Annotated in this window: 113 protein-coding genes and 1 pseudogene (1 of these 114 only partly in view); 59 read left to right on the forward strand and 55 right to left on the reverse strand. The window is 69.2% G+C overall.

What is annotated here, in order from left to right:
* Positions 1 to 801, reverse strand: partial view of a ribonuclease Z gene (locus U1T56_RS08000; protein WP_418158927.1) — the 5' portion only. 213 nt of this gene lie to the left of the window's left edge; only the first 801 of its 1,014 coding nucleotides appear in the window; it begins with the start codon at positions 799 to 801; its stop codon lies off the left edge, out of view.
* Between the two features lie 287 nt (positions 802 to 1,088).
* Between U1T56_RS08000 and pqqA the strand changes: the two genes are divergently transcribed.
* From pqqA to pqqE, 5 genes are read left to right on the forward strand one after another with little or no spacing between them, the layout of a single operon-like run.
* Entirely contained in the window at positions 1,089 to 1,175 is an 87-nt protein-coding gene (gene pqqA, locus U1T56_RS08005) for a pyrroloquinoline quinone precursor peptide PqqA (protein ID WP_418159038.1), read from the forward strand.
* A 39-nt stretch (positions 1,176 to 1,214) separates the two neighbouring features.
* On the forward strand, positions 1,215 to 2,141 hold the full coding sequence (pqqB, locus tag U1T56_RS08010; protein WP_418158928.1) for a pyrroloquinoline quinone biosynthesis protein PqqB: 927 nt from the start codon (positions 1,215 to 1,217) through the stop codon (positions 2,139 to 2,141).
* Positions 2,138 to 2,905, forward strand: coding sequence for a pyrroloquinoline-quinone synthase PqqC (pqqC, locus tag U1T56_RS08015; protein WP_418158929.1), 768 nt, complete (start codon positions 2,138 to 2,140; stop codon positions 2,903 to 2,905). The genes pqqB and pqqC overlap by 4 nt, the downstream gene beginning before the upstream one ends.
* Complete coding sequence (pqqD, locus tag U1T56_RS08020) at positions 2,902 to 3,210, forward strand: pyrroloquinoline quinone biosynthesis peptide chaperone PqqD (RefSeq protein ID WP_418158930.1); 309 nt, start codon at positions 2,902 to 2,904, stop codon at positions 3,208 to 3,210. The genes pqqC and pqqD overlap by 4 nt, the downstream gene beginning before the upstream one ends.
* Positions 3,203 to 4,360 (forward strand): pyrroloquinoline quinone biosynthesis protein PqqE, encoded by a 1,158-nt coding sequence (pqqE, locus tag U1T56_RS08025; protein WP_418158931.1) that lies wholly within the window; start codon positions 3,203 to 3,205, stop codon positions 4,358 to 4,360. Before pqqD ends, pqqE begins: the two co-directional genes overlap by 8 nt.
* Before the next feature lie 143 nt (positions 4,361 to 4,503).
* Here pqqE and U1T56_RS08030 read toward each other — a convergent pair whose 3' ends face one another.
* From U1T56_RS08030 to U1T56_RS08065, 8 genes are all read right to left on the reverse strand, one after another.
* Positions 4,504 to 5,226 carry a 3-keto-5-aminohexanoate cleavage protein gene (locus U1T56_RS08030; protein ID WP_418158932.1) on the reverse strand — a complete coding sequence of 241 codons (723 nt, stop codon included), beginning with the start codon at positions 5,224 to 5,226 and terminating at the stop codon, positions 4,504 to 4,506.
* Positions 5,227 to 5,874: 648 nt separating this feature from the next.
* Positions 5,875 to 6,102: a hypothetical protein gene (locus tag U1T56_RS08035; protein ID WP_418158933.1), complete on the reverse strand. Its 228-nt coding sequence runs from the start codon at positions 6,100 to 6,102 to the stop codon at positions 5,875 to 5,877.
* A complete protein-coding gene (gene parA / locus U1T56_RS08040) occupies positions 6,099 to 6,740 on the reverse strand; it encodes a ParA family partition ATPase (RefSeq protein ID WP_418158934.1) in 642 nt (213 codons plus the stop codon). Before parA ends, U1T56_RS08035 begins: the two co-directional genes overlap by 4 nt.
* 566 nt (positions 6,741 to 7,306) lie before the next feature.
* Positions 7,307 to 7,657: a hypothetical protein gene (locus U1T56_RS08045; RefSeq protein ID WP_418158935.1), complete on the reverse strand. Its 351-nt coding sequence runs from the start codon at positions 7,655 to 7,657 to the stop codon at positions 7,307 to 7,309.
* Positions 7,658 to 7,683: 26 nt separating this feature from the next.
* Positions 7,684 to 8,352, reverse strand: a complete 669-nt coding sequence (locus tag U1T56_RS08050; RefSeq protein ID WP_418158936.1) for a hypothetical protein — start codon at positions 8,350 to 8,352, stop codon at positions 7,684 to 7,686.
* Positions 8,349 to 8,972 carry a hypothetical protein gene (locus U1T56_RS08055; RefSeq protein ID WP_418158937.1) on the reverse strand — a complete coding sequence of 208 codons (624 nt, stop codon included), beginning with the start codon at positions 8,970 to 8,972 and terminating at the stop codon, positions 8,349 to 8,351. The genes U1T56_RS08050 and U1T56_RS08055 overlap by 4 nt, the downstream gene beginning before the upstream one ends.
* Before the next feature lie 10 nt (positions 8,973 to 8,982).
* Positions 8,983 to 9,954, reverse strand: coding sequence for a YVTN family beta-propeller repeat protein (locus U1T56_RS08060; RefSeq protein ID WP_418158938.1), 972 nt, complete (start codon positions 9,952 to 9,954; stop codon positions 8,983 to 8,985).
* Positions 9,955 to 9,968: 14 nt separating this feature from the next.
* Complete coding sequence (locus tag U1T56_RS08065; protein ID WP_418158939.1) at positions 9,969 to 11,174, reverse strand: ABC transporter substrate-binding protein; 1,206 nt, start codon at positions 11,172 to 11,174, stop codon at positions 9,969 to 9,971.
* A 220-nt stretch (positions 11,175 to 11,394) separates the two neighbouring features.
* On the opposite strand from U1T56_RS08065, the gene U1T56_RS08070 reads away from it, so the two are divergent.
* The gene (locus U1T56_RS08070) at positions 11,395 to 11,586 is read left to right on the forward strand and encodes a hypothetical protein (protein ID WP_418158940.1); all 192 of its coding nucleotides are present in this window, start codon (positions 11,395 to 11,397) and stop codon (positions 11,584 to 11,586) included.
* On the opposite strand, the gene U1T56_RS08075 is transcribed toward U1T56_RS08070, so the two are convergent.
* The 6 genes from U1T56_RS08075 to U1T56_RS08100 form a co-directional block, all read right to left on the reverse strand.
* Entirely contained in the window at positions 11,561 to 11,749 is a 189-nt protein-coding gene (locus U1T56_RS08075; RefSeq protein WP_418158941.1) for a hypothetical protein, read from the reverse strand. The two genes, U1T56_RS08070 and U1T56_RS08075, sit on opposite strands and share 26 nt — an antisense overlap.
* Before the next feature lie 133 nt (positions 11,750 to 11,882).
* Entirely contained in the window at positions 11,883 to 12,521 is a 639-nt protein-coding gene (locus tag U1T56_RS08080) for a DNA-3-methyladenine glycosylase I (protein ID WP_418158942.1), read from the reverse strand.
* Between the two features lie 44 nt (positions 12,522 to 12,565).
* Positions 12,566 to 13,363, reverse strand: a complete 798-nt coding sequence (locus tag U1T56_RS08085; RefSeq protein WP_418158943.1) for a quinoprotein dehydrogenase-associated SoxYZ-like carrier — start codon at positions 13,361 to 13,363, stop codon at positions 12,566 to 12,568.
* Positions 13,364 to 13,500: 137 nt separating this feature from the next.
* Positions 13,501 to 13,758 (reverse strand): GlsB/YeaQ/YmgE family stress response membrane protein, encoded by a 258-nt coding sequence (locus U1T56_RS08090; RefSeq protein ID WP_418158944.1) that lies wholly within the window; start codon positions 13,756 to 13,758, stop codon positions 13,501 to 13,503.
* A 108-nt stretch (positions 13,759 to 13,866) separates the two neighbouring features.
* The gene (locus tag U1T56_RS08095) at positions 13,867 to 14,766 is read right to left on the reverse strand and encodes a quinoprotein relay system zinc metallohydrolase 2 (protein WP_418158945.1); all 900 of its coding nucleotides are present in this window, start codon (positions 14,764 to 14,766) and stop codon (positions 13,867 to 13,869) included.
* A gap of 41 nt (positions 14,767 to 14,807) precedes the next feature.
* On the reverse strand, positions 14,808 to 15,617 hold the full coding sequence (locus tag U1T56_RS08100) for a hypothetical protein (protein ID WP_418158946.1): 810 nt from the start codon (positions 15,615 to 15,617) through the stop codon (positions 14,808 to 14,810).
* 282 nt (positions 15,618 to 15,899) lie between these two features.
* Here U1T56_RS08100 and U1T56_RS08105 point away from each other — a divergent pair, with 282 nt between their 5' ends.
* The 8 genes from U1T56_RS08105 to U1T56_RS08140 all read left to right on the forward strand — a co-directional run bounded on the left by U1T56_RS08105 (position 15,900) and on the right by U1T56_RS08140 (position 23,415).
* Positions 15,900 to 16,277: a dihydroneopterin aldolase gene (locus U1T56_RS08105; protein WP_418158947.1), complete on the forward strand. Its 378-nt coding sequence runs from the start codon at positions 15,900 to 15,902 to the stop codon at positions 16,275 to 16,277.
* Positions 16,278 to 16,679: 402 nt separating this feature from the next.
* Positions 16,680 to 18,407, forward strand: a complete 1,728-nt coding sequence (xoxF5, locus tag U1T56_RS08110; RefSeq protein WP_418159039.1) for a lanthanide-dependent methanol dehydrogenase XoxF5 — start codon at positions 16,680 to 16,682, stop codon at positions 18,405 to 18,407.
* A 72-nt stretch (positions 18,408 to 18,479) separates the two neighbouring features.
* Complete coding sequence (locus U1T56_RS08115; protein WP_418158948.1) at positions 18,480 to 18,992, forward strand: ureidoglycolate lyase; 513 nt, start codon at positions 18,480 to 18,482, stop codon at positions 18,990 to 18,992.
* A 72-nt stretch (positions 18,993 to 19,064) separates the two neighbouring features.
* The gene (locus tag U1T56_RS08120; RefSeq protein ID WP_418158949.1) at positions 19,065 to 19,541 is read left to right on the forward strand and encodes a DUF3280 domain-containing protein; all 477 of its coding nucleotides are present in this window, start codon (positions 19,065 to 19,067) and stop codon (positions 19,539 to 19,541) included.
* A 281-nt stretch (positions 19,542 to 19,822) separates the two neighbouring features.
* Positions 19,823 to 20,248 (forward strand): c-type cytochrome, encoded by a 426-nt coding sequence (locus U1T56_RS08125; protein WP_418158950.1) that lies wholly within the window; start codon positions 19,823 to 19,825, stop codon positions 20,246 to 20,248.
* 45 nt (positions 20,249 to 20,293) lie between these two features.
* Positions 20,294 to 21,670 carry a quinoprotein dehydrogenase-associated putative ABC transporter substrate-binding protein gene (locus tag U1T56_RS08130; protein ID WP_418158951.1) on the forward strand — a complete coding sequence of 459 codons (1,377 nt, stop codon included), beginning with the start codon at positions 20,294 to 20,296 and terminating at the stop codon, positions 21,668 to 21,670.
* 131 nt (positions 21,671 to 21,801) lie between these two features.
* Entirely contained in the window at positions 21,802 to 22,926 is a 1,125-nt protein-coding gene (locus U1T56_RS08135) for a zinc-dependent alcohol dehydrogenase family protein (protein ID WP_418158952.1), read from the forward strand.
* A gap of 66 nt (positions 22,927 to 22,992) precedes the next feature.
* Positions 22,993 to 23,415 (forward strand): VOC family protein, encoded by a 423-nt coding sequence (locus U1T56_RS08140; RefSeq protein WP_418158953.1) that lies wholly within the window; start codon positions 22,993 to 22,995, stop codon positions 23,413 to 23,415.
* Positions 23,416 to 23,592: 177 nt separating this feature from the next.
* Here the strand turns inward: U1T56_RS08140 and U1T56_RS08145 are convergent, their stop codons facing one another.
* From U1T56_RS08145 to U1T56_RS08165, 5 genes are all read right to left on the reverse strand, one after another.
* On the reverse strand, positions 23,593 to 24,399 hold the full coding sequence (locus U1T56_RS08145; protein WP_418158954.1) for an ABC transporter permease: 807 nt from the start codon (positions 24,397 to 24,399) through the stop codon (positions 23,593 to 23,595).
* On the reverse strand, positions 24,396 to 25,187 hold the full coding sequence (locus U1T56_RS08150) for an ABC transporter ATP-binding protein (RefSeq protein ID WP_418158955.1): 792 nt from the start codon (positions 25,185 to 25,187) through the stop codon (positions 24,396 to 24,398). The genes U1T56_RS08145 and U1T56_RS08150 overlap by 4 nt, the downstream gene beginning before the upstream one ends.
* Positions 25,175 to 25,999 carry an ABC transporter permease gene (locus U1T56_RS08155; protein ID WP_418158956.1) on the reverse strand — a complete coding sequence of 275 codons (825 nt, stop codon included), beginning with the start codon at positions 25,997 to 25,999 and terminating at the stop codon, positions 25,175 to 25,177. Before U1T56_RS08155 ends, U1T56_RS08150 begins: the two co-directional genes overlap by 13 nt.
* A gap of 4 nt (positions 26,000 to 26,003) precedes the next feature.
* Positions 26,004 to 26,990, reverse strand: coding sequence for an ABC transporter substrate-binding protein (locus U1T56_RS08160; RefSeq protein WP_418158957.1), 987 nt, complete (start codon positions 26,988 to 26,990; stop codon positions 26,004 to 26,006).
* A 103-nt stretch (positions 26,991 to 27,093) separates the two neighbouring features.
* The gene (locus tag U1T56_RS08165) at positions 27,094 to 27,930 is read right to left on the reverse strand and encodes an aminotransferase class IV (RefSeq protein ID WP_418158958.1); all 837 of its coding nucleotides are present in this window, start codon (positions 27,928 to 27,930) and stop codon (positions 27,094 to 27,096) included.
* A gap of 146 nt (positions 27,931 to 28,076) precedes the next feature.
* On the opposite strand from U1T56_RS08165, the gene U1T56_RS08170 reads away from it, so the two are divergent.
* From U1T56_RS08170 to U1T56_RS08190, 5 genes are all read left to right on the forward strand, one after another.
* The gene (locus U1T56_RS08170; protein ID WP_418158959.1) at positions 28,077 to 29,198 is read left to right on the forward strand and encodes a fructose 1,6-bisphosphatase; all 1,122 of its coding nucleotides are present in this window, start codon (positions 28,077 to 28,079) and stop codon (positions 29,196 to 29,198) included.
* 128 nt (positions 29,199 to 29,326) lie between these two features.
* On the forward strand, positions 29,327 to 29,770 hold the full coding sequence (locus U1T56_RS08175) for a copper resistance protein (protein WP_418158960.1): 444 nt from the start codon (positions 29,327 to 29,329) through the stop codon (positions 29,768 to 29,770).
* 43 nt (positions 29,771 to 29,813) lie between these two features.
* Positions 29,814 to 30,323, forward strand: coding sequence for a sigma-70 family RNA polymerase sigma factor (locus tag U1T56_RS08180; protein ID WP_418158961.1), 510 nt, complete (start codon positions 29,814 to 29,816; stop codon positions 30,321 to 30,323).
* Positions 30,320 to 31,081, forward strand: coding sequence for an anti-sigma factor family protein (locus tag U1T56_RS08185; RefSeq protein WP_418158962.1), 762 nt, complete (start codon positions 30,320 to 30,322; stop codon positions 31,079 to 31,081). The genes U1T56_RS08180 and U1T56_RS08185 overlap by 4 nt, the downstream gene beginning before the upstream one ends.
* Before the next feature lie 94 nt (positions 31,082 to 31,175).
* A complete protein-coding gene (locus tag U1T56_RS08190; RefSeq protein ID WP_418158963.1) occupies positions 31,176 to 32,300 on the forward strand; it encodes a TIGR03118 family protein in 1,125 nt (374 codons plus the stop codon).
* Positions 32,301 to 32,324: 24 nt separating this feature from the next.
* Here U1T56_RS08190 and U1T56_RS08195 read toward each other — a convergent pair whose 3' ends face one another.
* The gene (locus tag U1T56_RS08195) at positions 32,325 to 32,663 is read right to left on the reverse strand and encodes a 4a-hydroxytetrahydrobiopterin dehydratase (RefSeq protein WP_418158964.1); all 339 of its coding nucleotides are present in this window, start codon (positions 32,661 to 32,663) and stop codon (positions 32,325 to 32,327) included.
* A 124-nt stretch (positions 32,664 to 32,787) separates the two neighbouring features.
* Here U1T56_RS08195 and U1T56_RS08200 point away from each other — a divergent pair, with 124 nt between their 5' ends.
* Positions 32,788 to 33,264 carry a hypothetical protein gene (locus U1T56_RS08200; protein WP_418158965.1) on the forward strand — a complete coding sequence of 159 codons (477 nt, stop codon included), beginning with the start codon at positions 32,788 to 32,790 and terminating at the stop codon, positions 33,262 to 33,264.
* A gap of 16 nt (positions 33,265 to 33,280) precedes the next feature.
* On the opposite strand, the gene U1T56_RS08205 is transcribed toward U1T56_RS08200, so the two are convergent.
* Positions 33,281 to 33,688, reverse strand: coding sequence for a VOC family protein (locus tag U1T56_RS08205; protein WP_418159040.1), 408 nt, complete (start codon positions 33,686 to 33,688; stop codon positions 33,281 to 33,283).
* Between the two features lie 166 nt (positions 33,689 to 33,854).
* On the opposite strand from U1T56_RS08205, the gene U1T56_RS08210 reads away from it, so the two are divergent.
* Complete coding sequence (locus U1T56_RS08210) at positions 33,855 to 34,106, forward strand: antitoxin (RefSeq protein ID WP_418158966.1); 252 nt, start codon at positions 33,855 to 33,857, stop codon at positions 34,104 to 34,106.
* Between the two features lie 34 nt (positions 34,107 to 34,140).
* Here the strand turns inward: U1T56_RS08210 and U1T56_RS08215 are convergent, their stop codons facing one another.
* From U1T56_RS08215 to U1T56_RS08235, 5 genes are all read right to left on the reverse strand, one after another.
* On the reverse strand, positions 34,141 to 35,238 hold the full coding sequence (locus tag U1T56_RS08215; protein ID WP_418158967.1) for an alkene reductase: 1,098 nt from the start codon (positions 35,236 to 35,238) through the stop codon (positions 34,141 to 34,143).
* Positions 35,239 to 35,261: 23 nt separating this feature from the next.
* On the reverse strand, positions 35,262 to 35,594 hold the full coding sequence (gene trxA, locus U1T56_RS08220) for a thioredoxin (protein WP_418158968.1): 333 nt from the start codon (positions 35,592 to 35,594) through the stop codon (positions 35,262 to 35,264).
* Between the two features lie 52 nt (positions 35,595 to 35,646).
* Positions 35,647 to 36,228 carry a TetR/AcrR family transcriptional regulator gene (locus U1T56_RS08225; RefSeq protein ID WP_418158969.1) on the reverse strand — a complete coding sequence of 194 codons (582 nt, stop codon included), beginning with the start codon at positions 36,226 to 36,228 and terminating at the stop codon, positions 35,647 to 35,649.
* A gap of 133 nt (positions 36,229 to 36,361) precedes the next feature.
* A complete protein-coding gene (locus U1T56_RS08230) occupies positions 36,362 to 38,662 on the reverse strand; it encodes a xanthine dehydrogenase family protein molybdopterin-binding subunit (RefSeq protein WP_418158970.1) in 2,301 nt (766 codons plus the stop codon).
* A 1-nt stretch (position 38,663) separates the two neighbouring features.
* Positions 38,664 to 39,056, reverse strand: coding sequence for a (2Fe-2S)-binding protein (locus tag U1T56_RS08235; protein WP_418159041.1), 393 nt, complete (start codon positions 39,054 to 39,056; stop codon positions 38,664 to 38,666).
* Between the two features lie 219 nt (positions 39,057 to 39,275).
* On the opposite strand from U1T56_RS08235, the gene U1T56_RS08240 reads away from it, so the two are divergent.
* Entirely contained in the window at positions 39,276 to 40,448 is a 1,173-nt protein-coding gene (locus U1T56_RS08240) for an adenylate/guanylate cyclase domain-containing protein (protein WP_418158971.1), read from the forward strand.
* A 24-nt stretch (positions 40,449 to 40,472) separates the two neighbouring features.
* Here U1T56_RS08240 and U1T56_RS08245 read toward each other — a convergent pair whose 3' ends face one another.
* Both U1T56_RS08245 and U1T56_RS08250 read right to left on the reverse strand, forming a co-directional pair.
* Positions 40,473 to 40,886, reverse strand: a complete 414-nt coding sequence (locus U1T56_RS08245; RefSeq protein ID WP_418158972.1) for a cupin domain-containing protein — start codon at positions 40,884 to 40,886, stop codon at positions 40,473 to 40,475.
* A gap of 95 nt (positions 40,887 to 40,981) precedes the next feature.
* The gene (locus U1T56_RS08250; RefSeq protein WP_418158973.1) at positions 40,982 to 42,913 is read right to left on the reverse strand and encodes an adenylate/guanylate cyclase domain-containing protein; all 1,932 of its coding nucleotides are present in this window, start codon (positions 42,911 to 42,913) and stop codon (positions 40,982 to 40,984) included.
* A 101-nt stretch (positions 42,914 to 43,014) separates the two neighbouring features.
* On the opposite strand from U1T56_RS08250, the gene U1T56_RS08255 reads away from it, so the two are divergent.
* Positions 43,015 to 43,899 (forward strand): diacylglycerol/lipid kinase family protein, encoded by an 885-nt coding sequence (locus tag U1T56_RS08255; protein ID WP_418158974.1) that lies wholly within the window; start codon positions 43,015 to 43,017, stop codon positions 43,897 to 43,899.
* Complete coding sequence (locus tag U1T56_RS08260; protein ID WP_418158975.1) at positions 43,896 to 44,726, forward strand: inositol monophosphatase family protein; 831 nt, start codon at positions 43,896 to 43,898, stop codon at positions 44,724 to 44,726. Before U1T56_RS08255 ends, U1T56_RS08260 begins: the two co-directional genes overlap by 4 nt.
* A gap of 4 nt (positions 44,727 to 44,730) precedes the next feature.
* Here the strand turns inward: U1T56_RS08260 and U1T56_RS08265 are convergent, their stop codons facing one another.
* On the reverse strand, positions 44,731 to 45,912 hold the full coding sequence (locus tag U1T56_RS08265) for a YbfB/YjiJ family MFS transporter (protein WP_418158976.1): 1,182 nt from the start codon (positions 45,910 to 45,912) through the stop codon (positions 44,731 to 44,733).
* Between the two features lie 136 nt (positions 45,913 to 46,048).
* Here U1T56_RS08265 and U1T56_RS08270 point away from each other — a divergent pair, with 136 nt between their 5' ends.
* Positions 46,049 to 46,957, forward strand: a complete 909-nt coding sequence (locus U1T56_RS08270) for a DUF1186 domain-containing protein (protein ID WP_418158977.1) — start codon at positions 46,049 to 46,051, stop codon at positions 46,955 to 46,957.
* A gap of 9 nt (positions 46,958 to 46,966) precedes the next feature.
* Here U1T56_RS08270 and U1T56_RS08275 read toward each other — a convergent pair whose 3' ends face one another.
* Genes U1T56_RS08275 through U1T56_RS08310 form a run of 8 tightly spaced genes read right to left on the reverse strand, consistent with a single transcriptional unit; the run spans position 46,967 to position 55,731 of the window.
* Entirely contained in the window at positions 46,967 to 47,542 is a 576-nt protein-coding gene (locus tag U1T56_RS08275; RefSeq protein WP_418158978.1) for an anthranilate synthase component II, read from the reverse strand.
* Positions 47,539 to 49,029 carry an aminodeoxychorismate synthase, component I gene (gene pabB, locus U1T56_RS08280; RefSeq protein WP_418158979.1) on the reverse strand — a complete coding sequence of 497 codons (1,491 nt, stop codon included), beginning with the start codon at positions 49,027 to 49,029 and terminating at the stop codon, positions 47,539 to 47,541. Before pabB ends, U1T56_RS08275 begins: the two co-directional genes overlap by 4 nt.
* Positions 49,030 to 49,071: 42 nt before the next feature.
* A complete protein-coding gene (gene ltnD, locus U1T56_RS08285; protein ID WP_418159042.1) occupies positions 49,072 to 50,004 on the reverse strand; it encodes an L-threonate dehydrogenase in 933 nt (310 codons plus the stop codon).
* Positions 50,004 to 51,077, reverse strand: a complete 1,074-nt coding sequence (gene folP, locus U1T56_RS08290; RefSeq protein ID WP_418158980.1) for a dihydropteroate synthase — start codon at positions 51,075 to 51,077, stop codon at positions 50,004 to 50,006. The genes ltnD and folP (U1T56_RS08290) overlap by 1 nt, the downstream gene beginning before the upstream one ends.
* 13 nt (positions 51,078 to 51,090) lie before the next feature.
* Complete coding sequence (locus U1T56_RS08295) at positions 51,091 to 51,897, reverse strand: formylmethanofuran dehydrogenase subunit C (RefSeq protein ID WP_418158981.1); 807 nt, start codon at positions 51,895 to 51,897, stop codon at positions 51,091 to 51,093.
* Positions 51,894 to 52,793, reverse strand: coding sequence for a formylmethanofuran--tetrahydromethanopterin N-formyltransferase (fhcD, locus tag U1T56_RS08300; protein ID WP_418158982.1), 900 nt, complete (start codon positions 52,791 to 52,793; stop codon positions 51,894 to 51,896). Before fhcD ends, U1T56_RS08295 begins: the two co-directional genes overlap by 4 nt.
* Positions 52,790 to 54,454, reverse strand: coding sequence for a formylmethanofuran dehydrogenase subunit A (locus U1T56_RS08305; protein ID WP_418158983.1), 1,665 nt, complete (start codon positions 54,452 to 54,454; stop codon positions 52,790 to 52,792). The genes fhcD and U1T56_RS08305 overlap by 4 nt, the downstream gene beginning before the upstream one ends.
* Positions 54,455 to 54,462: 8 nt before the next feature.
* Positions 54,463 to 55,731 carry a formylmethanofuran dehydrogenase subunit B gene (locus U1T56_RS08310; protein ID WP_418158984.1) on the reverse strand — a complete coding sequence of 423 codons (1,269 nt, stop codon included), beginning with the start codon at positions 55,729 to 55,731 and terminating at the stop codon, positions 54,463 to 54,465.
* Positions 55,732 to 55,984: 253 nt separating this feature from the next.
* Between U1T56_RS08310 and U1T56_RS08315 the strand changes: the two genes are divergently transcribed.
* The 7 genes from U1T56_RS08315 to U1T56_RS08345 are packed head-to-tail and all read left to right on the forward strand — an operon-like array spanning position 55,985 to position 64,742.
* Entirely contained in the window at positions 55,985 to 58,237 is a 2,253-nt protein-coding gene (locus U1T56_RS08315) for a 4Fe-4S binding protein (protein WP_418158985.1), read from the forward strand.
* Between the two features lie 37 nt (positions 58,238 to 58,274).
* The gene (nosZ, locus tag U1T56_RS08320; RefSeq protein WP_418158986.1) at positions 58,275 to 60,203 is read left to right on the forward strand and encodes a TAT-dependent nitrous-oxide reductase; all 1,929 of its coding nucleotides are present in this window, start codon (positions 58,275 to 58,277) and stop codon (positions 60,201 to 60,203) included.
* The gene (locus tag U1T56_RS08325; protein WP_418158987.1) at positions 60,203 to 61,480 is read left to right on the forward strand and encodes a nitrous oxide reductase family maturation protein NosD; all 1,278 of its coding nucleotides are present in this window, start codon (positions 60,203 to 60,205) and stop codon (positions 61,478 to 61,480) included. The genes nosZ and U1T56_RS08325 overlap by 1 nt, the downstream gene beginning before the upstream one ends.
* Entirely contained in the window at positions 61,477 to 62,376 is a 900-nt protein-coding gene (locus tag U1T56_RS08330; RefSeq protein WP_418158988.1) for an ABC transporter ATP-binding protein, read from the forward strand. Before U1T56_RS08325 ends, U1T56_RS08330 begins: the two co-directional genes overlap by 4 nt.
* Positions 62,373 to 63,200, forward strand: a complete 828-nt coding sequence (locus U1T56_RS08335) for an ABC transporter permease subunit (protein WP_418158989.1) — start codon at positions 62,373 to 62,375, stop codon at positions 63,198 to 63,200. The genes U1T56_RS08330 and U1T56_RS08335 overlap by 4 nt, the downstream gene beginning before the upstream one ends.
* Positions 63,197 to 63,730 carry a nitrous oxide reductase accessory protein NosL gene (locus tag U1T56_RS08340; protein WP_418158990.1) on the forward strand — a complete coding sequence of 178 codons (534 nt, stop codon included), beginning with the start codon at positions 63,197 to 63,199 and terminating at the stop codon, positions 63,728 to 63,730. The genes U1T56_RS08335 and U1T56_RS08340 overlap by 4 nt, the downstream gene beginning before the upstream one ends.
* A gap of 16 nt (positions 63,731 to 63,746) precedes the next feature.
* Positions 63,747 to 64,742 carry an FAD:protein FMN transferase gene (locus U1T56_RS08345; protein ID WP_418158991.1) on the forward strand — a complete coding sequence of 332 codons (996 nt, stop codon included), beginning with the start codon at positions 63,747 to 63,749 and terminating at the stop codon, positions 64,740 to 64,742.
* A gap of 12 nt (positions 64,743 to 64,754) precedes the next feature.
* On the opposite strand, the gene U1T56_RS08350 is transcribed toward U1T56_RS08345, so the two are convergent.
* Complete coding sequence (locus U1T56_RS08350) at positions 64,755 to 65,144, reverse strand: 4a-hydroxytetrahydrobiopterin dehydratase (protein ID WP_418158992.1); 390 nt, start codon at positions 65,142 to 65,144, stop codon at positions 64,755 to 64,757.
* A gap of 189 nt (positions 65,145 to 65,333) precedes the next feature.
* Here U1T56_RS08350 and fae point away from each other — a divergent pair, with 189 nt between their 5' ends.
* The 3 genes and pseudogenes from fae (at position 65,334) to U1T56_RS08365 (ending at position 67,380) form a co-directional block, all read left to right on the forward strand.
* Positions 65,334 to 65,843 (forward strand): formaldehyde-activating enzyme, encoded by a 510-nt coding sequence (fae, locus tag U1T56_RS08355; protein ID WP_418158993.1) that lies wholly within the window; start codon positions 65,334 to 65,336, stop codon positions 65,841 to 65,843.
* Between the two features lie 411 nt (positions 65,844 to 66,254).
* Positions 66,255 to 66,890, forward strand: a pseudogene (locus U1T56_RS08360) (dienelactone hydrolase family protein); the annotation flags it as partial.
* Between the two features lie 115 nt (positions 66,891 to 67,005).
* Positions 67,006 to 67,380, forward strand: a complete 375-nt coding sequence (locus tag U1T56_RS08365; RefSeq protein WP_418158994.1) for a hypothetical protein — start codon at positions 67,006 to 67,008, stop codon at positions 67,378 to 67,380.
* Here the strand turns inward: U1T56_RS08365 and U1T56_RS08370 are convergent.
* Entirely contained in the window at positions 67,350 to 68,081 is a 732-nt protein-coding gene (locus tag U1T56_RS08370; RefSeq protein WP_418158995.1) for a HisA/HisF-related TIM barrel protein, read from the reverse strand. The genes U1T56_RS08365 and U1T56_RS08370 overlap by 31 nt on opposite strands.
* A 53-nt stretch (positions 68,082 to 68,134) precedes the next feature.
* Between U1T56_RS08370 and U1T56_RS08375 the strand changes: the two genes are divergently transcribed.
* The 14 genes from U1T56_RS08375 (at position 68,135) to U1T56_RS08440 (ending at position 83,948) form a co-directional block, all read left to right on the forward strand.
* Positions 68,135 to 69,184, forward strand: a complete 1,050-nt coding sequence (locus U1T56_RS08375) for a hydantoinase/oxoprolinase family protein (protein WP_418158996.1) — start codon at positions 68,135 to 68,137, stop codon at positions 69,182 to 69,184.
* 54 nt (positions 69,185 to 69,238) lie between these two features.
* On the forward strand, positions 69,239 to 71,017 hold the full coding sequence (locus U1T56_RS08380; RefSeq protein ID WP_418158997.1) for a glucan ABC transporter ATP-binding protein/ permease: 1,779 nt from the start codon (positions 69,239 to 69,241) through the stop codon (positions 71,015 to 71,017).
* An 85-nt stretch (positions 71,018 to 71,102) separates the two neighbouring features.
* A complete protein-coding gene (locus U1T56_RS08385; protein WP_418158998.1) occupies positions 71,103 to 71,864 on the forward strand; it encodes an SDR family NAD(P)-dependent oxidoreductase in 762 nt (253 codons plus the stop codon).
* 389 nt (positions 71,865 to 72,253) lie between these two features.
* On the forward strand, positions 72,254 to 72,877 hold the full coding sequence (locus U1T56_RS08390) for a response regulator transcription factor (protein WP_418158999.1): 624 nt from the start codon (positions 72,254 to 72,256) through the stop codon (positions 72,875 to 72,877).
* A gap of 145 nt (positions 72,878 to 73,022) precedes the next feature.
* Positions 73,023 to 74,015: a class II fructose-bisphosphatase gene (gene glpX, locus U1T56_RS08395; protein WP_418159000.1), complete on the forward strand. Its 993-nt coding sequence runs from the start codon at positions 73,023 to 73,025 to the stop codon at positions 74,013 to 74,015.
* Between the two features lie 3 nt (positions 74,016 to 74,018).
* Positions 74,019 to 74,954 (forward strand): phosphoribulokinase, encoded by a 936-nt coding sequence (locus tag U1T56_RS08400; protein ID WP_418159001.1) that lies wholly within the window; start codon positions 74,019 to 74,021, stop codon positions 74,952 to 74,954.
* Between the two features lie 17 nt (positions 74,955 to 74,971).
* Positions 74,972 to 76,969 carry a transketolase gene (tkt, locus tag U1T56_RS08405; RefSeq protein WP_418159002.1) on the forward strand — a complete coding sequence of 666 codons (1,998 nt, stop codon included), beginning with the start codon at positions 74,972 to 74,974 and terminating at the stop codon, positions 76,967 to 76,969.
* Positions 76,970 to 76,989: 20 nt separating this feature from the next.
* Positions 76,990 to 78,069, forward strand: a complete 1,080-nt coding sequence (fba, locus tag U1T56_RS08410; RefSeq protein ID WP_418159003.1) for a class II fructose-bisphosphate aldolase — start codon at positions 76,990 to 76,992, stop codon at positions 78,067 to 78,069.
* A gap of 33 nt (positions 78,070 to 78,102) precedes the next feature.
* Complete coding sequence (locus tag U1T56_RS08415) at positions 78,103 to 79,554, forward strand: form I ribulose bisphosphate carboxylase large subunit (protein ID WP_418159004.1); 1,452 nt, start codon at positions 78,103 to 78,105, stop codon at positions 79,552 to 79,554.
* Between the two features lie 34 nt (positions 79,555 to 79,588).
* Positions 79,589 to 80,005, forward strand: coding sequence for a ribulose bisphosphate carboxylase small subunit (locus tag U1T56_RS08420; protein WP_418159005.1), 417 nt, complete (start codon positions 79,589 to 79,591; stop codon positions 80,003 to 80,005).
* 171 nt (positions 80,006 to 80,176) lie between these two features.
* A complete protein-coding gene (locus U1T56_RS08425) occupies positions 80,177 to 80,356 on the forward strand; it encodes a type II toxin-antitoxin system VapB family antitoxin (protein ID WP_418159006.1) in 180 nt (59 codons plus the stop codon).
* Positions 80,357 to 80,661: 305 nt separating this feature from the next.
* Positions 80,662 to 81,588 (forward strand): CbbX protein, encoded by a 927-nt coding sequence (cbbX, locus tag U1T56_RS08430; protein ID WP_418159007.1) that lies wholly within the window; start codon positions 80,662 to 80,664, stop codon positions 81,586 to 81,588.
* A complete protein-coding gene (gene rpe / locus U1T56_RS08435) occupies positions 81,585 to 82,247 on the forward strand; it encodes a ribulose-phosphate 3-epimerase (protein ID WP_418159008.1) in 663 nt (220 codons plus the stop codon). The genes cbbX and rpe overlap by 4 nt, the downstream gene beginning before the upstream one ends.
* A gap of 681 nt (positions 82,248 to 82,928) precedes the next feature.
* The gene (locus U1T56_RS08440; protein WP_418159009.1) at positions 82,929 to 83,948 is read left to right on the forward strand and encodes a replication protein RepA; all 1,020 of its coding nucleotides are present in this window, start codon (positions 82,929 to 82,931) and stop codon (positions 83,946 to 83,948) included.
* Here U1T56_RS08440 and U1T56_RS08445 read toward each other — a convergent pair.
* A complete protein-coding gene (locus U1T56_RS08445; protein WP_418159010.1) occupies positions 83,910 to 84,659 on the reverse strand; it encodes a (5-formylfuran-3-yl)methyl phosphate synthase in 750 nt (249 codons plus the stop codon). The genes U1T56_RS08440 and U1T56_RS08445 overlap by 39 nt on opposite strands.
* Positions 84,656 to 85,132 (reverse strand): SRPBCC family protein, encoded by a 477-nt coding sequence (locus tag U1T56_RS08450; protein WP_418159011.1) that lies wholly within the window; start codon positions 85,130 to 85,132, stop codon positions 84,656 to 84,658. Before U1T56_RS08450 ends, U1T56_RS08445 begins: the two co-directional genes overlap by 4 nt.
* 577 nt (positions 85,133 to 85,709) lie before the next feature.
* Here U1T56_RS08450 and U1T56_RS08455 point away from each other — a divergent pair.
* Positions 85,710 to 85,964: a hypothetical protein gene (locus U1T56_RS08455; RefSeq protein WP_418159012.1), complete on the forward strand. Its 255-nt coding sequence runs from the start codon at positions 85,710 to 85,712 to the stop codon at positions 85,962 to 85,964.
* Positions 85,965 to 85,974: 10 nt separating this feature from the next.
* Here the strand turns inward: U1T56_RS08455 and U1T56_RS08460 are convergent, their stop codons facing one another.
* Genes U1T56_RS08460 through U1T56_RS08480 form a run of 5 tightly spaced genes read right to left on the reverse strand, consistent with a single transcriptional unit; the run spans position 85,975 to position 89,120 of the window.
* Complete coding sequence (locus U1T56_RS08460) at positions 85,975 to 86,565, reverse strand: DUF447 domain-containing protein (RefSeq protein ID WP_418159013.1); 591 nt, start codon at positions 86,563 to 86,565, stop codon at positions 85,975 to 85,977.
* Positions 86,550 to 87,965, reverse strand: coding sequence for a DUF6513 domain-containing protein (locus U1T56_RS08465; RefSeq protein ID WP_418159014.1), 1,416 nt, complete (start codon positions 87,963 to 87,965; stop codon positions 86,550 to 86,552). Before U1T56_RS08465 ends, U1T56_RS08460 begins: the two co-directional genes overlap by 16 nt.
* A gap of 14 nt (positions 87,966 to 87,979) precedes the next feature.
* Entirely contained in the window at positions 87,980 to 88,174 is a 195-nt protein-coding gene (locus U1T56_RS08470; RefSeq protein WP_418159015.1) for a hypothetical protein, read from the reverse strand.
* The gene (locus U1T56_RS08475; RefSeq protein ID WP_418159016.1) at positions 88,122 to 88,487 is read right to left on the reverse strand and encodes a plasmid mobilization protein; all 366 of its coding nucleotides are present in this window, start codon (positions 88,485 to 88,487) and stop codon (positions 88,122 to 88,124) included. Before U1T56_RS08475 ends, U1T56_RS08470 begins: the two co-directional genes overlap by 53 nt.
* A gap of 51 nt (positions 88,488 to 88,538) precedes the next feature.
* A complete protein-coding gene (locus U1T56_RS08480; protein WP_418159017.1) occupies positions 88,539 to 89,120 on the reverse strand; it encodes a flavoprotein in 582 nt (193 codons plus the stop codon).
* Between the two features lie 481 nt (positions 89,121 to 89,601).
* On the opposite strand from U1T56_RS08480, the gene U1T56_RS08485 reads away from it, so the two are divergent.
* The 5 genes from U1T56_RS08485 to U1T56_RS08505 all read left to right on the forward strand — a co-directional run bounded on the left by U1T56_RS08485 (position 89,602) and on the right by U1T56_RS08505 (position 94,189).
* Positions 89,602 to 90,702 (forward strand): ABC transporter ATP-binding protein, encoded by a 1,101-nt coding sequence (locus U1T56_RS08485; RefSeq protein ID WP_418159018.1) that lies wholly within the window; start codon positions 89,602 to 89,604, stop codon positions 90,700 to 90,702.
* Entirely contained in the window at positions 90,699 to 91,595 is an 897-nt protein-coding gene (locus U1T56_RS08490; RefSeq protein ID WP_418159019.1) for an ABC transporter permease, read from the forward strand. The genes U1T56_RS08485 and U1T56_RS08490 overlap by 4 nt, the downstream gene beginning before the upstream one ends.
* Positions 91,595 to 92,383 carry an ABC transporter permease gene (locus U1T56_RS08495; RefSeq protein ID WP_418159020.1) on the forward strand — a complete coding sequence of 263 codons (789 nt, stop codon included), beginning with the start codon at positions 91,595 to 91,597 and terminating at the stop codon, positions 92,381 to 92,383. Before U1T56_RS08490 ends, U1T56_RS08495 begins: the two co-directional genes overlap by 1 nt.
* 203 nt (positions 92,384 to 92,586) lie before the next feature.
* Entirely contained in the window at positions 92,587 to 93,630 is a 1,044-nt protein-coding gene (locus U1T56_RS08500; protein WP_418159021.1) for an extracellular solute-binding protein, read from the forward strand.
* Between the two features lie 13 nt (positions 93,631 to 93,643).
* Entirely contained in the window at positions 93,644 to 94,189 is a 546-nt protein-coding gene (locus U1T56_RS08505) for a regulatory protein RecX (RefSeq protein WP_418159022.1), read from the forward strand.
* Here the strand turns inward: U1T56_RS08505 and U1T56_RS08510 are convergent.
* The gene (locus U1T56_RS08510; RefSeq protein ID WP_418159023.1) at positions 94,126 to 94,782 is read right to left on the reverse strand and encodes an amino acid kinase family protein; all 657 of its coding nucleotides are present in this window, start codon (positions 94,780 to 94,782) and stop codon (positions 94,126 to 94,128) included. The genes U1T56_RS08505 and U1T56_RS08510 overlap by 64 nt on opposite strands.
* A 46-nt stretch (positions 94,783 to 94,828) precedes the next feature.
* On the opposite strand from U1T56_RS08510, the gene folP (U1T56_RS08515) reads away from it, so the two are divergent.
* The gene (gene folP, locus U1T56_RS08515; protein WP_418159024.1) at positions 94,829 to 95,680 is read left to right on the forward strand and encodes a dihydropteroate synthase; all 852 of its coding nucleotides are present in this window, start codon (positions 94,829 to 94,831) and stop codon (positions 95,678 to 95,680) included.
* Here folP (U1T56_RS08515) and folK read toward each other — a convergent pair.
* The 7 genes from folK to U1T56_RS08550 form a co-directional block, all read right to left on the reverse strand.
* Entirely contained in the window at positions 95,677 to 96,201 is a 525-nt protein-coding gene (folK, locus tag U1T56_RS08520; RefSeq protein ID WP_418159025.1) for a 2-amino-4-hydroxy-6-hydroxymethyldihydropteridine diphosphokinase, read from the reverse strand. The genes folP (U1T56_RS08515) and folK overlap by 4 nt on opposite strands.
* Positions 96,202 to 96,279: 78 nt before the next feature.
* Positions 96,280 to 96,792, reverse strand: coding sequence for an AbrB/MazE/SpoVT family DNA-binding domain-containing protein (locus tag U1T56_RS08525; protein ID WP_418159026.1), 513 nt, complete (start codon positions 96,790 to 96,792; stop codon positions 96,280 to 96,282).
* A gap of 544 nt (positions 96,793 to 97,336) precedes the next feature.
* Entirely contained in the window at positions 97,337 to 98,158 is an 822-nt protein-coding gene (gene fabI / locus U1T56_RS08530) for an enoyl-ACP reductase FabI (RefSeq protein WP_418159027.1), read from the reverse strand.
* Between the two features lie 88 nt (positions 98,159 to 98,246).
* Positions 98,247 to 98,507, reverse strand: a complete 261-nt coding sequence (locus U1T56_RS08535) for a hypothetical protein (protein ID WP_418159028.1) — start codon at positions 98,505 to 98,507, stop codon at positions 98,247 to 98,249.
* A gap of 25 nt (positions 98,508 to 98,532) precedes the next feature.
* Positions 98,533 to 98,982, reverse strand: a complete 450-nt coding sequence (locus U1T56_RS08540) for a hypothetical protein (protein WP_418159029.1) — start codon at positions 98,980 to 98,982, stop codon at positions 98,533 to 98,535.
* 65 nt (positions 98,983 to 99,047) lie between these two features.
* Positions 99,048 to 100,472: a bifunctional enoyl-CoA hydratase/phosphate acetyltransferase gene (locus U1T56_RS08545; RefSeq protein WP_418159030.1), complete on the reverse strand. Its 1,425-nt coding sequence runs from the start codon at positions 100,470 to 100,472 to the stop codon at positions 99,048 to 99,050.
* Positions 100,473 to 100,876: 404 nt separating this feature from the next.
* The gene (locus U1T56_RS08550; protein WP_418159031.1) at positions 100,877 to 101,893 is read right to left on the reverse strand and encodes a LacI family DNA-binding transcriptional regulator; all 1,017 of its coding nucleotides are present in this window, start codon (positions 101,891 to 101,893) and stop codon (positions 100,877 to 100,879) included.
* A 353-nt stretch (positions 101,894 to 102,246) separates the two neighbouring features.
* Here U1T56_RS08550 and U1T56_RS08555 point away from each other — a divergent pair, with 353 nt between their 5' ends.
* From U1T56_RS08555 to U1T56_RS08565, 3 genes are all read left to right on the forward strand, one after another.
* Positions 102,247 to 103,176 (forward strand): sugar ABC transporter substrate-binding protein, encoded by a 930-nt coding sequence (locus U1T56_RS08555; protein WP_418159032.1) that lies wholly within the window; start codon positions 102,247 to 102,249, stop codon positions 103,174 to 103,176.
* 99 nt (positions 103,177 to 103,275) lie between these two features.
* Positions 103,276 to 104,100 carry a TIM barrel protein gene (locus tag U1T56_RS08560; RefSeq protein WP_418159033.1) on the forward strand — a complete coding sequence of 275 codons (825 nt, stop codon included), beginning with the start codon at positions 103,276 to 103,278 and terminating at the stop codon, positions 104,098 to 104,100.
* A gap of 21 nt (positions 104,101 to 104,121) precedes the next feature.
* Positions 104,122 to 104,315: ATP-binding cassette domain-containing protein (locus U1T56_RS08565; RefSeq protein WP_418159034.1), on the forward strand; the 194-nt coding region annotated here is incomplete at its 3' end.

Here is a 104,315-nt window from a genome sequence, read left to right on the forward strand (position 1 = left end):
GCGCGCGAGGGCGACGATGGCGGCGACGTTGGCTTCGGTATAGGCGACGTCGGTGACGTAGGCGATGCGGTCGCCTCGGACCACGTCGAGGAGCATCCGCTTGAGCTCGCCGAGGGCGAGCTCCCGCTCGACACGCCGGCCGCCCCGGCTCCACCACGCGATCACCGGCGTGTCCTCCGGCGCTTCGGCCAGCACCAGCGCCTTCAGCTCACGCAGCCAGGGCCCCTTCTCGAGCCCGAGCTCGATCAGGCGGTTCTTGTAGACGTTGACGTGCCACTTTTCCTCGAGCGCGAAGCCGAGGCAGGGAATGCCGTGGTCGAGGATCGCGGCATGGGCCCGTAAGTTGCCCTCCTCGAACAGGACGCCGTCCGGAAACGCGATCTCCGTCTCCTCGCTGCGGGCGAAGCCGTCGCGCAGACGGAACACGGCGCGCCGTCCCTTCCCCTCCGGATGCAGCTCGGCCACCACGAACGAGAGCTCGTTCTCGTAGCCCTGAATCAAGTTCCAGGTATAGGCGCTGAGCTTGTGCTCGACATGCTCGATCAGCTCGGGCGGGCCGAACAGGCGCAGCTCCATGTCCCGCCCGAGGCATAAGCGCAGGAGGCGATCGAAGCCGCAGAAATGGTCCATGTGGGTATGCGAGACGAAAATGTCGCGCACCCTCAGCGCCTCCCGCACGGAAAGCGCCCCGAGATCGCCCAGATCGAACAGGAAGGCGCGCCGGCCGTGCAGGAGATCGACGAAGACACCGGGGTCCTCGAACGGGCCGTTGATCGGACGGGCGAGAAGGCTGCTGCGCATGCGCCGGGTCCAGGCAAGGAAAGCTGCTCGCTCGCGCCTGCCTGAACGAGGGTCTCGGCGGGGTCAATCCCCCGCTGTATCTGGAAATGCGTCTCCACGGAAATCCGGAAACACAGAATGACGCTTCAACGGGAATACGGGTCCGCCGGAAGGAACGGACCCTTGCGGCGCCGCAGCATAAGCATCGGCCTATGGCTGCGAAAACTGGCCGGTGCCGGATGCCGATGTCAGATCCAAAGCACGGGCGTTCGTGCCCGGCAGTCCTCCACTCATCAGGGAGAGAGATCATGGACAAGAAGGTGTGGCAGGCCCCGAAGGTCGAGACGACCCCGGTGAGCATGGAAGTGACGATGTACCTGCCGGCGCAGGCCTGAGCAGCATCATCGGAGCGCGCCGTCGGCGGGAACCCGGTCATGCAGATGCGTGTGCTCGGCGCCGCCGCCGGCGGCGGCTTTCCGCAGTGGAACGCGAACAGCGAGGCCTGCCGGCGCGCCCGCGCCGGTGATCCGGCGGCACGGCCCGCCACCCAGGCCTCGGTCGCCGTATCGGCCGACGGCGAGTGTTGGGTGCTCGTCAACGCCTCGCCCGATCTCCGCCAGCAGATCGAAGTCACTCCTGCTCTGCAGCCCAAGACCGGCCTTCGCTCCTCGCCCATCGCCGCAGTCGTCCTGACCAACGGCGACGTCGATGCGATCGCGGGCCTCCTCCATCTGCGCGAGGGTACGCCTTTCGCGCTCTATGCCCATGCCCGCGTTCATCGTGTACTGGACCGCAACCCGATCTTCGAGGTCGTCGACCGGACGATCGTGCCGAGACGCGAGCTCGTGCCGGAGACCGCGACCACGCTCGAGGCCGCGGATGGCAGGCCGCTCGGGCTCACGGTCCTGCCGTTCCTCGCCCCCGGCAAGCTGCCGCTCTATCTCGAGCGCGAGGCCGGGAGCGTCCTCGATACCGCGGCGCTCGAGGGCGACACGCTCGGGCTCGAGATCGAGGCGGACGGCCGGCGCGTGGTCTACCTCGCGAACTGCGCCCGGCTCACGGAGCCGCTGCTCGGGCGGATCGCCGGCGCCGACGTTCTCTTCCTCGACGGCACGCTCTGGTGCGACGACGAGATGATCCTGCAGGGTGTCGGCCGTAAGACCGGGCAGCGTATGGGCCACATCAGCATGAGCGGGCCCGAGGGTGCGATCGCCCGGCTGCGCCCGGTGCCAGTCGACCGGCGGATCTTCCTTCACATCAACAACACCAACCCGGCGCTCCTCGCCGACAGCCCCGAGCGGATGGAGCTCGAGCGGGCCGGCTGGGAGGTCGCCTTCGACGGCATGGAGCTGAGTCTTTGACCTACGCCCGCTACCAGACACTCGAGAACGCGGACCAGCTCGAGGCGGCGCTCCGCGAGGTGGGCGCCGAGCGCTACCACATCCTGCACCCGTTCCACCGCCTCCTGCACACGGGCAGGCTGACCCGCGGCCAGGTGCAGGCCTGGGCGCTGAACCGCTACTACTACCAGAGCCGCATCCCGATGAAGGACGCAGCGCTGATGTCGCGCTGCGCGGACCGCGAGCTCAGGCGGGAGTGGCTCGTGCGCATCCTCGACCATGACGGGTTCGGCGAGCAGGAAGGCGGCATCGCGCGCTGGCTCCGCCTGTGCCAGGGCTTGGGCCTCGATCCCGACTATGTCCGCTCGGAAGAGGGCATCCTGCCCGCGACCAGGTTCGCGGTCGACGCCTATGTCCGCTTCGTCCGCGAGCAGACCCTGCTCGAGGCGGTCGCCTCCTCGCTCACCGAGCTGTTCGCGCCCAAGATCCACGAGGAGCGGATTCCGGGCCTCCTCCAGAACTACGACTTCGTCAGCGAGGAGATGGTGGCCTATTTCCGCCGCCGCCTCGACCAGGCGCCGCGCGATGCCGGCTTCGCCCTGGCTTACGTGCGTGAGCACGCCGACACGGCCGAGAAGCGCTTTGCGGTCGTAAAAGCGTTGATCTTCAAATGCGACGTTCTGTGGGCACAGCTCGATGCGCTGCACCATGCCTACGTGCTGGGCGGCGGCATCCCGAAGGGTGCCTTCGTTCCGGCCGATCTGCCGGCGCAGGAGGCAGCATGAGCCTCGCCGCTCTCGCCGAGACCGACACGGTCGGGCTGCCGCCCTGGGTCCGGCTGCGCTTCGATCGCGTGCGCGACCGCTGGGTGCTGCTCGCACCCGAGCGGGTCCTGTTCCCCTGCCCCACCTCGGTGCTGATCCTGGAGCGCCTCGGCGACCGCCGGCGGCTCGGCGAGGTGATCGACGCGCTCGCCGAGGAGTTCTCCGCACCGCGCGCGACGATCAGCGCCGACGTGCGGCGCATGCTGCAGGATCTGGCCGATCAGGGGTTCCTCTCGGTCGAGGCACGGGAGACGATGCATGGCTGACGCCGGGCTGCCTTTGGGGCGGCGCGATCCCTGGACCGAGCCGCCGATGGGGCTTCTCGCGGAGCTCACCCACCGCTGTCCCCTGCAATGTCCCTACTGCTCGAACCCGCTCGAGCTCGAGCGGGCGAGCGACGAGCTCTCGACCGCCGAATGGTGCCGGGTCCTGGACGAGGCCGAGGCCTTGGGCGTCCTCCAGGTCCATCTTTCGGGCGGCGAGCCGACGGCACGGCAGGATCTCGAGGCGATCGTGGCCCATGCCCGCGGCCTCGGGCTTTACACCAACCTGATCACCGCCGGCGTCCTGCTCGACGAGCGCCGCCTGCAAGCACTGCGCGAGGCGGGGCTCGACCACGTCCAGCTCAGCTTCCAGGGTGCGAAGCCGGAGACCTCCGATCGCATCGGCGGCTATCGCGGCGGTCACGCGAAGAAGGTCGCCGTCGGGCGCGCAGTCCGTGCTGTCGGCCTGCCGCTCACGGTGAACGCCGTGGTGCACCGGCAGAATCTCGACGAGCTCGAAGACATGATCGGGCTCGCTCTCGAGCTCGGTGCGCACCGGATCGAGGTCGCGCACGTGCAGTATTACGGCTGGGCGCTCCTCAATCGGGCGGCGCTCATGCCCACGCGCGAGCAGCTCGAGGCCGCGACCGCCATCGTCGAGCGCGCCCGCCGCGAGCTGCGTGGCCGACTCGTGATCGACTACGTCATCCCGGACTACTGGGCGAAGCGCCCCAAGCCCTGCATGGGCGGCTGGGGCTCGAACGTGCTCAACGTGACGCCGCAGGGCAAGGTGATGCCCTGCCACGCGGCAGCGTCGATTCCCGGTCTCACCTTCGCCTCGGTCCGCGAACATCCCTTGCGCTGGATCTGGCAGGAGAGCCCCGCTTTTCAGGTTTTCCGTGGCACCGACTGGCTGCCGGAGCCCTGCCGCTCCTGCGAGCGCAAGGAGATCGACTTCGGCGGCTGCCGCTGCCAGGCTCTGGCGCTGACCGGCGATCCGACGGCGACCGACCCGGCGTGCGAGCTCTCGCCGTTCCATCGCGCCCTGTTCGAGGTGGCGAGCGCCGAATCGACCGCCCCTCCCCCACCGTTCGTCTATCGCCGCCCCATGCGCGAGGCGCCCGCCCTCGGGCCGGTGCGGCTGCAGGCCTGACGCCTCGGCGGTTTTCTGGAAGCACGGCATTACAGAAAGCCGGAAACAAGGCCGGAAGACCCGAACGGCTCGGGCATGCGCCGCCCCTCCCCCGCTCCGATCTCCGGCCGTAGCACCGGTCCGGTCCGGAAGCGGCAGGCAGGTCAGACGCGGCGCATCATCGCGACCGCAGCCGCGACCAGGGCGGCGTTCGCTGCTGCGGTCGTGCCGTCCGGCAGCGTGGCCCCGTCCTCGAGCCCGACACGGGCGGAGAAGCCTTGCCGCGCGGCGCGCGCCACGAACGGCCAGACCGTCGCATCGAAGCCGTGCAGCAGCACGGGCTTCCTGATGCCGGCGCGCGCCAGCACCGCCAGGATGGCATCGGCCGATGCCATCGCCGCGTCGAGCGCCTGCTCCTCGATCTCGACCAGGATGCGGAGCGCCAGCGGTGCCAGCCCGAGCCGCACCAGGCGCTCGGCATCGGCCGCGCTCGCCAGGCCCGCCTCCACGCCGATGCCGCGGCGGTGCAGCCGCTCGACGACCGCCGGCGCTCCGGCCTCGCCGAGATTGACCGAGGCATGGTCCGGCAGCAGGCGCCAGCCGTCGATCATGGCGAGGCGGCGATCGTCGTCCTGCTCGATCCAGGCTCCGGTGCTGATGCCGATCAGCGTGCCGGGCAGCCGGTCCCGAAGGGCGGCGAGTGTGGCATCCACCGCCGCCGGCGCCAGGCTTTCCGCCCCGTCCGCGCCGCGGACGTGGAGATGCAGCTCGGCAGCGCCGGCGGCCACGGCTTCGACGGCATCCGCGACGATGGCGGCGACGGTGACGGGCAGGCGAGGGTGGAAATCCCGCGGGCGCGCGCCGTTGAGGCAGGCCTGGACGATCATGGGTGTCCTCCAACGGACCGTTCGGAGCGAGGCACGCGGCCGTCGCGGCTGCACCGACCGTCTCGAATAGGACAGGGCGTTCTCGCGTGTCCAGGTAGCCGCGGGGCAGCCTTCCTGGAGCGCGTGCCGCGATGGTCGGACGCAGGCATTGCGCCCTCGACGGCGCTTCCACGGAAATACGGCTAGCCAGAAATGATGAAATATGTGAACGGGGCAGATATGTCCGCCCCCGGCTCTGCACGAGGACGGAGACGAACGCCGATACCGGCGATGGCAGGAAGCAGGAAGTGATGCCTCGTCGACGACCGCACATATACGGAAATGCAGAAAACTGTGAAGACGACAGACCCCGCTCCCGAGAGCGGCGCGGCAGATTCACCTCGATCGGATCCGCGCTGAGCCTGCCGCGCCGGCTTTGGCATGCCCACCGGCCGGACTGCCGGCACGCAACAAGGAGAAGCCCTCTCCGTCAGCACGGGCGACTCAGCCGAGAAAAAACGGATTTGCGTATTTACAGGAATACGTATCAACACGGCCGCAGGCGCCTGCAGCACGGGCCGGCTACCGGCACCTCGACGGCTTCGTTTCCCGGACAGCACCGGGTAACGCGGCCTCGATCACGGAAATACGGAAATCCGTCCAACCGCATCAACGGTTCTCCGGATAAGCCTCCTCGAGCATCTGGCGGATCTCCTCCACCATCTTGGTGCCGCGCAGCGCGCACTGGCTCTTGATGCGGGCGTGCAGGCTCTTCGGGATGTCGATCGTCAGGCGCTTCAAGGGCTCCGGCTCGGCCCGCCGCTCGACCCAGGCTTCCGGGTCGGGTGCCGGTGCCGCCGTCTTGGGCTGGGTGCCGAACGCCACCTTCTTCTTCATGCCTGTCCTCCCGCCGAAGCTGCCAAGAGCTCCTCGCACAATGCGCGGACCTCGCGCGCCGCGGGGCCTTGCGGGTCGACCTCGAGCACGGTCCGGCCCTGCGCCGCGCACTCCGCGAACGCCACGCGCTGGCAAAGTGCCGTGGGCAGCACCGGCAGCTCGAACTCGGCCAGCGCCTCCACCACGTCGCGCCCGATCGCCGTGTTCACGATCTTACGATTGACCACGAATCTTGCAATCTGCCTTTCTTTAAAAACGTGCGCCTCGCGCAACAGCGCCACGATCTCGCGCGCCGCCCAGACGTCGTAGGGCGAGGGCTGCACCGGCACCACGACCGTGTCGGCGGCGAGCAGCGCCGAGCGGGCGAGCTCGTTCACCCGTGGCGGGCCGTCAATCACCACGTGATCGTAGGTCTCGGCGTGACGCGGGATCTCGCGATGCAGGTTGGGCCGCGGCAGGCCGATGACCGCGAACGGCGGCTCGCCTTCACGCGCTGCCGCCCAGTCGAGCGCCGAGCCCTGCGGATCGGCGTCCACGAGCATGACCTTGGCCCCGCGTGCGGCCAGGGCCGCCGCGAGGTGCAGCGCTATCGTCGTCTTCCCGACGCCACCTTTCTGGTTCAGCACGGCGGTGATCATGTTTCCCTCGCTCCCTCGTGGGCGTGAGCAGACGAACCGGGATCGGCGGCGGATCACGGCAGCGGACCATCAAGGTCCGGAATCGTCTAGGGCGCCGGAAAGACACATGTCCAGAAAAACACGCTATCGTTTTTCTTTATTTCTTTATTGCCACACCAGATCGACGGCACTGGCATCCTGCTCTCCGACCCGCTGCCCGGTGCCTACCCGCCGACCAAGAGTCCACGGTCACACGCGCCGGCATCGGGCGGCGGCCGGATGCCAAGCCGGAATGCCTCGAGGACAACCCGACCTCGGACCTGGGCCGCTCGAATGGTTCTCGGATAGGCCCGCATTCCGGGTCCCCAGCGTTCCTGGACCGTGGCAGGCCGGCCACCATCTCGCCCGCCTCGACCCAACGGTGGTCGAGCACTGCAGAGGGTAGCTGCCGCCCCGGCTCGAGCCGGATCGCCGCCGCCGGCCGGGCGCACACACTGCCCGGTCCCGGTCCGCATCACGACCAGAGCGACGCCGCGCTGCGACGTTTCGCAGGCAGCTCTACGGAGGGCGCCGCCGTCACGGCCCGCTCAGAAGCACTTACCCTCGGCCTCGACCTGCGCCTGGCGCAGCCGGTCCACCATCTGCTGCGCCCAGGGCGAGGTGCGGAACATGGTGATCCGGTCGTCGCCACCCGGGACCTGCTGCATCCGCAGCACCGTCTCGGCCTGAACGTACTCGTCGTAGCTCAGCTTGTCCGCGATGTGGTCGATCGAGCAGGAGCACCTGTGCAGCGCCTCCTGGGTCTGCCCGTTCGTTGCCATGCAGCCGAAGACGTAGTCGGCGAGCGCCTCGGTCGGGTAGCCCACGGGCGCCGCCCCGGCTCCCCGGCCGGACAGGACCGCGGCCATGCCAACCGCCCATGCGATGGCGAGGAGCATCCATCCCCTCGATCCTCTGCTTGCCTTCATGGCACCACCTCCTCGAAGGTCATGCTCTCCTCGAGGATCAGATGGCCGTCGCCGGGATCGGGCGTGCGGCTCGCGATGCGGTAGAGGCCGCCCGGCACGCCCTCGGCGACGACGAACTCGTAAGCCTTGTCCTTGAACCTCGGGAAGCGCTCGATCTGCGGATCGTTCCGGAACGGCCTGATCACGAGCCGCGTCGCCGGGAGCTTCCGGTCGTCCACGCTCACCTCGACGGCTTCGACCTCGGCCGGATCGTTGAACGCCTTGCGGATCTGCTGCTGGAAGTAGAATGCCGAGCCACCCGTGAGATTGCCCATCTGGTTCACGTCCCGCTGCAGGAACACGATCACGAGAGGGTTCTGCTCGCGGGCCGCCATCGGGCCGAACTGGCGGCGGTTGGCGCCCTCGAACATGTCGAAGAACACCTTCTTCTCGCCATCCGTGCCAACCTCGCGCACGTCCATGTCGACATGGCTCCGGTAGGGCGGATCGATCGCCTTGCCCTGCAGCTCGAAGCGATAGCGCAGGACCGTGGGCTTCGCGACATCGGCGAGCAGGCCCGCCTCGAACACGCGGTGCGCCACGGTCTCGGCGGCGGCGAGCGGTGCGGCGCTCGCGAGCAGCAGCACCAGCGCCGCAGCGGCAGCGGGGAAGGGGAGGCGTCTCATGGCAGATGACCCTGGATGGCGCGGGCGAGCGCGAAGGCGCGCTGCTCCAGACGGACGGGCTGGTCGCAGACGAGGCGGAGCTGGCGCGCGCGGTCGGTAAACACCCGCGTGTCCCAGTCGTAGGCCGCCTGCAGCTCCTGCAGGCGCGGGCCGTCGCCGGGCGCATCCTTCTTCGCCGCCGCGAGGTCGCGGGTCTCGGCGGTGATCTTCTCGGCGAGAGCGCGCTGGCGCTTGGCATAGCGCTTGATGCCGGCGATCAGGTTCGCGCGCTCCTCGTTGAGCCGGTCGAGCGCCGTGCGGAACAGAAGCGTCAGCCGCTCCGCCCGCTGCTCCGCCGGCATCGCGTCGGCGAACGCCCGCACCTTGGCGTCCATCGCCTCCGGCGCCAGATCGGGGTCGATCAGGGCGCGGGCGAGCTGGTCGAGCTCGGGCGGCGCCGGCCTGCCGGCCACACTGTCGAGCGGCGGACCCGACCACATCTGCCCGGCCTCCAAGGAAGGAACCAGACGCTGCACGCAGGGCCAGTCGCTCTCCTGTGCGGCCCCGGCCGGCAGGACCGTGGCGAGGGCCAGCAGCAGACCACCCGCTGCCGCGCATCGTATCGTCCCGATGGTCCTCATGCCCGGCACCTCAATCCTTGACCACCACACCCCAGGGGAAGGAGCCCACCGGGATCGACTTCACCACCTCGAGCCTGCCCACGTCGATGACCGAGACGTCGTTCGAGACCCCGTTGGTCGTGTAGAGGAACTTCTCGTCCGGGCTGAAGGCGAGCTGCCAGACCCGCTGGCCGACCAGAAGATACTTCTCGACCTTGTAGGTCCTGGCGTCGATCACGGCGACCCGGTTCGAGGGTCCCAGCGCCACGAAGGCCCATTTGCGGTCCCTGGTGATGCGGATCGCCACGGGCTGGATCGCCTGCGACGGCACGCCCCGGATCTCGAACGAGATCTTGTGCGTCACCTTGCGCGACGCGTTGTCGATGACGCTCACCGTGCCGCCGATCTCGGAGCTGACCCAGATCTCGGCGTCGTCCGCGGTCCAGGCAGCATAGCGCGGGCGCTGATCCACGAGCACGTTGTCGGTGATCTCGTGCGTCTCGGTGTCGATGAAGTGCGCCATGTTGGTGGTCTCGGAGGTGTTGACCACCCATTTCCCGTCGTGGCTCACCCCCATGCCCTCGGGCTCGACCCCGACCGGGATCTCGTTGACGACCTGCCGGCTCGCGATGTCGACCACCGTCACCATGTTGTCGTCCTCGTTGGCGACGTAGAGGAGCGAGCCGTCCGGCGAGAGGGTCATCTGCTCGGGATCGGGGCCGGAAGGAAGGGTGCCCACGACCTTGCGCGTCTCCGTGTCGATGATCTGGATCGTGTCGTCGTCGGAAGCGCAGACATAGAGATGCCTGCCGTCCTTCGCGAGCGCGATGCCGCGCGGCCGGTTGCCGACCGGAATGGTGTCGACCACGGCGAGCCTGTCGCCGTCGATCACGGTGATCGAGTTGCCTTTCTCGTTGGTGACGTAGATCTCGCGCGCCTGCGCGGCGCCGATGAGACCGAGGATGCTGCCGAGAACGGCGAGGGCGAGCGGGTTCGAGCGCATGGGGGAGGGGCCTCTCAGTTCAGGCGGCATTGGCTTTCGGGCTCGTCGAAGCCCAGCGTGTCCAAGGGTGTCCTCTGGTGGAGGAACTGGTCCTGCGGCGAGACCGAGACCAGCATGCGCGGAGTGACGAGCAGAATCGGCTGGCGCATCTGCTGGTCCCAGCGCCGGAACGAGAGCCCCTGGCCCTTGAAGGCGCCGACCTCGAAGCTCTCGCTCACCATGTAGTCGTGGAGCGCCTTGGGCTCGGCGTTCCTGGAGCGCGTCACCGCCTCGCCGATTCCGCGCACCGCGAGCCAGGCGTTGAAGTCGCGCTCGGTCATCGGCCGGCCGGCGAACTTCTCGAACCGCCGCTGCAGCTGGGTGCCGCCCCACTGCTCGTTCACCCGGCTCCAGGCCGTGGGCACGAGCCCGGCCGAGCCCGCCACCGGCCGGGCATCCCAGGTGCGGTAGGGGAGGTATTCGGCGAAGACGTCGTTCTCGTCGGCGGCGATCAGGACATCATATTCGGACGCGCCTTGCGTGAACACCGGCATCTGGCTCTGCACCTGGACGTGACCGGTGTCGGTGCGGCGCGCGCCGCCCGTGTCCTCGTAGGTACGCGCCTCCACGATCTTGGCGCCGAACTTCTTCGCCGCCCGACGATAGGCGTCGGCCAGAAGCTTGTCCTCGGGGTGCGAGCCCTCGATCAGAAACCAGCGCTGCCAGCGCTTCCAGACCAGGTACTGCGCCAGCGCGTCCGCCTTCATCGCCCGCGAGGGTGCGACGTGGAACGTGCTCTTGAAGCACTGCTTGGTCCGCAGCACGTCGTCCTCGGCGCGGGCGTTGAAGAGCAGCGCCCCGGCCTCGTCCGCGACCGGTGCCAGCGCCAGAAGGTCAGGCGCCTTGAGATCGACCACGAACAGACGCTCGCCCGCCTCGATGGCCTTGCGGAGCTCCGCTGCCGGGTCGCCGTCCGTGGGCACGATCCGCTCGCGCAGCGTGTAGTCGTGTCCGATGAACCGGCCCGTGGTCTGGTTGTCCTTGATGCCCTGCTCGGCACCCTTGACCCCCTCGTCCTCGAGCACCGGCTCGACCAGGGAGAGCGGGATCCTGGGCGGCTCCTTGCGTCCGAGATAGGTGATCGTGACCTCGAGCTCGGCAGCACGAAGCGGCGCGCCGAGCACGAGCAGGAGCAGGAGGCAGAGCGCGGACGCGCCATGCCGGGCCTTGTCGAAGCGCATGGGCCTACCTGATCGTCTCGGGTTTCGTCCTGCCGCCGGCACCACAGGGCGAGTGGCACCACAGCGGCGTCCGTGCCAGCCAACCTAGATAGCCCCTCCCTGGAGGTAAAGGCCTCGCAGCCCCGATGCCGACCTGTGACGGCGGCCGTGCAAGAGATCTTGAAAGCTGCCGCCGGATGGGCAGCTTCTCTCCTGCGACAGCCGCCAGCGAGCAGCCCCGATGGTCGAACTCGTCCTCCTCGCCTGCCTCCTCAAGAACCCGCAGCACTGCGAGACCTTCCATGTGCCGTTCCTGGAGGAGATGCAGCTTCCTCAATGCGTGTGGCGCGCCCAGTTCCGCGCCGCCGAGTGGGTGGCCCAGCACCCGGACTGGGCACTCAAGAAGTTCACCTGCGAGCTGCCGAAGGCGTGACGGCGGCCGCGCCCTGCCGCGCCTCCTTCCCGAGTTCCTCGAGGCCGCGGCCGGTCAGGCTCCCGAGGAAGCGCGCCAGGGCCGCGATCGTCCGGCCGAGCGCGCCGACCGAGGGATCGCGGCCTCGCGTCGGCCCGCTCCACCGGTCGAGCAGCGGGCTCACGGGCCGGGTCTCCCGGCCGCCGTGAATCAGGCTTTGCAGAAAGGCGACGCTCAGCAGGCTCGGCGCGTCGGCCTCGCGTTCCCGAATCCTGCGTCGTGTCCTGACCGGAGATCCGAGCCGAGCCCGATGAGCGCTAGGCCGGCGGCACGAACGCCCGGCGCAGGGCCTCGACCGGCTCGCGCCGGCAGCAGCCTTCGATGTGGTCGTTCACGATTCCGACGGCCTGCATGAAGGCGTAAACCGTGGTGGGCCCGACGAAGCTCCAGCCGCGGCGCCGGAGCTCCCGGCTCAGCATTGTCGATTCCGGCGTTCTCGTGCGTGTCTTGAGCGTGGCCCAGTCGAGCCGCTGCAGCCGGCTCGAAGGTGCGAAGCGCCAGACGAACGCCGCGAGCGAGCCCGCCTCCTCGACGAGGGCGAGCGCACGCCGCGCGTTGTTGAGCACCGATTCGATCTTGCCGCGGTGCCGCACGATGCCGGCATCGTTCACGAGCCGCTCGACGTCGGCTGCGCCGAAGGCCAAAAGGGCCGGAGGCTCGAAGTTCGCGAAGGCGCGGCGGAGGTTCTCGCGCTTCCTGAGGATGGTGAGCCAGGAAAGGCCGGCCTGGAACCCCTCGAGGCAGAGCTTCTCGAAGAGGTAGCGGTCGTCGGCGGTAGGGCGGCCCCATTCCTCGTCGTGGTAGGCGAGATAGAGCGGATCGTTGCCGTGCCAGGCGCAGCGCGCCTGCCCGTCGGGGCCGACGATCAGTCCGGATGCGCGAGCTTCCTCGTCCATGCGCCGAGCATGGCACCGTGCCGGGGAGGAGAGCAAGATTCCCGCTAGCTGCTGGAGCCGATCGGCCAGCTCCGCTCGAAGCGCCGCCCCTTGCTGTCCTCCACCTCGACCGCCATCGTCGCCGGTCCCTCGGGTACGAACGAGAAGGTGATCGCCGGGTCCTCGGAGATCGAGATGTCGGTCTCGGCCTCGAGCACGGGCTTGTCGCCGTAGCGCACCTTGATCGAGCGGACATAATCCGGGGCGATCCAGTTGCGGGTGAGCTGATCGATCTGCAGGCCCGTGTAGTTGGGATGGCTCACGAGGAGCTGCGCCTCGTTCACCGCGCCGGCCGCGAACGGCGTCATCGGCTTGAGCTGCATCCTGCCCAGCCGCGCCAGCGCCGCCTCCTTGTCCTTGAGCGCCGGCGCCGAGCAGCCGCCCGAGGCCTTGATGAAGCGCTCGACGACGTAGAGCCTGCCGTCGGAGGTCTCGGCCACGGCGTGCAGCTTCGTGTACTCGTTGACCCGGACACGGGTCGCGACGGTAGCTCTGCCGCTCTCCGGGAAGAAGTGGAACACGCCTGCCACGGGAGCGGGATTGTTGTCGATGACGAGGTGCAGCGCCTTTATCCAGCGCTCCGGCGCCTGCGGGACGAGCGCCTTGATCGTCACCGGCACCACCGCCGCGTCCTCGGCACGGGCCGGCGCCTCGAGCACCATGACGCCGGCACCGTCCAGGAGCTCCCGATCCTGGAACAGGGCGTCTCGGATCGAGGGCCAGTTGTCCTCCGCGGCCGAAGCCGCAGCCACGGGTGCGGTGAGAAGGAAGGCGGCCGTGAGCGCTATCCCCGATCGTCGCATCGTCGTTCTCCCGCGCAGCGTCCCCCGCAACATAGCGGCGGGGCTGGCCGGATCAACAGCCGAGACGAGAATCGCGAGGGCCGGCGACGGGCGCCGGCCCTCGCGAGCCGATCGACCGGAATCCTGGCTCGTTCGGATCACACGGTCGGCCGGCGCACCATGCGGTAGATGATGAGAAGAATGATCGAACCCAGGACCGCGATCAAAAGGCTCGGGAAGTTCACGCCGGTGACGTCGCCGAAGCCCAGGGCGCTGCCGATGAATCCGCCGATGATGGCGCCGACGATGCCGATGACGATGGTGATGAAGATGCCGCCCGGGTCACGCCCCGGCATCAGGAGCTTCGCGATCGCACCCGCGATCAGCCCCAAGACGATCCATGCGATGATGCTCATCCGACCCTCACCCAGATAGGCCTTGCGTCCTCCGCCGCGGCCGCCGCGCGAACCGGGCCGCCACGGCGCGGCCGACCCGGCTTCAGGCTTGCCAAGGCCCTCACCGGCTCATTCCCACTCCAGCTCCGTGTAGCTCGCGGTGACGTTGCGGGGATGGTTCTCGCCTGCGAGCAACCACGACTGGCCAGGCGGCAACGGCACCTCAGCAACGGCCTGCTCCAGGGTTCGGTTCCGCCCGAGCTCGTCCCTGACCCCGTCCCGCAGCGCTTCCAGATAGCGCTTCTCGGGCAGGAGGGCTTCGGGCCAGGGCGCGCTCGGCGGCCCGTGGCCCGGCACCACGCGCCGCGCCGGAACGGCGGCGAGCTCGTCCAGGACCCCGATCCAGCCCAGGAGGCTGCCGTCGACGACCGGGATGCGTTCCATGAAGACGAGATCCCCTGTGAACAGCGTGCCGGTGGCGCGGTCGAGCACGGTGAGGTCGGTGTCGGTGTGCGCCGTGCGCCAGGCGCGCAGCTCGAGGACGCGGTCGCCGAGATCGAGCGTCGTCGTGCCCGTCACTCCATGGCCGGGCGGAACCGTCTCGCTGCCGGCGAAGGCCGGGCCCAGGAGCCGGCGCATGTTGTCGAGGTAGTAGGGCCCGGCCTCGGCAAGCCGTTCGGCGAGCTTGACGTGCCCCACCACGACCGCCCCGGTGTCCCGGAAGGCGGCGTTGCCGAGCAGGTGGTCGGGATGGACATGGGTGTTGATCACCCAGCGCACCGGCAGTGCGGTGCGCGCCCGGATCGCCTCGAGCAGCGCTTCGCCTTCCGCCCGGCTGCCGCCGGTGTCGATCACGGCGACCCCGGTCGAGCCGACGACGAAGCCGATATTGGCGATCCCGCCCGCGTTTTCGGGCGTGAAGTCCTCGTGCCGTCCCTGGTGGACGAACACGCCGGGCGCTATCTCGCTCACTGGCAGCGGTGCGGCCGGGGCCGGGACGGCGGCCCCGAACAGAAGGAGGAGCGCCATCCCTCCCCGGCGCACGGTGCTGCCGACCCTGGCGGCGGGCCTCACTCTTTCACGAGCTGGCGCAGATCGGCCAGCGCCTGCTTGGCCTTGGCGAAGCGCTGCCAGCTCTCGTCGGCCTGACGCTGCTTGGCCGCGAGCTCGACGTCGATCTGGGCGAGCTGGCTCTTCATCGCGGTGAGCTGGGGCTGCAGCGAGGCGGCCTCCTGCTCGAGCTGCTCGACCTTGTAGGCGGCGCCCCGTACCTCGTTGTCGTAGTGCGCCAGCGACTGCTCGCGCTCGCCTAGAACCTTGAGGCGCTCGTTGATCCGGCTCTGGACCTGGGCGAGCTCGCGCTCGCGAGCGGCCTTCTGCTCGCGCAGATCGGCGACGCGACGGGTAATGTCGGCTTCCTCGCGTTCGCGCTCACCCAAGGCCATGAGACGTGCGTTGAGCCGGCTCGTGGCATCGGCGATCTGCTGGTTCAGCGCCGCGAGGTCGGCCTTGCGCGCCGCGAGCTGGCCATCGAGCGTCGCGAGCTGCTTCTCGTAGTCGCCGAGCGCCGCGAGCCGCTGGTTGAGTGAGGTCGTGGCCGTGGCGAGCTTCGCTTCGAGGCTCTTCAGATCACCGCCCGCCTTCTCGGTGTCGGCGAGCTTCCTCTCGGTGTCGGCGAGCTTCCCGCTCGCGGCCGCGAGGCTCGTCTGCAGCTCGCCGATCTTGGCGTTCAGACTCGCCTCGGTGGCCTGCGCGGAAGCGCGGGTCTCCGCAAGCTCGGAGCTCTTGTCCATGGCACGCCACCAGCCGATGACGGCGAGAAGCGCTACGCCGGCGACCACCGCCGCGGTGATCCGGGATGAAGCCGATGCCGATTGCATGGCGCGAATGTCCTTTCCCCTAGAGTAGCCGTCCCGCAGCGGAAGGAGCGAGCGAACGCCGCTTCGGCCCGACGGCCCCGCTGACCTGCATTCCTTGCTCCTCCCGATCCTCTCGGCATCCGCCGGGCCCCGCCCGTGCCGGTGCCGCCCGTCCCACGTTTTCTGCTGTTGTAGACGAGTTGCCGCCGTTGGAAATACCCTGCACGAGTCGTGCCGTACCGGGCGCGTCGCCCCTTCTCTTTAGCACCTTCGACGACGGAAGAACAGTAACGAGGCACCGCGGTGTGGAACGAGGACGTCGACTATCAATGCCTGGCGCTGCGCAACGTGAAGATCGCGGTTCGAATCGGCGCCTATCCAGAGGAGCATACGGCGCCACAACAGATCAGCGTCGATGTCGAGCTCTACCGTCGTCAGGGTAGCTTCATCGGCACATCCCTGGACGACTGTCTCGATTACGGGAGGGTTTTCCGTCACTTGACGGAAGATTGGCCAAAAAGGCCCCATATTGATCTGCTCGAGCAGCTCGCCGAAGGGCTGGTGCAGTTCTGCCTCGAGGACCCGCGGGTCGAGGCGTGCCGCGTCGTCATCCGCAAGCTCGAGATCTATGGCGGGCGCGCGGTCCCGGAGATCACGGTCTTCCGCCGGCGCAACCGCTGAGACCGGTGTCGCCGGACGACGCCGCCGGAGCACGACCGCGGTGACGACGAAGCCCGAGGGGCCGATTTCCGCCAGTTTCGGCGAAGAATTCTTCGCAATTGCAGCAAGTGTTATCGCAATTGCGAGATGCGCGGTTAAATCTTGTAAAACAACGGACTTGTCACGGCACTGGAGGAATGGTGATATCTCGAACGGGATGGATGAGCTGAGCGGTATCACCCTTCGAAACGCCCGCCCGGACGCTTTCGGAAGAGGACCGCAGCGGGGCACAATCTCCATGCCGAAGAACCCCGTCGTGCGCTCCAGCGCCATCGTCAGGAACGGAGGCAAACAATCATGCGACTTTCCTTGAGCACGGCTGCAGCCATCGCCGCTCTGGCAGTCGGCGCCTCGTCCGCTGCCATGGCGAATGACGAACTCCTGGTGATGCAGAAGAACCCGGCCAACTGGGTGATGCCGACGGGCGACTACGCCAACACGCGCTACAGCACGCTGGCGCAGATCAACAAGGACAATGTCGGCAAGCTCCAGCCGGCCTGGACCTTCTCGACCGGCGTGCTGCGCGGCCACGAGGGCGGCCCGCTCGTGATCGGCGACGTGATGTACATTCATACGCCGTTCCCGAACATCGTCTATGCGCTCGATCTCAACGACCAGGGGCGGGTGATCTGGAAGTACGAGCCGAAGCAGGACCCGAACGTCATTCCGGTGATGTGCTGCGATACGGTCAACCGCGGCGTCGCCTACGGTGACGGCAAGATCTTCCTCTACCAGGCCGACACGACGCTGGTGGCGCTGGATGCCAAAACCGGCAAGAAGCTCTGGGACGTCAAGAACGGCGATCCCTCGAAGGGCGAGACCGGCACCAGCGCGCCGATGGTCTACAAGGACAAGGTCTATGTCGGCATCTCGGGCGGCGAGTTCGGCGTGCGCGGCCGTCTGACCGCCTATCACACCAAAGACGGCTCCTTGGCCTGGAAAGGCTGGTCGATGGGGCCCGACAGCGACACGCTGATGGACCCCGAGAAGACCACCCATCTCGGCAAGCCGGTCGGCAAGGACAGCGGCACGGCGACCTGGGAGGGCGATCAGTGGAAGATCGGCGGCGGCACCACCTGGGGCTGGTACGCGGTCGATCCCGAGCTGAACCTGGTCTATTACGGCACCGGCAATCCCTCGACCTGGAACCCGGTGCAGCGCCCCGGCGACAATCGCTGGTCGATGACCATCTTCGCCCGCGACGCCGACACCGGTATGGCGAAGTGGGTCTACCAGATGACGCCCCACGACGAGTGGGACTATGACGGCATCAACGAGATGATCCTCGTCGACATGCCCGTGAAGGGCAAGATGACGAAGGCGCTCGTCCACTTCGACCGCAACGGCTTCGCCTACACCATGGACCGCACCAACGGCGCGCTTCTGGTCGCCGAGAAGTACGATCCGGCAGTGAACTGGGCGACGCACGTCGACATGCAGACCGGCCGGCCGCAGGTGGTGGCGCGCTACTCGACCCACCACAACGGCGAAGACGTCAACACCACGAACATCTGCCCGGCGGCGCTCGGCTCGAAGGACCAGCAGCCGGCGAGCTACAGCCCGAAGACCGGCCTGTTCTACGTGCCGACCAACCACGTCTGCATGGACTATGAGCCGTTCAAGGTGAGCTACACCGCCGGCCAGCCCTATGTCGGCGCCACGCTCTCGATGTACCCGGCCCCGGGTGGCACCAACCTCGGCAACTTCATCGCCTGGGACGCCAGCGAGGGCAAGATCGTGTGGTCGAACCCCGAGCCGTTCTCGGTGTGGTCGGGCGCGCTCTCGACCGCGGGCGACGTCGTGTTCTACGGCACCCTCGAGGGCTATCTGAAGGCCGTCGACGCTCACACGGGCCGCGAGCTCTACCGCTTCAAGACCCCGTCCGGCATCATCGGCAACGTCAATACCTGGATGCACCGCGGCAAGCAGTATGTCGGCGTGCTCTCGGGCATCGGCGGCTGGGCCGGCATCGGCCTCGCGGCTGGCCTGTCCGAGGATACGGCGGGCCTGGGTGCGGTGGGTGCTTACAAGGCGCTCTCGAACTACACCCAGCTCGGCGGCCAGCTGACCGTGTTCACCCTGGCCGACTGATCGGCCTGCGTCGTGGCGGCATCGGGCCCGGTGCACGACACCGGGCCCTTTGTCCTGCCGGAAACGCATCCCGTGCACCACGAGATCATGGCCGAGCCTCTCGCCTGTGAGGCGTTCCGACCTTTCGGGCAGGTCGTGGCCGCGCCGGACGACCGGGGCCGCCCGGTGAATGCCGGCATGGCTGTACGTCACGATCTTCCGGGCCATCTCCGCCACCGGACGGGTGCGGCGCTGCCGAGCCTTGCGATCTATCGCTGCCGGCCGCAGCCTCTCCCGGTAGCGGTGCCGCTGCTCGAGCGCCATCCGCTGACCAGTCAGACCTTTCTGCCGCTGGGCGCTGCCCGCTGGCTCGTGATCGTGGCGCCAGCCGGTCCCGACGGGTCGCCGGTGCCGACGGCGGCGCGGGCATTCCTGGCCGAGGCCGGGCAAGGGATCAGCTATGCGCCTGGCACCTGGCACAGCCCGCTCGTGGCGCTGGATCGGGCCGGCGACTTCGCCATGCTGATGTGGGAGACGGGCGGCTCTCGGGATTGTGAGGAACTGCGCCTCGCCGTGCCGCTGCTCGTTCGGTCCTCCCCGTGCTGACGGCTGCATCTCGAGGACCGTGCACCGGGCGCTGCCGGACCTGCCGGCCGCTCCGTCGGGAAGGAAGGATCGATGCGGTACGTCTGCGCGCTGCTCTTGCTCGTCGTGCTGGCGCCGGCGGCACGGGCCGCCTCGGAGAAGGTGGCGCTGTTCCCGTTCGAGCTCGTGAACACGAGCCTCGAGCCGACCAGGCCCGACGAGACGGCGCGCCTGCAGGCCCTTTTCGGACAGGCGCGCGCGCGGCTGGAGGCTGCGGGCTACACGGTCGTGGACACGGCTCCGGTGGCGGACGAGGTCGCAAGAGCGAGCTCGCTCAGGGACTGCAACGGCTGCGAGCTGCCGCTGGCGCAACGGCTCGATGCCGGCCTCGCCGCCGTGGGCTGGGTGCAGAAGGTCAGCAATCTCATTCTCAACATCAACCTGCAGATCCGCGACGTCGCGAGCGGCCGGCTACTCAAGGCAGGAAGCGTGGATATCCGCGGCAACACCGACGAGTCCTGGAAGCGCGGCATCACCTATCTGATCGACCGGCGCATCGCGGCACGTTGATGCGACGCGCCGGACGGTGCCGGACGACGCGCAGCGGCAGAAGCGTGCTCCTGCCTTACGTCGCGCGTCATTGTTCCGATCGATGACGCAATCGGCTTTTTTTCTTGTGACGACCAGCTTCGGAATAGTAGACCAAAGTCGCGTAGCGTTGATCGGAACGGTGGGCAAGGATGAACCCAATTGACCGGCGCAGCTCTTGCGTACCGGCGAACGATCCGGCAGAACGATTCGACCGACCTGCCCGATCGGGCAGGATAAGCCAAGAATAAACCGGAGGCACCATGCTCCGACGTACCACGTCGCTTCTCGCAGTCGCTGCGGCCATCATCAGCTTGCTCGCATCCTCGGGCAGTCGAGCCGAAGAGAAAGCAGCCGACAAGCCTTACTCGATCGTCGACGGCAAGGTCGACAAGGGGACCTACAACGGCTACCGCCGCTACACCGACTCCTGCCTGCGCTGCCACGGCCCCGACGGCATGGGCAGCTCCTATGCGCCGAACCTGACCGAGTCGCTCAAGAACATGAGCTACGAGGACTTCACCAACGTCGTGATCAACGGCCGCCAGAACCTCGCCGCCGGCCAGGAGAAGGTGATGCCGGCTTTCGGCATGGTCGAGGACGTGGCGATGTACATCGACGACATCTATGCCTATCTCAAGGCGCGCTCGGACGGCGTGGTCGGCCGCGGCCGCCCGGAGCGGCAGTAGGGCCGGGGCGAGGCGGCGCGCCGGCGCGCGGCGGAGGACTGGCCCGTGTCGTTTTCCCACCCGATCTCGCGCGTGGCCATAGGCGCCATTGCGCTCGCGGCGGCGCTTCTCCGGGCGCCGTTCCCGGCGGTCGCGCAGACCCAGGCTCCCTTGGGCGAGTTGGTCGACCGCACGGCGCTCCGGGTCTGCGCCGATCCCAACGACCTGCCGTTCTCGAACGACAAGGGCGAGGGGTTCGAGAACAAGATCGCCGAGCTCATGGCGCAAAGGCTCGGCGTGCCGCTGCAATATACCTGGTTCCCACAGTCGGTCGGCTTCGTGCGCAACACGCTCCGGGCCAATCGCTGCGACCTCATCATGGGGGTGGTAGCGGCCGACGAGCTGGTCCAGAACACCAATCCCTACTACCGCTCGGCCTACGTGCTCGTGCACCGGGCGGACGAGGGCGACCGGTTCGGCAGCCTGGACAGCCCGCTCATGCAGACCGCCCGGATCGGCATCGTCGCCGGGACGCCCGTGGCCGATCTCCTCGTGCGCAAGAACCTGATGGCCCAGGCACGGCCTTATCAGCTCCTGGTCGACACCCGCCTCGAGCAGCCGGCCCGCCAGATGATCGAGGATCTCGCCAAAGGCGATCTCGACGTGGCGCTGCTCTGGGGGCCGATCGCGGGCTACTGGATCCGCAAGCAGGCCACACCCTTGACGCTGGTGCCGCTCACGAGCGATCCCCGCACCGGGCTGCGCCTCGACTTCCGCATCTCGATGGGCATCCGCCCGAACGAGCCGCTGTGGAAGCACGACGTCAACACCCTGATCCGCGAGCTCAAGCCGGAGATCCAGAAGATCCTGCTCGACTACGGCGTCCCGCTGCTCGACGAGCAGGGCCGTCTGATCACGGCCGGGGCCGGCGAGGGTGCCGCGTCGCCCGTGGCGGAGCCCGCCGGTTACCGGATGGACAACTATCGCGCTCCGGTGCCGGCGACGCTCGAGGGTGCGACCGTGCTCACCACACAGACCCTGCGCACGCTGATCGAGGAGCGCCATCCGGTTCTCGTCGACGTTCTGCCCAAGGCACGAAAGCCCAGGGACCGGGCGGCGGACCAGCTCTGGATCGAGCCCGAGCGCGACGATATTCCGGGCTCGGTGTGGCTGCCGAACGTCGGCTACGGCGAGCTCTCGGCGGAGTTCGCCCTTTATTTCCGCACCGAACTGGAACGGCTCACCGGCGGCGACAAGACGAAGCCCATCGTGTTCTATTGTGACGCCCATTGCTGGATGTCCTGGAACGCGGCCAAGCGCGCCGTGACCGAGCTCGGTTATACCCAGGTTTACTGGTATCCCGAGGGTGTGGACGGCTGGAAGAAGGCCGGGCTCGAGGTCGCAAGGGCGCAAGAGGTGCCGATGCCGGACTTCGTGCAGTAGGCAGTTCGAGCGACGTGGGCAAGCCTGCGCCCGTGCCCGAAGGTGCGGGCCGGCAGCGCCGATAGTGGTCGAGCGGGAGCACCGGTGCCGAACGGTAAAGGCGCAGGCTCGCCTGGAGCGAAGGAGGGGTAATGCGGATCAGGGCCGCGGTGCTGGAGACGATGGGAACACCTTCGCCTTATGCCGAGAGCCGGCCGCTGCGGGTGCAGGCGGTGGCGCTCGATCCGCCGGGGCCGGGCGAGGTGCTGGTGCGGATCGCGGCCGCGGGCCTGTGCCATTCCGATCTCTCGGTGATCGAGGGCAACCGGCCGCGACCCATGCCGATGGTGCTCGGGCACGAGGCGGCGGCGGTGGTCGAGGAGGTCGGGCCGGGTGTCGTGGACCTCGTGCGCGGCGATCACGTGGTCTGCGTGTTCGTGCCGTCGTGCGGCGGCTGCGTGCCGTGCGCGGAAGGGCGGCCGGCCTTATGCGAGCCCGGTGCCGCGGCGAACGGCGCCGGGGTGCTGCTGAGCGGTGCCAGGCGGCTGCATCGGGACGGGGAGCCTTTGCACCATCATCTCGGCGTGTCGGCATTCGCGGAGCACGCGGTGGTCTCGCGCCGCTCGCTCGTGAAGATCGACCCCGAGCTGCCGCTGGAGGAGGCGGCGCTGTTCGGCTGCGCCGTGCTCACGGGCGTGGGTGCGGTCGTCAACACGGCGCGCGTCCCGGCCGGCAGCTCGGTGGCGATCGTGGGCCTGGGTGGGGTGGGCTTGTGCTCGCTGCTCGCGGCGGTGGCGGCAGGGGCGCGCGAGGTGGTGGCGGTGGACATCGCCCCGGAGAAGCTGGCGCTGGCGCAAGCGCTGGGGGCGACGGCAGCGTTCGACGCGCGCGATCCCGACACGGCGGAGCAGATCCGCAGCGTCACGGCGGGCGGCGTCGAGTATGCGTTCGAGCTCGCCGGCACCGGCAAGGCGCTGGAGCTCGCCTGGCGGATCACGCGGCGCGGCGGGACGACGGTGACGGCGGGCCTGCCGCCGCCGAGCGCGGCGCTGCCGGTGCCGGTGGTGAGCCTGGTCGGCGAGGAGCGGACCCTGAAGGGGAGCTATATCGGCACCGCCGTCCCGATGCGGGACATTCCCCGCTACATCCAGCTCTACCGGCGCGGGCGGCTGCCGGTGGACCGGCTGATGAGCGGCACCTTGCGGCTCGAGGAGATCAACGCGGGCTTCGACCGGCTGCAACGCGGCGAGGCGATCCGGCAGGTGGTGGTGTTCTGAAGCCCGATTTTCTCGCGGCCTCCGGCTTTCAGGTCGTGCGCAGTCCCAGGATCAGGGGAGAAAGACATGAAGCCGCGCATCAAGGTGCTCACGCTGGCCGTGAACGATCTCGAACGATCTCTCGCCTTCTACCGTGACGGCATGGGCCTGCCGACTGAGGGGATCATCGGCCAGGAGTTCGAGGACGGCACGGTGGTCTTCTTCAACATGAACGACGATCTGATCCTGGCGCTCTATCCAGCCGTTTCCCTTGCCAAGGATGCCAGAATCACGGCCACGCCCGCGAGGCTCGGCGCCGTGTCCATCGGGCACATCGTCGGATCGAGGGAAGAGGTCGATGCGATCGTCGGGCAGGCCGAGCGAGCGGGTGCGGTCGTCACCGATCCGCCACGTGACCGCTTCTGGGGAGGATATTCCGGCTACTTCCATGACCCGGACGGCCATCTCTGGGAGATCGCCTGGAATCCCCAATGGAGCGTTGCCGATTGATGCCGGACGACTCCACTCGCGGTCGGCCGTGTCCTTTGTGACGAATGTCACAGACGCAGGAGCCGGCTTCCACCACGATCCCGCGCAGCCCTTCGTGGGCCGTTTCATGAGGCATGGCTTGACCGCCGCCGGATCGCCGGTGGCGGTCTTCTTTTCGGGCCCGCGTTTCCCGCACGCTCACTCCCCCTTGCCGGTGAGCGCCACGAAGCCGCGGGCAGGGTTGTAGCCGAAGATCGCGGCCCCCATGAACAGCACGGTCCACATGAGGACGAGCAGGAGCGAGGTCGGGTCGAGCTGGCCGTAGAGCGCGAAGCGGATCAGCTCGACCGCATGGGTGAACGGGTTGGCGGCGCTGATCTGATAGAGGAGAAGCGAGCTCTCGCGCATCCGCCACAAAGGATAGAGCGCCGAGCTCGTGAAGAACATCGGGAAGATGACGAAGTTCATGACTCCGGCGAAGTTCTCGAGCTGGCGGATCACCGAGGAGAGCAGGAGTCCGAGCGCGCCCAGCATGAGGCCGCTGAGGAGGAGAGCCGGAAAGACGGTGAGATAGCCGACGAGCGGCGGCTGGACCTCCCAGAACCAGGCAATGGCGAGGAAGAGGTAGACCTGCAGGCAGGAGACGAGAGTGGCGGCGACGAGCTTGCAGGAGAGGAGATACCAGCGCGGCAAGGGGCTCACGAGCAGCACCCGCATCGAGCCCATCTCGCGGTCGTAGACCATCGAGAGCGAGCTCTGCATGCCGCTGAACAGCAGGATCATGCCGGCGAGGCCGGGTGCAATGTAGACCTCGTAGAGGATGTAGGTCTCGTAGGGCGGCTGGATCGACACGCCGAGCACCGAGCGGAAGCCGGCCGCGAAGATGAACAGCCACACCAAGGGGCGGACCAGGGCGGCGAAGAAGCGGCCGCGCTGCTGCAGGAAGCGTAAGAGCTCGCGGCCGAGGATGCCCTCGAAGCACAAGAGCCAGGGGTTCGCGCTCATCCGGGAGCGACCTCCGCGAGAGGAGAGGGGGCAGCGGCCGAGGCCGGGAGGAGCAGCCGCGCCAGCTCGGCTTCCTCGGCGAGGAGCCGATTGCGGCAGGCCTCGACCGCGAGCGGATCGCGGCGCTCCGCAGCGCCGAGCGGAACCTCGCGCACGGCGAGCACGCGCGCCGGCGAGGCGGTGAGGAAGAGGAGGCGGTCGGCCAGCATGATCGCCTCGTGGAGCGCATGGGTCACGAAGAGCACGGTGGTGCGGTGGCGCTCGAGCAGCTCGAGGAGGAGGAGGCGCAGGTGCTGGGCGGTGGGCTCGTCGAGCGAGACGAAAGGCTCGTCGAGGAGGAGGAGATCCGGGCGGACCACGAAGGCGCGGGCGAGCGCCGCACGCCTCGCCATGCCGAGCGAGAGGCGCGAGGCGAACACGGCCTGCGTGCCCTCGAGCCCGACCTCGGCGAGGACGGCGGTGATCCGGGCGTCCACCTCGGTCGGATCGTCGTCGAAGAGGACGAAGCGCAGATTGTCCGCGACCGTGCGCCAGGGCAAAAGGCGCGGCTCCTGGAAGACGTAGGCGAGCCGGGCGCTGCGATCGCGCACGAGCCTGCCCTCGAAATCACGATCGAGCCCGGCCGCGATGTTGAGAAGGGTGGTCTTGCCGCAGCCGGAGGGGCCGATGATGGCGAGCCGCTCGCCGGGCTCGACCGAGAGCCGCACGTTCTCGAGGACACGCTTTTCGGGTGCGGTGCCGACGGCGGGGAAGCTCTTCGCCCGCACCTCGAGGCTCAGCGCCGCCATCGGTTCACCCGGCGCTCGAGCGGCTGCAGGATGCCCCACTCGATGAGCTGGACGACGACGATGAAGGAGAGCGCATAGGCCAGGATGCCGGCGACGTCGAACATCTGGAAGAACACGCCGAGCTGGAAGCCGACACCGTTGGAGCGGCCGAGGAGCTCGACCACGAGCACGATCTTCCAGATGAGGGCGAGGCCCGAACGGGCGGCGACGGCAAGATAAGGATAGAGCTGCGGCAGGACGACGTGCTCGATGCGGCGGCGCCAGGGCACCTCGAACACTTCCGCCATCTCGAGGAGGCCTTTGTCCAGGGCGCGCGCGCCTTCACGCACGGTGACGACGACGTTCGGGATCTTGTTGAGCGCCACTGCCGCCACGGCTGCGGTCTCGACGAGGCCGATCCAGATATAGCAGAGGATGATCGTCACCAGCGCCGGCAGGTTCAGGAAGAAGACGAGCCACGGCTGGCCCAGCTCGTCGGCGAGCCGCACGCGGCCCATGACGAGGCCGATGACGATGCCGATCCCCATGGCGAGGACGAAGCTCGCGGCGACCCGGAGCAGCGTGATGCCGAGATGCCAGGGCAGTTCGCCGCTCGCGGTCTCGGCAGCAATGGCGCGGAGCACTGCCGCGGGTGGCGGCATGAGCCGCGGGTTGGCCGCGAGCATCGCTCCCGCCTGCCACAGGGCGAGCAGCAGGAGCAGCGAGAGGACGGGGACGAGGACGCGCCGCAGCCCGGTCCCGCGCGCGAGCGCAGCATCGCCCGTGATGGTGGCGGACGGCGCCGGCTCGGTCGGGGCGAGGCTGCGGGCCATGCGGTCAGAAGCTCACTTCGGGCCAGAACGTGCCGGGAGCGAGCGTTCGGCTCTTGCCGACCAGCTCCTCGCCGCCGAGCCCGGCCACGACCTCGTAGAGCTTCGCCGCCTCGTTCCGCTCCTTCTCGCCCCAGCGCTCGACGATGCCCTCGCGGTAGCGGCGCATGAAGGCGTCGAGCTGGGCGTCGTTCTCGGCGCGGGTCAGAGGCTTCAGGCGCTGCCACTCCTGATCGTCGCTCTTCATGATCGCCTTGGCGGCACGGGACGCGCGGACGAAGGCCTGGACGAGCTCCTTGTGGCTCTCCGCCCAGGGCTCCTGGAAGATATAGCCGAGCTGCGGCACGCTCGCCGGGATGCCCAAGGCCTCCTGCACCTGGCCGATGCCGATCAGGCGCTTATAGCCCTCGGGCTCGAGCCGGGCGCCGAAATGCCAGTAGTTGAGGACGGCCGCGAGCTCGCCGCTCTTCAGCTTCTCGTTCAGGAGCGGCGGCGCGCCGTAGACCGGCTCGACCTCCCGTTTCAGGTCCATGCCGGTGGTCGACCTGGCATAGGCCTGGAGCAGGAGCCAGCCTTTGTCGAGCGGACCGCCGGCGATGCCGAGCCTTTTGCCCTTGAGGTCGGCGAGGCTGTCGATGCCGCCGCCCTCCTTCACCATCACCGCGCCGACATTGCTGGAATAGGGGACGAAGGTGAGCGGTACCCCTTCGGCCCGCTGGCGCGAGACGAACAGCCAGTCCTCGACGATGGCGTCGACCGACCCGCCCATGAGCGCCACGTCGGCAGCATCGTTGCCGCCGAAGGTCTCGACCGCGAGGGTGAAGCCCTCCTTCCGGTCGAGCCCGTGCGTCTTGATGACGTCGAGTTCCCAGTTCACGGTACCGAACTTGAGCACGCCGACCCGGATCGTGCCGAGATCGGCGGCGCGGGCGGCACCCGCCACGGCGAACAGAGCGAGCGCGGCGATGACCGACCGCCTGGCAGCGCGCCACATCCTGACCTCCCTCTCTAGGATCGATTCTCGGCTTCTGCGCCGGAGGATAGGTTCTTTGGTGCTAATGCCAAGCCCCGGCACCCGCAACCCGCCAAAGGTCGGATCAGCTCTCGCACCCATGCGCTTGCCAGGCCGCCTGCAGGTCCTGGGCGAGGGGGTGGGGTGCGGCGCCGGCGACAGCCTCGCCGTCGACCGCGACCAGGGCACGGACGCCGACGAGGCTGCTCGTGAGGAAGGCGCCGTCCGCCCGGCGCAGCCGCTCGGGTGGGAGCGCCGTTTCCAGGCAGCGCACGCCGAGCCTTGCCGCCTGCTCGATCACGATCGCGCGCGTGATGCCGGGGAGAACGCCCTCGGCGGGCGGCGGGGTGAGGAGGGTGTCGCCCTCGATCAGGAACAGGTTCGCGGTCGCGGCACAGGCGAGCCGGCCGGCGGTGTTGAGAAGGATCGCCTCGTCGGCGCCGACTTCGCGCACGGCGCGCACTGCCAGGAGGTTGTCGAGATAGCCCAGGGACTTCAGGCGCGAGAGCGGAGAGTGCTCGTTGCGACGGGTCACCGCAACGATGGCGGCGCGGGCAGGAGGCGGCGGGGAGGGCAGCGAAAAGGCGGCGAGGAGGAGCGTGGGCGTAAGCTCGGCGGGCGGCAGGAGGCCGCGCGGGCCGGGGCCACGGGTGAGGGTGAGGCGGAGGGCTGCATCACGCAGGCCCGTCGCCCGGAGGAGCGCTGTGGCGGCGTCGGCGAGGGCCGCATTCCCGAGCGGCACGGGCAGGCCCAGCGTGCCGGCACCGGCGCGCAGCCGGGCCAGGTGGCGGGCCAGGAGCGGGATGCGGCCATCCACGGCGCGCATGGTCTCGAACAGACCGTCGCCCAGAAGGAAGCCGCGATCGGCGGGATCGATCCGCGCCTCGGCGGCCGCAACCAGCCGCCCGTTCAGCCAGAGCATCGGTCTCTCGCTCGTGGCCGCACCGGATGCGCGTGGTCGGACGATCCCGGTCGCACTCGGGCGCAGCACGGCACGAAGCGGTCAAACGAAGGATTTCGGGCTAGAATGCCAGGCTCCTCGGGAGGAACAGCACCGGGAGCGCCACCATGCGCATGACACTCTCCGTGATCAAGGCCGACGTGGGCTCGATCGGCGGTCATACCAAGCCCTCGGCACGGATGCTGGACGCGGTGCGCGCCGCGGTTCAGCGCGCCATCGACGAGCATCTCCTGCTCGACGGCTTCGTCGCCCATACCGGCGACGACATCGCGATCATCATGTCGCATGCCGAGGGCAAGAACAGCGCCAGGATCCACGACTTCGCCTGGGCCGCGTTCCTGGAGGCGACCGACATCGCCAGACGCCAGGGGCTCTACGGCGCCGGTCAGGATCTCCTCGTGGATGCGCCCTCGGGCAATCTGCGCGGTGCGGGCCCGGCCGTGGCGGAGATCACCTTCGAGCACACGCTGAAGGCACCCCGGCCGGCCGAATCCTTCATGGTGCTGGCCGCCGACAAATGCGGCCCCGGCGCCTACAACCTGCCGCTCTATCTCGCCTTCGCCGATCCCATGTACTGCGCCGGCCTGATGCTGCCGCAGATGATCAAGGGCTTCGCCTTCCACGTCATCGACATGGACAACGCCAAGGCCGACAGCATCGTCGAGCTCGCGGCACCGGAGGAGAGCTACCACATCGCGGCCCTCCTGCGCGACAACGAGCGCTTCGGCATCGACGCCATCGTCTCGCGCACCTACGGCGAGCAGGCGGTAGCGGTCTCGGCGCAGCGCCTGCATTCGATCGCCGGCAAGTACACCGGCAAGGACGATCCGGTGGCGATCGTCCGCAACCAGGGAATCTTTCCCGCCCCGGAGGAGCTGCTGTCGCCGTTCGCGAAGGCGCATTTCGTGGGCGGGGACGCGCGCGGCTCGCACGTCATGCCGCTCATGCCCGTGCCGCTCAACACGGCGGTGACCGGCCTCTACTGCCTGCCGATCGTCTCCTGCATCGGCTTCTCGCTGGACGCCGACGGCCGGTTCTCCGAGGGCTACACCGACTTCTTCGCCAATCCGGCGTGGGACGAGGTGCGCTTACGCGCCCAGGCGAAGGCGATCGAGATGCGCAGCCAAGGCTGGTCGGGTGCGGCGATGCTGCCCTATGCCGAGCTGGAATACGGGGGTTTTCGCGAGACCGTGAGCGGGCTGCTCGAGCGCTTCCGCCTGCGCGCTTGAGCCGATCCCTCCTGCGCCGGCCCGAGCGAAACGTCCCGCCGAGAGCGGGAATAGCCGGCCCCTGGCGGTGTTCATCCCGTTGCCGGCGATGCCAGCGCCGGCCGAGGGAGAACGAAGGGGAAGGGATCATGCGCGCGATGGCGACCATGTTCCGGCAGCCGGCCCGGCAGGCGGCGGCGCTCCTGCTCGGCCTCGCCGCGCAGGCCTGGGCAGCGGCGCCTACGCCGGTGAACGTGGCGATGAGCAACGCGCCCGACGGCACGCAGAGCTTGCGGCTCGACCGCAGCCAGGTGCCAGCGGGGCCGGTGCGGTTCGTGGTGCGGAACCTCTCCGCCGACACGGTTCACGAGTTCCTGGTGGCGAAGGCTCCGGCAGGACCGCCGCCGATGGCCCGCACGGGCAGCCGAGTCGACGAGAGAAGGCTCGAAGGCCTCGAGGAGCTGGGCGACCTCGGGCCCGGAAGGAGCGGCTCCCTGTCGATGCGGCTGCGCCCCGGCCGTTACGTCCTGTTCTGCAACGAGCCCGGCCACTTCGTGGCCGGCATGCACGCCGAACTCATCGTCACGGAGTAGGATCGAGGGCAGCGCCCCGAAGGGATGCGGAGGGCCGGCCGGGATGGAGGATCTGCTGCTCCGGATCGAGGCGGAGATCCCGGCACTCCGCCGCTACGCCCGCGTCCTCCTGCACGACAGCGACGCTGCGGACGATCTCGTTCAGGATTGCCTCGTGCGTGCGCTCTCACGTCTCCATCTCTGGCGCCGGCCCGGCAACCTGCGTGCCTGGCTGTTCACGATCCTGCGTCACATCCAGCTCAACCAGCGGCGCTCGGCCGCGCGCAGCCCGCCGCCTCTGCCGCTCGCCGAGGGCGAGGAGCCCAGCGTCGCCGCTGGACAGATCAGCCGCATCGAGGTGGCCGAGACGCTGCGGGCCTTCGCCCGGCTGCCCGAGGAGCAGCGCGAGGTCCTGTCTCTCGTCGTCGTCGAGGGCCTGCGCTATCGGGAGGTCGCCGACCTCCTCGACATCTCGGTCGGAACGGTCATGTCGCGGCTGGCGCGGGGTCGCGAGCGGCTGCGGCAGATGAGCGAGGATCCCGGCACCGTCACCCCTTTCCGGAGGCTCCCATGAGCGGCGCGGAGCCGCATCCCGATCTCGAGGAGCTCGGCGCCTATCTCGACGGCGAGCTGGACGAGAAGCATCGGGCCACGATCGCTGCCCATCTCGCCGTCTGCCCGATGGATCGCGAGCGGGTCGCGGCCTACCGACGCTGCGATGCGGCGCTCAGGATCGGTGTGAAGGCGCTCGTGGCCGAGCGGGCGCCGGTCCGGCTCGCCAGCATCCTCCACGCCCACCGCGGGCGGCGCCGGCGGCGCGCCGCCATCGCCGCCGGGGTGCTGGCGCTCTTGGTCGGAGGTGGCGCTGCCTGGTGGGCCGTCGGGCCGGCCGGGGAGCCGACGGCCGATCTCGTCCAGATGGTGCAGGACGCGGATGCGGCCTACCGCGTCTATCCGCTCACGTCCCCGGAAAAGGAAGGTACCCTCGATCCCGCGACCCTGAGCGCCCGGCTCTCGCAGCAGCTCGGCACCGCAGTCCGGGTTCCGATCCTGGAGCGCTGGGGCTTCCGGCTGAGCCGCGATCAGCTCCTGGTCACCCGTTACGGCCTCGCCGCCCAGCTCACCTATGTCGATGCGGGCGGGCGCAGGCTCACCTGCCTCTTCCGCCGGCGACCCGTCTCCGGCGACGTCGAGCCGCGCTTTCGCGAGGAAGACGGGGTGGTGACGGCCTACGGCGCGGAGGGCGAGCTCGGCTACGTCATGACCAGTTCCCTTCCCCGCCACGAGCTCCATCCCATCGCCGAGGCGGTCTATCGCGCGCAAGAGTCCTGAGCGGGAATAACCCCGGCGCTGCGGTGTTCGCCGAGGAGCACGCCACCATCGGCGCGGGCGAGGCCCGGATGGCCTCGAGGAGAGGGAGGGCAGCATGACGACGCTGCGTCAGCGTCTACGAGCTTCGGCGGCGATACTGGTCTTGAGCCTGATGACGGCACTGCCACTGCAGGCGGCGGACCCGGCATCGGCCGGCCACGGCGGCAGCATGGCATTCGTGGTGCGCAACCTCGTGTCGGACGTTCCGGGCCGGGCCGAGCACACCGACCGGAACCTCGTCAACGGCTGGGGCCTCGCCTTCGGCCCGACCACCCCGGCCTGGGTCGCCGACAACGGCACCGACGTCTCCACGGTCTATGACGGGAACGGCAACGCCCTGCCGCTCGTCGTCGCCATTCCGGGCGGTGCCCCTACCGGAATCGTGTTCAACGGCACGGGCGTGTTCAGGGTCCGCATGGGCCACACGCGGGCTCCGAGCCGCTTCATCTTCTCGAGCGAGGCGGGCGTCATCGCCGGCTGGTCGCCGGATGTCGACCGGACGCACGCGATCGCGCAGTTCCATGCGCGCGACGGAGCGATCTATAAAGGTCTCGCCCTCGCCTCGAGCGGCCACCAGCCCTACCTCTACGCCACCGACTTCCACAACGCCAAGATCGACGTTTTCGACGGCCGGTTCCGACGCGTCCGGCTCGCGGGCGACTTCATGGACCCGCGGCTCCCGCGGGGCTTCGCGCCCTTCGGCATCCAGAACATCGGCGGCAGGCTCTACGTGACCTACGCCAAGCAGGACCGGGACCGCGAGGACGACGTCCACGGGCCCGGTCTCGGCTTCGTCGACGTGTACGACGCGGAAGGCCACCTGCTCCGGCGGCTCGCGAGCCGGGGTGCCCTCGACGCCCCTTGGGGCCTCGCCCGAGCGCCCGAGCATTTCGGCCGCTTCGGCGGCGACATCCTCGTCGGCAATTTCGGCGACGGGATCATCAACGCCTATGATCCGAGGACCGGCGCGTTCGCGGGCAGCCTGCGCGGACCGGACGGCCGGCGGATCGTGATCGACGGGCTCTGGGGCCTGAGCTTCGGCAACGGCATCCCGACCCAGCCCGAGGACACCCTGTTCTTCGCGGCCGGCCCCGACGACGAGAGCCACGGCCTGTTCGGCCGGATCGACGCCGCCGGTCGCGGCGACGACGATCACGGTCACGGTGGCTACCGCTACTGAGGGCAGCGCAAGGGCGATCCGCGCTCACGCGGCGGCGAGGCGGTCGATCTTCGCCGCCATGATGAAGTCGTTCTCATGCAGGCCCTTGATCTTCTTGGTCTGCAGCGAGACCGTGGCATGGCCCCAGCCGAAGCAGATCTCCGGATGGTGGCCTTCGGCCTCGGCGAGCTCCGCGACGCGTCCGACAAAGGCGAACGCGTCGCGGAAGTTCTTGAAGCGGTAGCCGCGCTGGATGCGCCGCCCGTCGTCGACCAGCTCCCAGTCCGGGACCTGGCCGAGATAGCGGGCGGCCTCGTCGCGCTCCAGGGGCGGAATCCCGCCCCGGCACGGCGTGCAGGTCTTCTCGGCGAGCGCGTCGGTCATGGCAGAGCCCTCCGTTCGTGCGATGGATGTGGGGTGGCGGCGGCCGACGGCAAAGCCGTGTCCTGATCCGCGGCACCCTGACCTCTTACCAGAGCGGCACGGACAGGCTCTTCTCGTCCGCGCCATGGACGATCTCGCCCTTGCCCGCGCCCTTCACGTCGCCGCCGTAACCTTGTGGATCGGCGGTGTCGCCTTCGTCACCACCGTGCTGCTGCCGGCCGTGCAGCGCGAGGTGCCGAAAGCGCAGCGCGTCGATTTCTTCGAGCGAATCGAGGGGCGGTTCGCCTGGCAGTCGCGGGCGACGACGCTGATCGCGGGCGCGAGCGGCCTCTACATGCTGCACGGGCTCGATCTCTGGGAGCGATTCCTCGATCCCGGCTACTGGTGGATGCACGCCATGGTGCTGACCTGGCTCGTGTTCACCCTGATGCTGTTCGTGCTCGAGCCGCTGTTCCTGCACCGCTGGTTCCGCACCCGTGCGACGCGCGACCCTGCCGGGACCTTCCGGCTCGTCCTGCGGCTGCATCGCGCGCTGCTGACGCTGGGGCTCGTCACCGTGCTCGGCGCCGTGGCGGGGGCCCACGGCTGGTATCCGTTCTGACCCCCCGGCTTCGGGGTCAGGTGGTGGCGATGGCGTCGTAGCCCTGCTCGTTGAATTCGATCAGGCAGAAGCCATGGCCGAACGGATCGGCGAACTGGGCGATCCGGCCGTAAGCCCCCTCGCGGACCTCGCCTTCGGGCCGGGCACCGGCCGCCACGGCACGGCGCACGGCGGCATCGAGATCGCTCACCACGATGTCGAGATGGACGGGTGTCCAGTGCCGGTCATAGTTGCGCGTCCGCGCGGCACCCGGTGCTATGGCGCTGCCGGCGGACTTCGCCAGGAGATAGAGCTTCGCGCAAGCACCTAAAAGCTCGACGAAGCCGTCACCGAAGCGGCGCCCGACCGAAAGGCCCAGGGCTTCGCAGTAGAAGCGCTCGGCGCGCGCGAGGTCGTCCACGTCGATGTTGACGAGCAGCTCGATCGTCACGGATTGCCCCCTTCACCTCGATCGCCGTCCATAGGATCGTACAGAGACTAGAGGGCACCGTGTTCCGACGCGAGCATCCGATCTCGAACGCGATCGCCGAGGGTTCATCATCGCCACGTTGGCCCGCCATCGCTTCAGGCATATGCCCAGGAGGGAGCAGGTGGCTTCGGAGCGGCGCGTCGAGCTGTTCAGGAACGGCCGCCATCAGGCAGTACGTATTCCCCGCGAGTTCGAGCTGCCGGGGGAAGATGCGATCCTGCGCAAGGAGAAAGTCCGGCTGATCATCGAGCCGGCGCCAGCCAAGGCCTTGCTGGCGGTCCTGGCCAGCCTTCGACCGATCGAGGAGAAGTTCCCGCAGATCGAGGAGCTGCCGCACGCGCCGGTGAGGCTTGGACGTGCGCCTTCCCGGTGACCGGAGCGGTCGCCCGCTCCGGCCGATGGGACGTTCAGCCGAGCCGCGCGAGGGCGGCGGCCGGGTAGTCGGTGTAACCCTTGGCGTCGCCGCCGTAGAAGGTGCTCTGGTCGGGCTCGTTCAGAGGCGTGCCCGTGAGGAAGCGGAGCGGCAGGTCGGGGTTGGCGATGAAGAGCTTGCCATAAGTGACGGCGGTGGCCCAACCGCGCTCGATCGCTTCGGCTCCGCGCGCGGCGTCGTAGCCGCCGTTGGCGAGATAGGGGCCGTGCCAGCGCTCGCGGATCCGGCGTAAGATTTCCTGCTGCTCCGGGCTCAAGGGCGCACCCATCTGCTCGACCACGTGGAGGTAGGCGAGGCCGAAGCGGTTCAGGGCCTGGGCGGCATGGCCGAAGGTCGTGGCGGGATCGCTGTCGGACATGCCGTTGAAGGGGTTCAGGGGCGAGAGGCGCACGCCGACCCGGTCCGCACCCCAGACCTCGGCCACGGCCTCCGTGACCTCGAGCAGGAAACGGGCCCGGTTCTCGGGGCTGCCGCCGTAGCGGTCGGTGCGTCTGTTGGTGCCGTCGCGCAGGAACTGGTCGATCAGGTAGCCGTTGGCGCCGTGCACCTCGACGCCGTCGAAACCCGCCGCTTTGGCGTATTCTGCGGCGCGGCGGAACTGGGCGACGAGACCCGGGATCTCGTCCGTCTCGAGCGCCCGTGGGATGGGATGCGGCTGCATCCCGTCATAGGTCCAGGACTGGCCCTCGAGCCGGACGGCCGAGGCCGAGACCGGAAGCGCTCCACCGGGCTGGAACGATTCGTGGCTGACCCGGCCGCAATGCCAGAGCTGGACGACGATCCGGCCGCCGGCCGCGTGCACGGCGTCGGTCACCTTGCGCCAGCCTTCGGCCTGGGCCTCCGTATAGAGGCCGGGGGTCAGGATGTAGCCTTGCGCACCGGGGCCCATCTGCGTCGCCTCGGTGACGATCAGACCGGCCGAGGCGCGCTGCGCGTAGTAGAGGGCTGCCAGCGGACCAGGCACCTCGTCGCGCCGAGCGCGGCTGCGGGTGAGCGGCGCCATCAGGACCCGGTTCGGGATCTCGATGGCGCCGAGACGGGTCGGGGTGAACAGGATGGAAGAAGTGGGCATCGCCGATCTCGCACGCGAGGAGGTCAGAGGGTGTCGTCGATCCAGGCCTGGAGCCGGGCCTTGGGCAGAAGACCTACCTGGCTTCCGACCGGTTGGCCGTCCTTGAACAGGAAGAGAGTCGGCACGCTGCGGATGCCGAAGCGGACCGCGGTCTCGGGGTTGGCGTCGACGTCGAGCTTCACGACCGTGACCTTGCCGGCGTTCTCCTGCGCCAGATCCTCGAGGATCGGCGCCAGCGCCTTGCAGGGGCCGCACCAGCTCGCGGTGAAGTCGACCAGCACCGGGCTCGGTGCGGCCAGCACGTCGCTGGCGAACGAGCCGTCGGTGATCTCGCGAACGGCCTTGCTTTCGGCCATGGGATCGTCTCCTGTTCGTTACTGAACGGTCAAGAATACGGGACGGTCCTGCTCAACGCAGGACCTCGGCCACGGCGGCCACGGCATCGTCGAGCCAGGCCGGATCGGGGCGCGCGCGGGCGAGGACCAGCATTCCCTCCATGCACACGGTGAGAAACCGGGCGAGCCGCACCGGGTCGTGGGTCGCTGCGATCTCGCCGCGCGCCTGCGCCTGCCGCACGGCGGCCGCGAAGGCGCGCTCGAACCGGTCGAGGCTCCGCGCCGCCTGACAGGCGAGGTCGGGATCGCGGTCGGCGAGCTCGATGGCGCAATTGGTGACGAGACAACCCTTGCGCTCGCGATCGCAGGCCGCATCGCGGGCAAGGCCTTGAAAGAGCGCCAGGATCTCGGTCCGGCCGGCCTGTGGGGTTTCGAGGACGGCGAGGCGCTCGCCGAGGGCCGTGTCGAGATAGCGGGCGAGCGCTTTCAGGAACAGGCGGCGCTTGTCGCCGAAGGCGCCGTAGAGGCTGCCGCGGTGAAGCCCGGTCGCCTGCTCGAGCTCGTCGAGGGTGGCACCCTCGAAGCCCTTGGCCCGGAACACCTCGAGCGCCCGCTGCAGCACCTGCTCCTCGTCGAACTCGCGCGGTCTCGCCATGACGGATGGTCTCCTCGCAAAGGAGATGATATTTCTGACCGTTCGTTCAAGAACCGACTCCGACGCATGGCCGGGTTGCGAAAAGAAAGGTGGCGGCCCGAACGGGCCGCCACCGCTTCCGGACCGCGCGGGCTCAGATCGCCTTCAGATCCTCGTGGACGATCGGCAGGCTGCGGATGCGCTTGCCGGTCGCGGCGAAGATGGCGTTGCACAAGGCAGGCGCAAAGGGCGGCACGCCGGGCTCGCCCACGCCGCCCGGAGGTGCTTCGCTCTCGACCAGATGCACTTCGATCCGCCGCGGCGCGTTCGCCATGCGCGCCACCGGATAGTCGTGGAAATTGCTCTGCTGGATGGCGCCGTCCTTGGCCGTGATCTCGCCGAAGAAGGCAGCGCTCAGCGCGTAGATGCAGGCACCTTCCATCTGCGCCTTCACCCGGTCGGGGTTGACGACCGTGCCGGCATCGACCGCCATCACCACGCGCGGGATGTGGACCGTACCGTCCGGCGCCACCTCGGTCTCGACCACGGTCGCGACGTAGGTGAGGAAGCTGCGGTGCGCGGCGATGCCCATCCCGCGTCTGGGCCCGAGCGGCTGCCCCCAGCGCGCCTTCTCGGCGGCGAGCTTCACGACGTGCGCGAGCCGGCCGGTGTCAACGGGGTAGATCTCGACCGAGCCGTCGTAGTTGAAGTAGTCGGCGACACCGCCCTGCGTGAGATCGATATGGCGCGGCGGGCCGATCAGCTCGAGGAGATACTCGACCCGGTCGCGGTTGCCGGCGGCCACGGCGAGCTCGTCGACGAAGCTGCCGATGGCGAAGGCGTGGAAGATGTTCTGCACCGAGCGCTTCCAGCCGATGCGCACGTGCACGTCGGCCTCGCCCGCCTCGAGGCGGATGTTCGGGATGGCGTAGGGCAGGTCGGTGAGGCCGAAATCGAGCTCCCAGCCCCAGGGCAGGCGCTGGGTCTGGTCGAAGATCGACATGATGGGCGGGAACACGGTGCGGTGATGCCAGGCGACCGGCTTGCCGTCGGCGCCCAGGGCGGCGCGGACGGTCTGCGCCGCGGCGGCGTGATAGTAGCCGTTCCTGATGTCGTCCTCGCGGCTCCAGGTGACCTTGACCGGGGCACCCACGGCCTTGGAGACGAAGGCGGCCTCGGCGCCGAAGTCGGGCTTGGACTTGCGGCCGAAGGCGCCGCCCAGGAGGGTGACGTGCGCCGTGACGTTCGCGGCGTCCATGCCGATCGCGGCGGCGGCGGTCTTGCGCAGCGCCTGCGCGTCCTGACAGCAGGCCCAGACCTCGGCCCGGTCGTCCCGCACGTCGGCGACGGCGGCCGGGACCTCCATCGGCGCATGGACGAAGTGCGGACTCCAGTAGGCCGCCTCCACCACCTTCAGGCTCCTGTCGGCGAAGGCGGCATCGACGTCGCCCTCGACCCGGCGCACCTTGCCCGGTTTCGTCGCCGTGGTCTCGAGCGCCTTGCGGTAGGCGCTGGATTCGTAGACCGCGTGGGGCCCGGGATCCCACTGGATCTTCAGACGCTTCCTGCCCTCCATGGCGGCCCAGGTGTTGCTCGCGACCACGGCGAGACCACCCAGAGCCTGGAACTCGACCGGCTCCTTGGGCGGCGGGATCTCCACGACCCGCTCCACCCCCGGCACCTTCAGGGCCTCGCTCGCGTCGTAGGACACGAGCCTGCCGAGCAGCACCGGGCAGCGCTGGATCGAGGCGTACTTCATGCCGGGAAGCCGCACGTCGATACCATAGACCGCCCGGCCGTGGGTGATGTCGTCGAGATCGACCTGGCGCATCGGCTTGCCGATGTAGCGCCAGTCCTTGCGGGGCTTCAGCTTCAGCTCCTCGGGCCGCGGCACCGGCAGCTCGGCCGCGATGGGCGCCAGCTCGCCGAATCCGGCCTTCCTGCCCGTCGCGACCTCGACGAAGCCCTCGCCCTGCTTCTCGCGCCGGACATGCACGACCTCGTGGTTGCGCGCCCGGCACTCGGAGACGTCGACGCCCCAGCTCTTCGCAGCCGCCTGCTCCAGCATCATCCGCGCCGCGGCGCCGAACTCGCGCATGCGCTGGAAGTTCTTGACCACGCTGCGCGAGCCGTCGGTGTACTGGTCGCCGTATTTCTCGTCGCCCTCGGCTTGGGTGACGACGATGCGGTTCCAGTCCGCCTCGAGCTCGTCGGCGAGGAGCTGGGCCAGGCCCGTGCGGATGCCCTGGCCCATGTCGGAGCGGTGCGCGGTGAGCGTCACCGTGCCGTCGATGCCGATCGAGACGAACAGGTTGGGGGCGAAGGGTGTCGGCAGGTTGGGGACCGCGAGCGCGCGGCCCGACGCCAGGAATTCGCCGCCCAGGACGAACGTGGCGGAGCCGGCAGCAATGCCCCTCAGCACGCCGCGGCGGCTGAGATTGACGATGGCGCGCATGTCAGATGGCCTCCGCTGCCGCCTTGATCGCCGTGCGGATGCGCGTGTAGGTGCCGCAGCGGCAGATGTTGGTCATGACTGCGTCGATCTCGGCGTCGGTGGGTTTGGGGTGCTCCTTCAGGAGAGCCGCCGCCGCCATGATCTGGCCGCTCTGGCAGTAGCCGCATTGGGGCACGTCGTGCTCGGCCCAGGCCTTCTGCACCGGATGGTCGCCGTTGGCCCCCAGCCCTTCGATGGTGGTGACGGCGCCGGTGACGCTACCGACCGGGACGCTGCACGAGCGGGTCGCGGCCCCGTCGATGTGGACCGTGCAGGCGCCGCACTGGGCGATGCCGCAGCCGTACTTGGTGCCCGTGAGGCCGATGACGTCCCTGATCACCCAAAGAAGCGGCATCTCGGGCGGCACGTCGATCTCGTGCCGTACGCCGTTCACGACAAGGCTCACTGTCACGTCGTTGCCTCCCTTTGTATGTTCAATGAGCATTTCAGCACGCGGCGTGTTCAGCCACAATATGGAGTCGGCACCATAGCCGATGTGAAAAGCTCGTATCGGTGCGGAGATAGCGGACCATCGGCTGGATTCCCGCAAGCGAGCTGCCGTGAAGGACACACCATGCTCATTGCCGACCTGGCCGCCTGGCTCGTCGAGGAGAGCGAGCGCCGCGGGGAGCTTTCGTCTCTCTTCGAGGGCTTCTGCACCCGGCTCGATGCGGCCGGGCTCGGGCTCTGGCGGACGACGCTGGGCCTCGAGACGCTGCATCCCGAGCTCAGCGGCATCATGCTCCGCTGGCACCCGCAGGCGGGCATGCTCGAGCCGCGCAAGACCCCGCGCGCCGGCGTCCTCGCGAGCGAGAGCTACCTGCGCAGCCCGGTCAAGGTCGTGGACGACACGGGCCGGCCGTTCCGCTGGCGCGCCGGCGAGCCCATGCTCGGGATGCCGCTGCTCGCGGAGCTCGCCGGGGAGGGGGTCACCGACTACGTGATGCTGCCGCTGCCGTTCCTCGACGGCTCGCGCACGGCGGTGATGTCCTTCGCCACGCGTGCGCCGGGCGGGTTCACGGCCGAGCACTATCGAACGCTGGCGCAGGCGGCGCGCCTCTTCAGCCCCTGGGCGGAGCGGGTGCTCCTGCGCAAGATCGCACTCGGCCTGCTCGAGGCCTATGTCGGCCCGGCGGCCGGGCGGCGCGTCTACGACGGGCAGATCGAACGCGGCGACGTGGAGACGATCACGGCCGCGATCCTGTGCTGCGACCTGCGCGGCTTCACGGCACTCTCGGACCGGCTGCCGCGCCGCGAGGTCGTGGGCCTTTTGAACCGCTGGTTCGAGGTGACGGGCGCGGCGATCGAAGGCGAGGGCGGTGAGATCCTGAAGTTCATGGGCGACGGCCTGCTCGCCGTGTTCCCGATCGAGGGCGAGCCGGCCGCAACCTGCGGGCGAGCACTCCTGGCGGCCGAGGCGGCACTCGCGGGCACGGCAGCGCTCGACCCCGAGCTCGTGGCCGCAGGCCACCACACGCTGCGCTTCGGCGTCGGGCTCCATCGCGGCGACGTCGAGCTCGGCAATATCGGCACGCGCACCCGCCTCGACTTCACGGTGATCGGCCCCGCCGTCAACATGGCGAGCCGGCTCGAGAGCCTCACGAAGGAGCTCGGCGAGCCGGTCGTCGCCTCGGCCGCGTTCGCGGCGGCGGTGGGGCGCCGGATGCGGCCCCTGGGCTCCTACCGTTTGCGCGGGATCGCCGAGCCGGTGGCGGTGTTCGGCCTCGAAGGACCCGCTTTCGCCTGAGCGGGTCCCGCGGGCGGGAAGGACTCAGGGTGCGGGACTCGCCAGCGGCTTGCCCTTCTCGACGACGTAGGTGACGATGACCCGGCTCGGGCGGTCGCCGGTGCCGCGCGCGTTGTGGACCTTGCCCGCCGGAATGATCCAACTGTCGCCCGGCCCCAGGGTTCTGGGCGGCATGCCTTCGACCTCGAGCACGCTGGTGCCTTCGATCTGGTAGCCGAGCTCGGTGCCCGGGTGGGTGTGCCGTCCGCTCTCCACGCCGGGCGGCACCTCGACCAGGACGACGAGGCCTTCGCGGCCCGTGAGATCGGCGAGGTCCGCCTTCTGCAGGACGGTGCGCTTGAACGGCAGCGGCTGAACGTCGGCGGCCGATACGGGAGCGCTCAAGATGGCCGTCGTGGCCACGAGACCGAGCCCGAGGAGAGTGCTACGGATCGTCATGGTTCCTGGCTCCATCGAACGGGAACGGGAATGCTCGCAGGCCCATGGCGAGAGCGCTAGGACGTGCCCGTCACAGAAGGGGCGTTTTCTACCGCTCATCGTTCCGGCAGGCCCGCCTTGCGCAAGCCCTCGACGATCCGCTGGTACTGGGCGAGGAACACGGGATTGTCGGACCAGCCCTCGTGCTGCCAGCGCTCGACGGTGTAGCCCGGCATGACGCGGCGCAGCTCGGCCACGGCGGCCCGGGCCTCGTCCATTCGCCCGGTCCAGGCATAGGCCGAGGCGAGATCGACATAAGCGACCCAGTAGTTGGACCTGCTGCACCAGGCGATGGCGGCCTCGTCCTGGGCGAGGTGGGTGTGAGCGTGGCAGATGCCGAAATACCACAAGCTCAGGAGGGGATCGCGCGGGCTGAGGCGGAGTGCGGTCTCGAGCGGGGCGAAGGCCTCCTCGGCACGGCCGGCGCGGACCAGTGCCCGGCCGATATTGCCGTAGGCCGGCGCCAGATCGCGGTTGCTCGCGATCGCGGCCTGGTACTCGGCGATGGCGGGGTCGAAATCCTTCCGCGCCATCAGGATGTCGCCCCGGACATAGTGCGCCATGGCGTGGTTCGGCGCTCGCGCGAGCACCTGTGCCACCAGCGCCTCGGCGCGGTCCAGATCCTCCTTCGGGGTCGGGCTCCAGCGGCTGTTGACCCGCGTGGAAAGCGTGCGGGCGAGGCCGACCAGAGCCTGGGACAGCCCGGGATCGATGCGCAGCGCCGCCTCGAACAGATCCTGCGCTCTTTGGAGCTGCTCCGCCGAGAGGGGCTGGTTCAGGACCGACCAGGCGCGCATGGCGAGATCGACGGCATCGGGGTCGTTCGGCCGCTCCGCCGCCACGCGGCGGCTCTCGGCGTCGGTCAGCTCGAGATCGAGCGTGCGGGCGAGGCGGCCGGTGATCGCGTCCTGCAGCTCCATCGACCGGGTCCAGTCGCCCTCGATCCGGTCGGCCCACACCTCGCCGCCGGTCGCGGCGTCGATGAGCTGCACGTTGACCCGGACCTGGCTGCCGGCCCGGCGCAGGCTGCCGGTGAGGACGTAGCGCACCCCGAGCTCGCGGCCGACCTGCTTCGGGTCCGAAGGCCTGCCCTTGTAGGCGAAGGCGGTGCTGGAGGCGATGACGAAGCTGCCGTCGATGCGGGCAAGATCGGTGATGAGGTCGTCGGTGATGCCGTCGGCGAAATATTCCTGCTCGGGATCGCCGCCGAGATTGGCGAAAGGCAGCACCGCGATGGACAGGCGGGGGGCCGGGACGGGTGCCGTCGGGCTTCCGGGCGGCAAGATGGTGGCGGGTGCCGCAGGAACGGCCGGGGGAGGACGTTCCAGCCGCCACGCCGCGGCGGAGGCGGCGAGGACTCCAGCGCAAGTCACGGCGAGGAAAAGAGGCCGGCGGCCCGGCAGCCACCGGTGCGCCACGGCGGCCGCGGCGGGCTCCCGAGGCGGCAGGGTGGTCAGGGCGGCAGCCGGCAGGGCATAGACATGGACCGGGCGCGCGATGCTCTTCACCGTCTTTTCGCCCCGATCCTCGAACGGGTAGGGCAGCCGGTCGCGCACCTGCTCGCGGACGATGGCGGAGACGCAGATCCCGCCCGGCTCGGCCAGCCCTTCGAGACGTGCCGCGACGTTGACGTCGTCGCCCAGGATGTCGCGGCCGTCGGCGATGACGTCGCCGACATGGATGCCGATGCGAAAGCGGATGCGCTCGTCCTCGGGCCGGTCGAGGTCGCGCTGCGCCATGGCGCGCTGGATCTCGACCGCCGTCTCGACCGCGCCGACGACGGAGGGGAACTCGACCAGGGCGCCGTCGCCCATCAGCTTGACGATCCGGCCGCCGTGGCCGGCGATGGCGGGCTCGATCAGCTCCTTGCGCACCGCCTTGAGCCGGCGGATGGCGCCGCGCTCGTCGGCCCGGGTCAGGCGCGCATAGCCCACCACGTCCGCCGTGAGCACGGCGGCGAGCCGGCGGTCGGTGCGCAGAGCGGCCAAAGGCCTCGTCCTTCGCGTTGGCTCCCGTGCCATCCCAGAATAGACTGGCGAGGAATGTCGCGCGAGTTGGAACTGGCACCGCTGCCGTTCGTTGCTGCATCATGCGCGTGACCGTCATCCACAACCCGTCGGCCGGCGACGGGGATCTCTCGCGGGACGATCTTCTGGAGCTCGTCTGGCAGGCCGGCCTCACGCCGACCTATGGCGAGGCCAAGGACCCGCAGCTCGCCGCGCTGCTCCGCCAGCCGGCGGAGTTCGTGGCCGCGGCCGGTGGCGATGGGACCGTGGCGAAGCTCGTTCTGGCACTCGAGGACCGGAGCGTGCCGGTCGCGATCCTGCCGGCTGGTACTGCCAACAACATCGCCCGCTCGTTCGGGATCGGCGGGCCGGCGCCGATCGTGATCGACGGCTGGGCCGGTGCCATGCGGCGGCGCCTCAGGGTCGGACATGCCGCGGGGCCTTGGGGCTCCGAGAGGTTCGTCGAGGCGGTCGGGATCGGCGCTCTCGCCGCTGCCATGGCGGCCGCTGCCGGGATGCCGGCGCCGACGGGCGAGCGGATGGCGCGGGCGCGCGAGGCACTGCGGCGAGCGCTGGAAGAGGCGCGACCGCTCGAGGCGGCGGTGACGATCGACGGCGAGGCGCTACCCGGTGATCTCCTGCTCGTCGAGGTCATGAACATTCCTTATGCCGGCTCGGGGCTGAAGCTGGCGCCGCAGGCGGATCCGGGCGACGAGCTCCTCGACGTGGTGGCGCTCGAGGCAGGGCAGCGCGGGGCGATGCTGGCCTGGCTCGCGGAGCCGGAGCCGTCCTCGCCCGCACCGGTGAGCGTGCGGCGCGGGCGGACGGTCGGCTTCATGTGGGCCGGCGAGCCCTTGCATCTCGACGACGAGTTCCCGCGCACACCCGAGCAGCCGGGCCGGGTCGAGCTCGGGCTCGAAGCCGAGCCCGTGATCGTTCTGGTTCCTGCAGCGGCGGGGCCGGCATGAGCGGGGTCGAGCCTCTTCCGGCCACGGAGCTGGCGGCGCTCGAGCGCATGGCGGTGGAGCTCGCCGGGCTCGCCGCGGCCGAGATCACGACCGCCCTCGGGCGGACGCTGGCGGTGCGCTACAAAGGAGCGCGGCCGGGCGAGGTGGCGCCCAAGGACCCCGTCTCGGAGGTCGATCACAAGGTCGAGGTGCTGGTGCGCGCACGGCTCGGCGAGCGCTTCCCCGAGCACGGCATCGTCGGCGAGGAGATCGACGAGCCCGTGCACGGCAGCCACGACATCGTCTGGGTGATCGATCCGATCGACGGCACCGCCAACTTCGTCAACGGCCTGCCGCTGTTCGCGGCCGCGATCGGCGTGCTGCATCGCGGTCGGCCCGTCGCGGGTGCGCTCTGGTGCTCGACCAGCCATGCGCTCAGAGCCGGAATCTATCATGCGCGCGCGGGCGGACCGCTCGCGTTCGAGAACGAGCCTTTGGCGCAGCGCCGCAACGTGGCCTTGCGCCGGCACCTCGCCGGCGAGCCCGAAGCCACGGCGGATACCGATCTGCCCTGGGACGTGCGCAAGACCGGCTCGGCCGCGATCGAGTGCGCGTTCGTGGCGGCAGGTCTGTTGCGGGTCGCGCGCTTCGAGCGGCCCAATGTCTGGGACGTGGGCGGCGGGATAGCGCTGGTGCAAGCCGCCGACGGCGAGGTGCGGGTGCGCGAGGCCGGAGGCTGGGTGCCCTTTACGGGCTTCGGCGACCGGGAGGAGGCGCGCCGCTGGCGCCGGCCCATGATCCTGGGCGAGCGGGACGCGGTCGAGCGCTTGTGCCGCGCTCATTCCTGAGCGCTTAGGCCGTGCGCTCGTGCCGGGTGGCACCGAGGTCGAGCAGGAGCGCCAGGACCAGCGCCGCTGCCCCCAGCGCGAACAGGAGGGCGTAGTCGCCGCTCCGGGCGAACAGGGCCGAGAGACCGTAAGCCGCGGCGGCCTGGCCCAGCGCGAAGGCGGTGGTGGCGATGCTCCAGGCGGCGGCCCGCCGGGCCGGGTCCGCGTGCGGCAGGAGCTCGTGCACGCGGCCCAGGACCAGCGGCACCACACCCGGAACGGAGGCACCGACGACGAGGCTGGAGACGACGAGCCAGAAGGCACCGGGCAGCAGGGCCGGCAGGGCGACGGCTGCCGCCTGCAGCAGCAGCGCCGAGCGCACGGCCAGGCGGAAGCCGATCCGGTCGGCGAGGTGGCCCGCCAGCACCGGCCCGAGAAGGGCACCGACGCCGAACAGCACCCAATAATGGGCGCCGGTCGCGAGACCCCGGCCGAGCCCGCGGGCGACGAAGTCGACGAGGAACACCATGTGCGGGACCAGGCCCACGGCGTCGAGCCCGTACACGACATAGAGCGCCTTCAGCGCCGGTCCCGGATGCGGCGCCGAGAGTGCTGCCGGCCGGACGGGCAGGGCGCCCCCCTCGGGCCAGCCGCTCCAGGCGAGCACGGTGAGGAGGAGCGAGAGGGCGCCGAGGCCGCACCAGGTCAAGGTGAGGCCCACGCGCAAGAGGAGCGGCACCAGCGTGCCGGAGGCGGCGATGCCGAGGCCCACACCGGTGAAGATCGCGCCGCCGGCGAGCCCGCGCCGGGCGGGCGGCACGTGCGGCAGCACGGTGGGTGCCGCCAGCACCATGAGAGCGCCACCGGCGAAACCGGCGGCGAAGCGCCAGAAGAAGAACCAGAGGAAGGGCCAGGGGCCGGCGCAGGCGAAGAAGGCCGCGGTCGCGAGCAGCATCATCGCCCGCAGGACCCGAGCGGCCGGGAACCAGCCCGCCATGCGCCGGCCGAGGAGGGCACCGGCGAGATAGCCCGCGAGGTTGGCAGCACCCAGATAGGCGGCGTCCGACGGGTCGAACCAGCCGGCGCCGATGAGAGCCGGAAGCAGGGGCGTGTAGGCGAAGCGGGCGAGCCCGATCCCGACCAGGCTCGCGCACAGGCCCGCCAGAATCGCCCGCCAGACACCGACGCTCGTGGCCTCGTGGTGCATTCCCGCCTCCGCCTGGATGAGGGAGGGAAGCTAAGCGGCCGGGGTCGGTGCAGAGAACCGCTTTTTCTGCGAAGGTGCCCCCCAGCGCGGTCTGGCAGATGCTATGCTCGGGCCTATGGCCGAAGGAGGCCCAGCCATGCGGATCGAGGAGATCATGAAGGAGCTTTCGGCGGCGGCCGGACTGCCGGAAGAGGCGATCCGGGCCGCCGTGGCGCAGCCGCGCGATTCCGTTCCCGCCTTCGTCGCCGCGATCGAGCGCACGATCGCGAACCCGGCCGAGGACGAGGCTGCGACGGCGGTCTTCTTCATCTTCCATATCCTGGGCGAGATCGGGGCCAAGGAGGCGTACCGGCCGCTCACCCGGCTCCTGCAGCTTCCCTCCGAGCGACTCGACGCGCTCTTGGGCGACAGCATCGCCGAGACCGCGACGCGGGTGATGGTCGGGGTGTTCGACGGCGATCCCGCACCGCTCATGGAGCTGGTCGAGAACAAGCAGGCCGACGAGATGGTGCGGGCGCAGATGCTGGAAGCGCTGGCGGTGCTGGCGCGTCTCGGCCGCTGGGATCGCGGCGGCGCCGAGGCTTACCTGCACGGGCTGACCCAGCGGCTGCAGCCACGGGGCGAATCGTTCGTCTGGGTCGGCTTCGAGCAAGCGGTGGCGATGCTCGGGATGCGCGAGCTGCGTCCGTTCGTCCAGCGGCTGCACGAGCAGGAGTGGATCGATCCCACGATCGGCGACCTCGAGGACTTCGATGCCGATCTCGAGGCGGCGATGGACGATCCGGACGGCCCGCCGCTGCTCTGGGGCAAGCCGTTCGAGCCCTGGGAGGATACGGCCGAGGAGCTGCGCACCTGGCACAGCTTCTCGGGCGAGGCCGAGGCGGACGAGGACCGGGACGAGGACGAGCTCGATCTGCCGGACGAGCACGAGCCTCTGCTCGATCCCTGGCGCCATGTCGGCCGCAACGATCCCTGCCCGTGCGGCAGCGGCAAGAAGTTCAAGAAGTGCTGCCTACCGCGGCTCGAGGCCGAGGGGCTGCTCTGAGGTGCCGCTTCAGATGCGGCCTTCGAGCTGCAGGAAATTGCGCAGGAGGTCGTGGCCGTGCTCGGTGAGGACGGCCTCGGGGTGGAACTGGACGCCCACGATCGGGTGCTCGCGGTGGGCGAGGCCCATGATCTCGCCGTCCTCGCTGCGGGCGGTGACGCGAAGACACTCGGGCAGACCCTCGTCCCGGACGATCAGCGAGTGGTAGCGCGTGACCCTGAGCGGATCCGGCAGGCCGCGGAACACGCTGCTGCCGTCGTGGCGGACCAGCGAGGTCTTGCCGTGCATGGGCCGCAGCGCCCGCGTCACCCGGCCGCCGAGCGCGTCGCCGATGCACTGATGGCCGAGGCAGACGCCCAAGATCGGGATGCGGGCGCCGAAGGTCGCGATCACGGCGTTGCTGATCCCGGCCTCCCTGGGCGTGCAGGGGCCGGGCGAGACGACGATGTGGCTGGGTGCCAGGGCCGCGATCTCGCTCAGCGTGATCGCGTCGTTGCGCACGACGAGGCGGGGATGGCCGAGCTCGCTCACGTAGCGGGCGAGGTTCCAGACGAAGCTGTCGTAGTTGTCGATCAGGAGGATCAAAGCGCACCTCGCAGGGCCTCGATCAGCGCCTTGGCCTTCGCCAGCGTCTCGTCGTACTCGGCCGAGGGATCGCTGTCGGCGACGATGCCGCCGCCGGCCTGGAACGCGACCCGCCGGCCCTTGATGGCATAAGTGCGGATCGTGATGCTGGTGTCCATCCAGCCGTCGAAGCCGAGCCAGCCGATCGCCCCGCAATAGGGGCCGCGGCGGGTGGGCTCGAGCTCGGCGATGATCTCCATGGCGCGAATCTTGGGGGCACCGGTGATCGAGCCGCCGGGGAAGGTGGCGCGTAAAAGATCGACCGCATCGAGCCCTGCCGCGAGCTCGCCCGTCACGGTCGAGACCAGGTGATGCACGGTGGCGAAACTCTCGAGCACGCAGATCTCGGGTGTCAGCACCGTATGGTCGGCGCAGACGCGCGAGAGGTCGTTCCTCAGGAGATCGACGATCATCACGTTCTCGGCCCGGTCCTTCTCGCTCTCGAGGAGCTCGCGCGCGAGGCGCTCGTCGGTCTCGGGCGAACTGCCGCGCGGCCGGGTGCCCTTGATCGGGCGGGTCTCCACCTTCCGGCCGCGCAGCTCCAGGAAGCGTTCGGGCGAGGCCGAGGCGATCGCCACCTCGCCGAAGTCGAGGAAGGCCGCGAAGGGTGCGGGGTTGCGGCGGCGCAGGCGGTGGTAGAGGTCGAAGGGCGAGAGGCCTTGCGGCAGCTCGGCGAGGAAGCGTTGCGACAGGTTGGCCTGGAAGATGTCGCCGGCGAGGATGTAGTCGACGACGCGCTGCACCGCGGCCTCGTAAGCCGAACGCGTGAAGTTCGAGGCAATGGCGACGAGGCTCTCGGGCTCCGGCGGGTCCACGGGCCCGGCCGCCCGATCGAGGCGGGCCGCGAGCTGGTCGAGCCGGGCCTTCTGCCGGTGCATGACGGCCTGCGGCGTGGTCTCGGGCCAGCCGCTCGAAAGAATCCAGGCCCGCCGGTCGAGAACGTCGAAGGCGAGCACGGCATCGTAGAAGCCGAGCACGAGGTCGGGAAAGGCGAGATCGTCCTCGGCCGGGTAGGGCAGGCGCTCGAGATGGTGGCAGAGATCGTAGCCGAGATAGCCGATCGCACCGGTCTGGAACGGGACCGGCAGGCCGGGATCGTGGTCGAGGCGGTGGTGTGCGAGTGCCCGCTGGAGGACCGCGAAGGGATCGCCCGAGAAGCTGCGCTCGCCGAGGACGATGCGGCCGTCCTTGCTCGAGAGGGTGAGGAAGGGATCGACTGCGACGTAGCTCCAACGGCCGAGCCGCGGATCGGCGCGAGCGCTGTCGAGGAACACAGGATGAGGCAGATCCTTCACCGTCAAGAAGGCGGCGAGCGGATCGAGATAGGCGATCTCGCGGGCGAGAACCCTGGCCGGCATCGGTCGGTCGAGCTCCTGAAGGGCGGCACGGGCGAGGAAGGGCCCGCCGAGGCGGCCCGAGATTAGAACCGACCGGCGCTCCCAGTCCATGATTGCATGGTGTCGCCGACCTGCCGCCGCAGGGTCCCGCCGTCAGGATCGGGGCTCGGCCTCCTCCTCGGGGCGGCTCACCGCGATTCCGGCGAGGCGCTCGTAGATCTTGACCACGGCCGCGTCGTCCTCCCGGCCGAGTCCGGCCGCGGCCGCCATGAGGAAGAGCTGGTGCGAGGCGGCGGCAAGCGGCAGCGGAAAGCGCAGCTCGCGGGCCGCATCCAGCACGAGGCCGAGGTCCTTGACGAAGATCTCGACCGCCGAGCGCGGGGTATAGTCGCCGTCCAGCATGTGCGGCACGCGGTTCTGGAACATCCAGGAGCTGCCGGCACTGTTCGAGATCACGTCATAGAGAGTGCGCGGGTCGGCCCCGGCGCGCACCCCGAATGCCATAGCCTCGGCGGCCGCGGCGATGTGCACGCCGGCCAGGAGCTGGTTCACCGCCTTCACGGTCGAGCCGATGCCGGGAGCATCTCCGAGCCGGTAGACCTTGGCGGCCACGGCGGCGAGTGCCGTTTCCGCTTTCGCGAACGCCTCGGGCGATCCGCTCGCCATGATCGTGAGCCTGCCGCTCTCCGCCCCGACCACACCGCCGCTCACGGGTGCATCGAGGAGGAGGTGGCCGGTCGTGGCCAGTCGCTCGCCGAAGGCGACGGCGCTGCCGGCCGGCACGGTGCTGGAAAGGATCACGACGGCACCGCGCGGCAGCGCCGGCACGGCCCCGTCCGGGCCGAACAGCGCCGCCTCGGCCTGGGCCGCGCTCACGACCATGACGAGCAGCAGCCCGGCATCGCGCGCGGCCTCCGCCGGCGAGCCGGCCGCCTCGCCGCCCGCGGCGGCGAGCGCTGCCATCGCCTCGGGCCGGACGTCGTAGCCGCGCACGGCGAAGCCCGCACCCACGAGCCGGCGCGCCATGCCCATCCCCATGGCCCCGAGGCCGATCACACCGATCCGCTCGCTGCTCGCAGCCGTCATCATTCTGCCTCCCCCGTCCGGTCGTTCTTCTCGGGTGCCAGCCCGGCCAGCGCTTCCCAGGCGGTCAGGAGCTGCCGGTGCTCGGCGACATCGTGAACACGGAAAAGCTGAATTCCTTGGTTCAGCCCCCAGAGCGTCGCGGCGAGGGTCGAGGGCAGACGCTCGCCCGCCCTCCAGCCCGTCTCGAGGGCGGCGGTCCAGCCCTTGCGCGAAGCACCCAGCAGCACCGGCACGCCGAGCCCGTGGAACAGGGCGAGGTTCCGCAGGATATCAAGGTTCTCGGGCTCGTGCTTGCCGAAGCACAAACCCGGATCGACGATCAGCCGCGTCCTTGCGATCCCAGCTGCGGTACAGGCCTCGATCCGCCCGGCCAGATGGTCGAACACCTCGAGCGCGCAGCGCTCGTAGCGTGGTGCCACGTTCATGGTCGCGGGCGTGCCCTGCATGTGCATGAGCACGACGAAGGCGTTGCAGGAGGCCGCGACCTCGAGGCTCGCCGGGTCGTGAGCGAGCCCGCTCACGTCGTTGATGATCTGGGCACCCGCCGCCACCGCCGCCCGCATGACCGAGGCTTTGCGCGTGTCGATCGAGACGGTGGCACCCTGCCCGGCGAGCCGCTGCACCACGGGCAGCACACGGCGGAGTTCCTCCTCGGCCGGAACTTCCACGGCACCGGGCCGGGTCGATTCCCCGCCGACGTCGACGATGTCGGCTCCTGCCGCCACGAGCCGCAGCCCGTGTGCCACGGCGGCATCCGCACCCTGATGCTGCCCGCCGTCCGAGAAGCTGTCGGGCGTGACGTTCAGGATGCCCATGAGACGGGGGCGGTCGAAAGGTGCCGGCCGGGGTGCGGTCAGATGGGCGAGAAGGGGGTCGTCCCGCGCCGCGATTTCCCCGGCGTCGACCCAGACGCTCTCGAGAGGGCCATCGGTCGGCCAGCGGAGCGCCTCGAACAGGGAGCAGGCCCAGCCTCCGCCGAGGATCGGCCGGGCACGGCCGGCTGCGGTCAGCCGCTCTGCCTCGGCACCGGCATGCAGGGCCGCAGGACGGAGATAATGTCGCGTGCCCGCCATTCCGGCCCGATCCCTACGCCATCACCAGGATCTCGCCCTTGCCGCCCGTGGAGGCGCAGCCGGTCCAGCGGGTGGCACGATCGCCCGGCAGGGCGATGGCGGGTGTCAGTGTCGCGAGATGGCGGGCGAGGAGGGAGAGCCAGGGGAAGGTGTGCGTGCCGTTGTCGGCGAAGGTGACGGGCAGGCGCGACGGTGCCCGGCCGAGCAGCAGCGTGCCGCGGCGCATGGCATGGCCGGGCTCGCGGCCGCAGCCTTCGAGTCCGATGATGGTGCCGCCGATCAGGCGGCTCGCCGGGAAGTCGCCCAGGCGGCCGGCGACGGCGATCAGGCCGCGGCGCATCCGGTCGCCGACGCGCTTGCCCGCATCGCCGCCGACGAGGACGGCGCCGCCGGTCATGCCGTGGGAATCGCCGGGAAGGGCACCTCCCAGATGATCGCCGGCACGGGCGGTCACGTGGAGGATGCCGCCCGCCATGCCGGCGGCGGCGAACGGGCCGGCACTGCCGAAGAGCTCGATCCGGCCGTCCCGCATCTCCTGGCCGAGATAGGCGCCGACATCGCCGTAGATCTCGAGCCGGCCACCCGCCATGCCGCGACCGAGCCGGTCGAGGCCCTTGAACGAGGCTTCGATGACGAGCGTGTCGGCATCGCCGGGCTCGATCTCGGCGAGCTCGCCCAAAGGCACCACGCGGTTGCCGACGCGGAGCGGCAGCGCTGCGAGCTCGGCGGCGCTCCGGCCGGCCAGGGCCCGAGGCAGGAGCGGCGAGGCGTCGACCGGCAGCGACGTCGCCTCGCGGAAGCGCAGGCGCACGGCGCTCATGCCAGCACCTTGCGGAGGTGGAAGTGGTAGGGGCCGAGCTGGCCGCCATAGTTGCCGGCGCTGATGGCGACGATCCCGGCCTCGCGGCCCAAGGCACAGGCGGCGCGCACACCGGCGGCGGTGGCGGCGGCGACATCGGCCTCGGCGAGGCCGTCGATGACGATCTCGAGCACGGATTCCACCTCGGGCGGCAGGGCCGAGCGGCCGCTCTGGCCGCGAAGGGTCGGGCAGAAGGCGTCGTTGGTGGAGGCGATCAGGCCCTTGTACTTCGAGCCCACCTTCGAGCCGGAGCGGACGATGCCGCCGGGGAAGGGGAGGACGATGTTGGGTAGAAGGCGCATCGCCTCGACCGCGGCTTCGGCGGCCCGGCGCGCCGCGTCGCCCGAGGTCGCGAGGATCAGGAAGTTGCCGCCGCCGACCCCGCCCGTGATGCCGCCCGTGTCCTCGATCAGGAACTCGCCGTCCATGACCGGGATGCGCCAGTAGCGGCGCCTGCCGATTCGCTTGCTGAGCTGGAAGCCGTCGCCGAAGTAACGCAGCGCGTTCCCGAGCGGGAAACGGCTGTCGCCGTCGAGGCCCGAGAAGCAGGCCGTGCCGGTGCAGGTGAGCACGCACTGGCCTACGCGGGCCTGGATCTGCTTCGCCACGTCCTTGTCGCTCATGCCGAAGAGGAGCACGGCGACACCGGGCCGGCCATCGGGGGTCTCGTCCGCGGTGAGCTCGCGCTCGATCCCGGCCTCGCAGCCGCAGGCGATCACCGAGGTGGCGAAGCCGGTCATGGCGGCGGCGGCGGTGCGCGCCCAGCGCAGGTCCGGGGCGGTGACGACGAGCCGCGTCGCCCGCATCGGGAACGCTTCGGCGAAGGTGTCCTCGATCGCCACGCCGTTCAGGATCACGAGAGATGCTCCCGGCAGGCATGAACCACGACGCGGCCGCGGCCGCCGTCCTCGATCTCGGTGTCCGTGAGCTCGAAGCTCGACAGGCGCATGTCGCGCCAGTCCTCGAAGAACCGGCCGACATAGCCGCGGACCGCCGGATCGTAGCCGGGGCGGACGACGTGCGTGGCACCGTAGAGCTCGGCCTCGAGCACGACGCCGTTCCGCATGACCGGTCGGCCGTGCTTGAGAAGGAGGGAGGGAGCCTCGAACATGCGCTCGCGGTTCGGATCGTCCTCGTAGACCGTGACGTCGGCCACGGCGCCTTCGCCGAGATGGCCATAGTGCCGATCCAGGCCCAGGATGCGGGCGGGGCCGGCCCTGGTGACGATCGCGATCTCGTAGAGGCTGTATTCGCGCTCGATCGACGCGAGGGCGGTTCGCGCGCGGGCTCCCTTGTCGAGCGTCGCCAGCATGTCGTTCCTGAAGCTCCGGTCCATGAGCAGGCGGATCAGGTGCGGGTAGGTCGTGAACGGCGCCCCGTTCGGATGGTCGGTGGTGAGGAAGATCCGCCACGGGTCCTCGATCAAGAGGAACAGTTCGAGGCCGATGCACCACTGGAGCGCGTTGACGAGGTTGCGGTCGCGGTAGCGGAAGGGGAGGACGCCGCAGCCGGCCTCGCACTCGATGTCCATGGCGACCCACTTCCTGGGGCTCGCGTGGCGGGCGTTCCTGACTTGGCTCATCGTGTCGCCGGACGCGGTGACGGTCTGGCCGAACATCACCTGACCCACGTCGACCGAGACGTTGGGGCTCTGGTTCACGAGCTCGGCGATGGCAGCGGCCCCGCTCGAGAAGCCACCCTCCCTGCCGTAGGCGTGGAACTGGAGGTGGGTGAGATGGATACGGCGGCCCTCCATGCCGCGGATGGTGGCGAGCGTGGTGGCGTCGCTGCCGGGCACGCCGAGATTGCAGCCGTGGACGTGGATCGGATGCGGCACGCCGAGCGCGGTCACGGCATCGGCGAGCGTGGTGAGGATCGTCCTCGGCGTGAGGCCGTAATAGGGCCCCGGCTCGTCGAGATCGAGCTTCCGGCCGTTGAACTTGAAGGCCGAGATTCCGCCAGGGTTCACGATCTTGATCGCGAGCGACTGCGTCGCCGCAAGGGTCCAGGCGACATAGTCCCGGATCGCGTTGGCGCCCGCCCCCTCGCGCATGAGCTTCAGGAGGAGATCGTCGCTGCCGAGGAGCACGTAAGCACCTTTGTCGAGCAGCGGGATGTCCGCCATCTCCTGATGCGCCTGCCGGGCGTTGACGGGAAGCATCGCCGGCTCGAACGCCATGGTGTAGCCCATCTTGGCGTAGGCGTAGCCGGTCGTGAAGGTCGAGGGGCTGTAATGGCCGCTGCCGCAGCGGCAGTCGCCCTCGGCAGGGTGGAGATGGACGCGGTGCTCCTCGGCCAGCATCATGCGCGCGATGTTGACCTTGCCGCCGCCGATATGGCTGTGCAGGTCGATGCCGCCCGGCATGACCACGCGTCCCGAGACGTCGATCACCTCGTCGGCCCGGCCGTCCGCGGGCGGAGCGATGATGCGGCCGTCCTCGATCCACAGATCCATTACCCGGCCGTCGATGCCGTTGATGGGATCGAAGATCCTGCCGCCGGCGAGCTTCGTTCTCATGCGTTTCCTCAAGCGGCTCGAGACGGAGCGAGGCCGGCGCCGATGCGGCGCAGGACCTCGGCGGCGCCGGGCAGGCCGGTGTCGCGCAAGGCCCGCACCGGCAGGCTCACCACGCTGTCGGTACGGTAGACGCTGCCGCTATGGTCGAGGCCCGGTGTCCCCACCGGGATGACGACCTCGACCGGCCGCGGCAGCGTGTTGCCGGGGCGGAGCAGGACGATCGTGGGCATGCCCGTGTCGGGCACGGGCTGGTCGCGCAGGCTCGAAAGCCACAGCAGCGCGTCGACCGCCCCGCTCGCGACGAGAGTGCCGGCATCCCAGCGCAGCGGGTCGTGATCGGGCACGCCCGCCATGAAGCCCGAGCGCAGGGGAACCCCGGTCTGCCAGGTGCAGACCTGGTTCACGCCGATGATGTCGTCCGGCCCGGCGAGAGGCAGGCCGGCACAGCGGCCCTTCACGTTCAGATCCTTGATGAGCGCTGCGAGCGTGCCGACGAGAAGATCCGGGCTCTCGCCCGGCAGCTCGCCCGCTGCCCAGACGATCACCGGGTAGCGCGCCGCTGTGAGCTTCTGCGCGAGTTCCGCGAGGGCGGCCACGGGAAGGGCGCCGATCGTCTGGACGCCGAGCCGCCTGCCGGCGAGAAGAGCGCGCAGCGCCAGAAGGGCTTGTGCCAGGTCATCGGCTGCGCAGGGGAGTGCCGTGATCCGGGCATCGAGATCCCGAGCCGGCTCGAGCCCATCCCCGAGATAGACGAGCTCGCGCCGAATCGGCCCGAACAGCGTCTCGCTCGGGGCGAGGCAGCGCTCGACGAAGCGCGGGGTCACGTCGGCCGTATCGGTGCCGACGAAAAGGACGAGATCGGCGCGGTTCCTGACCTCGGCCAGGGTGGTCGTGACCCAGCCACCGTCCTGCATGGTGCGGATGTTGGCCATGAGGCCGCGCGAGCCGGCGTGGTCGACGATCCCGCCCGTGCGCTCGGCCAGAGTCAGGACGGCGCGCATCCCGGCCACGTCGGTGCCGAGCCCGGCGAACAGCGGCAGCCGCGCGCGCGCGAGGATGGCGGCCGCGCGTGCGACGGCCTCCTCGAGGCTCGCCGGCGCCCCCTCGATCAGCGGGCCGACGGCCTCCGGCACGTCGCGCGCGAACTCGCGCTCGGCGAGCGGGCAGGCCGGCCGCAGCAGGCGCAAGCGCTTGCCCTCGGGCTCGACCACGAGATCGTCGCAGGCGAGAGAGCAGAAGGGGCAGACCACATTCTCCATCGCCTGCGGCGTCGCCATGACTCCGTGCCTCCCTGCCGATCCGATGCAGGGCGCGGAACCTAGCAACAGGCGCAGCCTCGGGCAATCGGCCGCGCGCGGAAGCGTGCCCTGCTCGAAGGCATCGCTCGACCGCGACTAAAGATGTCTTACCTATACACCTTCTGCGACCGGCTGTCGCGGCCGGCACAAAGGCCACCCTCGTTTGATCTCGATCAACCACCGCCAACCGGACAGCGCGCATTCTCGGTCGGGTCGCGGAGGTGGAGGAAGGATGCGGCAGGGGCCGGTTCACTTTTGGCGAGGTGCTTGCCTGGTAGCGCTGCTCGTCTGGCTGCTCGCGGCGCTCGCACCGGTCGGTCACGCGTCGGCGGCCGATCTCGATCGGTTCCTGGGCCAGGTGCCGGCGGGCGAGGTCGTTCCCGGCGCCGATTCTTATGGGCCGATCCGCAGCGACCTTCCGATCGCGCCAGCGCTCGCCGGCGGAAAGCAGGTGGGCTGGGTGTTCCTGAACTCGGACTTTACCCCTTCCACCGGCTACTCGGGCAAGCCCATCAACATCCTGATCGGCCTCGATCAGGCGGCGAAGATCACCGGCGCCAGGCTCGTCAAGCACTACGAGCCGATCGTGCTCGTGGGCATTCCCGAGCAGCGCATCAAGGACGTGATCGGCCGCTATGTCGGGCTCGACATGGTGAAGGAGGCCGCCGTCAACGGCGAGGGCCACAAGCTCGACATCGTCTCGGGTGCGACGGTGACCGTCATGGTCATCGACGACAGCATCGTGCGCGCGAGCCTCAAGGTGGCGCGCTCGCTGGGCCTGGGCGGGCTCGAGGCGCAGGTCGCGAGCAGCGGTCCCAAGCGCGTGATCGACACCGACAAGGTCGAGACCAAGGACTGGCTGACCCTCCTGGGCGACGGCTCGGTGCGCCGGCTCACGCTCGACGTCGGCATGGTCAACGACGCCTTCGCCCGCTCGGGGGATCCCAAGGCGGCCGAGCGGCCCGAGCCGGGCGATCCGCAGGACACCTTCATCGACCTCTACGTGGCCGAGGTCTCGATTCCGACCATCGGCAAGAGCCTTCTGGGCGAGGCGGAATACAACAACCGGCTCGCGAAGCTCGTGGCCGAAGGCCGGCAGGCGATCCTGGTGGCCGGGCGCGGCCGCTATAGCTGGAAGGGCTCGGGCTATGTCCGGGGCGGGCTGTTCGACCGCATCCAGCTCATCCAGGGCGATCACAGCGTGCGCTTCCACGATCGGGACCACGCCCGGCTGGGCGGCATCGCGGCCGCGGGTGCGCCCGAGCTCAAGGAAATCGGCCTGTTCGTCCTGCCCAAGGACGCGAGCTTCGACCCGGCCCAGCCCTGGCGGCTCCAGCTCCTCGTGCAGCGCGCGACCGGCGCCACCGAGAAAGCGTTCTTGAGCTACGACCTGAACTACGAGGCTCCTGCCGGGTACTTCAGGACCGTGGCGGTACCGGCGGCAGCGCCGGCGGCGCGCGAGACCGCGGCGGCAGCGCCGGTCGGCGAGGCGCAGATGACGGGTGCGTCCGGCAAGCTCTGGGAGCGCATCTGGCGCGACCGGCTGCCCGAGGTCGCGTTCCTGGGTGCCCTCCTCCTGGCGCTCACCGGCGCCTTCTTCTTCCAGAACCTCCTGGTCCGCCAGGAGCGGCTGGTGCAGCGGTTCCGCACGGGCTTCCTCGTCGTCGTCCTGGTCTGGCTCGGCTGGTACGCGAACGCGCAGCTCTCGGTCGTGAACGTCATGACCTTCAGCAACGCGCTCCTGAACGGGTTCAGTTGGGACTACTTCCTGATGGACCCCTTGGTCTTCACGCTCTGGTTCGCGGTGGCGGCCGCCCTGATCTTCTGGGGTCGCGGCGCCTATTGCGGCTGGCTCTGCCCGTTCGGGGCGTTGCAGGAGCTGACCAACAGGCTCGCCAAGCGCCTGAAGGTGCCGCAGTGGCAAGTGCCCTGGGGCCTGCACGAGCGGCTGTGGCCGATCAAGTACATCATCTTTCTGGTCCTGTTCGGCATCTCGCTCTACTCGCTCGACACCGCCGAGCGCCTCGCCGAGATCGAGCCGTTCAAGACCGCGATCATCCTCAAGTTCGTCCGTGCCTGGCCGTTCGTGCTGTTCGCAGGCGCCCTGCTCGTCGCCGGCCTGTTCGTCGAGCGCTTCTACTGCCGCTATCTGTGCCCCTTGGGTGCGGCGCTCGCGATCCCGGCGCGCTTACGGACCTTCGACTGGCTGAAGCGCTATCGCGAGTGCGGCAATCCCTGCCAGCGCTGCAGCAACGAGTGCATGGTGCAGGCGATCCATCCCGAGGGGCACATCAACCCCAACGAGTGCCTCTACTGCCTGCACTGCCAGGTTCTCTACGTCAGCGACACGAAATGCCCGGTCTGCATCCAGAAGCGGCTGAAGAAGGAGCGCCGCAAGGCGGTGCTCGGCGACGGCCCGGCGCGGCCCGTGCTGCCGAAGCCCAAGCCCGCGGCCCCGAAGCCCGAGCCGGCACCGGCGGAATGAGTTTCGATCCGAGAAGCCCCAGAGGGGAGCCAACGAGATGAGCACGAAGGACGATAGCTTGAAGGTGAGCCGCCGCGGCATGATCGGCGGTGCCGGCAAGGCGGCGCTCCTGGCCGGCGCCGGCGCCGCCACGGGTGGGGCCGCCGGCCTCGCGGTGTTCGGCGGCATGGGCGGCCAGGCGCTGGCCGCGCAGGGCAAGGCCCGGAACGAGGTCGCCCCCGGCGAGCTCGACGAGTATTACGGCTTCTGGTCGGGCGGCCACAGCGGCGAGATCCGCATCATGGGCATCCCCTCGATGCGCGAGCTCATGCGCATCCCGGTCTTCAACCGCTGCTCGGCCACGGGCTGGGGCCAGACCAACGAGAGCCGCAAGATCCTGACCCAGGATCTGACGCCCGAGACCAGGAAGTTCCTGGAGAAGCGGGGCGGCGTCTACCTCAACGGCGATGCGCACCACCCGCGCATGACCTACACCGAGGGCACCTACGACGGCCGCTACATCCTGATCCAGGACAAGGCCAACACGCGGCTCGCCCGCATCCGCTGCGACATCATGCGCGCCGACAGGATCATCGAGATCCCGAACGCGCACGACATCCACGGCATGCGGCTGCAAAAGTACCCGCGCACGGGCTACGCCTTCTGCAACGGCGAGCACGAGGCGCCGTTGCCCAACGACGGCAAGGTCCTGGACAACCCCTCGAAGTACGTGTCGATCTTCAGCGCGGTCGACGTCGACACAATGAAGGTCGCCTGGCAGGTGATCGTCGACGGCAACCTCGACAACAACGACACCGACTACCAGGGCCGCTACGTCTTCTCGACCTGTTACAACTCCGAGATGGGCATGAATCTTGCGGAGATGACGGCGAAGGAGCAGGACTGGGTCGTCATCTTCAACATCAAGCGCATCGAGGAAGGCGTCAAGAAGGGCGACTTCAAGGAGATCAACGGCATCCCCGTCCTCGACGGCCGCCACGGCTCGCCCTACACGGCCTACGTCCCGGTCTCGAACAGCCCGCACGGCTGCAACGCCGCCCCCGACGGCCGCCACGTCTGCATCAACGGCAAGCTGTCGCCGACCGTGTCGGTGATCGACGTCGAACTGGTGGCGCCGATCTTCGAGAAGGGCGCCGATCCGCGCTCGTGCATCGTCGCCGAGCCGCAGCTCGGCCTCGGGCCGCTCCACACCGCCTACGACGGCCGCGGCAACGCCTACACGACGCTGTTCCTGGACAGCCAGATCGTGAAGTGGGACATCGAGAAGGCGAAGCGGGCGTTCAAGGGCGAGAAGGTCGATCCGATCATCCAGAAGCTCGACGTCCACTATCAGCCCGGCCACAACCACACCACCATGGGCGAGACCAAGGAAGCCGACGGCAAGTGGCTGATCTCGCTCAACAAGTTCTCGAAGGACCGCTTCCTCAACACCGGGCCCCTGAAGCCCGAGTGCGACCAGCTCATCGACATCTCGGGCGACGAGATGAAGATCGTGCACGACGGCCCGACCTTCGCCGAGCCGCACGACGCGCTCCTCGTCCACCGCTCGAAGCTCAACCCGAAGAGCGTCTATGATCGCGCCGACCCGATGTGGGAGGACGCGCGCAAGCAGGCCGAGGCCGACGGGGTCGACCTCGACTGGGGCGAGAACGTGATCCGTGACGGCAACAAGGTCCGGGTCTACATGCACTCCGTGGCGCCCAAGTTCTCGCTCGAGAAGTTCGAGGTCGAGGAGGGCGACGAGGTCACGATCTACATCACCAACATGGACGACGTGGAGGACCTCACCCACGGCTTCACACTCTCCAACTACGGCATCGCCATGGAGATCGCCCCGCAGGCCACCGCTTCCGTGACCTTCACGGCCGACCGGCCGGGCGTGCACTGGTACTACTGCCAGTGGTTCTGCCATGCGCTCCACATGGAGATGCGCGGCCGGATGCTGGTGAAGCCGAAGAGCGTGTGATGACGACGAGGCGCAGCCATCTCGCCCTGGTTTCGGCAGCGCTGATCGCCGCGCTGCCGGGCCTGGCCCGTGCCGCCACCGTCGAGGTGCCGGCGGGTGGGCTCGCGACGGCACTCGCCGCCGCGGCTCCGGGCGACGTGCTGCGCCTCCTGCCGGGCGAGCACGCAGGGCCGGTCACGATCGACCGGCCGCTCACCCTCGAAGGGGCCAAGGGTGCGGTCGTCCGCGGCGACGGCAAAGGCGTCGTCGTCACGGTGACCGCCCCCGACGTCATCTTGCGCGGGCTCGAGATCACGGGCTCGGGGCTCGATCTCGAGCGCATGGATGCGGGGGTCCGGCTCGAGAAGAGCGCCGTCCGCGCGCGCGTCGAAGGCAACCGCATCGTCGACAACCTGATCGGGGTGCACGTCAACGGTGCTCCCGATTCGGCCGTGCGCGACAACCTGATCGAGGGCCGTCGCGATCGGCGCGTCAACGAGCGCGGCAACGGCGTGTGGCTGTGGAATGCGCCGGGTGCGGTGGTCGAGCGCAACGAGATCGCGTTCGGCCGCGATGGCATCTTCGTGACCACGAGCCGCAAGAACGCGTTCCGCGACAACCTCATGCACGACGTGCGCTTCGCCGTGCACTACATGTACACGAACGACAGCGAGGTCAGCGGCAACCGCTCGATCAGGAACGATCTCGGTTACGCCCTGATGTTCTCGAGCCGGCTCAAGGTCCTGAGCAATCTCTCCGACGGTGACCGCGAGCACGGCATCCTGCTCAACTACGCCAACGATTCGCTCGTTCAGGGCAACGTCGTCCGCGACGGCGGCGAGAAGTGCGTCTTCATCTACGATGCCAACAAGAACCGCATCCTGGAGAACCGGTTCGAGGGCTGTGGCATCGGCGTGCACTTCACCGCCGGCTCCGAGCGCAACGTCATCAGCGGCAACGCCTTCATCGGCAACCGCACGCAGGTGAAGTATGTCGGCACGCGCTGGCTCGACTGGTCCTATCAGGGCCGGGGCAATTACTGGTCCGACAATCCCGCCTTCGACCTCGACGGCGACGGCATCGCCGACACACCCTATCGCCCAAACGACCTCGTCGATCAGATCCTGTGGACCCAGCCTTTGGCCAAGCTTCTCCTGAACAGCCCGGCGGTGCAGCTCCTGCGCTGGGCGCAGTCGCAGTTCCCGGCGCTCTATCCGGGCGGTGTCGTGGACACGAAGCCCCTGATGCGCCCGGTCGACACGGCGCTGGCCGTGGCGACGGCGGAGAGAGCACGATGACCGATCCGATCCTGCGCGTCGATGCGGTTCAGAAGGCCTACGGCAGCCACAAGGCGATCGACGGCGTCTCGATCACCGTGACGGCCGGCGAGCGCGTGGCGCTCCTCGGGCACAACGGGGCCGGCAAGACCACGCTCATGAAGATGATCCTGGGCCTCACCCAACCCACGGCCGGCCGGATCGAGGTGCTGGGCCACGCGCCCGGCTCTTCCGTTGCCCGCCGCAAGGTGGCGTGGCTGCCGGAGCACGTCGTCTTCAACCGCTCGCTCACCGCGGCCGAGCTCATGGCGACCTTCGCGCGCCTCAAGGGCGCACCGGTGCGCAGCAATCTCGATCTCCTGGCACGCGTCGGGCTCAAGGATGCCGTCCACAAGCGGGTCGGCACCTTCAGCAAGGGCATGCGGCAGCGGCTCGGCCTGGCGCAGGCCCTGATCGGCGAGCCCGAGCTGCTGCTGCTCGACGAGCCCACGACCGGCCTCGATCCGGTCTCGCGCCAGTCCTTCTACGACATCGTCGAGGAGCTGGCCGGGCGCGGTGTCGCCGTCCTCCTCTCCTCGCACGTGCTGACCGAGCTCGAGGCCCGCACCGATCGGGTGATCATCATGCGGGCGGGAAAGCTCGTCGCGAGCGATCGCCTCGCCGAGCTGCGTGGGCAGGTGGGCCTGCCGGTGCGCATCCGCCTCGCCGTGCGGCCCGAGGCTGCGAGCTCGGTGGCCGAACAGCTCGGCGGCGAGCGGGTGAACGGCCATCGCGTCGAGCTGCTCTGCCGGCCCGAGGAGAAGATGGCGCTCTTGAGCCGGATCACGGGCTTCGGGCGGATGGTCGAGGACGTCGAGATCAGCCCGCCGACGCTCGAGGAGATCTATCGCCGTCTGGGCGGGGAGAGGCCGCAATGAAGCCCGTTCTCGTGATGGCCTTCGCCGAGCTGCGCGTAGGCCTGCGCAACCGCTGGGTCGCGGTCGCAGTGGGCCTGCTCGGCACGCTCGCCCTGATCCTGGCGTCGGTCGGGAGCGCGCCCGTCGGCACGCTCGGTGTCGACCGGCTCGCGCTCACGGTCGTGAGCCTGTCCAGCCTCTCGGTCTATCTCCTGCCGCTGATCGCCCTTCTCCTCGCTTACGACACGATCGTGGGCGAGCTCGACCGCGGCACGCTGCATCTGGTCCTCACCTATCCCTTGAGCCGCAGCCAGCTCATTGCCGGCAAGTTCCTGGGCCATCTCCTGGTCCTCGTGCTCGCGACCGTCTCGGGCTACGGACTCGCCGGTGGTGTGGTCGGCTGGCTCGCCGGTGCCGACGCCGACGGCATCGCCGCTTTCCTTCGCCTGATCGGCTCCTCGATCCTCCTGGGAGCCGCCTTCCTGGCGCTGGGCTATCTCGTGAGCGCGCTCTCGCACGAGAGCGGCACGGCGGCGGGCCTTGCGGTTGCGGTCTGGCTCCTGTTCGTCCTGGTCTACGATCTCGGCCTCTTGGGCGCTCTCGTCGCCGCCGGAGAGGGCGAGGGGATCAGGACCGTCTTCCCCTTCCTCCTGCTCGCCAACCCGGCCGACAGCTACCGGCTCCTCAACCTCACCGGCCTTCAGGGTGTCGAGATGCTGGCCGGCATGGGCGGGATCGCGAAGAACCTGCAATTCTCCGCCGCCGTGCCGCTCCTCGTGCTCGCGGCCTGGATCCTGGGCCCGCTCACGCTCGCCGGCTGGTGTTTCTCGAGGCGTGAACTATGAGCTTTCTGCGCACCTGCCTCCTCGGTCTCGCCATGGCCGCGAGCCTCGCCGCCTGCGGCGAGCAGGAGGCCAAGGCCCCGCCACCGCCGGCACGGATGACGGCGGAGGCGGTAGGTTACTATTGCCAGATGTACGTCCTCGAGCATGAAGGTCCGAAAGCGCAGATCCACCTGGAATCACAGGCCGCCCCGGTCTGGTTCAGCCAGGTCAGGGATGCCGTGGCCTATATGCGCCGCCCCGACGAGCCGCGCGACATCGTGGCGGTCTATGTCAGCGACATGGGCCGAGCGCCGAGCTGGGGCGCTCCCGGCGAGGACAACTGGATCGACGCCAAGGCTGCGGTCTATGTGATCGAGAGCCGGGCCGTCGGTGCGATGGGGGCACCCGAGGCCGTGCCGTTCGGCGAGCGCGCGGCGGCCGAGCGCTTCGTCGAGGAGCGGGGTGGTCGGATCGTGGCGCTCGCCGAGATTCCGGACGGCTATGTGCTCGGCAGCCCGGCCGAGCTCGTCGCGACCGAGCACGCGCACTGAGCAGGGGGATCCTACCTTGCATCACCACCCGCATCGCCGCCGCTTCCTGCAGATCGCCGCTGCCGCCGCCGGCCTGCCGCTTCTGACCATCGCCCGCGACGGCCGGGCCGAGGTCCCGCTCCATCGCTGGCAGGGGACAGCCCTGGGTGCCCGCGCGAGCCTGACCCTGGCGCACCCCGACCGCAGCGAGGCGGAGCGGCTGATTGCCGAGAGTGTGGCCGAGCTCGAGCGGCTCGAGGGGATCTTCAGCCTCTACCGTCCCGATTCCGCCCTCTGCCGCCTGAACCGGGACGGTGGGCTCGCGGAGCCGCCGCTCGAGCTCGTGGCCCTGCTCGAGGAGAGTGCCCGCTTCAGCCGCCTCTCCGAGGGTGCTTTCGACGTGACGGTGCAGCCCTTGTGGCGGCTCTACGCCGAGCATTTCGCGGCGCCGAACGCCGATCCGGCGGGACCACCGGCAGCGGCGATCGCGGCCGCGAAGGCGCTCGTCGACTGGCGGGGCGTCGAGGTCACGGGCGAGGGCATCCGGCTCGCCCGGCCCGGCATGGCCGTCACCCTCAACGGCATCGCCCAAGGCTTCGTCACCGACCGGATCGCCGACCGCCTGCGCGCTGCCGGGCTCACGCAGGTCCTGGCCGATCTCGGCGAGATCAGAGCGCTGGGCTCGCATCCGAGCGGTCGGCCCTGGCGCGCGGGCCTCGCCGACCCGCAGCGGCCCGGTGCCGTGGCACGCGAGGTGCCGCTCACCGATGCGGCGCTCGCGACCTCGGCCGCGAGCGGCACTCCGTTCGAGCCGACCGGCCGCTTCCACCATCTGCTCGATCCCATGACCGGCGCGAGCGCGCAGCACTGGCTCAGCGTCTCGGTCACGGCACCGCGCGCCGTCATCGCCGATGCGCTCTCGACGACGCTCAGCATCGTCCCGCCCGATCGGATCCCGGCCATCCTCGCGGCGGCCACTCCGGCGCGCGCCTGGCTCACCGGCCGCGACGGCCGGATGATCGAGCTCGCCTGAGGGCCGAGGGCGTCAGGCCTTCGGCTTGTCGTACTTGATATAGGCGAAGCGCAGATCGTCCTGCGGGGTGCCTTCGAGCGCCCCACCCTCGAGGCCGGGTTGCCACTGCACCACCTCCTCGATTTTCTTCGCGAGCTGGAAGTCCTTGTCGGTGATGCCCTTGTGGTCGTGGGTCATGAGGCGCACCTCGACCCAGGCGTAGGATGCCGTGATGTCGGGGTGGTGCCACGCCGCCTCGGCCAGATGGCCCACGGCGTTGATCACCATGAGGGTGCCCTTCCAGCTGTTGGTGCGGTAGCGGCGGCGGATCCAGCCGTGCTCGACGTACCAGTGCGGCAGCTCCTTCGCCAGCCGCTCCTTCGCCTCGTCCTCGCTGTAGACCTTGAGCTTGCGCTCGGTCATGGCTCGTCCTCCCGTGGCATCGGCCACCTCCCGAGAAGGTAGCGCCGTCCCGCTCCGCGGCCAACGTCGTAGCCGTCTCGCAGCGGCATCGGCCGGCCGGCGTCGCGACGATCCCGCTTGCGCTGGCCTGCCGAGCGTGTAAGCACAGGCACGTCGAGTTGATTTCGTGACCGCCACAGGGAGGGGTTCATGCCCAAGATTGATCGGATGCTCGTCGGCGAGGCGCTCGTCGGCGAAGGGAACGAGGTCGCCCATATCGACCTGATCATCGGCCCGCGCAACTCGCCCGCCGAGACGGCGTTCGCGCTGACCCTCACCAACCAGAAGGAAGGTGTGAACGGCCTCCTCGCGGTGCTCGAGCCGAACCTGATGGTGAAGCCCGCCACCGTGATGTTCAACAAGGTCACCATCCGCAACGCCACGCAGGCGGTGCAGATGTTCGGCCCCGCCCAGCGTGCCGTCGCCATGGCCGTGGCCGATTGCGTCGCCGAGGGCACGATCCCCGAGGAGGAGTGCGAGGATCTGTTCATCTGCGTGGGCGTGTTCATCCACTGGGAGGCCGCGGACGACCACAAGATCCAGCAGTACAACTACGAGGCTACGAAGCTCGCGATCGAGCGCGCCGTCGCCGGCCAGCCCAAGGCGCGCCACATGGTCGCGCGCAAGGACAAGACCAAGCATCCGTTCCAGGCCGCCTGAAAGGAGCCAGCGGCTCCACCGACGCCAGCGACCGAGCCCGAAGGGACGGCACCCCGGACCGCAGCTCCGGCACCCGAAGCCGGGCCGCGGCTCGCGGCACGACCGCACGAGGTGACGCCGCTTCGCGAGGCGAGTCCGCCACCGAAGCCACCGCCTGCGGCGCCCGCCCAGAAGGCGCCGCCCGGTCCGGCGATCCCCGAGGCTCCTCCGAGCACGGGCTGGTGGAAGTCCCTGCTCCGTCTGCTCGGGTTGTCGAAGAGCTGAGCAAAGCCCGCCCCGAGCGGAGAGAAGCGATCGATTGGTGAGGGCCCGCCCGCAGCGAGCGGACGGGCCTTTCCTTCTCCTGCAGAAGGGTGGGGTATGCTATCCTCCGGTGCTGCACTCGTGCGGCATGCGGAGGATGCGCTCATGCCAGATCCCATGGTTCGAGAACGCAGGATTCCGCCTCTCGGCCTGCCGGCTCTCGTCGGCATCCCGCCGGATGCCCGCGGCCTCGTCGTGTTCGCGCACGGCAGCGGCTCCGGCCGCCTGAGCCCGCGCAACAACGCCGTCGCCGCCCAGCTGCGCGCGGCCGGACTCGCCACCCTGCTGTTCGATCTCCTGACCCCCGACGAGGCGGCCGATCGCGAGAACGTGTTCGACATAGCGCTGCTCGCGAGCCGGCTCGCCGATGCCTCCCGCTGGGCGGGGGCAGAGCCCGACCTCGCCCTGCTCGAGCTCGGCTATTTCGGCGCCAGCACCGGCGCGGCGGCGGCGCTGGTAGCGGCCGCCGAGCCGGACAGCCGGGTCGTGGCCGTGGTCTCGCGCGGCGGCCGGCCCGATCTCGCCGGCGCGGCGCTGCCCGCCGTCCGCGCTCCTACGCTCCTGATCGTCGGCGGCGACGACGTCACCGTGCTCGAGCTCAACCGCCGGGCGCTCGCATCCTTGCGCTGTGAGAAGGCGCTCGAGGTGGTGCCGGGCGCCACTCACCTGTTCGAGGAGCCTGGCGCGCTCGAGCAGGTCACGATTCTTGCCCGCGACTGGTTTTTGCGCTTTTTTTCCCATTAAATGCTTTTAAAGCGACAAATGTGAGGAAAGACGCAGCCGGCCCTACCAAGCTGCGCTATCCTGATCGTCATCAGGTCGGCTTTTCTGCCGTGCCGACGATCGGAGGAGCCCGGCGATGCTGGCGCAGCGGCGGTCGATCTGGCCCGCTCTCCTGCTCATCGGCGCCGTCGCGGTGCTGATCCTGGTCGCGACCAGCATCGATCTGCGCCGCATCGGCTCCTTCCAGGACAGCCCACCGCAGCCGGCAGAGGGCACGGCGGCGCTCGAGCGCAAGATCGAGGCACGTGTCTGCGTCACCCGCTACGGCATCTGCAGCGGGCCCGTCGCCCGCGTGGGCGATCCCTGCACCTGCCCGCACGTCCTGCGCGGTCTCGTGCCGGGCCACATCGAGATCCTGGGCGCTTCGTCCACCCATCCTGCTTCCCGCGACTGGGGCGAGGAGGACCGGACGCAGGATCTCTACGACTGGCACTCGGTGGTGCCCCCCTGAGCCGAGGCGAGCTCGGCGCGACCGAGCCGGCCGTCGTGGAGCGCGCTCGCGAGCAGCACACCCTCGCAGCCGAGCGCCCGGAGGTTCGCGAGATCCTCCGTCCCTCGCACGCCGCCCGCAGCGTAGATTCGCTTCCCGGGCGCACGCGCGCGGACGGCGCGCAGGCGCTCGAGGTCCGGCCCCGCGCCGACGCCGACCCGGGCCAGCGTCATGACGATGACCCGCTCGGGCCAGAGCTCGGGTGTGTCGAACAGGGCGGGGACACCCAGCGGGCGATCACCCATGAAGTCGAGCGAGAGGACGAGGCCGGGTTCGTCGCGCAGGATCTCGAGCAGGCGGAGATCGCTCTGGCTCTCGCTGCCGAGCACGAGATCGCCCAGCCCGGCGGCGAGGAAGCGCCGGCAGGTGCATTCGCCGGCAAAGCCGGCATCGACCCAGAAGCGCAGATCCGGGAAGAGGACCTTCAGCTCGCGGATGAGCGCCTTGTGATCGCCCTGCTTTCGGATCGCATCGAGATCGGCGATGTAGAGCGTGCGGAACGGATGGAGGTCGAGCAGCCCGCGGATCACCGCGGCCGGCTCGGGGCTCGTGGTCAGGACCGAATGCGCAAGGGGGCGATAAGCGTCGCGCTCGCCCGCACGGGCGTGGACAACCATGCCTCCCATGAGATCGATGACCGGAATGAGCTCGAAGCCTGCCATGACCGTTCCCCACCTACAAGGCGAACCCTAGCACGGACTTGAAGGAAGAGGCGATGGCCGAGCTCGTCACCGGCTTCGATATCGGCGGTGCTCATCTGAAAGCGGCGCAGGTGACGGCGGGGGGCCGCGTGGTCGCCGCCCTGCAGGTGCCTTGTGCGCTCTGGCAGGGGCTCGACCGGCTGGAGCAGGCTTTCGCCGAGGTCCGGACGCGGCTCTTCCCGATCGGCCGGACGGCGATCACGATGACGGGGGAGCTCGCCGATCTCTTCCCGGATCGCGCCACCGGCGTGCGCGAGCTCGTGCACGCGGCGGAGGCGGCCCTGCCGGAAGCCGGACACCGGTTCTGGGCCGGGCGGCACGGCTTCGTGGGCTCGCACGTGGCGGCCGGTCATGCCGTCGAGATCGCCTCGGCCAACTGGCTCGCCTCGGCGACCTTCGCGGCGCGTTCTCTCGGAGAGGGCCTGCTCGTCGATCTCGGCAGCACGACCACCGATATCCTGCTTCTCGCCGGCGGCGAGGTTCGAGCACGCGGCTTCACCGACCGCGAGCGCCTGACGACGGGCGAGCTCGTCTATACCGGGCTCACCCGCACGCCCCTCATGGCGGTGGCGGATCGGGCACCCTTCGCCGGCCGCTGGGTAGGGATGATGAAGGAATATTTCGCGACCGCGGCCGATGCCTACCGGGTGCTCGGGATCCTGCCGGAAGCGGCCGACCAGCACCCGACCGCCGATGGCGGCCCCAAGACGGCGGCGGCCAGCATGCGGCGGCTCGCCCGCATGATCGGCGCCGATGCCGCGGACGGCACGCCCGAGGACTGGCGGCGGCTCGCCGCCTGGCTCGCCGGCCGGCAGATGCGGGCGATCGAGGACGCCGCAGCGCTGCAGCTCTCCCGCGGTCTCGTCTCGGACCCCGCTCCTCTGGTCGGCGCGGGCTGTGGCCGGTTCCTGCTGCGGCCGCTGGCCGAGCGACTGGGACTGCCCTACCGCGACTTCGCCGAGCTGCTCGATCTCGCGCCCGAGGCGCGCGACTGGGCCGCCACGTGCGCGCCGGCCGTGGCCGTGGCTCTGCTGGCGCTCCAGGAGCTGGAACGAGCCGGCTGAGCGGGCGTTGGATTTCCCGACCCTCGCCCCCTTCCCGGTTGGGACGACGGCCCGATGGGTATCCGAGCAAGCGCGGCCGAGACGGAAGGCGCGGTCACAACCCTGGCCCGCGTCTATGGCCGGGCGCTGGGCTTTCTCGCGGCCGAGCGCGGTCTCGTGGCGCTCCTCGTCGGCGCCAACGTTCTGATCGGCCTCGTCCAGCTCGCCGAGCCCGTCCTGTTCGGGGCCGTGGTCGATTCGCTAGCCGGCCGCGGGCCGGTGTTCCGGCTGATCGGGCTCTGGGCGGCGCTCGGCCTCGTCGGGATCGTCGGCGGGGTGATCGTCGCCCTCCATGCCGACCGCTTGGCGCATCGCCGGCGCACGGCCGCCATGGCGGCGGCGTTCGAGCGGGCGATCACGCTGCCGATCGGCTACCACGCGCGCACGGGCTCGGGGCGGGTGGTGCGCATCATCCTCTCCGGCACCGACGCTCTGTTCCTCCTGTGGCTCAGCTTCTTCCGCGAGCATCTCTCGGCCATGGTCGGCATCGGCTGCCTCGTGCCGACCGCGATCGCGATGGATCTGCGCCTCGCCGGGCTGCTGCTGGCGCTCACCGGCGTCTATGTCGTGGTCGACCTGATCGTGGTCCGGCGCACCCAGTCCGGGCAGGAGGCGGTCGAGCGGCATCATCAGGACGTGTTCGGGCGGGTCGGCGACGTGATCGGCAACGTCACGGTGGTGCAGAGCTACGCCCGGCTCGCCGCCGAGGCCTCGGAGCTACGGGCGCTGATGCGCGAGCTCCTCGCGGCGCAGTATCCCGTGCTGACTTGGTGGGCGCTGCTCACCATCCTGACCCGCGCTTCTGCCACCGTGGTGATGGTGGTGATCTTCGCCGTCGGCGCCGTTCTCGCGCGCGCGGGCGAGGTCACGGTCGGCGAGATCGTGAGCTTCATCGGCTTCGCCAATCTCCTGATCGGCCGGCTCGACGAGATCACGGGCTTCATCGGCCGCTTCTTCGTCCAGGCCCCGACCGTGGACGCCTTCTTCGATCTCCTCGCCGCCAGAGCCGACGTCGCCGACGTCCCGGACGCGAAGCCGCTCGAGAACGTGAAAGGCCGCGTCGTGTTCGAGGGCGTCACCTACCGTTTCCCCGGCTCGAGCCAGGGGATCTTCGACATCTCCTTCGTGGCCGAGCCCGGCCAGACCGTCGCCCTCGTGGGTCCTACCGGCTCCGGCAAGACCACCACGCTCGCCCTTCTCCAGCGCCTGCGCGATCCCGACGCCGGCCGGATCCTGATCGACGGGGTCGACATCCGTGAAGTGACGCTGAACTCGCTGCGCCACACCATGGCGGTCGTGTTCCAGGAGGCGGGCCTGTTCAACCGCTCGATCCGCGAGAACCTGCGCATCGGCAAGGCGGATGCGACCGATGCCGAGATCGAGGACGCGGCCCGCCATGCCGAGGCGCACGGCTTCATTATGACCAAGCCCGGCGGCTACGACTTCGTCATCGGCGAGCGCGGCCAGGCGCTCTCGGGCGGCGAGCGGCAGCGGCTCGCGATCGCCAGGGCACTCCTCAAGAACGCGCCGATCCTGCTCCTCGACGAGGCGACGAGCGCGCTCGACACCGAGACCGAAGCCCGGATCAAGCAGGCGCTCGACGCGGCGCGCGCCGGCCGCACCACCTTCGTGATCGCGCACCGCCTCTCCACGATCGTCGATGCCGACCTCATCCTGGTCCTGGACCAGGGCCGGATCGTCGAGCGCGGGCGCTTCGCCGAGCTCGCGCGCGGGCAGGGGCCGTTCGCGCGCCTGGTCGCGCAAGGGAGCTTCGTCACCCCGGTCCGAGCGTAGAGACGCGAATCCGCTTGACGGCGGCGGCATCCGGAGGCGATCGGAACGGAATGGCCGGAGAGCCGATGCGACAAGGGAGGGGTTCATGGATCTGGGTCTCAAGGGCAGGCGCGCGATCATTACCGGCGGCACCAAGGGCATCGGCCGGCGCTGCGCCGACATCTTCGCAGCCGAAGGTGCCGACGTCTCGATCTGTGCGCGCAACGCCGCCGAGGTCGAGGAGACCGTGGCGAGCCTGCGCGAGCGCGGCGTCAACGCCTTCGGCCTGGCGCTCGACGTCGCCGACAAGGCGGCGCTCGAGAGCTGGGTGGCGCAGTCGGCGGCGAGGCTCGGCGGGATCGACATCGTCGTCGCCAACGTCTCGGCACTCGCCGTCGAGGACAACGAGGAGGCCTGGCGCAAGGAGTTCGAGGTCGACATGCTGCACACGGTCCGCACCGTGAACGCCGCCATGCCGCATCTCGAGAAGTCGGATGCCGGTGCGATCGTGATCGTCTCCAGCGTCTCGGGACGCGAGGTCGACTTCACCGGCCCGGCCTATGGGGCCTTCAAGGCTGCCCTCATCCACTACGCGCACCGACTCGCGTTCCAGCTCGCACCCAAGATGATCCGCGTCAACTCGGTCTCGCCCGGCAACACCTACTTCAAGGGCGGAATCTGGCACTGGATCGAGGAGAACAACCCGAAGCTCTTCGAGCAGGCGCTCGCCCTCAACCCGACCGGCCGCATGGCGACCCCCGAGGAGGTCGCGCGCGGCGTCGTGTTCCTGGCGAGCCCGGCCTCGAGCTTCACCACCGGCACCAACCTCGTCATCGACGGTGCGCTCACCCGTGGCGTGCAGTTCTGACCGGCCGATCCCACCGGTCGAACACCCGCCGGACGTAACCGGCGGGCCGGTCCCGGAGCAGTTCCGGCTCGGCTAGCGGGCGGTCGAGGTCTGTCGGTCCTCGACCGCTGGCCCGGCCGGGACCGCTGCTACGTGAAGCTCGAGGACTCGGACGGCCTATCTGCATCCAGCGCCACGAGCCCGCCCGCGATCGCTGGCGGCTCGTCCTGTTCGAGCGGGCGAGGATCGAGATCCATCGGGCCGGGAGCAGCACCCCGGCGTAGCGGCCGGAATCGATCAAGGAAGGAGGAGCAGCCCGATTGCGGTCGGGCAGCTGGATTCTCTATGAAAGGTTGCTGCTGCCCCTCGCCGGGCGGCGGTCGAGAACGATCAGGGACATCGCGCCGCTCATGGCCGCCAGGACGAAGCTGCCGATCGAGGTCGCCCTCGTGGACAAGAGCCCGCTCGTGCACGCGGCGCTGAAGAGTCTGCTCGCCCATGACGAGCGCTTCAGCCTCGCCTTCGTCGCGAGCGACGGCGAGCGTTTCCTGGACGCGCTCGAGCGGCTCCATTGCGACGTGGCCGTGATGGGCTGGGTCATGCCCTACAAGGACGGTCGCGCGGTTCTGGAAGCGCTCGCAGGCCGGCCGGAGCGCCCGCGGATCGTGATCTATACCGGCGATCCGGATCCGGCACTGCCGCGGCAGGCCATGGCCCTGGGCGCTGCCGCCTTCCTTTCCAAGCGCGAGCCGCCGGAACGGCTGCTCGACATCCTGACAGCGGTGGCGCACGGCCAGATGGTGTTCCCCTTCCTCGACGTGCGATCGCTCCACGCCGATCCTCTGGGCCGCTTGAGCCCGCGCGAGCGCGAACTTCTGGGCTCGCTCGGCACCGGCTGCACCAATGCCGAGCTCGCCCGGGCGCTGGGTGTGTCCGTGAACACGGTAAAGTTTCACTTACGCAACCTGTTCGACAAGCTCGGCGTGCGCAACCGTGCGCAGGCCGTGCAGCTCTGGCACGAGGCCCGACGCTGAGCTGACGCCCCGCACCCTACCCGACCGGGTAGGGAATGGCCCACCCATAAGACCTTCCGCCCCCACCCGACGGTAGATAACGGCGCTGTCCCCCTTCGGCTAACGTCGTCCGCATCAAGGTGGCACGGGAAGGGAGCCGTCGCGCATGGTCGACCGATCCCCGGGTGTGGGGCCGACCACACCGTTCTTCCTCTACGGGCTCAGAAGCGTCACCGAGGCCGCCGCACGAGCGGCGTGGGAATGGATCGGCCGCGGCGACAAGGAGCGTGGCGATCGTGCGGCGGTGGAGGCGATGCGTACCGCGCTGAACCGGCTGCCGTTCGACGGTGTCGTCGTGATCGGCGAGGGCGAGAAGGACGCGGCACCCGAGCTTTACAAGGGCGAGAAGGTCGGCAGCGAGCACAGCGCTGCCAAGTACGACGTGGCGGTCGACCCCGTCGAGGGCACCACCTATCTCGCCAAGGGCCTGACCAATGCCATGGCAGTGATCGCTCTCGCGCCGCGCGGTACGATGCTCGATCCGGGCCCGTGCTTCTACATGGAGAAGTTCGCGGCCGTAAGCGCCGCGCGCGACGCGATCGATCCGGCCTGGCCGACGGCACGCAAGCTCGAGCGTCTCGCCGAGGTGCTGGGCAAGCCGGTCTCGCAGCTCACCGTGTTCGTGCTCGAAAAGCCGCGCCACAAGCGCCTGGTCGAGGAGATCCACGCGGTCGGCGCTCGCGTGGCGCTCTACCCGGCGGGCGACGTGGCGGGCGCCATCATGGCCGCCATGGGCGGGGGCGGCATCGACGCCCTCATGGGCACGGGCGGCACGCCCGAAGGGATCATCTCGGCCTGCGCCATCAGGGCGCTCGGCGGCACGTTCTGGGGCCGGCTCGACCCGCAGCTCACGACCGAGAAGGCGAAGGTGCGCGAGGCCGGTCTTTCGACCGAGCGTTGGTTCCGGCTCGAGGAGCTCGTGATGTCGCCGGACGTGCTGTTCTGCGCCACGGGCATCACGACCGGGCTTCTGTTCGACGGCGTGGAGCACGATGGTCGTCACTACCGGACCCAGACCTTGATGCTCTCGGGCATGACCGGCGAGCGGCAGCTCCTGACGAGCTGGCTGCCGATCCCAGCAAGCGAACGGGGGATGTGAGACATGCCGAAGAATCGTGTCGTCGATCGTCCGATCATCCTCGGCATCGTCGGCGATTCGGCGGCCGGCAAGACCACGCTCACGGCCGGCATCGCCGCCATTCTGGGCCAGGATCGGGTGGCCTGCATCTGCAGCGACGACTATCACCGCTATGGCCGCAAGGAGCGGGCGGAGCGGAAGATCACCGCACTCCACCCCGACTGCAACTACATCGACATCCTCGAGCAGCATCTCCGGCTCCTGCGCCAGAACCAGCCGGTCCTGAAGCCGGTCTACGATCACCGTGACGGCTCGCTCGCGGCGCCCGAATACGTCGCACCCAAGCCCTACATCATCGTCGAGGGCCTGCTCGGCTATCACACCCGGGCGATGCGCGACTGCTACGACGTGAAGCTCTATCTCGAGCCCGAGGAGGAGCTGCGCATCCGCTGGAAGATCCAGCGCGACATGGGCAAGCGCGGCTACACCCGCGAGCAGGTCCTGGCGCAGATCAAGGATCGCGAGCACGACACCCAGGCCTTCATCCGGCCGCAGCGGACCTTCGCCGACATCGTGATCAGCTTCTACCCGCCCGAGGATCACGCGGAGGAGACCGGGTCGCAGCTCAACGTCCGCCACATCCTGCGCCCGACCCTGCCGCATCCCGATCTCTCGCCGATCCTGGACCGCGGCACCAACTCGGGCCTGCACCTCGAGCTCTCACGCGACACGGACGGCAAGCCCGTGGACGTGCTCGAGATCAGGGGCGACATCGCCAGGGGCAGGGCGGAGCGGCTCGAGAACCTGCTCTGGTCGCTGATCCCCGAGGCGAGCCATCTGCGGGCCAATGTCGGCGCCTTCGACGGCAGCGGCCCGCAGATGAGCCACACGCTGGCGCTGACCCAGCTCCTGATCGCCTACCACATGGTCAAGGCCGCCATGGGCGAGCACGCGATCTGATGGAAGGGAGCCCGAACATGACCACCATCGGCCACCACGATATGGCGAATGCCATCCGGGCGCTCGCCATGGATGCCGTCGAGCGGGCCAAGTCCGGCCACCCCGGCATGCCGATGGGCATGGCCGACGTCGCGACCGTGCTCTGGACCCGCTTTCTGAAGTTCGATCCCGCCCACCCGGACTGGCCGGACCGCGACCGGTTCGTGCTCTCCGCCGGGCACGGCTCGATGCTGCTCTATGCGCTCCTTTATCTCACCGGCTATCCGGACATGACCATCGAGGAGTTGCAGCGCTTCCGCCAACTCGGCTCGCGCACGGCGGGGCATCCCGAATATGGTCATACGCCGGGCGTGGAGACGACGACGGGACCTCTGGGCCAGGGCCTGGCGAACGCCGTCGGCATGGCCTTCGCCGAGGCGCATCTGCGCGCCCGCTTCGGCAGCGATCTCGTCGACCACCACACCTGGGTCGTCGCCGGCGACGGCTGCCTCATGGAGGGGATCAGCCACGAGGCGGCTTCGCTCGCCGGCCATCTGCGGCTCGGCCGGCTGATCGTGCTCTGGGACGACAACGGCATCTCGATCGACGGCCCCACCTCGCTCGCCGTCTCCGACGACCAGATCGAACGGTTCGAGGCCTATGGCTGGCATTGCCAGAGCGTGGACGGCCACGACCCGGTGGCGGTCGAGCGCGCCATTGCGGCCGCGCGCGCCGAAGAGAACCGGCCGTCGCTGATCGCCTGCAAGACCATCATCGGCAAGGGTGCTCCCAGCAAGCAGGGCAAGGAGAGCACCCACGGAGCACCTCTGGGCGCCGACGAGATCGCGGCCGCGCGCGAGCATCTGGGCTGGCCGCACGAACCCTTCGTGGTGCCGGACGAGATTCTTTCGGCCTGGCGGGCGGTCGGCGCTCGGGGCGGCACCATCCGGCAACTCTGGGAGCAGAGACTCGAGGCGATGCCGGCAGCCGAGCGCCGGGAGCTCGTGCGGCGTCTTTCCGGCGAGCTGCCGGAAGCGATGGCCGACGCCCTCGGCACCCACAAGCGGACGCTCGCGGCGAAGCCGCCGACGGTCGCGACGCGCAAGGCCTCGGAGATGGCGCTCGAGGTGCTGACCGCGGCGGTGCCGGAGCTCGTCGGCGGCTCGGCCGATCTCACCCACTCCAACAACACGGTGACGCAGCACACGCCCGATGTGACGCCGGGCTCGTTCGCCGGCCGCTATCTCCGCTACGGCGTGCGCGAGCACGGCATGGCGGCCTTCATGAACGGCGTGGCGCTCCATGGTGGCATCATCCCCTATGGTGGCACCTTCCTCGTGTTCTCGGACTATGCCCGCCCGGCGATCCGGCTCTCGGCGCTGATGGGCCTGCGCGTCGTCCACGTGATGACCCACGATTCGATCGGGCTCGGCGAGGACGGACCCACGCACCAGCCGGTCGAGCATCTCGCGAGCCTGCGCGCCATACCGGGACTGGTCGTGCTGCGGCCGGCGGATGCGGTCGAGACCGCCGAGGCCTGGGAGGTGGCGCTGCGCCGCCGCAACGGGCCCACGCTCCTCGTTCTGTCCCGCCAGAACCTGTCCCCGGTGCGCACGATCCATGTCGAGGAGAACCTGGTCGCACGCGGCGCCTATCTCGTGGCGGGGGAGGTGCAGGCGCGCGACGTCACCCTGATCGGCACCGGCTCGGAGCTGCAGATAGCGCTCGCCGCGCGCGAGATCCTCGAGGCCGAGGGCGTTCGGGCCGCCGTGGTCTCGATGCCGTCCATGGAGCTGTTCGAGGAGCAGGACGAGGCCTACCGCATGGCCGTCCTCGGCACGGCGCCCAGGATCGCGGTCGAGGCGGCCTCGCCTTTCGGCTGGACCCGCTACGTCGCGAGCGAGCGCGACGTGATCGGGATGCGGAGCTTCGGCGCCTCGGCGCCGGCCAAGGACCTCTACGAGCATTTCGGCATCACGGCCGCCGCGGTTGCCGAGCGCGCCCGCCTGCGCGTCGCCCTAAAGCAGGCCGCCTGAGCAGGAGGAGAATGGAACCCATGGCACTGATCAGCCTTCGCCAGCTCCTCGATCATGCCGCCGAGCACGGCTACGGCGTGCCGGCCTTCAATATCAACAGCATGGAGCAGCTTCTTGCAATCATGCATGCGGCGCGCCGCACCGATGCCCCGGTGATCGTGCAGGCGAGCCGGGGGGCCCGCGCCTATGCCGGCGACCTCATGCTCCGGCGCATGGTCGAGGCCGCGGTCGAGATGTTCCCCGAGATCCCGGTCTGCCTGCACCAGGACCACGGCAACAGCCCGGCGACCTGCCTCTCGGCGATCCAGCACGGCTTCACGAGCGTCATGATGGACGGCTCGCTCGAGGAGGACGCGAAAACCCCGGCAGCTTACGACTACAACGTCGCCGTCACCCGCAACGTGGTGGAGCTCGCCCATGCGGTGGGCGTCTCGGTCGAGGGCGAGCTCGGCTGCCTGGGCTCGCTCGAGAGCGGGCAAGGCGAGACCGAGGACGGGCACGGCGCGGAAGGCAGGCTGGAGCGCTCGCAGCTCCTGACCGATCCCGACGAGGCGGCCGCGTTCGTCGCCGCCACCAAGGTGGATGCGCTCGCGGTCGCGATCGGCACCTCGCACGGCGCCTACAAGTTCAGCCGCCGGCCCACGGGCGACATCCTCGCCATGGACGTGGTGAAGGCGATCCACGCGAAGCTCCCGAACACGCACCTCGTCATGCACGGCTCGAGCTCGGTACCGCAGGAGCTCCAGGACATCTTCAACGAGGCCGGCGGAGAGATGCCGCAGACCTGGGGTGTCCCGGTCGAGGAGATCCGCGAGGGCATCCGCTTCGGCGTGCGTAAGGTGAACATCGACACGGACTGCCGGATCGCGATGGCCGGACAGATCCGCAAGGTGGCGCGCGAGAAGCGCGGCGAGTTCGACCCGCGCAACTTCATGAAACCCGCCATGGCAGCGCTCGAGAAGCTCTGCGCCGAGCGCTTCGAACAGTTCGGCACGGCGGGCCATGCCGCCCGGATCAAGCCGCTGCCGCTCGCCGAGATGGCGAAGCGCTACCGCAGCGGCACGCTCGATCCTGCCATCGCCACCGCCAAGGCCGCCTGACGGCAGCCTCCATCCTTCGCGAGGAGAGAGATCATGAAGACCCCGACCCGCAGCGCCGCCGATCGCTACAAGGCCGGTGTGATGCAGTACAAGGATATGGGCTACTTCGATCTCGACTACGAGCCGAAGGACACCGACATCCTGTGCTGCTTTCGGATCACGCCGCAGGACGGCGTCGATCCGCACGAGGCCGCCGCGGCCGTCGCCGGCGAGAGCTCGACCGCGACCTGGACCGTGGTCTGGACCGACCGGCTCACGGCCTGCGAGAAGTACCGCGCCAAGTGCTACCGGGTCGACCCGGTGCCGGGCGCGCCCGGTCAGTTCTTCGCCTACATCGCCTACGATCTCGACCTGTTCGAGCCGGGCTCGATCGCGAACCTCACGGCCTCGATCATCGGCAACGTGTTCGGCTTCAAGCCCTTGAAGGCGCTCAGGCTCGAGGACATGCGCCTGCCCGTGGCCTACGTGAAGACCTTCGACGGGCCCGCCACCGGCATCGTCGTCGAGCGCGAGCGGCTCGACAAGTTCGGCCGGCCGCTCTTGGGTGCCACCGTCAAGCCCAAGCTCGGGCTTTCGGGCCGGAACTACGGCCGTGTGGTCTACGAGGCTTTGAAGGGCGGGCTCGACTTCACCAAGGACGACGAGAACATCAACAGCCAGCCCTTCATGCACTGGCGCGACCGGTTCCTCTACTGCATGGAGGCGGTGAAGCGCGCGGAGGCGATGACCGGCGAGGTCAAGGGGACCTACCTCAACGTCACCGCCGCCACCATGGAGGACATGTACGAGCGGGCCGAGTTCGCGAAGGAGCTGGGCTCGGTGATCGTCATGATCGACCTCGTCGTCGGCTACACGGCGATCCAGTCGATGGCGAAGTGGGCCCGCAGGAACGATATGATCCTGCACCTGCACCGGGCCGGCCACTCGACCTACACCCGACAGAAGAGCCACGGCGTGTCGTTCAGGGTGATCGCGAAATGGATGCGGCTCGCCGGCGTCGACCACATCCATGCCGGCACGGTCGTGGGCAAGCTCGAGGGCGACCCGCACACGACCAAGGGCTATTACGACGTCTGCCGCGAGGACTTCAATCCGATGCGGCTCGAGAACGGCCTGTTCTTCGACCAGCCTTGGGCCTCGTTGCGCAAGGTGATGCCGGTCGCCTCGGGCGGCATACATGCCGGGCAGATGCACCAGCTTCTTCATCTCTTAGGTGAGGACTGCGTGCTCCAGTTCGGCGGCGGCACGATCGGCCACCCCATGGGGATCGCGGCCGGTGCCACCGCCAACCGGGTGGCGCTCGAGGCCATGATCCTCGCCCGCAACGAGGGCCGGGACTATCTCGCCGAAGGCCCCGAGATCCTCGAGCGCGCGGCGCGCTTCTGCCAGCCCTTGGCGCAGGCGCTCGAGGTCTGGAAGGACGTCACCTTCGATTACGCCTCGACCGACACGCCCGACTTCGTGCCGACCGCGACCGCGGCCTGAGCACGGCCCCACCTTTCACGGGAGCATCCTGCCGATGCGTCTGACCCAAGGCACCTTCTCGTTCCTGCCCGACCTCACCGACGAACAGATCCGAAGGCAGGTAGCCTACTGCCTGCAGCAGGGCTGGGCCGTCAACATCGAGTACACGGACGATCCCCACCCGCGGAACACCTACTGGGAGATGTGGGGCAAGCCCATGTTCGACCTCAAGGACCCGGCGGGGGTGATGTACGAACTCGCCGAGTGCCGCAAGGTGTTCGGCAACGGCTATATCCGCATCTCGGCCTTCGACGCCAGCCACGGCTGGGAATCCTTGCGCCTCAGCTTCATCGCGCATCGCCCGGCCGAGGAGCCCGGCTTCCGCCTCGAGCGCACCGAGGTCGAGGGCCGCCACATCCGCTACGGCCTGAGCCCATACGCTACCGGGAAGCCCATGGGCGAGCGCTACTGATCCGGATCCGCCTTCCGTTCCTCCCCCCACCGACTCGTCCCGCCGGGCCGGACGCCCGGCGGGGGCCTTTTCGGTGGCATCGACGATGGTTCGATGCACGTGATTTTCCGGCATCTTACACCAAGGAGGCCGGAGCGATGCGAACCAGCGTCGAGATCGACGACGAATTGAATGGCGGAGGCGCTGCGGCGGACCGGACTTGAGACCAAGAAGGCGGCCATCGACGAGGCCCTGCGTCGGCTGGTCCAGCTCGAGCAGAAGGACATCCGGGCGCTGCGCGGGATAGGTTGGGAGGGCGACCTCGAGGCTTGGCGGCAGGACGACGAGCCGGGCGAGAAGCCGACGCGGTGATCGTCGTCGATAGCTCGGTCTGGATCGACTATCTGCGCGATCTCGCGACTCCTTAGGTAGAGAAGCTCGATTCATCGCTCGACGAGGAGGGCCTGATCCTGGGTGATCTCATCCTGTGCGAGGTTCTGTGCGGCGCGCGCACCGAGGATGAAGCGGTGCGTATCGCGGAGCGGCAGCACGGCATCGCGTTGCGCAGCACGATCGACCTCTTGGCACCTACTGCATCATCAACGGCTACCGGCTGCTGCACAACGACCGTGACTATCTCCCCATGGTGCAGCATCTCGGGCTGATGGAGGTCTGATGTGGCCACGACCGTGAAGACTCCCGACACGACCGTCGATCTGGCCAAGGCCTTCGCCGAATCCGGCATCGGCGAGGTGCTGGACCAGCTCGAGCGCGAGCTCGTGGGCCTCGGGCCCGTGAAGGCGCGCATCCGCGAGATCGCAGCGCTCCTGCTCGTCGACAAGCTGCGAAGGGATCTCGGGCTCACGAGCGAGACGCCCACGCTTCACATGTCGTTCACCGGCAATCCCGGCACCGGCAAGACGACGGTGGCGCTCAGGATGGCCGATATCCTGCATCGCCTCGGCTACATCCGCTCGAACCACCTGATCTCGGTGACCCGCGACGATCTCGTCGGCCAGTATATCGGCCATACCGCGCCCAAGACCAAAGAGATCCTGAAGAAGGCCATGGGCGGCGTTCTGTTCATCGACGAGGCCTATTATCTCTACCGGCCCGAGAACGAGCGCGACTACGGCCAGGAGGCGATCGAGATCCTCTTGCAGGTCATGGAGAACCGGCGCGAGGATCTGGTCGTGATCCTCGCCGGCTATGCCGACCGGATGGAGCGGTTCTTCGCCTCCAACCCCGGCTTCCGCTCGCGAATCGCGCACCATGTCGAGTTCCCGGACTATGCGCCCGAGGAACTGATGGCGATCGCCGAGCTGATGCTGGCCCGGCAGAACTACCGCTTCAGCGATGATGCCCGCGATGCGTTCCGGCGCTACATCGCGACCCGGATGCAGCAGCCGCATTTCGCCAACGCCCGTTCGATCAGGAACGCCCTCGACCGCGCACGCCTGCGCCAGGCCGTACGCCTGTTCCAGAGCCGCGACCGGCTCTTGACGGCGGACGATCTCATGACCATCGACGCGGGCGAGATCCTGGCGAGCCGCGTGTTCTCGGGCGGCGCCGGCAGCCGGGCAGCAGCGGAGCGCCATCCATGAGCAAGAGCGGTGTGCTGATCGCACCTTCGATCCTCGCGGCCGATTTCGCCCGGCTGGGCGAGGAGGTGCGCGCGGTCGATGCGGCCGGGGCGGACTGGATCCATCTCGACATCATGGACGGGCACTACGTCCCCAACATCAGCTTCGGCCCCGACATCGTGAAGGCGATCCGGCCTCACAGCCGGAAGTGCTTCGACACCCATCTCATGATCTCGCCGGTCGATCCCTATCTCGAGGCCTTCGCCCGGGCCGGGGCCGACCGGATCGTCGTCCACGCCGAGGCCACGACCCATCTCGACCGCACGCTCCAGGCGATCCAGGCGCTGGGCAAGCGGGCAGGGGTGTCGCTCAACCCGGCGACCCCGGAGAACGTGGTCGAGTACGTCCTGGACCGGATCGACCTCGTGCTGGTGATGACCGTCAACCCCGGCTTCGGCGGGCAGAAGTTCATCCCGGCCACGCTGGAGAAGGTCCGGCGCCTCAAGGCCATGACGGCGGGCCGCGGCATCCACATCCAGGTCGATGGTGGCATCACGCCCGAGACCGCTCCGCTCGCCGTCGAGGCCGGTGCCGACGTCCTGGTCGCGGGCTCGGCCGTGTTCGGCAAGCCGGACTATGCCAGCGCCATCGCGGCGCTGCGTCTCTCCTACAGCATCTGAATCTGTAGCGGCTTCCGGCCGGACCACGTCCGGCGGGAGCAACCGTCATTCCTGATTTACGGAAAGGCGGTTTTTCGTACCGTGCAGCCGATGGCCTGCCCGCTCTCGGGCAGGTCCGGTGGATCGGCTATCGGAACTTTGTCGCGCCCCGTCCGCTCGGCTATCGGAACTTTGTCGCGCTGCGCAGCCGCCAGAGGATAGGGTAGCTGCTCCGGCTTCTCTGCAGTTGCTCGAAAAGGCGCCGACGAGGTGGTCTTGAGACCCGCTGCGAGCTTCCCGTCTACCCGGTTCGGAACTTTGTCGCGCTTTCGCAGGGGCTCTCGCCGTCGGCCCGAGCCTTTGCAAGCCTTTTCTCCAGCGGCCGGATCCTCTTGGGCGTTTTATCCACAGGCTCGGAAGTTTGTCGCGTGAGCCCATTGTCTGATTAATAGATTTATTAATAGGAATCGCGACAACGCTCCGGGGGATAAGCGACCTTTCTCCGTGCCGTTCGCGACAACACTCCGAGCGGAAGCGCGACAAAGCTCCGACAGGCGCGACCATGTTCCGAGGGAAAAGCGACAAAGCTCCGAATCCGGTCGTGTTTTCCACATCTTGCCGCGGCTCGCGACAAAGCTCCGATATTGTGCTCCGGTCCGTTTGGGTGCATGGGCCTGAGTAGGGCAGTACAAGGAGCTCGCGATGCGCAGCGCGCTCGATCTCATCCGCGTCTATGGCATCGACGGTGCGCGGGCTCGGGTCGCCAATCCGGTCGAGCGCGAGCTGATCGACACCGCCGCACGGTTCTACGACACCGAGTCGACGGTCGGGGTCACCTATTCCGGCTTCTGCGTCATCTCGCTGCCGCACCGCCGTCTGCCCTCGAACGGCATGGTCTGGGAGCGGCGCGTGCCGCACCACCCTTGCGCGCTCACGATCGAGCCGGGCTCGCTCACGCTCAACGGCCAGAAACACGAGTTCGGCGTGCCCTACGGCTCGGCCGGCCGGCTGATCCTCCTTTGGCTGCAGACCGAGGCGCTCAAGACCGACTCGCGCGTGGTCCGCCTCGGCAGCTCGATGTATTCCTGGATGCGGCTCATGGGCACCCATGCCGGCGGCCAGAACTACAAGGCGGTGCGCGAGCAGGCCATGCGCATCGCCGCCTGCCGGCTGCAATTCATCTGGACCGGTAAGGCCGACGGCCGCAGCGCCGTGCGCTTCAAGAAGGACGCGATCGTCGAGGAAGGCATGCTGTTCGGCGACCTCCACGAGGAGGACCCGCGGCAGTCGCGGCTTTGGGAGGACACAGTGGTCCTCTCGCGCACCTTCTACGAGGAGCTGAAGAAGCATCCCGTCCCGATCCAGCTCAACGCCGTCCAGGCGATCTTCCGCTCCTCGCTCGCGATCGATGTCTATATCTGGCTCGCCTACCGGCTGCGGGTGCTGGAGGGTCGCACCCATGTCGGCTGGGCGTCCTTGCGCGACCAGTTCGGGCCGCAATATTCCCGTATTCGCGACTTCAAGGACCCGTTCATCAAGGCGCTGCAGATGGCCTTGTGCGTCTACGAGGAGGCCAAGGTCGACTGCGACGACAAGGGAGTGATCCTCTATCCCTCGCCGCCGGCCGTGCCCGAGCGGCGCTTCAGGCAGGTCCTGCTTCCCGCCTCGAACGACGCTCCGGCGTTAGCTCTCGACCAGCGGCTGCGCGCCGTGCGCGACTGACCGGCTGCCCGCTGCGGCGTCCATGGCGGCACGCACGGCGGCGAAGGCCCCGGCATCGAGCCTCGCGGTACGGCCACCACGGCACAAGGCGCCACGGAAGCCGAGATAATCCGGCGCCAAGACCATGAGCGGTGCTATGTCGCTCACGGCGAGCGAGCCGGCGAGGCCGGTGAGCAGACCGTGCCTCCGGCCGGTCGCGACGAAGCGGCCCAGATCCTCCTCGGCGCGATGCCGGCGCAGGCTGCCGGCGCGCTTGTCGGCCGTGTCCAGCATCACGCCGAAGAATCCAGCATCGGCCAGCCACGGGATCAGCGCCATGTCCGGCTCCTGATCCGCCATCAGCACCGCCACGAGCCGGATACCCTCGGCTGCGGCCGCGGCCAGCGCCGCAGCACAGCGCCGGTGATCGCCGCCGCGGAAGAAGCCGATCTTGACGATGTCGACCCCGCTCGATGCCGTCCGCCGGGCGGCGGCGAGCAGCAACGCCGGGTCCATCGGCAGATCGCCCACGGTGGCGCTCACGGGCCGCCGCCCGGCGATCTGCCCGACCGCCCGTCGCAGCGAGGCTTCGGGCCAGGCGCCGAGCGCGCCTCGGGCGGGGTCCTTGAGATCGACGATGTCGGCGCCGAGCGCGCAGGCGAACTCGGCCTCGCTCGGGTCGGCCACACTCGCGAGAAGACGCACGGGCTTCGTGCCAGCTTCGTTGCTCATGGCGCGAGCCTCGCCGCGAGGCCCTGCAGCCCCGCCTCGTAGATCCCGGCGATCGTGGCCTCGACCGCCTTCTCGTCCTTGCCGGCCGGAACGGTGAAGTCCGAGCGCCAGACCACGCGCGTGCCTTGACCCGCCGGCTCGACCCGGAAGGTCGAGCGATGGTCGGCCACGGGCAGGGGGCTGCGCTCGGTCGCGTAGCGGTAGCTCGTCCCTGCTTCGTCCCGCTCGATCTCGCGCTCGAGGAACGCGTCCTCGGTCCGTGTCGTGAGCCGCCGGTAGGGCTTGCCGTCGAACGTGAGCGGCTCGCAGCGCACGATCGCCGGGTGCCATCGGGCGATGGCGCAGAACGGACCGGCGAGCGCCCACACCTCGGCGGGCGGTCGGGCGATCGTGATCGAGCGCTCCACCTCGGTTGCACGGGCGGCGCCGGTTGCCGCGACGAGTGTCACGAGGACGAGGCCGAACGAACGCATGCTGTCTCCAGGCTTGTCGATGTCGAACGGAGGCTAGTGGCGGATCGGATGTCTGTCAGCATGCTCGTGAGCGAAAGGTGTCGGGGGAACATGGGAACGGATCTGCTGTTCAGATGGACGACCGATAGATCCGGTTGTCATGTAGCATACCCGAGGTGTTTCCACCGAGCTGGCAGCTTGTCTTGCGCTCCTGAGCAGGCATTGCTCGATGCTGACCGGCCCATTGTGGCGGAGATACACTGTGTCACACTTGTCGGTATCGCCTCTCGGCCGGATGATGAAGGCGAGCTCGATCATGGCAGACATTCCGCAGTACAGGCTGGCAACCTGCGCAAACAGAGCTAGGATGGAGCATGAGAACGCAAGCGCCGTTCAGTCGACCGTCAAAAGATCTGTTGCACTGCAACATAAAACATCGAGCTGCGGGTGTCGTCATGTCTACTTCTGCCTGATCCGCCGTGCGCTCCTGTGGCCAGAGCGCCACAGATGTCATCTTCCCGAACATCTTAGCCGATTGGTGATGGCTCGTCCCAGAAGCTGTCGCTAATCGGATAGCTTTCCCGGTAAGCAGAACGCCATGGGCCAGATCATCGAGTTCGAGCAGTGGCGACGGAAGAAGCCACAGGTCGCCCCTGCCATCCCCGAGCCAAGCGGCTGGCCGAGCCTGCCCGCTGCCTACGTCGATTCGGTCTTTCTCCCGACGGTCGCGATGTGGCGCTCGTTCGTCGCGAGCTGTGCCACTTGGTGGCTCGCCCCGATCGGCCTCGAGGTGCGGCCGGTCGACCCGACTCCGCCGGCACAGGACAAGGAGCGTTTGAGCTCGACCCGCTGAAGCGGCGCCTTCAGATCGGGGGCGGTTCGGCTCCCGCCGCCGACACGGCCGTCATGAGCCAGTCCCACGCTTCGCGCTCGGCCTCGCCGGCAGTCTTGGTGATCGCGATCGCGAGATAGCGCAGCTCCCGTTCGATCTTCTCCTTGGGCAACATGCGGAGCCGCGAGACCAGGATCGCAGCCTCCAGCACGGCCGCCTGCGCCCGATTGAAGCCATGAAAGGGCGCATGCACGACCTCGTGCAGCTCCTTGCAGCGAAAGCGCGGCCGCAGCTCGTCCTCGACCACCTCCTCGACCGCGACCTCGCTATGGGCCAGCGCCGCCTCGAGCCGCCAGCCCGCGATGCGCTCGGCCGGCAGCACCGGCCAGTTCCGTTGCCGGCGCGTGACGCAGCCGGCGAAGATCCGCGCATCCGTCGTGTAGTTGACGCAGGCGAACGGATGGCGGCGCAGGTTCGCGAGCGTCGTCGAGGGATGGAACGGGGCGATCACGAGGAAACGACCTTCCTCGATCACGCCCAAAGGCGCGATATGGGCGCTGCCGTCCTCGTTCAGCGTGGTAACGATGCTCTCGCGGATGAACGGCATCAGGGCTTCTCGCATCGCCGGGTTCGTTTGCGCCGCGCCTCCAGCGTGCTGCCGGGTGCGGCGAGATGGAGGCGGTCCGTCGGTGGTGGCGGCACGGCGCAGCCCCAGCGCAGCTCGCTGTCCTGCACGTAGCGCTTGCCGAGCTGGTGCGCGATCTGGGCCCGGGCGAGCTCGACGCCGAGATAGAAGGCGTGGCTGCCATCCTGCTCGACGCCGAGCTTCGGGAACAGGTCGAACGGATCGACCGCGACGTGGTGGCCGTCGCGGTTGTAGATGTGGACGCCGTCTTCTGCGACCTCGATCCGGAAGTTGGGGTCGGCCACCGCGGCCGCGTTCTCGGCGATCTCGGCGGGGCTGTTCGGGAACGGTCGGCGGTCGCGCAGCGCCATGAGGCCGGAATCGTAGCCCTGCGGCAGGCTGCGGTCCTCCCTGGCGGCATAGAGGATGCGCCGGGCGACCTCGGCCTCCTTGACCGCGCGTTGGCAGTGCGGGCTGACCTGCACGACGAGGATGTTGCGTATCGCCAGTTCCGAGACCATGCCCATGAGGATCATGGTGATGCCGGTGGTGTCGGCATCGGTGAGTTCGGTGAGGTTGCCGACCCCCATCAGGATCTCGACCTCGGGCAGCCGCCGCCGCAGTTCGTGGTAGCGCACGATCGAAGCGGTGAAGCCGAAATGGATGGGATCCAGGATCGGGTCGGCGAGGAAGGGCCGGCCTGCTGCCATGAGCCGCTCGCAAGCGCCCACGAGCGCATCGAGGTCGCCGTGGTTCGCCGGGATCAGCACCGGCACGGCCGCCACCTCGAAGGCGAGAGGAAGCGTGCGCTCGGTGAGGCTCAGGAGATAGCTCGCCCCGGCCTCGGCGCCGCGACGAAGCTCCGTGGGATCGCCGGAATCGATGCTGACCACGTAGCCTTCGGCCTTGAGCGCCTGCACGGCCTCCTCGAGATGCGGGAAGGGCGTGCCGGGCAGGCAGCCGAGGTCGATCACGTCGGCCCCCTCGGCGCGCAAATGCGCGGCGCGCGCCAGGATCTGCTCCACCGTCAGGCCCGAGGCCTCGACGATCTCGGCGAAGATCCGGCAGTCGTGGCGGCTGAGATCGCGGCCGGCCCCCTTCCTGCCGAAGAACTGCGGCAGGTCCTTGACCTCGTCCGGCCCGTGGACGACGGGAACGCCCAGTTCCGCGCCGAGCGCCGCGAGATCGCCCTTGCAGCGCCCCGGCACGACGATCCGGCTCGCCTCGCCGATGGGGCCGATGCGGCGGCGGATGATCTCCGGCGTCATCAGCGCCGCCACCTTCACCCCGATGTTGCGGATCTCCCAGGTGAACGGTGTCGGGACCATGGATTCCAGCACCTGCCGGAGCCGCGGCTCGGCCAGGTGGCCGGTGAGGAACAGGATGTGCTCGGCCAAAGGGTTCGCCAGCCTCAGCGCTCGCTCGGATGATCGCCGGGCCGCGTCAGCCGCGGCCGGAAACGGCCTTCGGTTGCGAACTCCAGCACGGTCTCGACCCGCACCAGCCGTCGGTCGATCTGATCGACGGCACGGCCCAAGGCATCGGCCCGGTCGTTAAGGGCACGCAGCCTTTCGTGGATCAGCATCACGGTCTTGAAATTGTCCAAGATCCGCTCGCTCCAGCTCATCGTCGGCCCTCGGCGTGCCCAGGTTGGCGAGAATCCGGTCCAAGTTCGCGATCGTCGCGTCGATTGCAGCCAGAGTCGCGGCGTTGCGCCGCTCGAGTTCGTCCAGAAGGGGCTCGAGCTCGTCGCGCCGGCTCTCGAGCTCGGCCTCCAGCTCCTCGTCGGTGATCGTATCGAGAATGGACCGGCGCACGAACTCGCCGATCGAGATACCGGCCTTGCTGGCGCGCCGGGCCAGCTTCTCCTTTTCCTCGGGCGGCATCAGCACGACGACGCGCGCGGTGGCGGCAGCCATGGCAATCTCCTTACCATGCACATGTCATGATAAGGTGTCACGCGCCGCCGATCAAGGAAACGCCGCCCCGATCTCGGCCAGCCGCGCCATCACCGCCCGCTCCAGCTCTTCCATGCTCTCGACCACGATCGTGGCTTCGAAGCCTCTCAGCTTCTCCGTGTTCTCGAGGTCGATCCGCCGCGGCCACAGGCGCACCATGCCGCCCGGCGCCCTGGTGTCGTGAACCGGCTTCGTGTCGCAGGCATAGACGATCGACGGGATCCGGCATTTGCCGGCCTGCGCCATCACGTTGGTGACGAGCGTGTCCGAGATTCCGGCCACGCATTTCGCCACCGTGTTCGAGGTCGCGGGCGCCACCACGAGCGTGTGGTACCAGCCGTTATAGAACCGGCCGACCGGGGCGGCGCTGGCGGAGGTGTCCTTGATCAGCCGGATCGTCGCGGGGAAGGGAGCGCGGTCTCGCGTGTACATGTAGATCACCTCGGCCGCCGCCTTCGACAGGAAGACGTCCATCTCGCCGATCCGGCGCATGAGCTCCAGGCACTCGACGAAATCGTGCCCCGAGCCGGTCAGCGCCCAGGCCAGCCGCTGCCTCGGCGGGCGCTCCTCGTCCGCATCGTATCCACCCGTCATCCTCGCCTTCCGCCCCGGAACCGGAGAGAGCCGGAAGGTCGTGATCGGCTGCTCGCCTGTCAAGCCGGACGCCGCGATGCGCCGGGGCGAACGGGTGCAGCCGGTGCCATGGACGAGTCGGTCGCGACCGGCTCGTCTCCCGCCACCCTGCGGCCGCCCGGGCTTGCCCGCAGGCATCTCCTAGGATAATATTCCGGATCGTCTCCGGCGCGGCCGGGCGGCGGAAAACGATGGCCTCGCGAATCGAAATGGCACGAACGAATTCGAGAAGATGAACCGTTGCAACGACTAACATAAAAAATGTTGGAGTGGCGTGCAGGCCAACACCGGCCCGCGGGCACCGGCGACCGCTGCGCCGCGAGCCGGTGCCCGCGGGCCGCACGACACCCTCGCCGTTCGCCCGATCACCCTGCGCGGATGCCGGTTTACGAGCCGGCCGTCTCTCGCTTTATTGCCGGGCGCGACGGCTGCGGGACGAGCGATGACGCCAAGAGATCCGGCCTCGATCGAGGTCGAGGAGGTCAGCAAGCGGTTCGGGCACGGCGAGGGCGCCGTTCTGGCCCTGGACCGGGTAAGCCTCACCATCGCCGGCAACGAGTTCTTCACCCTCTTGGGACCCTCCGGCTGTGGCAAGACCACGCTTTTGCGGATGATCGCGGGCTTCGAGGAGCCGAGTGCCGGCACGATCAGGCTGGCCGGGCAGCCGCTCGATCATCTGCCGCCGTTCCGCCGGCCCGTGAACACGGTGTTCCAGAGCTATGCCCTGTTCCCGCATCTGACCGTGGCCGAGAACGTGGCGTTCGGGCTCGAGATGCAGCGCCGGCCGAAGTCCGAGATCGAGGCCGAGGTGAGACGGGCGCTCGCCATGGTCCGCCTCGAAGGCCTCGCCGGCCGCTATCCGCGCCAGCTCTCGGGCGGCCAGCAGCAGCGTGTGGCACTGGCCCGAGCCCTCGCCAACCGGCCGCGCGTGCTGCTCCTCGACGAGCCGCTCTCCGCACTCGACCTCAAGCTCCGGAAGGAGATGCAGCTCGAGCTCAAGCGGCTTCGTGCCGAGACCGGGATCACCTTCATCTTCGTCACCCACGACCAGGAAGAAGCGCTCACCATGTCCGACCGCATCGCGGTCATGGACCATGGCAGGGTGCTCCAGGTCGGCACCCCGGCCGAGATCTACGACCGGCCGCGGACCCGCTTCGTCGCCGACTTCATCGGCGAAACCAACCTGATCGAGGCGGTCTGCACCGGGGCGGGCGAGGGCGGCGGCACGCGGTTCCGGCTCGCAGGCGGCGAGGAGCTGGCGGTGCCGGACACCAACGGCATCGCTCCCGGCACGAAGGCGACGCTCGCGATCCGGCCGGAGCGGATCGAGCTGGTCGACCCGGCGAGCGCCGCGGCGCTCGCGGCCACGGTCGAGGCGGTCGTCTATCTCGGCACCGATACCGTCTACCGTGCCCGGCTCGCGGACGGCACGCCGGTCCAGGCTCGCATCCAGAACCGGAGCGGGCCGACGCTCGATCTGGCACCGGGCGATCCCTTGGGCGTTCGCCTCGTTCCCGAGGCGGTGCGGGTGGTGGCGGAATGACGGCGGCGCGTCACCAACGGGCGTTGCAGCGCCTGCTCCTGATCGGGCCCGCCGTGCTCGCGATCGGCCTGTTCATGCTCGGGCCGCTCCTGCTCATGGCCTATGTCAGCATCCTCGAGCGCGGGCCCAATGGCGGCGTGGTCTGGGGGGCGCACACGCTCGAGCCCTATATCGGCTTCCTGTTCGAGCGCGACCTCGACGACAGCCTCGTCCTCAACACCGACTACCTCCAGATCTTCCTGCGCTCGTTCTGGCTGTCCGGGGCCACCACCGTCCTCTGCCTGCTGGTGGGCTTTCCGACCGCGCTCTACATGGCGCTCCAGCCCGAGCGCCGACGCAATCTCCTGATCTTCCTGGTCACGATCCCGTTCTGGACCAACCTGCTCGTGCGGAACTATGCCTGGATCCTGCTCTTGCGGAACAACGGGCTGATCGACGGAGTCCTGGGTGCTCTGCACCTCACGAGCGGGCCTTTGGGCATGCTCTATACGCCCTTCGCCATCATGGTCGGGCTCACCTACACCTTCCTCCCCTTCATGGTACTGCCGATCTATGCCAGCCTCGAGAAGCTCGATCTGCGCCTGGTCGAGGCGGCGTTCGATCTCGGTGCCGACCGTAAGAGGGCACTTTCCCGCGTGGTCGTGCCGCTGTCGCTGCCCGGCATCGTCGCCGGCTGCATCCTGGTGTTCGTGCCCTGCCTCGGCGCCTACGTGACGCCCGAGCTCTTGGGCGGCTCCAAGGCGATGATGATCGGCAACCTGATCCAAGGCCAGTTCGGCGCGGCGCGCAACTGGCCGTTCGGCGCAGCGCTCGCGTTTGCGCTCCTCGCCATCGTGCTCCTGGCGATGCTGGCCTACCTCTTGCGCTTCCGCCGCGCTCCCGGAGGTGCGTGATGGAGCAGCGCGGGGCCTTGTGGCGCTTCCCCGGCCTGCGGGCGAGTGCCGTGTTCTTCTTCGCCTTCCTTTATCTCCCGATCCTGGTGCTGCTCGCCTATTCCTTCAATGCCAACGAGCAGGCCACGATCTGGACCGGCTTCTCGACCCGCTGGTACGGGATCGTGCTCGGGAACGACGACATCATGCGGGCCTTTCGCAACTCGCTCGTCGTCGCCACCACGGCGACCCTGATCGCCACCGCGCTCGCGACCCTTGCGGCGCTCGGCATGGCGCGGGGCCGGTTCCGGGGCCAGGACATCGTGAGCGGCCTGATCGGGCTGCCGCTCGTGGTGCCCGAGATCGTCACCGCCGTCGCCACCCTCCTGTTCTTCGTGCTCTTGGGCTTCCGGCTCGGGCTTCTCACCGTGATCCTGGCACACACGGTGTTCTGCATTCCCTTCGCCTATCTGCCGATCCGGGCGCGGCTCGAAGGGATGGACCCCGTGCTGCAGGAAGCCGCGGCCGACCTCTATGCCGGTCCGTGGGCGACGTTCCGCCGTGTCACCCTGCCGCTTCTGTGGCCCGGCATCCTGAGCGGGGCGATGCTCGCCTTCATCATCTCGCTCGACGACTTCGTCATCACCTACTTCGTCGCCGGTGCTGGCAGCACGACGCTCCCGATCTACATCTTCGGCATGATCCGTATCGGCATCACGCCCGAGGTCAACGCCGTCTCGGCCCTGATGCTGATCGTCTCGATCGTCTTCGTCTCGCTCTCCTGGCTGGTCGGGCGCCTGCGGCGCTGACCTCGCGGCCGGCCTCCCGCTGGGCTTCTCCATGGTGGCGCACGTGGTTCGTCTACTTTCTCCTGCCGACGGGCATCGGCAGGAGAAAGTGGAGGCGACGTCAGGGGGGAGAGGGCCCGAGAACGGTTTCGCTTCCCGACAGCGCCGCTAAGATCGCTCATGCAAGAAAGCCATCTCTATCGGGGATCGGGAAGGGGAACAGGATGCGCAGTCCGAAACTGATCGTCTCGGCGCTGGCCCTCGTGGTCGGCGCTTCGAGTGCCGCTCATGCGGGTGGCGAGCTCTATTTCTACAACTGGTCGAACTACTTTCCGCCGAAGCTCATCGAGAAGTTCGAGAAGGAAACCGGGATCGACGTCACCCTCGACGTCTACGACAGCAACGAGACCCTGCTCGCCAAGCTGCAGGCGGGGGCTGCGGGTTACGACGTCGTGGTGCCGTCGGACTACATGGTGAAGATCATGAAGGACGCGGGCATGCTGGAGAAGATCGACGTCGCCTCCATGCCCAACTTCAAAAACGTGGCCGCGGCTTTCGCCGACCCGCCGTTCGATCCCGGCCGCGCCTACTCCGCACCTTATCTCTGGGGCACGACCGGCTTCACCTACGACAGCGCCCGTGTGCCCAACGGCCGGCTGGAGGAGAGCTGGAAGAGCTTCTTCGAGCCGCCGGCCGAGCTGAAGGGCCAGGTCGCCGCTCTCAACGACGAGGTCGAGCTCTGGAACGCCGCCTCCTACTATCTCGGCATCGACAAGTGCACCGAGGACTCGAAAGACGCGCAGAAGATCCTGAGCGTGCTCGAGAAGCAGAAGCCGATGCTGGCCATGTACCAGTCGGACGGCACGATCGAGCGCATGATCGCGAAGGAGGTGATCGTGCACATGCAGTGGAACGGCGCTTCGCATCGCACCAGGGAGAAGCTGCCGACTGCCGTCTACGTCTATCCCAAGGAAGGGATCGGCCTGTTCCAGGACAATTTCGTGATACCGAAGGGAGCGAAGAACGTCGAGAACGCCAAGATCTTCATCAACTGGATGATGGCGCCCGAGAACATCGCCGAGGCCACCAACTTCGCGGGCTACATGAACGCAATCAACGGGTCGGAGCAGTTCATGGACGCGTCCCTGCGCGACGATCCGGCCGTCAACATGCCGGCCGACAAGATCGGTCTCCTGCGGCCCAGCAAGGAGTGCAGCACGAAGTCGCGCGAGCTGCGCGACAAGGTGTGGACGCGGCTCAAGAAGTAGCCGGCGGCGAGCCATGCGCAAGGCGCCGGTAGCGCCGACACCCGAGCGCCTGCACGCACGCGCCTTGCGCTATCTCGAGCGCTTCGCCACCACGAGCGCCCATCTGCGCCGCGTGCTCCTGCGGCGCGCCCTGCGGGATGCCGAGCTCCTGGAGCTCGATCCCGTGGCGGTCCGGCGCGACGTGGAGGCGGTGGTGGCGCGGGTGACGGCGGCCGGGCTGATCGACGACCGGCTGTTCGCCGCGAGCCGGGCACGCCGCCTCGCCGAGACCGGCCGCTCGCCCGCCCGCATCCGGCTGGCGCTCCTCGAGAAGGGGCTCGATGCCGAGGCGGTCGCGGCTGCCATGAGCGAGCTCGCGGAGGAGAAGGGCGATCCCGAGCTCGCCGCCGCGATCGCCTATGCCAGGAAGCGGCGGCTCGGACCGTGGCGGCCGGCCGAGGAGCGCGAGGCCCACGCCGCCAGGGATCTCGCGGCCCTCGCCCGCGCCGGCTTCGCCTATCGGGTGGCGCGCCGGATCATGGAGGCGTCGGACCCGGCGGAGCTGAAGGAGGCATCGTGAGCCGGGAGGACCCGGCAGGCCGGTCCCAGCCCGGCGAGGGTGAGAGCGGCAGGCAGCCGGTCGCGGTGGGCCAGCAGCACCGTTCCGGCGAAATCCTGCACGAAGCCGGGGAAGGCCGGATCGAGCAGCCCTGCTGCCGCCAGCGCCTCCGGCGCGTGCGATCCTGCCGGCGTTTCCGCCGACTTCACCAGCACCAGCGCCGTCGCACCGAGGCGCACGGCGAGCCAGCAGGCGAGGCTGTCCGAGGTGACGTCCCAGCTCGCCGGAAGGGTCGCATCACGTCCGGCGAGGCGCCAGGGCAGCCAGACTGCGGCCCGTGCGGCGAGGAGTTCCGCTTCGGTCTCGGCGAGGTCGAGGCGGGGCTCCAGCGCCTGCAGATGCAGCCCGTACTGCTGCATGGCGAGGATCGCCATGCGGTGCGCGGGCAGATCGCCGAAGCCCAGCCGTGGCTGCAGCTCGCGCACGGCATCGGCGAACGGGCCGCCGCCCGGCACCACCACGCGGGGCGGCCCCGGCAGCTCGACGAGCCGGCAGAGCCAGGCCTGCAGGGAAGGCGCATCGTGTAGGCTGCCGCCGAGCTTGACGACCCACATCGCGAGACCCCAGAACTCCCGACCTCACCTTCGGGACACGCAGCCCATGTCGCACCGTCTCGTCAAGCTTCTCGGCCAGGAGGCGCCCTGGCTCATGGGTGTGCTCAACGTCACGCCGGACTCGTTCACCGATGGCGGACGCTATCTCGACACCCCGGCCGCGCTCGCGCACGCGCGCGCCCTTCTCGCCGATGGTGCTCACATCCTCGATATCGGCGGCGAATCCACCGCACCCGGCACGCGGCCGATCACCAGCGAGGAGGAGCTGGCGCGGATCGAACCCGTGGTGCGGGCACTGGCCGCCGAGGCCGTCCTTTCCATCGACACCTACCATGCGGCCACGGCCGCGCGCTGCGTGGAGCTGGGGGCGCGGATCGTCAACGACGTCTCGGCGCTGCGGGCCGATCCCGAGATGGCGGCGGTCGTGCGCGACCTCGGGCCGGTGGTGGTGCTGATGCACGCGAAGGACGGGCCGCTGCCGCACGCGACCGATCGGCCGGTGCATTACCGGGACGTCGTGCGCGAGGTCGGCGACTGGCTCGCGGCCCGGGTCGATGCGGCGCTCGCCGCGGGGATCGATACGGATCAAATCGTGCTCGATCCGGGCTGGGGCAAATTCCTGAGCCTCGATCCCGCCGACAGCTGGGAACTTCTGGCCCGGTTCGAGGAGCTCGCGGCCCGCTTCCGGCCGATCCCGGTGCTCGTCGCGATCTCGCGAAAGGGCTTCTTCGGCGTGCCGATGGCCGACCGCGATCCGCTCTCGCAGCTCACGAGCCTCGTGGCGGTACAGAAAGGTGCTGCCCTCATCCGCACCCATCACGTCAGAATGGCGGCACAGTTCCTCGATGCTGCCCGACGGATGCGGCTCGACCTGCCGGCGGCCCGGGTCTACGGCTAAGCGCCCCTGAGGGCCGTCAGAAGCTCCTTCGCGGTGCGGCCGAGCTCGGGATGGCGCCAGTCCGGCCAGACCTCGCAGAACGGCGCCAGCACGAAGTCGCGCTTGTGCATCTCGGGGTGGGGCAGGCGCAGGTCCGGCGCGTCCACGACGAGATCCTCGACCGCGATCAGGTCGAGATCGATCAGGCGCGGCCGCCAGCGTGCGGTCTCCTTGCTGCGGTCGCGGCCGAGGCGCGCCTCGATGGCGTGGAGCCGCCGCAGGATCTCGGGGGCGGCGAGGCCGGTGCGGACCAGGACGGCGCCGTTCAGGAAGTCCGGGTAGGACCTGGCCGGGTCGTCGGGATGGATCAGGGCCGGGGTCTCGAGCCAGCGGGAGCGGGCCACGACCGTGCCGATCTCGGCAGCGATCAGCGCCACCGCCCGCTCGAGCGTGGCCTGCCGGTCGCCGAGATTGGCGCCGAGCGCCACGACGGCGTGGCGGGTGGCCTCTTCCTTGGCCCGGTGATGTGTGGATGTGCTCATGCCGACGGCTTAGCGGCCATGCGGCCGCAGCGCAATCCGCCCCTCCGGCAGCCGCGGCCAAGCATCCTGCACCCGAGGTCAGCCGGCGTTGGCCTTCCTGGTGCCACGGCGGCCGCGTGCCTGAACTTGCACCGACAGGCTGGCCCGAGTCGACGCGGTGCGCTTGTCACGCTTCGCCGCAGCGGCCTGCTTCTCGACCGCCGGCTCCTCTGCAGGCGTCTCCTGCGCTGCCGTGAGCTCGACCGCCGGAGCCGATGCCGTCGGCGCCGGCTGGACGGCCTTCTCCTCGTCCACCTCCGGCTTGCTCGCTGCGCCGGCCTGCACCGGCTTTTTCGCGCGGAGCATGATACCGTCGCTGGTCGGCACGAGCTCGAGCTCGTCGCCGGTGGTGAGGTGGAAGCGGCGACGCACCGAGGCTGGGAGCGCGATCCAGCCATCGTAATGCACCTTGACTCGGGTCATCGGAAAAGGCCCCGAAGCGATGTTATAGATTGGCTCATGTTGCGCAGGATCGGTATCACGAGCAAGGACGAATTGAGAAGTCGACTTGCTCGTTCGACGTTTTCCGCGCTGTCGACTCGATTTGGACACTACCGACTGCTGTGCGTTCCGGCAGTCGGATATCGTCCAGGCAGGCCGATGGCTGTTCGGACCGGACCGTCGATCTTTGGGCAAAGTATCCATACGATCGCAGCCTGCTCGGTGATTGGCAGCGGCGTGAGCGGGAAGCATGCCTCCGGTCGAGCGGTCGATGCCATGCCCGCGACGCTGTGAGCAGCGGCCGGTCCTGGTACGCGAAATCCGAATCGCGACCGTTGCGGCGGGCATTTCGACGATGGACGTGCGATGCCGCTCTTGCCTCGGACGTCCTGCCCCGAGCAGCGTACGGCGAAGAGCGCATCCGGATCGACGCCGACCGTTGGCGGCCGGAGTCCGTGCCACGCACCCGTTCGGCGGACAGGTGCGCGGATGGCGGCCGGGCTCAGCGCCCGAGACGCGCCTGCTGTGTGCAGGCGAACAGGAGATCGAGGACGTGGGCGTAAATCTCCACGATCTCGACGCCGCCCAAGGCCAGGGCAGCGAACAAGGTGAACGGGTCCATGGGCGTATCCTCCGATGGCATGGGCGGGGCCGCTCAGCCGACGATGTGATAGCCGCTGTCGACGTAGTGCAGCGAGCCCGTGAGGTGCTTGCCGGCGTCGCTCACCAGGAACGCCGTCGAGTTGCCGACGTCCTCGATGTCGACGAGCTGGTGCAGGGGCGCTCTGGCCTCGGCCTGGGCGAGGAGGTCGTCGAAGTGCGCGATGCCCGAGGCCGCGCGGGTCCTGAGGGGCCCTGGCGAGACCGCGTGCACGCGAATGCCCTTGGGACCCAGCTCGGCGGCGAGATAGCGGGAAACGCTCTCGAGTGCTGCCTTCACCGGCCCCATGACGTTGTAGTTCGGCACCACCATGTCGGCGCCGAGATAGGAGTAGGTGACGAGGCAGCCGCCGCCGGTCATCAGCGGCTCGGCCAGATGCGCCATGCGGATGAAGGACCAGCAGGAGAGCTCCATGGCCTCGAGGAAGCCGGCCTTGGTCACGTCGATGACCCGGCTCTTGATCTCGCTCGCGAAGGCGATCGAGTGGACCAGGAAGTCGAGCTTGCCCCAGCGGGTGGCGATGGCCTCGAACACGGCCTCGAGCTCGCCCTCGTGGCGGAGATCGAGCGGCATCAGGAGCTCGGCCCCGACCGCCGCGGCCAGAGGCTCGACATGGGGCTTCGCCTTCTCGTTCAGGTAGGTGACGGCGAGCTCGGCACCCAGCGAGCGGCAGACCTTGGCCGCACCCCAGGCGATCGAGCGATCGTTGGCGATGCCGGTGATCAGACCCTTCTTGCCCTCGAGCGAGAAGGGCAGAGGCACCTTTGCGGCACTCTCGGTGGGAGCGGAGGCGAATTCGGTGTTGTCGGCGTACATGGGAGCTGTCCCGAGAGAGGAGAAGGTCGTCGGGCCACCGCCGGCAGGCGCTGCCGGCGGTGCAGGAGGTCCTGGCAGTGGCGGGCGATCATGCGCTCCTCGTCGGTCGGTACGACGTAGGCGGCGACCCTGGCATGGGCGAGCCGATGCGCCGCTCGCCCCTCGCGTTGGCGTCGTGGTCGATCTCGAGGCCGAGTCGGAGCAGACGGTTGCAGACGCGCGCCCGGATGGGGGCGCTGTGCTCGCCGATGCCGGCCGCGAACACGAGCGCCTCGTCCGCGCCGGCAGTGAAGAGCTGGAACTTGACACACGGCGAGCCGGCATGGAGGACGAGGATGGAGTCGGACATGGCATGGATGCCTTGTCGGGCCGGATCACCAGCCGATGAACACGCCCACCTCGCCCGGCAGCCCCTCGGGCCAGGTGACGATCTGGGCGCGGATGGAAAAGCCCTTGGGGGCCAGGCAGCGGACATAATAGGCGTGCACCTCGGCGGCGAAGCCCACGAGGGTCTCGTGCCAGTCGGGCTCGAAGCAGTTGATCGCCCGGCCACGGTCGGTCGTCCAGGCGCTCGGAAACCGCAGCACCTGGCATTCGCTGCGGCCGAGGGCGATGGCGTTCTCGACCAGCTGCACGAACCGCTCGATGTCCTGACCAGCGAGGCGGCGGTTCAGGAACCGCCGCCGGCGCTGATCGTCCTCGGCAGGGCCATTCCCGTTCTGTCGGGCGATCCGGATCAGCTCGCGCCGCCGGCGCTCGGTCCGCTCGCGCAGCTCCTGCGCGGTGAACGGTGTCTCGGGCGGGATCTCGGTTTCGGTGCGCATCTTCAGCCTCGATCGGCTGGAGAAGAGGGCTGCCCTCGGGGAGCCGCCCTTCTCGGGAAGCCTCGTCAGGCGGCCTTGAGCGTGGCGGGAGCCGCCCCGGGTTCCGCTGCGATCACCGCAGCGTAGAGGGCCGCCACCGCCGCCGAGGCGAGGCGGGTGCGCACCGTGTCGGCCCGGCTGGTCAGAACGATCGGGACGGCAGCACCCAGCACGATACCCGCCGCCTCCGCGCCGGCGAGGAAGGAGAGATTCTTGGCGAGCATGTTGCCCGCCTCGAGGTCGGGTACCAGCAGGATGTCGGCCTGACCCGCGACCGGGCCCTCGATGTGCTTGATCCGCGCCGCCTCGAGCGAGATGGCGTTGTCGAGCGCCAAGGGCCCGTCGAGGAGCCCGCCCGTGATCTGGCCGCGCTCGGCCATCTTGCAGAGCGCCGCCGCCTCGAGCGTGGTCGGGATCTTGGGGGTGACGGTCTCCACCGCCGAGAGGATCGCCACCTTGGGCGTGCCGAGCCCGAGGCCGCGGAACAGGTCGATCGCGTTCTGGACGATGTCGGCCTTGGTCTCGAGGTCCGGCACGATGTTGACGGCCGCATCGGTGACGAACAGCGGCTTCGGGTAGGAGGGGACGTCCATGAGGAAGACGTGGCTGATGCGCCGGCCCGTCCTGAGGCCGGTCTCGCGCGCCGTCACCTCGTGCAGGAGCTCGTCCGAGTGCAGGCTGCCCTTCATGAGGAGCTGGACGGCGCCACGGCGGGCGAGCTCCACGGCCCTGGCCGCGGCGGCGTGGCTGTGCGGCGCTTCGACGAGGCGGCAGCCTGCGAGATCGAGGCCGAGCCGGTGGGCCAGGGTCTCGATCTTCTCGACCGGGCCGACGAGAACCGGCTCGATGATGCCGGCATCGCGCGCTTCCAAGGCACCCCGAAGCGAGGTCTCGTCGCAAGGATGCGCCACGGCAGTGGGGATCCGGCTGCCGGCCTGGGCGCGCGCGACGAAGCCCTCGTGCACGCCGTGGCTGCGGCGCAGGATGACCTGGGGCAGCTCGACCGGCTCGCGGCGCACCTTGTCCTTGGGCGCCATCACCTCGGCCTCGCCGGTCACGACGACAGTGCCATCCGTCTTCGCGACCGTGCAGTCGAACAGGACGACGCGGCGCTCGCGCTTCTCCTTGACCGTGAGCGTCACCACGACCGTGTCGCCGATCATGACGGGCGCGGTGAAGCGGAGACTCTGGCCGAGATGGATCGTGCCCGGTCCCGGCAGGCGCGTGCCGAGCACGGTCGAGATCAGCCCGCCCGAGAGCATGCCGTGCGCGATGCGCTTGCCGAAGCGGGTCGAGGCGGCATAAGCCTCGTCGAGATGGGCGGGATTCACGTCGCCGGAGAGATGGGCGAACAGCTCGACATCGTTCTGGCTCACGGTGTGCCGGATCGCGACCCGATCGCCGATCACGAGCTCGTCGTAGGTCCGGTTCTCGATCACGGGGCGGCTCATGCGGCCTGCCTTTCGTCTTGAGGCGTCGGGCGCCGTGACCCGGCACCTGTCGTTGTCCCACGCAGTTCCGAGCGGGGCCGATGCCGGCGCGGCGCCTGCCTCGCTCCGCCCTGTTGCATCGCACAATCCAGCCGAGCCCGACAGATAAATAGAAAAAACTGCGGCGCACTGTCGCTCATAAGTTGAACCACGGCACGCACCCGACCCTGCATGCACCAGGCTCCTCTAAAGAGTCGTTGCCGATCCGATGGCCGACGGCCCCTTGCTCTGTCGGAAGGTTCGGGCCGGAAACGAGAAAGCCGCAGCAGGCTGCTGCCGGCGGCTCGGCCAGCCACAGCCGAAGGGCTGCGGGCCTCGGCCTCCTCGGGTTTCCGCGCGGCGGTCCTCGGCAGAGACGGATGCCCTCAGGCGTTCTCTCGTGTGTGCAAGGTGAATGGCACCTCGGCCGCTGCGGGAGGCCAGTCGAGGCAGCCTAGGCGGTGCAGCAGGATCTCGACCGCACGGCGCGCCTGGAGCTCGAAGGCCTGGTCGATCGCGATGGTCAGCACGCCCTCGCGCAGGAGCTCGGCGTTCTCGGGCGACAGCTCGTGGCCGATATAGACGAGCTCGCCCGGCTGCCTCCAGCGCCGCAGCACCGCAGCCACCGCGGCGACCGCTCCTCCCGTGTTGTAGAGCGCCACCACGCCCGGATGGTCGGCGAGCGCCTTCTTGACCAGGCGCGCGGCGCGGTCGTCCTCGTCGTGGCTCTCGAGCACGGCCGCTATCGGCATCTCGGGCGCCTCACGCGCGAGGCCGGTGCGGAAGCCCTCGATGCGATCGAGATGGGCGCGAAAGCCGGTGCTGTTGGTCAGGACGAGGACCGGACCCTGCCGGCGGGAGAGGCGGGCGGCGAGAAAGCCGGCCGTGCGGCCCGCCTTCACATTGTCGATTCCGACATAGGCGAGCCGGCCCCGCGCGCGCGCCAGGTCCGTCACCATGCTGACGACGGGGCGGCCGGAGGCAGCAAGCTCGTCGACGGCGGCCGCGACATCGGGGTGATCCTCGCCGTAGAGGATGACGGCATCGGCCATCGAGCCACGCAGCCGGGCGGCGACCGCCGCGGGCTCGGCGTCGGCCAGGATGGTGCGCTGGAGGATCACCGCGCGGTCGAGCGTCGCCGCGATCGTGTTGAAGCCCCGGGTGAGGCGGAGCAGGAAGGGAGGATCGGGCTTCGCCAGGAGTGCCTCGATCCGGATCCGGCGGACGTAGGGGCGCGGCAGGACGCGCTTGAGATCGAGCTGACGGGCGGCCTCGATGACCCGGCGCGCGGTCGCCGGCGAGACGTTGCCGCGCTCGTTCAGCACGCGATCGACGGTGGCGATGCCGACCCCGGCCAGCCGCGCCACGTCCTGAAGCCCTGCCTTGTTCCGGCCATTCGGCATCGTCGCTCCCCCACGGCCTTCCCGGCACGAACCGAGCACACGGCTCGCAGCAGCGCCGTCGTGTGCTCATGCCGGCTTTCTCGCCATCGGTGGCGCTGCACGCCTACGATAGCCGACCACGACCGGCAGAGCCCAGCGGATCGGGCCGGGTCGGCCGGAAGCGGGCCCTTCGGGCCGGCATCGGGATCGCGCGGATGAACCTGCCCGGGTCCGTGATCCACTGAGCCGGTCACGGATCCGTCGACGATGATGGAATCACATCAGCATGGCTGTTCGAAACACGGTCCATCCAGTCTATTCTCGCGGCAACCATTGGAGCGAAGGTTCTCTCCAACAGATCAGGGGGTAGCTGGATGAAGCGCTTGCTCATGAGCGGCGTCGCCGCGATCGGTATCGCCATGATGGCCGGCTCGGCCACGGCCGCCACCAGCATCGGCGTGACGATGGCGAGCTTCGACGACAACTTCCTCACCACGCTGCGCCAGGCCATCGCCGCCGAAGCTCAGGCGAAGGGCGACGTCCAGATCCAGTTCGAGGACGCCCAGACCGACATCGGTCGCCAGATCAATCAGGTGCAGAACTTCATCGCCCAGGGCGTCGACGCCATCATCGTCAACCCGGCCGACACGGCGGCGACCAGCCAGATCACCAAGATGGTCTCGGCTGCCGGCATCCCGCTGGTCTACGTCAATCGTGGCCCGGACCAGAAGAAGCTGCCCGAGAAGGTCGTGGTGGTGGTCTCCGACCACACCGTCTCCGGTCGCATGGAGATGGAAGAGATCGCCAAGTGCATGGGCGGCAAGGGCAACGTCGCCATCATGCTGGGCGAGCTCGCGAGCAACGCGACCCAGGAGCGGACGGCCGGCAACAAGGAGATCATCGCCAAGTACCCGGACATCAAGGTGGTGGCCGAGCAGACGGCCAACTACCAGCGCAATCAGGCGATCGATCTCATGAACAACTGGCTCTCGAGCGGCCAGAAGATCGATGCCGTGGTGGCCAACAACGACGAGATGGCGATCGGGGCCATCATCGCCCTGCAGCAGGCCGGTGTGTCCATGGACAAGGTCTGTGTGGGCGGCATCGACGCCACCAAGGACGCGCTCGACCAGATGCAGAAGGGCAACCTCGACGCCACGGTGTTCCAGGATGCCAAGGGCCAAGGCAGAGCGGCGGTCGATGCGGCGCTGAAGCTCGTCGAGGGCGGGAAGGTCGATACCTACGTCATGGTGCCCTACGAGAAGGTCACCCCCGAGAACTACAAGAGCTATCTCGACCGCTGAACCAGCCGATGTCGGCCGGCTCCGCCGGGCGCCACCGGCTTGCCGCCCTTGCACGGCGAGTCTCCCGCCGGTGCTGAACGAAGCGATCAGGAGAAGCCGATGAGCCAGCCCCTGCGGTTCGCGCTCAACCACATCACCTCCCCGCAGCTGCGATTCGCGCAGTTCCTCGACCTGACGCAGGAGCTCGGCGTGCGCTCCGTCGAGATCCGCAACGACCTTCCCGGGGTCGAGATCCAGGACGGCACGCCGGCCGCCGAGATCCGCAGGCAGGCCGAAGCGCGCGGCGTCGAGATCCTCTCGATCAACGCGCTTTATCCGTTCGACGTCTGGAACGCCGAGCGTGCTGCGAAGGCCGAGGAGCTCGCCGCCTACGCCGCCGCCTGCGGCGCACGCGGGCTCGTGCTCTGCCCGCTCAACTCGACCGAGGACAAGCGCAGCGCCGAGCAGCGTGCCCGAGGCTTGCGCGAGGCGCTGACCGGTCTGATGCCGATCCTGCAGAAGCATGGGCTCACCGGCCTGGTCGAGCCGCTCGGGTTTCCCGAGAGCGCCCTGCGACTCAAGCGCGTCGCCGTCGCTGCCATCGACGAGGTGGGTGGTGCGTCGGTGTTCGAGCTCGTCCATGACACCTTCCACCACTACCTCGCCGATGAGCGCGAGTTCTTCCCCGAGCGTACCGGGCTCGTGCACATCTCGGGCGTGGAGGACAGCACGCTGCCGAAGGCGGCGATCAAGGACGCGCACCGTGTCCTGATCGGGCCCGCGGACCTCATGGACAATGTCGGCCAGATCCGCACCCTGCTGCAGCAGGGCTACCAGGGCCCGTTCTCGTTCGAGCCGTTCTCCGAGCAGGTGCACCGGCTGAGCGACCAGGCCGGCGCGCTGCGCAGCAGCATGGCGTTCGTCGCGCAAGGGCTCGAGCGCTGAAGCCGTAAGAGGGATATCGTCATGCCCAGCGCCACCGCCAGCACCGAGGCGAGCCGCCCGGCGGGGACACCGCTGCCGGCCTCCTATCTCGAGGCGGAGGGGATCACCAAGCGCTATCCCGGGGTGGTGGCGCTGGACGGGGTTCAGCTCGAGATCCGCCCCGGCACCGTCCACGCCCTCATGGGCGAGAACGGCGCCGGCAAGTCGACGCTGAT

This window comes from Benzoatithermus flavus, assembly GCF_037908215.1.
Taxonomy (GTDB): domain Bacteria; phylum Pseudomonadota; class Alphaproteobacteria; order Geminicoccales; family Geminicoccaceae; genus Benzoatithermus; species Benzoatithermus flavus.

Excerpts from the sequence above, each read along its gene's own strand:
- U1T56_RS08050 (WP_418158936.1), bottom strand. The coding sequence starts at position 8,352 with ATGAGACGCCTCCCCTTCCCCGCTGCCGCTGCGGCGCTGGTGCTGCTG.
- U1T56_RS08390 (WP_418158999.1), top strand. The coding sequence starts at position 72,254 with ATGGCCGCCAGGACGAAGCTGCCGATCGAGGTCGCCCTCGTGGACAAG.
- folP (WP_418158980.1), bottom strand. The coding sequence starts at position 51,077 with ATGGCGGGCACGCGACATTATCTCCGTCCTGCGGCCCTGCATGCCGGT.
- U1T56_RS08550 (WP_418159031.1), bottom strand. The coding sequence starts at position 101,893 with ATGCCGAATGGCCGGAACAAGGCAGGGCTTCAGGACGTGGCGCGGCTG.
- U1T56_RS08190 (WP_418158963.1), top strand. The coding sequence starts at position 31,176 with ATGACGACGCTGCGTCAGCGTCTACGAGCTTCGGCGGCGATACTGGTC.
- U1T56_RS08380 (WP_418158997.1), top strand. The coding sequence starts at position 69,239 with ATGGGTATCCGAGCAAGCGCGGCCGAGACGGAAGGCGCGGTCACAACC.
- folP (WP_418159024.1), top strand. The coding sequence starts at position 94,829 with ATGTCGCACCGTCTCGTCAAGCTTCTCGGCCAGGAGGCGCCCTGGCTC.
- U1T56_RS08085 (WP_418158943.1), bottom strand. The coding sequence starts at position 13,363 with ATGCGACGATCGGGGATAGCGCTCACGGCCGCCTTCCTTCTCACCGCA.
- U1T56_RS08490 (WP_418159019.1), top strand. The coding sequence starts at position 90,699 with ATGACGGCGGCGCGTCACCAACGGGCGTTGCAGCGCCTGCTCCTGATC.
- U1T56_RS08500 (WP_418159021.1), top strand. The coding sequence starts at position 92,587 with ATGCGCAGTCCGAAACTGATCGTCTCGGCGCTGGCCCTCGTGGTCGGC.
- U1T56_RS08200 (WP_418158965.1), top strand. The coding sequence starts at position 32,788 with ATGGACGATCTCGCCCTTGCCCGCGCCCTTCACGTCGCCGCCGTAACC.
- fba (WP_418159003.1), top strand. The coding sequence starts at position 76,990 with ATGGCACTGATCAGCCTTCGCCAGCTCCTCGATCATGCCGCCGAGCAC.
- U1T56_RS08510 (WP_418159023.1), bottom strand. The coding sequence starts at position 94,782 with ATGTGGGTCGTCAAGCTCGGCGGCAGCCTACACGATGCGCCTTCCCTG.
- rpe (WP_418159008.1), top strand. The coding sequence starts at position 81,585 with ATGAGCAAGAGCGGTGTGCTGATCGCACCTTCGATCCTCGCGGCCGAT.
- U1T56_RS08445 (WP_418159010.1), bottom strand. The coding sequence starts at position 84,659 with ATGAGCAACGAAGCTGGCACGAAGCCCGTGCGTCTTCTCGCGAGTGTG.
- U1T56_RS08260 (WP_418158975.1), top strand. The coding sequence starts at position 43,896 with ATGAGCGGGGTCGAGCCTCTTCCGGCCACGGAGCTGGCGGCGCTCGAG.
- U1T56_RS08400 (WP_418159001.1), top strand. The coding sequence starts at position 74,019 with ATGCCGAAGAATCGTGTCGTCGATCGTCCGATCATCCTCGGCATCGTC.
- U1T56_RS08415 (WP_418159004.1), top strand. The coding sequence starts at position 78,103 with ATGAAGACCCCGACCCGCAGCGCCGCCGATCGCTACAAGGCCGGTGTG.
- U1T56_RS08165 (WP_418158958.1), bottom strand. The coding sequence starts at position 27,930 with ATGCTCTGGCTGAACGGGCGGCTGGTTGCGGCCGCCGAGGCGCGGATC.
- tkt (WP_418159002.1), top strand. The coding sequence starts at position 74,972 with ATGACCACCATCGGCCACCACGATATGGCGAATGCCATCCGGGCGCTC.
- U1T56_RS08440 (WP_418159009.1), top strand. The coding sequence starts at position 82,929 with ATGCGCAGCGCGCTCGATCTCATCCGCGTCTATGGCATCGACGGTGCG.
- U1T56_RS08480 (WP_418159017.1), bottom strand. The coding sequence starts at position 89,120 with ATGACGGGTGGATACGATGCGGACGAGGAGCGCCCGCCGAGGCAGCGG.
- U1T56_RS08385 (WP_418158998.1), top strand. The coding sequence starts at position 71,103 with ATGGATCTGGGTCTCAAGGGCAGGCGCGCGATCATTACCGGCGGCACC.
- trxA (WP_418158968.1), bottom strand. The coding sequence starts at position 35,594 with ATGGCCGAAAGCAAGGCCGTTCGCGAGATCACCGACGGCTCGTTCGCC.
- pqqA (WP_418159038.1), top strand. The coding sequence starts at position 1,089 with ATGGACAAGAAGGTGTGGCAGGCCCCGAAGGTCGAGACGACCCCGGTG.
- pqqB (WP_418158928.1), top strand. The coding sequence starts at position 1,215 with ATGCAGATGCGTGTGCTCGGCGCCGCCGCCGGCGGCGGCTTTCCGCAG.
- U1T56_RS08305 (WP_418158983.1), bottom strand. The coding sequence starts at position 54,454 with ATGAGAACGAAGCTCGCCGGCGGCAGGATCTTCGATCCCATCAACGGC.
- U1T56_RS08420 (WP_418159005.1), top strand. The coding sequence starts at position 79,589 with ATGCGTCTGACCCAAGGCACCTTCTCGTTCCTGCCCGACCTCACCGAC.
- U1T56_RS08170 (WP_418158959.1), top strand. The coding sequence starts at position 28,077 with ATGCGCATGACACTCTCCGTGATCAAGGCCGACGTGGGCTCGATCGGC.
- folK (WP_418159025.1), bottom strand. The coding sequence starts at position 96,201 with ATGAGCACATCCACACATCACCGGGCCAAGGAAGAGGCCACCCGCCAC.
- pabB (WP_418158979.1), bottom strand. The coding sequence starts at position 49,029 with ATGGACTGGGAGCGCCGGTCGGTTCTAATCTCGGGCCGCCTCGGCGGG.
- U1T56_RS08080 (WP_418158942.1), bottom strand. The coding sequence starts at position 12,521 with ATGGACGAGGAAGCTCGCGCATCCGGACTGATCGTCGGCCCCGACGGG.
- U1T56_RS08230 (WP_418158970.1), bottom strand. The coding sequence starts at position 38,662 with ATGCGCGCCATCGTCAATCTCAGCCGCCGCGGCGTGCTGAGGGGCATT.
- U1T56_RS08215 (WP_418158967.1), bottom strand. The coding sequence starts at position 35,238 with ATGCCCACTTCTTCCATCCTGTTCACCCCGACCCGTCTCGGCGCCATC.
- U1T56_RS08140 (WP_418158953.1), top strand. The coding sequence starts at position 22,993 with ATGAAGCCGCGCATCAAGGTGCTCACGCTGGCCGTGAACGATCTCGAA.
- U1T56_RS08505 (WP_418159022.1), top strand. The coding sequence starts at position 93,644 with ATGCGCAAGGCGCCGGTAGCGCCGACACCCGAGCGCCTGCACGCACGC.
- glpX (WP_418159000.1), top strand. The coding sequence starts at position 73,023 with ATGGTCGACCGATCCCCGGGTGTGGGGCCGACCACACCGTTCTTCCTC.
- U1T56_RS08090 (WP_418158944.1), bottom strand. The coding sequence starts at position 13,758 with ATGAGCATCATCGCATGGATCGTCTTGGGGCTGATCGCGGGTGCGATC.
- U1T56_RS08460 (WP_418159013.1), bottom strand. The coding sequence starts at position 86,565 with ATGCGAGAAGCCCTGATGCCGTTCATCCGCGAGAGCATCGTTACCACG.
- U1T56_RS08315 (WP_418158985.1), top strand. The coding sequence starts at position 55,985 with ATGCGGCAGGGGCCGGTTCACTTTTGGCGAGGTGCTTGCCTGGTAGCG.
- U1T56_RS08310 (WP_418158984.1), bottom strand. The coding sequence starts at position 55,731 with ATGGCGACGCCGCAGGCGATGGAGAATGTGGTCTGCCCCTTCTGCTCT.
- U1T56_RS08070 (WP_418158940.1), top strand. The coding sequence starts at position 11,395 with ATGGTCGAACTCGTCCTCCTCGCCTGCCTCCTCAAGAACCCGCAGCAC.
- U1T56_RS08245 (WP_418158972.1), bottom strand. The coding sequence starts at position 40,886 with ATGACGATCCGTAGCACTCTCCTCGGGCTCGGTCTCGTGGCCACGACG.
- pqqE (WP_418158931.1), top strand. The coding sequence starts at position 3,203 with ATGGCTGACGCCGGGCTGCCTTTGGGGCGGCGCGATCCCTGGACCGAG.
- U1T56_RS08485 (WP_418159018.1), top strand. The coding sequence starts at position 89,602 with ATGACGCCAAGAGATCCGGCCTCGATCGAGGTCGAGGAGGTCAGCAAG.
- U1T56_RS08330 (WP_418158988.1), top strand. The coding sequence starts at position 61,477 with ATGACCGATCCGATCCTGCGCGTCGATGCGGTTCAGAAGGCCTACGGC.
- U1T56_RS08535 (WP_418159028.1), bottom strand. The coding sequence starts at position 98,507 with ATGTCCGACTCCATCCTCGTCCTCCATGCCGGCTCGCCGTGTGTCAAG.
- fabI (WP_418159027.1), bottom strand. The coding sequence starts at position 98,158 with ATGTACGCCGACAACACCGAATTCGCCTCCGCTCCCACCGAGAGTGCC.
- U1T56_RS08195 (WP_418158964.1), bottom strand. The coding sequence starts at position 32,663 with ATGACCGACGCGCTCGCCGAGAAGACCTGCACGCCGTGCCGGGGCGGG.
- U1T56_RS08325 (WP_418158987.1), top strand. The coding sequence starts at position 60,203 with ATGACGACGAGGCGCAGCCATCTCGCCCTGGTTTCGGCAGCGCTGATC.
- U1T56_RS08475 (WP_418159016.1), bottom strand. The coding sequence starts at position 88,487 with ATGGCTGCCGCCACCGCGCGCGTCGTCGTGCTGATGCCGCCCGAGGAA.
- U1T56_RS08100 (WP_418158946.1), bottom strand. The coding sequence starts at position 15,617 with ATGCAATCGGCATCGGCTTCATCCCGGATCACCGCGGCGGTGGTCGCC.
- U1T56_RS08185 (WP_418158962.1), top strand. The coding sequence starts at position 30,320 with ATGAGCGGCGCGGAGCCGCATCCCGATCTCGAGGAGCTCGGCGCCTAT.
- U1T56_RS08560 (WP_418159033.1), top strand. The coding sequence starts at position 103,276 with ATGAGCCAGCCCCTGCGGTTCGCGCTCAACCACATCACCTCCCCGCAG.
- U1T56_RS08030 (WP_418158932.1), bottom strand. The coding sequence starts at position 5,226 with ATGATCGTCCAGGCCTGCCTCAACGGCGCGCGCCCGCGGGATTTCCAC.
- U1T56_RS08175 (WP_418158960.1), top strand. The coding sequence starts at position 29,327 with ATGCGCGCGATGGCGACCATGTTCCGGCAGCCGGCCCGGCAGGCGGCG.
- U1T56_RS08295 (WP_418158981.1), bottom strand. The coding sequence starts at position 51,897 with ATGAGCGCCGTGCGCCTGCGCTTCCGCGAGGCGACGTCGCTGCCGGTC.
- U1T56_RS08365 (WP_418158994.1), top strand. The coding sequence starts at position 67,006 with ATGCTGGCGCAGCGGCGGTCGATCTGGCCCGCTCTCCTGCTCATCGGC.
- U1T56_RS08270 (WP_418158977.1), top strand. The coding sequence starts at position 46,049 with ATGCGGATCGAGGAGATCATGAAGGAGCTTTCGGCGGCGGCCGGACTG.
- U1T56_RS08335 (WP_418158989.1), top strand. The coding sequence starts at position 62,373 with ATGAAGCCCGTTCTCGTGATGGCCTTCGCCGAGCTGCGCGTAGGCCTG.
- U1T56_RS08155 (WP_418158956.1), bottom strand. The coding sequence starts at position 25,999 with ATGGCCCGCAGCCTCGCCCCGACCGAGCCGGCGCCGTCCGCCACCATC.
- U1T56_RS08545 (WP_418159030.1), bottom strand. The coding sequence starts at position 100,472 with ATGAGCCGCCCCGTGATCGAGAACCGGACCTACGACGAGCTCGTGATC.
- U1T56_RS08055 (WP_418158937.1), bottom strand. The coding sequence starts at position 8,972 with ATGAGGACCATCGGGACGATACGATGCGCGGCAGCGGGTGGTCTGCTG.
- U1T56_RS08225 (WP_418158969.1), bottom strand. The coding sequence starts at position 36,228 with ATGGCGAGACCGCGCGAGTTCGACGAGGAGCAGGTGCTGCAGCGGGCG.
- fae (WP_418158993.1), top strand. The coding sequence starts at position 65,334 with ATGCCCAAGATTGATCGGATGCTCGTCGGCGAGGCGCTCGTCGGCGAA.
- U1T56_RS08495 (WP_418159020.1), top strand. The coding sequence starts at position 91,595 with ATGGAGCAGCGCGGGGCCTTGTGGCGCTTCCCCGGCCTGCGGGCGAGT.
- U1T56_RS08045 (WP_418158935.1), bottom strand. The coding sequence starts at position 7,657 with ATGCTCCTCGCCATCGCATGGGCGGTTGGCATGGCCGCGGTCCTGTCC.
- pqqD (WP_418158930.1), top strand. The coding sequence starts at position 2,902 with ATGAGCCTCGCCGCTCTCGCCGAGACCGACACGGTCGGGCTGCCGCCC.
- U1T56_RS08135 (WP_418158952.1), top strand. The coding sequence starts at position 21,802 with ATGCGGATCAGGGCCGCGGTGCTGGAGACGATGGGAACACCTTCGCCT.
- U1T56_RS08095 (WP_418158945.1), bottom strand. The coding sequence starts at position 14,766 with ATGGCGCTCCTCCTTCTGTTCGGGGCCGCCGTCCCGGCCCCGGCCGCA.
- U1T56_RS08035 (WP_418158933.1), bottom strand. The coding sequence starts at position 6,102 with ATGAAGAAGAAGGTGGCGTTCGGCACCCAGCCCAAGACGGCGGCACCG.
- U1T56_RS08370 (WP_418158995.1), bottom strand. The coding sequence starts at position 68,081 with ATGGCAGGCTTCGAGCTCATTCCGGTCATCGATCTCATGGGAGGCATG.
- U1T56_RS08160 (WP_418158957.1), bottom strand. The coding sequence starts at position 26,990 with ATGTGGCGCGCTGCCAGGCGGTCGGTCATCGCCGCGCTCGCTCTGTTC.
- U1T56_RS08350 (WP_418158992.1), bottom strand. The coding sequence starts at position 65,144 with ATGACCGAGCGCAAGCTCAAGGTCTACAGCGAGGACGAGGCGAAGGAG.
- U1T56_RS08540 (WP_418159029.1), bottom strand. The coding sequence starts at position 98,982 with ATGCGCACCGAAACCGAGATCCCGCCCGAGACACCGTTCACCGCGCAG.
- U1T56_RS08455 (WP_418159012.1), top strand. The coding sequence starts at position 85,710 with ATGGGCCAGATCATCGAGTTCGAGCAGTGGCGACGGAAGAAGCCACAG.
- xoxF5 (WP_418159039.1), top strand. The coding sequence starts at position 16,680 with ATGGCGAATGACGAACTCCTGGTGATGCAGAAGAACCCGGCCAACTGG.
- U1T56_RS08145 (WP_418158954.1), bottom strand. The coding sequence starts at position 24,399 with ATGAGCGCGAACCCCTGGCTCTTGTGCTTCGAGGGCATCCTCGGCCGC.
- U1T56_RS08255 (WP_418158974.1), top strand. The coding sequence starts at position 43,015 with ATGCGCGTGACCGTCATCCACAACCCGTCGGCCGGCGACGGGGATCTC.
- U1T56_RS08450 (WP_418159011.1), bottom strand. The coding sequence starts at position 85,132 with ATGCGTTCGTTCGGCCTCGTCCTCGTGACACTCGTCGCGGCAACCGGC.
- U1T56_RS08180 (WP_418158961.1), top strand. The coding sequence starts at position 29,814 with ATGGAGGATCTGCTGCTCCGGATCGAGGCGGAGATCCCGGCACTCCGC.
- U1T56_RS08120 (WP_418158949.1), top strand. The coding sequence starts at position 19,065 with ATGCGGTACGTCTGCGCGCTGCTCTTGCTCGTCGTGCTGGCGCCGGCG.
- U1T56_RS08235 (WP_418159041.1), bottom strand. The coding sequence starts at position 39,056 with ATGCCGCTTCTTTGGGTGATCAGGGACGTCATCGGCCTCACGGGCACC.
- U1T56_RS08065 (WP_418158939.1), bottom strand. The coding sequence starts at position 11,174 with ATGCGCTTCGACAAGGCCCGGCATGGCGCGTCCGCGCTCTGCCTCCTG.
- U1T56_RS08240 (WP_418158971.1), top strand. The coding sequence starts at position 39,276 with ATGCTCATTGCCGACCTGGCCGCCTGGCTCGTCGAGGAGAGCGAGCGC.
- U1T56_RS08555 (WP_418159032.1), top strand. The coding sequence starts at position 102,247 with ATGAAGCGCTTGCTCATGAGCGGCGTCGCCGCGATCGGTATCGCCATG.
- nosZ (WP_418158986.1), top strand. The coding sequence starts at position 58,275 with ATGAGCACGAAGGACGATAGCTTGAAGGTGAGCCGCCGCGGCATGATC.
- U1T56_RS08425 (WP_418159006.1), top strand. The coding sequence starts at position 80,177 with ATGGCGGAGGCGCTGCGGCGGACCGGACTTGAGACCAAGAAGGCGGCC.
- ltnD (WP_418159042.1), bottom strand. The coding sequence starts at position 50,004 with ATGACGGCTGCGAGCAGCGAGCGGATCGGTGTGATCGGCCTCGGGGCC.
- parA (WP_418158934.1), bottom strand. The coding sequence starts at position 6,740 with ATGATCACCGCCGTGCTGAACCAGAAAGGTGGCGTCGGGAAGACGACG.
- U1T56_RS08340 (WP_418158990.1), top strand. The coding sequence starts at position 63,197 with ATGAGCTTTCTGCGCACCTGCCTCCTCGGTCTCGCCATGGCCGCGAGC.
- U1T56_RS08375 (WP_418158996.1), top strand. The coding sequence starts at position 68,135 with ATGGCCGAGCTCGTCACCGGCTTCGATATCGGCGGTGCTCATCTGAAA.
- U1T56_RS08150 (WP_418158955.1), bottom strand. The coding sequence starts at position 25,187 with ATGGCGGCGCTGAGCCTCGAGGTGCGGGCGAAGAGCTTCCCCGCCGTC.
- U1T56_RS08265 (WP_418158976.1), bottom strand. The coding sequence starts at position 45,912 with ATGCACCACGAGGCCACGAGCGTCGGTGTCTGGCGGGCGATTCTGGCG.
- U1T56_RS08060 (WP_418158938.1), bottom strand. The coding sequence starts at position 9,954 with ATGCGCTCGAACCCGCTCGCCCTCGCCGTTCTCGGCAGCATCCTCGGT.
- U1T56_RS08125 (WP_418158950.1), top strand. The coding sequence starts at position 19,823 with ATGCTCCGACGTACCACGTCGCTTCTCGCAGTCGCTGCGGCCATCATC.